This is a genomic window from Streptomyces sp. NPDC006551, from assembly GCF_040611675.1.
Taxonomy (GTDB): Bacteria; Actinomycetota; Actinomycetes; order Streptomycetales; family Streptomycetaceae; genus Streptomyces.
This window is the reverse complement of record NZ_JBEXOT010000029.1, coordinates 1-84708: the sequence shown is the minus strand read 5'-3', so window position 1 is coordinate 84708 and position 84708 is coordinate 1. Positions and strand designations below refer to the sequence as shown.

The window sequence follows — 84708 nt, the reverse complement described above, 5'->3', positions numbered from 1 at the left end:
GGACGGTCCGGCCCTGACGGACCGGACGCGGCCGAGGCGGTGTGTCGCCGGTCCCGTCGACCTCGTCCGACCGGCGCTAGACCGCGTCCGCGACCGTGAACAGACCGCCGTCCGGGTCGCGCAGGATGACCTCGCGGCCGTTCCCCGCCGCCACCACGTCGGAGGCCGTCCCGCCGCCGAGTCGCAAGGCCGTCTCGACCGTCTTCTCGACGTTCTCGACCCGGAAGTGGACATGCCAGCGCGGCCGGATCTGCGGGTCCGGGGCGGCCTCCACCGCCCCGCCGGAGAGCCGGGCGACCGTGACACCGCCATGACTGAGCACGACATGGTCGTCCTCGTACGCGACCTGGCAGCAGTCCGGTGCCTCGCCCGCCCAGTCCAGCACCTCGGCGTAGAAGATCGCCGCGTCGAAGGCGTTCCTCGTCCGCAGCTCGAGCCAGGCGGGGGCGCCGCCCCGGCCCACGCTCCACCGGGGGATGACCTCGCCCTCCCAGATCCCGAAGACGGCGCCCTCGCGGTCGGAGGCCAGGGCCGCGCGGCCCGTTCCGAACCGAAGGGGACCGACGGCCACGGTGGCGCTGCGCTCCCGGATGCGGGAGGCCGTCAGATCGGCGTCGGCCACGGCGAAGTACGGAGTCCAGGCGACCGCCACCGCCAGACGCGGGGCCAGCGCACCGATCCCGGCGACCGGCGCCCCGTCGCGCAACGCGACCGAGAACTCCTCCCCCAGGCGCGTGGGCCGGAACTCCCAGCCGAACAGCGCACCGTAGAAAGTCTCCGCGGCCCGGAGATCACGGGTCATGAGACTGACCCAGCAGGGAGCGCCGGGCACGGCGTGGCTCGAGGTCGACACAGCCTTCATCCATCCGTCGTGGGCGCCTGACAGCACCTCATCCCATCCCACCCGCGGCAAGATCGCCATTCCGGCGCCGATCGGCCGGCGGTGGTCGAAGGCCGCCGCCGGCAGACCCTGTCAGTCCAGCGGCTCGAGCACGAAGACGGGAATCTCGCGCTCGGTCCTGTGCTGGTAGTCGGCGTAGTCCGGGTAGGCGGCGACCGCCCGCTCCCACCAGAGCCGCCGCTCCTCTCCGGTCACCAGCCGAGCCCGCATGTCCTGCGCCTTCGGCCCGTCCCGCAGTTCGACCAGCGGCGTGGCGACGAGATTGTGGTACCAGACCGGATGCTTCACCGCTCCGCCGTTCGAGGCCACCAGCGCGTACGCGCCCTCGTGCTCCACCCGCATGAGCGGCGTCTTGCGCAACTTCCCGCTCCGGGCGCCGACATTCGTCACCAGGACCACGGGCAGACCCCGGATCGTGGTGCCCTTCGTCCCCCCGGAGGACTCGTACAACTCCACCTGGTCCCGCACCCATTTCGTCGGGCTGGGCTCGTACTCTCCTTCGAGCGGCATGGCGTCGTCCCGTCCCCTTCGTCCTCGGTCGCCGGTCTGCGGCTTCGTCGTCCTGGCATCGCCGGCGTGGCCGGCGTGGTCCGCCGTCGCGACGCTATCCGACCCCGCGCCCCCGCGCACGCACGCACGCGTGCCCCGCACGGCGTGCGAAGCGGCCCCGGTTGCGAAAACCTGGGGGAGTCAGGAGACCGCAGCGCACACACGGAAGGACCGGGGAACCGACGTGGCGGAAGTCCGCACCGCGCTACGACAACCGATGGCCGGGCTGCTCGCACGACGCAAGGAGCCGGCCGTCGTCCAGACGCTCCGATCGACCGCGGCGGCGACCATCGCGTACGTCGTCGCCCTCCAGCTCAGCAGCGAACCCGCGCCCCTGACGGCACCGCTCACCGCGCTGCTCGTCGTGCAGGTCACCCTCTACTCCACGCTCACCACCGGCATCCGCAGGGTCAACTCGGTGGTCGTCGGCGTGCTCATCGCCATCGCCTTCAGCGTCCTGGTCGGGCTGACCTGGTGGAGCCTCGGGCTGGTCATCCTCGCGGCGCTGGTGGTCGGGAGATTCGTGCGCGTCGACGAGTTCGTGCCCGAGGTGGCCATCAGCGCGATGCTCGTCCTCGGCGTCACCCAGGTCGCCGACACCGCCTGGGACCGGGTCCTGGAGACGCTGATCGGCGCGGTGGTGGGCCTGTTGTTCAACGTGCTGCTCGTCCCCCCGGTGTGGGTGGAGACGGCGGGGGAGTCCATCGAGGACCTCGCCCGGCGCATGCGGCAGCTGCTGCTGGGCATCGGCGAGGAACTCACCTCCCCCATCCCCGTCGAACGGGCCGCCGCCCGCCTCCACGAGGCGCGCCGGCTCGACAACGACATCGCCGACGTCGACGCGGCCCTGCGCCAGGCGGAGGACAGCCTGCGCCTCAACCCGCGGGTCAAGGAAGGCCTTCTGCACCGCATCGTCCTGCGGACCGGCCTGGACACCCTGGAGATCTGCGCCGTCGTGCTGCGCGTCCTGGCGCGCACGCTGACCGACCTCGCCAAGGAACGCGAGGAGGAGGATCTCTTCCCGCAGGAGGTCGGGCCCGCCCTGGAGGAGCTGCTCGCGCATGTCGCCGACACGCTCGTCAGTTTCGGCGTCCTCGTCACCACCCGGGTCAGCGAGAGCGCGGACGCCGCCGAGGAGCGGCTCACCGGTGAACTCCTCGCGGCCCGTGCCGTCCGGGACAACGCGGCGGAGCTGCTGCTGCGGGTCGTACAGCGCGAGCCGCGGCAGTGGCAGCTCTACGGCGCGCTGCTCGCCGAGGTCGACCGGATCCTGGACGAACTGGATCTCGACCACCGGTCGCGCCGCCTGATGGAGGAGCTGGACCGCCACTCGCGCGAGCGCAGGGAGAAGCGGCCGCGGCTCTCGGCGTTCCGGGAACGGATGGGCGTCTGAGCCGGTCGGCCGGTCCGCAGGCCTGCCACCGGGGGTCGGCTGGGCGTACGAGCCGGTCGGGAGGTCCACGCCGGGGACGTTCGTGATCAGTTCCGGTCGTTCATCAGCTCCTGGAACGAGTGCATGCAGGACGCGCAGTGGCGGTCGGTCCGGTCGCGTTCTTCGGTGGGCACCCCGTCGAGGGACTGGCCGCACAGGGCGGTCGTGTTTCCCACGGGGGCGACGTGCCAGACGAAGACCCCGTCCGGGGTCGCGATGCCGACGTGCATTTCGTACATGGTCGTCTCCATGCTCGGTCGGGCGGCTTGTCCCTCCAGTGCACCGGAGACAGGGCCGGTTGCACGCCCCGAGCGCCGCTGTTCGGGTGACGGGCGTACGGCCGCACCGGCGGTGACCTGGGCGGATACGGGTCCGCATCCGACGGGCCGCCCACCGGCACGAGGGTGGCTACGCTGGATGCGGGGGCCGCTGAGGACGAGGCCCGGTGGGAGGCGACCCATGCGACGACGCCATCATTTCCACATCGACCACGCGGGGCACTCGATCAGCACGACCGTGCAGACGGGACACACCGCCGTGGTGGAGGTCCTCGTCGACGGCAAGGAGGTGGGGTACGCGAAGACGTCCGGCGACCGGCCGGTGCCGGTGACCGTCGAGCTCCCGACCGAACCGCCGACACTGGTCACGGTCCGCGCCACGCCGGGCCCCGGCATCCCGCGCTGCCTGCTCGAAGTGCCGGGGGCCGAGCCGCAGATGATGTCCCCGCGGCCCTACTGACCGTCCTTACCCGGTCCCGGGCCGGACCGGCTTCAGAGCGCTGAGACGGTCGTCGACGGCGTTCGTGAGACAGGACGCCCTGGGGCCCCGGCCCCGCACCGCTCTCACCTGGATTCCCCCGGCGGGCACGGCCCGCCGGGGGACGTTTTTGTGCGCGCCGTCCGAACGAGAGCATCCGGTCGAAGGACCGGACAGTCGCCCGCCGTCGCCACCGGCCCGCCGGGACGAAGTGGCGCAACCCGGTGGAAGACCACCCCGATCGCCGCGTCGCCAGGTCAACACTCTGTAACGCCAACGGGCTTGTCGGACAGAAGGCTTCCTTCCGCCCGCGTCGTCTGGGATCTTGCGTCCACCCCACACATCACACGGCCCGGCCGACGCCACCAGCGCCACCGGGCCATCGGAGGACGCATTGTTTTCCCACATATCCAGCCGGCTGAGACACTCCGCCATTGCGGCCGCCGCCCTCGGCGCGACCGTGGCCCTCGCGGCGCCCGCGGGACTCGCGTACGCGGCGCCGACCGCCGTCCCGGAGCCCACGTCCCCGTCGGCGCGCATGACGCCGCCGACCACCGCGACGACGGCGAAGACCTCCTCGGCCTGGGCGGCCGGCACCCGCGCCTATCTGGTGATCACCGCCCCCGGTGACACCTCGGCCGCGCGCACCGCCGTCGCGAACAACGGCGGTTCCGTCTTCGCGTCCTACGACGCGATCGGCGTGATCGTGGCGCACTCGACGTCGGCGTCCTTCGCCTCCACGATGCGCGCCGTGAGCGGCATCCAGCAGGTCGGCGCGACCCGGACGTCCGACGTCCCGGCCGACGCCTACAACCCGGCGCTCCCGGCCAACCCGTCGCAGTCCCCGACGACGCTGACGGAGACCAACCGCTGGGACATGACCCAGATCAAGGCCGACCAGGCCTGGGCGGTGACCACCGGCTCCGCGTCCGTCAAGGTCGGCATCCTCGACACCGGCGTGGACGACCAGCACCAGGACATCGCGCCCAACTTCAACGCCGCCGACTCGGTCTCCTGCGCCTACGGCAAGGCGGACACCCGCGCCGGCGCCTGGCGGGACATCGACACCCACGGCACGCACGTCGCCGGCACCGTCGCCGCCGCCAAGAACGGCAAGGGCGTCATCGGTGTCGCGCCGGGCGTGAAGATCTCCTCGGTCCGCATCGCCGAGAAGCCGAGCGGCCTGTTCTTCGCGGAGAACACCATCTGCGGGTTCATGTGGTCCGGTGACCACGGCTTCAAGGTCACCAACAACAGCTACTACACCGACCCGTGGCAGTTCAACTGCCCGGACGACGTCGACCAGGCCGCCATCATCGAGGGTGTGCGCAGGGCGCAGGCGTACGCGGAGAGCAAGGGCTCCCTGCAGATCGCCGCCGCCGGCAACTCCAACTACGACCTGGCCAACAAGACGACCGACAGCGAGAGCCCCAACGACTCCACGCCGGTCACCCGCACCATCACCAACGCCTGCGTCGACATCCCGACCGAGCTGCCCGGTGTCGTGACGGTCGCCGCCATGGGCAACGGCAACGTCAAGGCGTCGTACTCCAACTTCGGCAACGGAGTCATCGACATCGCGGCCCCCGGCGGCGACGGCGCCTCCGGTGTCTACTCCACCCTCCCGGGCGGCAAGTACGGCAACAAGAACGGCACCTCGATGGCCTCCCCGCACGTGGCGGGCGTCGCCGCGCTCATGGCGAGCGTCAACCCGGCCCTCACCCCGGCGGAGCTCCGCGACCGGCTGTCCGCGCAGGCGGGCGACATCGCCTGCCCGTCCGACAGCCGCTGCACGGGCACGACGACCAAGAACGGCTTCTTCGGCGAGGGTCAGGTCGACGCGCTCAAGGCCGTCGGCGGCGTCACCCCGCCGCCCGGGAAGTACTTCGAGAACCTCACCGACGTCGCGATCGGCGACAACACCACCGTCGAGAGCCCCCTCACGGTCAGCGGGGTGAGCGGCAACGCGCCGGCCACTCTCAAGGTGGGAGTCGACATCAAGCACACCTACATCGGTGACCTCAAGGTGGACCTGGTGGCCCCGGACGGCACCGTCTACACCGTCCACAACCGGTCCGGCGGCGGCACGGACAACATCGTCCAGACCTTCACCGTCAACGCCTCCTCGGAGGTGGCCAACGGTGTCTGGAAACTGCGTGTGTACGACAACGCCAACCAGGACACCGGCCGGATCGACGCCTGGAACCTGACCTTCTAGCACCCACCGTGAACACGGCGCCCGCCCCGGCCCGCCAGGCCGGGGCGGGCGTGTGTCAGGCGTCCTCGCGCAGCAGGTCCGCGCACTTCTCGCCGATCATCATCGTCGTGATGCACGGATTGACGGTGACGAGATCCGGCATGACCGACCCGTCCGCCACCCGCAGGCCCTCGACTCCCTTCACCCGCAGGCGGGCGTCGAGGGGAGCCGTCGGATCGTCGTCCGCGCCCATCTTCACCGTGCACGCCGGGTGGTAGACGGTGTTGTGCGTCTTGTGGATGTAGTCGAGCAGCTCGTCGTCCGTGTGGACGGACGGACCCGGGGCGAGTTCGGCGCCCGCCCACCCGGAGAGCGCGGGCTGTCCGGCGATACGACGGGCGAGCCTGAGGCCGTACGTCATCACTCGCACGTCGTGCTCGTGCGTGAAGTACCGGGGGTCCACCTTCGGCTTGTCGCGGTAGTCACGGGTCCGCAGCCGCACCGTTCCGCGCGACTTGGCGCGCGTGACGTTGGGCGTCAGACAGAAGGCGTTCTCGGACGTCGGGTAGCCGTGCCGCGCGGTGTTCATGTCGAACGGCACCGATCCGTAGTGGAACATCAGGTCCGGGCGGTCCAGGCCCGGCTCGGTGTCGTAGAAGATGCCCGCCTCCCACCACTGGCTCGACACCGTGGGCATCGGCTGCTTCGCCTCCCACATGATGACGCCCTCGGGGTGGTCCTGGAGGTTCTCGCCGACCCCGGCGGAGTCCACCACCACGTCCACGCCCACCTCCCGCAGATGCGCCGCGGGGCCGATGCCGGACAGCATCAGCAGCTTCGGGGTGTCGATGGAACCGCAGGAGACGACGACCTCACGGCGGGCCCGGACCGTACGGGTGTGGATCAGGTCCGGATCCAGGTACTCGGCGCCCACGCACCGGCGCCCCTCCAGGACCAGCTTCTTCGCCCGTACGCCGGTCCGTATCTCCAGGTTGGGGCGCTTGCCCATCACCGGATGCAGATACGCCACCGACGAGGACTGCCGGATGTTGTTCTCGTCGGAGTTGATCTGGAACCAGTTCGCGCCGCGCACCACCGTCGTACCGGTGTTGAAGGCGGTCGTCGGGATGCCGGCCTGGTCGCACGCCTTCAGCAGCGCCTCGCCGCACGGGTCCCCGCCCTTGAGCGTGCGGAGTTTGACGGGCCCGCTCCGGCCGTGGTGGTCACCCGGCGCGTCGTTGTTCTCCAGACGGCGGTACAGCGGGAACAGGTCCGCCGCGCTCCACCCCGTACAGCCGGCCGCCGCCCAGTCGTCCAGGTCCTCCGCCGGCGCCCAGAAGGCGATGCAGGAGTTGTGCGAGGAACAGCCGCCGAGCACCTTGGCGCGGGCGTGCCGCATGAAGCTGTTGCCGCTCGCCTGCGGCTCGACCGGGTAGTCCCAGTCGTAGCCGGAGTCCAGCAGTCCCATCCAGCGATCCAGCTTCAGGACGTTGTCGTCCCCGACGTCGCTGGGCCCCGCCTCGAGGACGCACACCGTCACGGAGGGGTCCTCGCTGAGCCGCGCCGCGACGACGTTGCCCGCGGTACCGCCGCCGACCACGACGTAGTCGAAGACATCATCGAATTCTTCGGTCATGAGGGGGTGACCTCCTTCAGTGCGACAGGCTCAGGGGGCGCCACAGCGGCGTGTTCGGCGAGAACGCCCGTACGGTGCCGCTGGACGAACCAGTAGTAGGTGAAGCCGCCCAGCGCGATCGCGCCGACGAACAGGACCGCGCCCCAGCGCAGATACCAGTGGAACGGGGCGGCGGCGTTGTACACGGCCGCGCGCGGCCAGATGAGGTTGAGCGTCATGGCGCCGCCCCACAGCACGGCGAGGATGTTGACGGGAAGGCCCCAGCGGCCGAGCGAGAACCTGCCCTCGACGGGCTTCCACCGGCCGCGCAGCCGCGCGACCAGCATCGGTCCGGTGACGAGCAGATAGGCGACGTAGATCATCACGATGCCGATGCTGGTGACCACGGTGAAGATCTGCGGCTGGCGGATGTTGACCAGCAGGATCGCCAGCGCGAGGACCCCGATGATCACGGTCGGCAGGATGGGGGTGCCGAACCGCGGGCTGACCTTCGCGAGCCGCGACGACGCCGGCAGGTTGTTGTCCCTCGCCATCGCGAAGGCGAGCCGGACCGCCGCCGTGTGCACCGCGAGCGCGCAGACGGTGACCGCGATCAGCACGCACCACAGCATCGCCTTGCCGGCCGTCGGGCCGAGGACGTCGAGGACGACGTACTGCAATCCGTCGGAGGACAGTTTCTCGCCCCGCAGATTGGACACGCTCATCAGGGCGAGGATCAGGATGAGGCCGCCGAGGACGAACGAGGCGACGATCGCCCGGATGATGGCGCGCGGCGCGTTGCGCGAGGGATCGAGCGACTCCTCACCGAGGGAGGCCGCGGTGTCGAAGCCGTACATCACATAGGCCGAGGCGAGGGAGGCGATCAGGAACGCCCCGAGGTAGCCGAAGGACTGGCCCGAGCCGGTGCCGGCCGTGTCGGTGACGACCTGCGGGCCCCGGACGACGTTCACCGCGAGGAGCACGATCAGGACGACCGTGGCGATGAGTTCGAGGAAGACACCGGCCGTGTTGATCCGTGCCATCAGCTTCACGCCGAAGGCGTTGACGACCGTCGTGAAGAGGATCAGACCGGCGGCCAGGACCACCGCGTTGGTCGCCACGTCGTACGTCCCCGTCCCGTCCCCCACGAACTGGAAGACCGAGGATATCTGAGGCAGCGTCAGCTGATAGGCGAGGGCGACCGCGGCGATCGAGACGACCGAGGCGATGAGCATCATCCAGCCGGCCAGCCAGCCGACGTGCCCGTTCCCCACCTTCTTCGCCCAGTTGTAGATGGAGCCCGCCACGGGATAGCGGGCGGCCAGCTCGGCGAAGCAGAGCGCGACCATGAACTGACCGGCGAAGACCATCGGCCACGACCACCAGTAGGCCGGGCCGCCAGTGGCGAAGCCGAAGTAGAAGAGCTGGAAGGTGCCGGTGAGGATCGAGATGTACGAGATGCCGGCCGCGAACGTGTGGAAGTTGCCGAGCGTCCGCTTGAGTTCGGGGCGATAGCCGAACTCGGTGAGCTCCGCGTCATCGCCCGGCGGGGAGAGTGGTTCAGTTGCCATTCGTCGACTCCTGGACAGTAGAGAGGGTTTCAGGCGAACCAGCCCTGCGGCTCCGGCGCGGTGTTGCGCCAGATGTGCTTCGTCTCGCGGTACTCCGCGAGACCGGCCGGTCCGAGCTCACGCCCCGTGCCGGACTGCTTGAACCCTCCCCACTCGGCCTGCGGCAGATACGGGTGGTAGTCGTTGATCCACACAGTGCCCAGGCGCAGCCGGCCCGCCATGCGCCGCGCCTTGCCCTCGTCGCTCGTCCAGACCGCGCCCGCGAGGCCGTAGATCGTGTCGTTCGCGAGCCGCACGGCCTCGTCCTCGTCGCGGAACCGCTCCACCGTCAGGACCGGTCCGAACGACTCCTCCCGCACCACCGACATCCGCGCGTCGCACTCGTCGAGCACGGTCGGCAGGTAGTAGAACCCGCCGTCGTACGCGGGCCCTTCGGGCCGGGCGCCGCCGCAGCGCAGCACCGCGCCCTCGGCGAGGCCACGCTCCACGTACGCCTCGACCTTCTCGCGATGGGCGGCCGAGATCAGCGGCCCGGTCTGCGCCTGCTCGTCGAACGGCCCGCCCAGCCGGATCTCCCCGGCCCGGCGCACGACCTCGTCCACGAACCGGTCGTGCAGCGAGTCCTCCACGAGGAGCCGCGCCCCGGCCGAGCAGACCTGCCCCGAGTGCAGGAACACCGCCGTCAGCGCCATGTCGACGGCCGTCTCGAAGTCGGCGTCCGCGAAGACGATGTTGGGGTTCTTGCCGCCCAGTTCGAGCGCGACCTTCTTCACGGTCCCCGCGGCCGCCGCCATCAGCCGGCGCCCGGTCTGCAGACCACCGGTGAAGGAGAGCAGATCGACATCGGGATGGTCGGCGAGCGGCGCGCCCGCCTCGGGCCCGGCGCCGAGCACGAGGTTGGCGACACCGTCCGGCAGCCCCGCCTCGGCCAGCAGCCGCATCAGGTGGATCGCGGTGTGCGGGGTGAGCTCGCTCGGCTTGAGGACGAAGGTGTTGCCCGCGGCGAGCGCCGGCGCCACCTTCCACGCCGTCTGGAGCAGGGGGTAGTTCCACGGCGTGATCAGCCCGCACACCCCCACCGGCTCGTACACGACCTGGCTGTCGGCCGTCGCCGTGCCGGTCTCGATCACCCGTCCCGTCTCGGCGGCGGCGAGGCGCCCGAAGTAGCGGAAGCAGTTCACGATGTCGTCGATGTCGTACGCGCTCTCCACCAGGCGCTTGCCGGTGTCGAGGGACTCGGCGCGCGCCAGCGCGTCCTTGTCGCGTACGAGAAGCTCCGCCACCCGCAGCAGCAGGTCGCCGCGGGCCGCGGCCGGGGTCGTGGGCCACGGGCCCTCGTCGAAGGCCCGGCGCGCGGCCGCGATCGCCTCGACCGTGTCCTTGCCGCCGGCCTCGTCCACGACCGCGATCAGGTTCCCGTCGGCGGGGCACCTGATCTCCCGGGTCCGCTCGTCGAGCGCGGATCGCCAGGCTCCGCCGATGAAGAGTTCGGGCATGTTCTCGTTCCTCCTGGTCAGCGCCTTCTCGGGGCGCCCTTGAGCCTGGGTGCCTATCCGGACGACGGCGTTCTAATCCGAATGTGACGGCTGACACGCCTGGTCGGAGGGCTGACCCCACAGCGTTCCTCGCAGCCACTCGTGGAAGAGCCCGATGTGGTGCTCGGTCGGGACCAGCACCCCGCCCGTCCGGTAGGCGCGGGAGGCCATCGCGGGCTGGGTGCGCTCGCACGCCTCGAAGTCCTGGACGTTGACCCGGTGGAACAGCTCCACCGACTTCGACACGTCCGCGCCGGACTCCACCACCTCCGGCGCGTACAGCCAGTCGCACTCCACGACCGTGCGGTCCTCGGCGAGCGGGAACATCCGGTGCAGGATCACGTGGTCCGGCACGAGGTTGACGAAGACCGTCGGCTTGATGGTGATCGCGTAGTAGCGACGGTCCTGCTCCTCGGCGACCTCGGGCAGCTTCGCGAAGCCCTCGCTGCCGTCCACGGTGAAACCCTTCACCTCGTCGCCGAACTCGGCACCGTGTCCCACGTAGTACTGCGCGGCGTAGCCGTCCGCGAACTCCGGCAGCACGTCGGTGAGTTCGGGGTGGATCGTGGCGCAGTGGTAGCACTCCATGAAGTTCTCGACGATCAGCTTCCAGTTCGCCTTCACGTCGTAGGTGATCCGCCGGCCGAGCGCGAGCCGCTCCGTGCCGTACCGCTCGATGGACGCGGTGTCGCCGAGCCGCTCCACGGCGGCGCCGATCACGGTCTCCTCGAAGGACGGCGGCTCGTCCGCCAGACACACCCAGGCGTAACCCAGCCACTCGCGCAGCGCGACCGTCACCAGGCCGTAGGCGGCGCGGTCGACGTCGGGCATCTTCACCAGGTTGGGGGCGGCGATCAGCTTGCCGTCGAGGTCGTACGTCCAGGCGTGGTACGGGCACTGCAGGGAGCGCCGGACCTCGCCGGACTCCTCGGTGCACAGCCGGGCGCCGCGGTGGCGGCAGATGTTGAGGAAGGCGCGCAGTTCACCGGCGCGGTTACGGCTGACGATGACGCTCTCCCGGCCGACCTGGACGGTACGGAACGCGCCGGGCTTGTCGAGGTCGGCGCTGCGCACGGCGCAGAACCACATCGATTCGAAGAGCCGCTCCTGCTCCTGCCGGAAGATCTCCGGGTCGGTGTAGAAGTGGCCGGGGAGCGTGGCGATCAGGCTCGGGGACAGGGAGGTGGTCGGTGTGGTCGTCATGGCGGACTCCTCCAGGCGGGCGCGGCGGTCGGCCGGCGAGGGTCGAAGAGAGGGAGGGGGTGCGCACGGGCACCGTGTACAGCGGATCGGCCCGGGAGATCAGCGGCGGAGACGGCTCATGCCGGGGTCGAACAGCGGCTCGTCGGCGACGGTCGCCGGCACCTTCTCGCCGAAGTACTCGATGTGCACCGCCGTGCCGGAGGCCAGCGGCGGCAGCCAGGCGTACGCGACGCAGCGGCCGAGCGTGTAGCCGTAGGACGCGCTGGTGACGTACCCGGCAGGCCGGCCGTCGACGTGCACGGGCTCCTTGCCGAGGACGACGGACGCGGGGTCGTCGAGGAGCAGCGCGGTCAGCCGGCGCCGCGGCTCCCCCGCCTTCTCGAGAGCGGCCCTTCCCACGAAGTCGCCCTTGTCCATCCGTACGGCGAAACCGACGCCGGCCTCGTACGGGGTGTCCTCGGCGGTCATGTCGTGCCCCCAGGAGCGGTAGCCCTTCTCCAGGCGCAGGCTGTTGAAGGCGGAGCGCCCGGCGGCGATCACCCCGTGCTCGCGGCCCGCCTCCCAGAGGGTGTCCCAGAGCCGCAGCCCCAGGTCGGCGCTGGTGTACAGCTCCCAGCCGAGCTCACCGACGTAACTCAGCCGCATCGCCGTCACCGGCACATGGCCGAGGTAGGTCTCCTTCGCCCGGAAGTAGCCGAAGCCCTGGTGGGAGAAGTCGTCCCGGGTGAGCGGCTGCACCAGAGCGCGGGCGAGCGGGCCCCACACGCCGATGCAACAGGTGCCGGCGGTGATGTCGCGGATGTGTACGTCGTCGGGCGCGTGCCGCAGCAGCCAGTCCTCGTCGGCGGGACTGTTGGCCCCGATCTGGAACCGGTCGGGCGCGAGGCGCGCCACGGTCAGGTCCGAGCGGATCCCGCCGGTCTCGTCGAGGAGCAGGGTGTACGTCACCGCCCCGGGCTTCTTGGCGAGGTTGTTGCTGGTCATGCGCTGGAGGAAGGCCAGGGCGCCGGGCCCGGTGACCTCCAGCCTGCGCAGCGGTGTCATGTCGTACAGCGCGACCCTCTCGCGGGTCGCGCGCGCCTCGGCGGCGGCGATCGGCGACCAGTAGCGGGCCGACCAGGCATCCCGCCCGGGTGACGCCACCCCCTCGGCGAGCGGGGCGTTCGCCTCGTACCAGTGCGGACGCTCCCAGCCGCCGCCCTCCAGGAAGAACGCGCCGAGCTGCTGCTGCCTGGCGTGGAAGGGGCTCACCCGCAAGGGGCGCGGCCGTTCCATGGGCTGCGCGGGATGGAGGATGTCGTACACCTCGACGAACTGCTGGGCGCCGCGCTCGTGGACGTACGCGGGGGAGCGCTGGACGTCCTCGAAGCGGGTCAGATCGCACTCGTGGACGTCGATCGAGGGACGCCCGTCGACCATCCACTCGGCGACGGCCCTGGCGACACCCGCCGAGTGCGTCACCCAGACCGCTTCGGCGAGCCAGAAGCCGCGCAGGGAGCGGGTCTCGCCCAGCAGGGGCATGCCGTCGGGGGTGAAGGAGAAGACGCCGTTGAAGCCCTCGTCGATCTCCGTGCCGGCGAGCGCGGGCAGCAGGGCCTGGCAGTCCTCCCAGCTGGGCGCGAAGTCCTCGGGGGTGAAGGGATACGCCGAGGGCATGCGCGTGGGCGTCACCGGCGCGTCGTCGTAGGCGGGGACGCCGAACGGGTCGACGGGCAGCGGCCGGTGGGCGTAACTGCCGATGCCGATGCGGTCGGTGTGCTCGCGGAAGTACAGATCGCGGTCCTGGAACCGCAGGATGGGGCGGGACGCCTCCGTACGGGGATCGTTGACGCCCGCGAGCTCCGGCACGGGCCGGGTCTTCGCGTACTGGTGGGCGAGCGGCAGCAGCGGAACGTCCACCCCCGCCATCCTGCCGACGACAGGACCCCAGAAGCCGGCGGCCGACACCACGTGGTCGGCGGGGAAGTTCCCCCGGTCGGTGACGACACCCGTCACCCGGCCGTCCTTCCGTTCGATGCCGGTGACGGTGTGCCGCTCCAGGAAGCGGGCGCCACGGCGCTCGGCGCGCTCCCGCTGCGCCCGGCAGGCGAGGACGGCCCGGGCGAGCCCGTCGCCGGGGGTGTGGAAGCCGCCGAGGACCTTGCTCGCGTCGAGCAGCGGCCACAGCTCCTTGCAGCGCTCGGCGGAGACGAGCTCGCCCTGGATGCCCCAGGAGGCGGCGTGACCGGCCCTGCGGTGAAGATCGGCCCAGCGCTCCTCGGTGGTCGCGAGCTCCAGGCCGCCCACCGGGTTGAAGCAGGGGAGACCGTCGACCGCCAGGGCGCTGAACTTCTCGACGGTGTACATGGCGAACGTGCTGAGCGTCCTGGACGGACTGGTGCGGAAGACGAGGCCGGGGGCGTGGGAGGTGGAGCCACCGGGTGCGGGCAGGGGGCCCTGTTCGAGGACCGTGACATCGGTCCAGCCGCGGGCGGTCAGTTCGTCCGCGAGCGAGCAGCCGACGATGCCGGCGCCGATGATCACGACACGGGGACTGGGTGCGGGCGCGTGGGACATGCCCCTCCTTGAGTCGGGGGGATGAGTGGCTTCTACCGGGCGACGGCCGACAGCGCCGACCGCTCGGCGGCGATCGTCGTGTCCTGGCCGTGCCCGGTGTGGACGACAGTGGCGCCGGGCAGGGTGAGCAGCCGCTGCCGGACGGACGACAGGATCGTCGGACGGTCGGAGTACGAGCGGCCGGTCGCGCCGGGGCCGCCGTGGAAGAGGGTGTCGCCGGTGAACACGGCGTCCAGGAAGGGCGCGTGGAGGCTGCAGCTCCCCCAGGTGTGACCGGGGGTGTGCAGGACGCGCAGCTCGGTGCCGGCCACCTGGAGCCGCTGCCCGTCGGCGAGTCCGCCGTCCGGCGCGCGCCCCGGGTGGACGTGGTCCCACAGCTCGCGGTCGGCCGGGTGGAGCAGTACGGGCGCGTCGGTGGCCTCGGCCAGCGCGGCGGCCGCGCCGATGTGGTCGTCGTGTCCGTGGGTGCCGACGACGGCGGTGACCCGGCGCCCGGCGACGGCGGCGAGGATCGCGGGGGCGTCGTGGGCGGCGTCGACGATCAGGACCTCCTCGTCGTCACCGACGAGCCATACGTTGTTGTCGACGTCGAAGGTCTCGTCGTCGAGGGTGAACGTGCCGATGGTGACGACGCGTTCGGCGCGGACCCCGCTTCCCGTCACAGGACCACGACCGAGCGCAGGACCTCGCCCCGGTGCATCTTGGCGAAGGCCGCCTCGACCTCGTCCAGGGAGATCGTCTCGGAGACGAAGGCGGTCAGGTCGAGGAGGCCGTAGAGGTACTGGTCGATGAGGACCGGGAAGTCGCGGCTCGGCAGGCAGTCGCCGTACCAGGAGGACTTCAGCGCGCCGCCGCGCGAGAACAGGTCGATCAGCGGAAGGTCGATCTTCATCTCCGGGTCGGGGACACCGACTTGGACGAGCACGCCGGCGTGGTCACGCATGTAGAACGCCTGCCGGTACGTCTCCGGCCGGCCGACCGCGTCGATGGCGATGTCCACCCCGAATCCGTCGGTGAGCGCGCGCACGGCCTCGACGGGGTCGGTGCCACGGGAGTTGACCGTGTGCGTGGCCCCGAACTTCTCGGCCTGGTTCAGTTTCCGGTCGTCGATGTCGACGGCGATGACCTTGCGGGCGCCGTTCAGACAGGCTCCGGCGATCGCGGCGTTCCCGACGCCGCCGCAGCCGATGACGGCGACGGTGTCGCCGCGGCCGACGCCCCCGGTGTTCACCGCCGCGCCGTAACCGGCCATCACTCCGCAGCCGATGAGGCCGGCGGCCTCGGGTCGGGCGGCCGGGTCGACCTTCACGGCCTGGCCTGCCGCGACCAGCGTCTTCTCGGCGAAGGCGCCGATGCCGAGCGCGGGGGAGAGGGGCGTGCCGTCGAGCAGGGTCATCGGCTGGGTGGCGTTGCGGGAGTCGAAGCAGTACCAGGGGCGGCCACGGCGACAGGAACGGCAGCTGCCGCACGGGGCGCGCCAGGCGAGGACGACGTAGTCGCCGGGCGTCAGGTCGGTCACGCCCTCGCCGACCGACTCGACGGTGCCCGCCGCCTCGTGGCCGAGCAGGAACGGGAAGTCGTCGTTGATGGCGCCCTCCCGGTAGTGCAGATCCGTGTGGCAGACGCCGCAGGCCTGCACGCGGACGAGTACCTCACCGGGGCCGGGATCGGGCACGACGATCGTCCGCACCTCGACGGGCGCGCCCTTCTTGACGGCAACGACGGCGCGGATCTCATGGGGCACGAGGGACTCCTCTGCTGTTGCGCATTGCACGATCGGTTGCGCGATGGGGAACATAGTGGGAACGCCGACAACGGCCCGTCAAGAGCCCGGGGTTAACGACTCGCAAAACCCGGCCACGGCGTGGACACGCCCCGGACACACGACGACGCGGGGCCGGGTTTCCCTGGCCCCGCGTCGGACGGAGGACGCCGCTCGTCGGCGGCCGGCGGTGGTCGGGTCAGAAACCGTGACCCATGCGCCGGGACAACTCGTCGGCCGCCACGACGGTCCGCGCGGCGAGTTCGGGGAGCCGGTCCCGCTCCAGCCGGTAGGCGGGCCCGGACACGCTGAGCGCGCCGATGACCTTGCCGTCGTGCGCCCGCACCGGCGCGGCGACCGCGTTGAGGCCCAGTTCCAGCTCCTCGGCGGCGATGGCGAACCCCTGCGCGTACGTCGAGTCAAGCTCGGCCCGCAGGATGCCCGCGCTGGTCACCGTGTGCTCGGTGAAGCGCGGCAGCGCCCGCGCGAGCAGCCCCTCCCGCAGGGTGACCGGCAGGTGGGCCAGGAGCACCTTGCCGCTCGACGTGGCGTGCAGCGGAGTGCGCCTGCCGAGCCAGTTCTGCGCGGTGACCGAGGCCGGGCCGCGGGCCTGCATGATGTTGACCGCGGCGTCGTCGTCGAGGACCGCGATGTTGACGGTCTCGCCCAGCTCGTCGGCGAGTTCCCGGCACACCGGGGCGCCCTCCTGCGAGATGTCCAGGCGCACGGCCGCCGCTCCCGCCAGGCGCAGGATGCCCGCTCCCAGGAAGTACTTGCCCCGGTCCTGCGCCTGCGCCACCAGGCCACGGGCCTCCAGGGCGCCCAGCAGACGGAACGCGGTGGACTTGTGCACCTCCAGCTCGTCGGCGATGTCGGTGACGCCGGCCTCTCCGTGTCTCGCCAGGATCTCCAGCACGCTCACCGCGCGGTCCACGGACTGGATGGCTCCCGCTCCTCCCCGGGGCGCGCGCTCCGCCGTCTCGTCGGTCTGATCAGCCACTGTGTGCTCGCGGGTCATAGCTCAGCTCTCACCATCGTGCGGTCGTCGGGCGCGCATCTTCGGGAAGCCCTTGACGCGGTGGGCACCCCGACCGGATTCTGTTGCGCATAGCGCTCCCTCATGCGCCATACGCAACGCCATGTTACCGAAGAGTCCTGGATCGAGGGGGGCCCCGTGATTCCCGTCTGCCGCCTTGAAGACCTCCCCGCGGGCGAATCCGTCCGTATCGACACCACACCGCCGATCGCGGTGTTCCACACCGAGGGCGAGCTGTACGCCATCGACGACACGTGCAGCCACCAGGACGCCTCCCTCTCCGAGGGCTGGCTCGAAGGCTGCCTGGTCGAGTGCCCGCTGCACGCCGCTTCATTCGATCTCCGCACCGGGCAGCCCACCTGCCTGCCCGCTCGTCGTCCCGTACGCACCCACCAGGTCGTCGTCGTCGACGGCTTCATCCACGTCCGGCCGGCCGCGCAGGAGGACTCCGCAGCATGAGAACAGTGACCGTCGTCGGCGCCTCGCTCGCGGGTCTGTACGCCGCCCGCGAGCTGCGCGCCCAGGGCTTCGACGGGCGGCTGGTGATCGTGGGAGAGGAACGCCACCGCCCCTACGACCGTCCGCCGCTCTCCAAGGACTTCCTCGCCGGACGTACGGACGAGGGCCGGCTCGCCCTCTGCGACGCCGAGGAGGAGACCGGACTCGCCGCGGAGTGGCTGCTCGGCACGCGCGCCCGCGGGCTCGACGCGCGTGGCCGCAGCCTACTCCTGGAGAACGGGCGGACCGTCGTCACCGACGGGGTCGTCATCGCCACCGGCGCCCGCGCCCGCAGGCTGCCGGGCGCCTCCGGACTCGCCGGGGTCCACACCCTCCGTACGCTCGACGACGCCCGCGCCCTGCGCGACGCGCTGAGCGGCGGCGGCCGGCGGGTCGTCGTGATCGGCGGCGGTTTCATCGGCGCCGAGACCGCGTCCACCTGTGCCGGGCTCGGGCATCATGTCACCGTGGTGGAGGCCGCCCCCCTCCCGCTCGTCCCCCAGCTGGGGCCCGAGATGGCGGCCGTCTGCGCCGCTCTGCACCTGCGCGGCGGGACGGAGCTCATCACCGGTGCGGGAGTCGCCCGGCTGCACGGGCGCGGCGGAGACGGGCAGGGCGGTGCCTCCGCGGTCACCGGGGTGGAACTGACCGACGGCCGGGTGCTCCCCGCCGATGTGGTCGTCGTCGGTATCGGAGCCGTACCCAACACGGACTGGCTCGCGGGCTCCACTCTCCTGGTGGACGACGGCGTCCTCTGCGACGACGGCTGCGCCACCGCGCTGCCGCAGGTCGTGGCGGTGGGAGACGTGGCTCGGGCCGGGGGGCGGCGCACCGAGCACTGGACCAGCGCGACCGAACAGCCCGCCGTCGCGGTACGCAATCTGCTGGCCGGACGCACCGTCGACGGCGCTCGCCCGCTGCCCTACTTCTGGTCGGACCAGTACGGCGCCCGCATCCAGTTCGCGGGGCGGCGGTGGGAGGGGGACACCGTCCGGGTCGTCGAGGGTTCGACGGACGAGGGGAGCTTCCTCTGCCTGTACGAGCGCGACGGCCGTACGACGGCTGTCCTCGCCGTCGACCGGCCCCGGCCCTTCCTGCGCGTACGCCGCGAGCTCGCCCGCGAGGCCCGGGCCGGGTCCACCCAGCACGCGCAAGCCGTCTGACCCACTCCGACGGCGACCGCCTCACGCACCTCTAGGCCGGCGGCCGGGACGCGGTCAGTACGCCGATCTTGTCGATGCGGTGCTCGGGGTTGTTGTTCTCGTCGCGCCAGTAGTTCCCGGCCGCGTTGTCCTCCGGCGTGGCGCAGGTGGAGATCGTGATCATGGCCTTGGTCGGCTTCTCGCCCGGCGCGCCCGGTACCGCGGCGCGTTGCTCGGCGAGGGAGCGCTCGGACCGGAAGGAGGTCTGGCGCGTCTGGACGATCTCGTACTCGTGAACCGTGCCGTCCGCCGCCCTGACGAAGACGGAGTCGCCGATCTCGACGTCCGGCAGATCACGCAGCGGTCCTCCGGCGGAGAGCCGGTGAGCCGTCACCAGGAAGTTGCCGACCTCGCCGGGACCGACACCGCCCCGGTCACCCTGGGGGCTCGCCGCGACACCCCGGTCCTGGATCCGGGTGCCCGGCGTGTCGTCGGTCGTCCCCTCGTACGGGACGACACGCAGGTCCTTCACGCCGATGGACGGTATGGAGAGCCGGGAGGGCTGATCCTTCTTGTCCGGCTCCGGCGTCGGCGCGACCGCGACGGGGGCGGCGGCGGTGGACGGTGGCGTACTCGGACCGGGGCTCGGAACGAGGCTCGTCGCGACGGAGGCGACGGGGGAGGCGGACGTGCCCTCAGGTCCGGGGGAGGAGGCTGTCCGGTGATCAGCGAGCGAGGAACAGCCGACGAGCGCGGCGAGAGCCGCGGCGGCAAGGGCGGGGAGGACGGTTCTGGGTCGGATCATGGCGCTTCCCGATGGGTGGCCGGGGATCTGGGGCCACCCGGCGACGGCGGTGGCCACTCAGCCGCATAACGACCGGAATCGATCCCGTATTCCTGCGCCCGTATTCCTGCGAAAGGGCCCTGGTCGAGACCGACCAGGGCCCGAAGATTCCGCCCGGGGCGTCGAGGGCCCCTGTGGGCAGTGACGTTCCCGGCCCCGCACGCGCTGAAGGAAGCATGAGCGAGATCGAATCGATGAGCGGGACGGGCGTACGGCGGAGCGGATCCGTGCGGGTGTGTGGCTGAATGTTCCGTCTGTCGCCGCGCTCCTGGCTGATTCTGGCCGCGTCCGCCGCCACGCTCCTCGTGCTGATGGGGCTGCTGTCGTTCCCTTCCCTGACTTCCGCCCTGACCTCCGCGTGGCCCGCCACCGCCGGTCGCCCGGCTCTCCCGGCCCCGCCCCTGCCGGATGTCCCGCTTCCCGGGGGCGGCACGGCCCGGCTCTCGCAGTGCGGGGTGGACGACGGGCCCCGGCCGCCGGCGCGGGGGGAGGGGGAGCGGGGGAGCGATCCGCAGCTGATCGACGGCGGCTGGGAGGCGGTCGGTGCGGGCCCGAAGACGCCGGGCCGGAACCGCTTCACCGTCCACCTCGCGGTCCGGACCGTCGACCGTCCCCTCCTTCTCGACGCGCCCCTCTCCGGCGGACGCGTCGAGCTCGACATCTACGGTCCGCACGGCCAAGGCCGCCGGGCCTCGGCCCGGGGCCTGACGGCGACCGTCGTGGACGACGGGCCTGGACGCAAGCCGCTGCAGCCCCCGGCGTCCGGAAAGTTCAGGGTCGACCCCGGTGAGTCGCTGCTGGTCGACGTGGAACTGCCGGCCGCCGCCGTGTGCCCCGGCCATACCCTGCGCGATGTCGGCAGTTGCTCCCCCGAGCTCACCAACGACGCGGCGGACTGCCCGGTACTGGTGGTCACCCTCTCGGACCCCGCCATCCGCGCCCACCGCGCGGCCGTGACGGGGCAGAGTCCGGAGCGGCTCAGCGAACGACTGGTCATGGTGTCGCTCGAGCCGGAGATGTCGGAGACCTGAACGGTCGGATGTGAACCGAGCGGGCCTGCGCGAGCGGGCCCGCACGCGCCGGCTGGGCGAGCGGGGCGCGTGAGCGTCCGAATCGGGCGGGACGCACCGGTACGCATCACCGCAAGCCGCGCACCCGCCGGTCGCCGCCCGCTCTCATGCGGCACCCCCTGAATGATCAGAAGAGGGGCGGGTTAGCATATGAGCGCCGCCTAGCTCGAAAGATAAACCTGTGACTGTCAATGACGACTCGTTCACCAATTGGAAGAACCGCGAGGAGATCGCGGAGTCGATGATCCCGATCATCGGGAAGCTGCACCGGGAGCGGGACGTCACCGTCCTTCTGCACAGCCGCTCCTTGGTGAACAAGTCGGTGGTCAGCATTCTCAAGACCCACCGATTCGCCCGGCAGATCGCTGGTGAGGAGCTCTCGGTCACCGAGACGCTGCCGTTCCTCCAGGCCCTCACCACGCTCGATCTCGGCCCTTCCCAGATCGACATCGGCATGCTCGCCGCGACGTACAAGAGCGACGACCGCGACCTGTCCGTGGAGGAGTTCACGGCCGAGGCCGTGGCCGGTGCCACGGGCGCCGACAAGATCGAGCGCCGTGAGGCCCGCGACGTCGTCCTCTACGGCTTCGGCCGCATCGGCCGCCTCGTCGCCCGCCTGCTCATCGAGAAGGCCGGCTCCGGCAACGGCCTGCGTCTGCGCGCGATCGTCGTCCGCCGCGGCGGCGAGCAGGACATCGTCAAGCGCGCCTCGCTGCTGCGCCGTGACTCCATCCACGGTCAGTTCCAGGGCACGATCACCGTCGACGAGGCCAACAGCACGATCGTGGCCAACGGCAACGAGATCAAGGTGATCTACGCCGGCGACCCGTCCGAGGTCGACTACACGGCGTACGGCATCAAGAACGCCATCCTCATCGACAACACCGGCAAGTGGCGTGACCGCGAGGGTCTGTCGAAGCACTTGCGCCCCGGCATCGACAAGGTCGTCCTGACGGCCCCGGGCAAGGGCGACGTTCCCAACATCGTCCACGGCGTCAACCACGACACGATCAAGCCGGACGAGCAGATCCTGTCCTGCGCGTCCTGCACCACCAACGCGATCGTCCCGCCGCTGAAGGCGATGGCGGACGAGTACGGCGTGCTCCGCGGCCACGTGGAGACCGTCCACTCGTTCACCAACGACCAGAACCTGCTGGACAATTACCACAAGGCCGACCGTCGCGGCCGTTCGGCGCCGCTCAACATGGTCATCACCGAGACCGGTGCCGCCTCCGCCGTCGCCAAGGCGCTGCCCGACCTCAAGGCGCCGATCACCGGCAGCTCGATCCGCGTTCCGGTCCCGGACGTCTCGATCGCGATCCTCAGCCTGCGCCTGGGCCGAGAGACCACACGCGAAGAGGTCCTGGACTACCTCCGCAACGTGTCGCTGACCTCGCCGCTCAAGCGCCAGATCGACTTCACCACGGCCCCCGACGCGGTCTCCAACGACTTCATCGGCTCGCGCCACGCCTCGATCGTCGACGCCGGCGCCACGAAGGTCGACGGCGACAACGCGATCCTGTACCTCTGGTACGACAACGAGTTCGGCTACTCCTGCCAGGTCATCCGCGTCGTCCAGCACGTCTCGGGCGTCGAGTACCCGACGTACCCGGCTCCGGCGGTCTGACTTCGCCGCACTGCCTGATCCGCCGCCCTGTCCGACAGGGTGGCGTGGGGGCGGTCGGATCCTCTTGGGGATCCGGCCGCCCCCTTCTGTCGTCCGGGATTCCGCCCCGGGCGTTCGATCCAGCCCGGCGCTCCCCGCTCCTGTACCGGTCGCCCGGCATCCGCTGATCCCCAGAGCCCCGCCATCCGCTGATCCCGTGAGCCCCGGCGGCCCCGCCAGGCACCCTTGACGCCCAAGATGTTACCGGTAACATTTCGCCTCGTCGCAGCGCTGCCGGCGCCCGCCGGCCCGGTCGTTCCCCTGTCGTCCTACCGGTCCCGCGCTCCGAGAACCGCGTACCACCCGTCCCATCTCCCTCCGTGTTCCATACGCGAAAGGTGTGCTGTGCCACGGGAAATACGTTCTTTCGACACCAGGCGACCGGTGCTCAGCGTCGTCGTCCCCTGCTACAACGAGGTGGAGGTCCTCGCCCACACCCACGCCCGGCTGTCACAGGTCCTCGCCGCGCTCGCCGGTTTCGAGTGCGAGCAGATCTATGTCGACGACGGCAGTTCCGACGGCACCTGGGAAGCCGTCAACGCCCTTGCCCGGACGAGCGGTTCGGTGCGGGCCGTGCGGCTGAGCCGCAACTTCGGCCATCAGGCCGCCTGCCTGGCCGGGCTGCGCGAGTCCGCCGGCGACGCGGTCGTCGTCATCGACGCGGACCTTCAGGACCCCCCGGAGCTGATCCCCGACATGGCGGCCCTGTGGCGCGAGGGCTGGTCCGTCGTGTCCGCGCGGCGCCGCGCCCGCGACGGCGAGACATGGTTCAAGAAGGCCAGCGCCTATGCCTTCTACCGCTTACTCAACACACTCTCCGACCACGCCCTCGCCCTCGACACCGGCGACTTCCGGCTGCTGGACCGGGAGTTGGTGGACCTCCTCGCCTCCACGCCGGACAAGAACCTCTATCTGCGCGGCGCGGTCAGCTGGTTCGGCCTCCCCGAGACCAGCGTGACGTACGACAGGGACCCACGCCACGCCGGCGAGTCCAAGTACACCCTGCGCAAGATGCTCGCCCTCTCCCGGCGCGGTCTGCTGGCCGGTTCGGTGGCACCGCTGCGGCTGTCCACCTACCTCGGAACGGCCGTCCTCGCCGGCGGACTCGCCGCCGCCACCGTCCGGCGCGACCCGCGACTGCTCGCCCGGCCCGGCGCCTTCGGGGCCCACGCCCTCGCCCTCGGGATCGTCGGCGAGTACCTCCACGCCGTCTTCCGTCAGGTGCAGGGCCGCCCCGACTACGTCATCGCCGACCGCGTCGGCGCCCCGGGCGCCCTCGCCCCCGCACCCCACCCCCTCGCCGAGAAGGAGCGTGTCGCCCTGTGAGTACGGAAGTCACCCCCGCGACCGGCCGTGCCGCCGCGCCCGTGGACGTCGTCATCGTCGGCGCGGGATTCACCGGCCTCGCCGCGGCGCTCGAACTGGCCTCACAGGGCCGCGGTGTGCGGATCGTCGAGCGCGAGGAGCAGATCGGCGGGCTGGCCGCGAGCTTCGACATCGGCAACGGCAAACGCCTCGAACGCTTCTATCACCACTGGTTCTCCTCCGACGAGGAGATGATCCGGCTCTGCGAGAGCCTGGGCATCTCCCATCTCCTCGAAGCGCACGAGACCCGCACCGGTGTCTACTACGCCAACTCGGTCTACCGCCTGTCCGCACCCCTGGACGTGCTGCGCTTCGCGCCGCTCCCGCTGCGCGACCGCATCCGACTGGGACTGCTCGCCCTGCGCGCCCGACGGGTCAAGCACTGGCGGGAACTGGAGTCGCGGACGGCGCGCGAATGGCTGGTCGCCCTCGGCGGACGGCGCGTGTACGACGTGGTCTGGCGGCCGCTCCTCGAGGGCAAGTTCGGCGCGTACGCGGACCAGGTGGGCGCCACCTGGATGTGGACCAAGCTGCATCTGCGGGGCGGCAGCCGCACCCGTTCCGGCAAGGAGACGCTGTACTACATCAAGGGCGGCTGCGAGGCGCTGCTGGCCGCGCTGCGGAAGCGCCTGGAGTCGCTCGGCGTCGACATCCGCACCGGCGTGCCCGTCGAGGCGGTGCACACCGACGACGCCGGGGTGAGCGGTGTGACGGCGGGCGGCGTGTTCCACCCGGCCCGCCAGGTGCTGATCACCGCCGCGCCGCGACTGGCCGCCCGACTCCTCGACCACGACGGGGCGGGACACCCGGCCGTGCCGGAGCTGCGGCGCCGCTGGTCGGCCGTCGACTACCTGGGCAACGTCTGCCTGGTCCTGGAGAACAACCGCCGGCTCTCCGACACGTACTGGCTCAACGTCAACGACCCGGACTTCCCCTACGTCGGCGTCATCGAGCACACCAACCTCGACCGGCCCGAGCGGTACGACGGCACCCATGTCGTCTATCTCTCGAAGTACCTGCCGACGGACGCGGACCTCTACCGGATGTCCGACGAGGAGGTCTTCGAGTACAGCCTGCCGCACATCCGGCGCATGTTCCCCGGCTTCGACCGCGACTGGGTGGAGCGCTACCACGTCTGGCGCGCCGCGCACGCGCAGCCCGTGATCACCCCGCACTACACCCGTGTGATGCCGTCGGTGGAGTCCCGCGTGAGGGGTCTGTATCTCGCGGGCATGGCGCAGGTCTTCCCCGAGGACCGGGGCACCAACTACGCCGTACGGGACGGCCGCAGGGCCGGACGTCTCATCGCCGACCGCCTCACCGAGGACGGCACGGCCACGGACGGTACGGCCAAGGACCGCCCCGCCGACGACCGTCCCACCGACGACCGCCTGACCGCATCCGCCACCGGGAGCCACGATGCCTGAGCTCATCACCCTGGACCAGGCCGAGGCGATGACCACCGAGCAGGTCCACGACCTGTACCGGCGGTTCGTCAGCCGCAGCCAGGTCTCCCTCATCGGCTCGTTCGGCTTCGGACGCGACCTGGTCGACCACGCCGAGGGAGCGTGGATCCACCTCCGCGACGGCCGCCGCGTCCTCGACTTCACCGGAGGCGTCGGTGTCCTCAGCCACGGGCACAACCACCCCCGCATCCTCGCCGCGCGGCGCCGCTTCCAGGAGTCGCGCCGCATGGAGGTGCACAAGAACTACTTCTCGCCCTACGTGGCGGCGCTCAGCCACAACCTCGCGGCCCTGCTGCCCGGCGACCTGAACATCAGCTACTTCCCCAACTCGGGGGCGGAAGCCGTCGAAGGAGCGGTGAAGCTCGCCTACAAGTACCACCGGGGCCGCCGCGGCACGGTCCTGCACACGGACATCGCCTTCCACGGCAAGCTCCTCGGCGCCGGAAGCCTCACCGCCTCGCCCGAGATCCACTTCCCCTACCCCCAGATCCCCGGCACCGACACCTTCGCCTACGACGACCTGGACTCCTTCCTCCTCGCCCTGGACCGGCACACCTGGTCGTCCGGCGAGAGCGACGTGTACGCCGTCGTCGTCGAGCCCTTCAGCGCCTCCAGCCTGCGCGCCTGCTCGGCCGAGTTCCTGCGGGCGCTCCGCCGGATCTGCACCGAACGCGACATCGTGCTGATCTTCGACGAGGTGTACACCGGCTGGGGCAAGACGGGAGCGCTCTTCCACTTCATGCACCACCCGGGGCTCGTGCCCGACATCGTGACGACCTCCAAGTCCTTCGGCGGCGGCAAGGCGTCGATCTCCGGCTACATCACCCGGGAGCCGATCTTCCGCGCCGCTTACGACAACCTGTCCGACGCGACCCTGCACAGCACGACGTACTACGGCTTCGGCGAGGAGACCGCGACCGCCCTCGAAGCGGTGGCGATCGCCGTCGACGAGGACTTCCCCGGCCGCGCCCGCGAGCTGGGCGAGCGCCTGCGCACGGGGCTGTCGGAGATCGCCGACCACCACCCCCGTCTGGTCAGGCGGGTGGAGGGGAAGGGCGCCCTGCACGGCGTGTTCCTCACCCCGGGCCCCCACATCCCCGCCAAGCTGCGCGAGATGCTGCCCACCTCGGTCGCCAAGGACCCGCAGGCCGTCTCGAAGCTGCTGACGGGCGCCGTGGTCGCCGCTCTCTACCGTGACCACGGGATCCTCACCTTCTTCGGCTCCAACCGCGCCATCGCCCTCATCGTCTCCCCGCCGCTGGTGGCCCGGGCCGACGAGGTGGACCTGTTCGTGAAGGCGCTGGACGAGGTGCTCGACCAGGGGGCCGCCCGGCTGCTGGCCGGCCTGGTACGGGAGAAGGTGACCGGGTGAGGGCGCGCCGTACGGTCAGCGCCCGGATCACCGACCGCGACCTGTACGACTCGGGGCTGCCGCACTGCTGGGCCGGTGCCTACGCGGCGCTGAGCCCGGCACCGGCCCTGGGCCGGGCGGTCCACCACACCGCCGAGAGCCTGAACCGGATGCCCGCCGCGTACCGGTGGGGGACCGCCGCGGCTCTGCGTCTCTTCCCGGTCGCCTTCCGCGCCGTCACGCGCCGGCACCCGGCCGTCGCCACTCCCGAGGAGATCCACCGCGGTCTGGCCCGGCTGCGCGCGCTGCCCGGCTTCGCCGAACTGCTCCGCCTCACCACGGCTCTGGCTCTGTACGGCGCGCTCGACGGCACCGCCGTCCGGCCGCCGAACCGGCGGAAGGAGGCCCTGCGATGAGGCGGGCAGGCGGGACGGCCCGCCCTACGGAGATCACGTGCGACGCCCTGGTCGTCGGCTCCGGCGCGGGCGGCAGCGTGGCCGCGCTCGAACTGGCCCGCGCCGGACGTTCGGTGACCGTTCTGGAGGAAGGCCCCCGCGTCACCACCGAGGACCTGGCCACCACCGACCCGGCGGAGTCGATGCGGCGCCTCTACCGCAACGCCGGCGCGACCGCCGTCCTCGGCACCCCCACCATCGCCTACGGGGAGGCTCACGCCGTCGGAGGCACCACCGTCGTCAACGGCGGCCTGCTGTGGGAGCCCTCACCGGCGGTCCTCGATCGCTGGGCCCTCTGGTCCGGGTACGGGAGCTACCGCTCCCCGGTCGTCGCCCCCCGCTTCGCCGAGGTCCAGCGGCGCCTCGGCATGATCACGCAGGAGCACGGCGACGGCAACGAGGACTCCCGGCTGCTGGCGCGCGCGGCCGAGTCCCTGGGCTGGCGCTGGCAGCACCCGCAGCGCGTGGTGCGGGACTGCCGACACCTCAACCGCTGCGCCACCGGCTGCCCGAGCGGTGCCAAGCAGAGCATGGCCGTCACCTATCTGCCGCAGGCCGAGGCGCTCGGCGCGCGCATCCGGGACGGCGTGCGCGTGGAGCGGATCACCCACCGGCAGGGCGTGGTGCGCGGCGTGGAGGCGACCGACTCCGCCGGCCGCCCGCTGCGCTACCGCCCGCGTACCCTCTTCGTCGCCGCCGGGCCCGTCGGCACGCCCGTACTGCTGCGCCGCAGCGGCATCCACCGGCGCACGGCCGGGCGCCGGCTCGCGCTCCACCTCAACCTGAGGACGGTGGCCCGTTTCCCCCGGATCGTCGACGCCGTACGCGGCACCATGTTCACCGCCCAGGTCCAGGAGCACTCGGCCCTCGGCATGCTCGTCATGCCGTCCAATCTGACGCCCGGCGGTCTCGGTGCCGCGCTCGCCGGGCGCGACCCGAGACAGGTCGACGAACTCCTGGCCTCGCTGCCGCATCTGGGCATGTTCACCACCCAGGTGCGCATGCAGGGAACGGCGGGAATCGCGGGGACCCTGGGCGGCGCACCGGTGCTGCGGCACGGCATGACCAGAGCCGATCACCACGTTCTGACGCTGGCGTTCCGCAGAACCGCACGGCTGCTGTTCGCCGCCGGCGCGGTGGAGCTGGTGCCCCCGACGTCCGCCGCCGGCCCGCTGCGCACCGAAGCGGACGTGGAGGAGTACTGCGCCCGCGTCCGGCCCGCCGACTGGGAGCTGGTGTCGGTGCACGCCATGGCCAGTTGCCCCATGGCGCTGCCGGAGCGGGGCGGGGTCTGCGACGAACTCGGCAGGCCGCACGGCTTCACCAACCTGCATCTGTGCGACGCCGCCGTGCTGCCCGGAGCTCCCGGGATCAGCCCGCAGGGAACGATCATGTCCTTCGCCCACGAGATCGTGGGCCGCCATCTGGAGACCGTGTGAGCGAGCGAACGACCGACCGATCGACCGACCGATCGAGCGGGCAACGCCCGAAGGAGGCCCAAGCAGCCGCGAGTGCCCCGTTGTTCAGCCCCGCCGCCGTGGTCGCGTCCTGTGTGGGCTTCGTCCTCATCGGGGCGCTCCAGGCGCTGTACGGTCCCGCGATCCCGGCCCTCCGCGAGGAGTTCGGGCTCTCCCCGTCGGCCGCCGGCCTCGGCCTGAGCGCCCACTTCGTCGGCGGAGTCGCCGGAGTGCTGCTCTTCGACCGGCTCTTCGGGCGCCTCGGCAACCGGCAGATCCTGGCGAGCTCGTACGTACTGATGGCCGTCGGCGCCGCGGGCTTCGCGCTGGCGCCCAACTGGCCCGTGGCCCTGGCCATGGCCCTCCTGGCGGGACTCGGCTTCGGCGGCATCGACTACGGCCTCAACCAGCTGTTCGCGATCGGCTTCGGCCACCGCTCGACGGCGATGCTGAACATCCTCAACGCGCACTTCGGCGTGGGAGCGATCCTCGGCCCGGCACTGATCGGCGCGGTCGGCTCCGCGCACTATCCCGCGATCTTCATCGGCTTCGCGCTCGCCAACCTGCCGCTGCTGCTGTGCCTGAAGGGGGTACGCGACAAGGCACCCGACCCCGCCGGCGCGCCGGCCGGAGAGACCGGCGGCGGCCAGGTGCTCGGCCGAAGCCTGGGCTCCGTGCTCGCGGTCTTCGTCACCCTGTACGTGCTGCACGTGGGCATCGAGGCGGGAGTCGGCGGCTGGGAGCCCACCCATCTGGAGACGGTCGGGTACAGCGCGGGAATCGCCGCCACCGCCACCTCCGTCTACTGGCTGATGATGACGGTCGGACGGTTCCTCGTGGCGCCGATCGCGCTGCGCTTCTCGGCCCAGGCCATCATCACGGTCTCGTGCGCGGGCATGACGGTCTGTCTGCTGCTCGCCGCCGTGCCGGGGCTGGCACCGTACGCGTACGCCGGTGTCGGTCTCTTCATCGCGCCGATCTTCCCGACCGGCCTGCCCTGGCTCCACCGGGCCGCCCCGCGGGCGCGCAGGGCCGGAGCGGTGGTGATCGCCGCGTCCATGATCGGCGGTGTGGCGGCGGGGCCGGTGCTGGGCAAGGCCATCGAGTGGTCCGGTGTCCGCGCGGTGCCGCTCCTGCTGTGCGGCGTCTCGGCTCTCTGCCTGGCCGCCACACTCTGGCTGATCCGCGCCACCCGAAGCGGCACCGGGACCTGAGCCTTCCGGCCCCGGTCCGGCCACCCGAAGCGGCACCGGGACCTGAGCCTCCCGGCCCCGGTCCGCCCCCACTGATCCCCCCCCACACCGATATCCCCCGACCTGAGCCCGCGACCCGATCCCGGCAGTCCCCGCCCTCCCCGCCCTCCCCGCCGAAGGGAAGCCTCCCCGTGCCCGCTCTGACGACGACGTCCGACGGATTCCTGCTCCATGACGAGCCGTTCCGCATCATCTCCGGTGCCATGCACTACTTCCGCGTCCATCCCGGGCAGTGGGCCGACCGGCTCCGCAAGGCCCGCCTCATGGGCCTCAACACTGTCGAGACGTACGTCCCCTGGAACCTGCACCAGCCCGAACCCGACGGCGAACTCGTCCTCGACGGGCTCCTCGATCTGCCGCGCTACCTGGAACTCGCCCATGCCGAAGGGCTCCGGGTCCTGCTGCGCCCCGGCCCGTACATCTGCGCCGAGTGGGACGGCGGCGGCCTGCCCACCTGGCTCACCGCCGACCCGGACGTGCGGCTGCGCAGCACCGACCCGAAGTTCACCGGGGCCGTCGACCGCTATCTCGACCGGCTGCTGCCGCCCCTGCTGCCCTACATGGCCGCCTTCGGCGGACCCGTGATCGCCGTCCAGGTGGAGAACGAGTACGGCGCCTACGGCGACGACACCGCCTACCTCGACCACCTCGCCCGGTCCCTGCGAGCACGCGGCGTCGAGGAACTGCTCTTCACCTGCGACCAGGCCGACCCCGAGCACCTGAAGCGCGGCAGCCTGCCCGGCGTCCTCGCGACCGGCACCTTCGGCAGCAAGATCACCGACCAACTGGCGCGGCTCCGCGAGCACCGCGGCGAAGGCCCGCTGATGTGTACGGAGTTCTGGATCGGCTGGTTCGACCACTGGGGCGAACCGCACCACGTACGGGACGCGGCCGACGCCGCCGCCGACCTCGACCGGCTCCTCTCGGCCGGCGCCTCCGTCAACATCTACATGTTCCACGGCGGCACCAACTTCGGCTTCACCAACGGGGCCAACCACGATCACGCGTACGCTCCGACGGTCACCTCGTACGACTACGACGCCCCGCTCACCGAAGGAGGCGATCCCGGACCCAAGTACCACGCGTTCCGGGAGGTGATCGCCCGCCACGCGCCCGTCCCCGACGAGGCGGTCCCCGCGCCGTCCGCCAAGCTTCCGCCCCTCACCGTCAGCCTGGACCGCCGGGCTCCGCTGCTCTCCCGGGCGGGCGCCCTGGCCGAGCCCGTCCGCACCGACGACCCGGTCACCATGGAGGAACTGGGGCAGCGGAACGGATACGTCCTCTACCGCACCACCCTCTCCGTCGCGGGCGACGGACTGCTGCGCTTCCCGGACGGGGTCGGCGACCGCGCCCAGGTCTTCGTGGCCGGCGTCCCCGTCGGCGTACTCGAACGCGAACGGCACGACGAGGCCCTGCCCGTGCGCGTCCCGTACCCCGGAGCCGGCCTGGACGTTCTCGTGGAGAACATGGGCGGCGTCAACTACGGTCCGCGCATCGGCACGCCCAAGGGCCTGTTCGGGCCGGTCACCTTCGACGGCACGCCCCTGCGGGGCTGGGACTGCCACCCGCTGCCCCTGGACGGCCCCGGTGTCCTCGACCGGCTGCCCTTCGCACCGGCCGGCGCCGCCGCGGAGCTCGGCCCCGTCTTCCACCGCGGGACCTTCGAGGTGCGCACCCCGGCCGACACCTTCCTGGAGCTGCCCGGCTGGACCAAGGGCCAGGCATGGATCAACGGCTTCCACCTCGGCCGCTACTGGAACCGCGGCCCGCAACGCACGCTGTACGTCCCCGCGCCCGTCCTGCGCCCCGGCGTCAACGACCTCGTCCTGCTGGAACTCCACGCCACCACCCGCACCCTCGCCCAGCTCACCGACACACCCGACCTCGGACCGGAGAAGCCCTGATGACGCACCACCGGCTGCACGTCCCCGCGCCCGCCGCGGCCCCGCTGACCGGCCACCTCCCCTTCACCGACGCCCCCTCGGCCGCCGATCCGATCGCGGTGACCAGCCGCTGTCTCACCCGCGGCGGCCGGCCCTGGTTCCCGGTCTCCGGCGAGTTCCACTACACCCGCTACCCCGCCCGGCACTGGGAGGAAGAACTCCTGAAGATGAAGGCCGGCGGCGTCACGGCCGTCGCCAGTTACGTCATCTGGATCCACCACGAGGAGATCGAGGGCCGCGTCCGCTTCGACGGCGACCGCGACCTGCGGCGCTTCGCCGAGCTCTGCGCCCGTCACGGTCTCGACTTCATCCCTCGCATCGGCCCCTGGTCCCACGCCGAGGTACGCAACGGCGGTCTGCCCGACTGGCTCCTCGCCCGCGACTGCGCACCCCGCACCGACGACCCCGCCTACCTCGACGCCGTACGCCCATGGTTCGCGGCCATCGCCGAACAGCTGCGCGGCCTCGACCGCGCGCACCACGGCCCGATCGTCGCCATCCAGATCGAGAACGAGCTGTACGACCAGCCCGGCCACCTCCGCACGCTCAAGACGATGGCCCAGGAGGCCGGTCTCGACGCACCGCTGTGGACCTCGACGGCCTGGGGAGGGGTGCGGCTTCCGCCCGACGAGCTGCTGCCGCTCTACGGCGGCTACCCGGAGACGTTCTGGACCGAATGGGACGGCGGCTGGCCCGACACCTGTCGCAAGCACTTCTTCTTCACGCACCAGCGCGACGACGAGGGCATCGGCGCCGACCTGCGCCCGACGACCGTGGGGGGAGGCGACCCCGTCCCCTCCGACCGGTTCCCCTGGGCCACCTGTGAACTCGGCGGCGGCATGGCGGCGGCGTACCACCGGCGGCCGCGGGTGGACCCCGAGGACGTCGGCGCGCTCGGCCTCACCAAGATCGGCTGCGGCTCGGTGTGGCAGGGCTACTACATGTTCCACGGCGGTACGAATCCCACCGGCGAGCTGACCACCCTCCAGGAGTCGCACGCCACCCACTACCCCAACGACCTCCCCGTCCTCACCTACGACTTCCAGGCGCCGCTCGGCGAGTACGGCCAGTACCGGCCCTCGTACCACGAACTCCGGCTCCAGCACCTCATGCTGGCCGACCTCGGCCACCTGATCGCGCCCATGGAGTCCGTGCTGCCCGAGCGGCAGCCGACCGGGCAGCACGACCGGGACACCCTCCGCTGGGCCGTCCGCGGCGACGGCACCTCCGGCTTCCTCTTCGTCAACAACCACCAGCCCCACGAGCCGCTGCCGAGCCATCCGGACACGACCTTCACGGTCGACTTCGCCGACGGGCCCGCCCTGTCGCTGCCCAGCACGCCCGTGACCGTCCCCTCCGGCGCGTACTTCTGCTGGCCGCTGCGTCTGGACGTCGCCGGGCTCCGTCTCGACTGGGCCACCGCCCAGCCGGTGTGCCGGGTCGACGATCGCGGGCGCACCGTCCTGGTGCTCGCCGCCACCGACGGCATCACCCCCGAACTCGCCCTCGACTCGAGCACCGTTCAGTCCGTCACCACACCCACCGGATCCGTGACACGCGCCGACGGCCGCATCCTGATCACCGGACTGCGGCCCGGCACGGACGCCCTCGTGGAGGTGAACACGGCGGACGGCGGACGGGTCGGCCTGCTGGTTCTCGACGCGGCGACGGCGCGCACCGTCTACCGGGGCTCCGCGTGGGGAGCCGAGCGGATCGTCCTGTCCCGCGACGGCGTCGTCTTCGACGGCGACGAGGTCCGCCTGCACGGCACCGGCACCTCGTCGTCCTTCGCGGTCCTGCCCGTCCCCGAGCGGCCACCGGTGGCGGCCGGGGCGAGCGTGTACGCAGAGGCGGACGGGGTCCTCACCCGCTACACCCTGCGGCCGGACGGCCGGACCGGCGTCGGGGTCCCGGACCTGCCGGACGACCTGCCCGGTGGCCGGGGCCATGGCCTGCCCGACGACCGCGCCCACCGCCTGCCCGAGGGCCGCCTGCCCGACGAGCTGCCCGAGGGTCAGGGCACCGCTCTGCCCTTCACCTTGCTCCGGCCCGCCGGCACGGCCCCCGAGACCGTGACCGGCACACTGGGCCGGGCGAGCGCCCCCGCCGACAAGCACTTCGACACCACCGCGGCCGAGTACCGCGTCGACGTACCCGGCCACCTCCTGGACGACGCGGCGACCACGCTCCTGCGGGTCCGCTGGACCGGCGACGTGGGGCGCGCGTACGTCGGTGAGACCCTCGTCGCCGACCAGTTCCACGCGGGCGGTGTCTGGGAGATCGGCCTGGACCGGCTGCCCGCCGATCTCCTGCTCACGGAGGGACTGCGCCTGAAGCTGCTGCCGCTGCCCCCCGGCGCCCCCGTCCACCTGCCCGCCCAGGTGGGTGAGGCGGGGCAGGAAGCCGCGGTACGGCACGTCGAATGGGCCACCGTCCGTACCTGGACGACGCGGGCCGGCTGAGCCGCCCGACGGACACGGGCCGCCCTTCGCCCCCGGCACCTGCCCGGTAGGGAGGGCGGCCCCGGTACGGTTCGTCCCGCTCCGCCTATCCTGTGGGCCCGACACGCGGGACAGACCGCCGAGACGACGCCGAAGGACACACCCGTCATGCCTCCTCACGCCACGGACGGCCCGGCTCCCAAGGGGCGCAGCCGCCGCAACTTCGCCGGAACGCGCCCGGTGATGGAGGATGTGGCGCGGCTCGCCGGTGTCTCCAAGCAGACCGTCTCCCGCGTACTCAACGACAACCCGGCCGTCCGCCCCGAAACCCGTACGGCCGTCGAGGACGCCATGTCCGCACTCGGCTACCGCCCCAGCCGCAGCGCCCGCTCCCTGGCCAGCGGCAGGACCCGCATGCTCGGCGTCATCTCGTTCGACGCGGCGCGCTACGGCCCGGCCTCGATCCTGACCGCGATCAACAAGGCGGCGCAGGATCGTGGTTACCTCGTGAGCGCCATCGCCATCGACACCGCCGACCCCGCCACGGTGGTGCGGGCCGTGGACCGGCTGTCGGCGGAGGGCGCGGACGGCGTGATCGCCATCGCCCCGCAGGACTGGGTGCGCCAAGCCCTGGTGGAGGCCCGCATCGACACCCCCCTCGTCGTCCTCGAGAACGACCTCGGCGACGGTACCCCCCTGATCACCGCCGACTCCCGTGCCGGAGCGCGCGCGGCCACCGAACACCTTCTCCATCTCGGCCACGCCACCGTCTGGCACATCGCGGGCCCTCTTGGCTGGACCTCCGCCGACCGGCGCGCGGCGAGCTGGCGCACCACCCTGGAGGCGGCGGGCGCGAACGTCCCCGAACTCCACGTCGGCGACTGGAGCGCCGACTCGGGTTACGACCTCGGCCGCGGACTGGCGGAACGCCCGGACGTCACCGCGGTCTTCGCCTCCAACGACCAGATGGCCCTCGGCGCCCTGCGCGCCTTCCACGAGGCCGGCCGCCGCGTTCCCGACGACGTCAGCGTCGTCGGCTACGACGACATCCCCGAGGCCGCCCATCTGCTCCCGCCGCTCACGACCGTACGCACGAACTTCACCGAGATCGGCACCCGTTCCCTGCGCCTGCTCCTGGCGCACATCGACGGCCTGACCGAACCGCGTGTGGAACCGGTCGTTCCCGTCGAACTGATCGTCCGCCGCAGCACCGGCCCGGCCCCTCGACGCTGACGATCGCCACGTTCAGGTCGCCGACACACCCGGATGCACGACCAGTTGATCCGAGGGGAGCGTCCTGAGGGTCGCTCGCCCTGTGGGGACGCGCTGTCAGCACGCGGATCGTGGCGGAGCGAAGGTGCGCCGCCGCCTCGGCCACGGGCATGCGGCCGGCTCCTACGCCCCCCGAACGGGCGCCGCGTTCTCAACCCTGCGCCGGCACCGCACGATGTCGGCGAGGCCGGGACAGTAGGACGAGTCGGCGCGGCGCTTGACCTCAACCATGGTTGAGGAAACATGGTGGAGCAATGACCACTCAAGACAACGCAGTTCTCCTCTTCCGTAACACGATGCGCATCACGGACGGCCACCTGGAGAGCTTCCGCGGCGCCATCGCCCGGGCCGTGGCGTTCGCGGAGCGGCACGGCCCGCAGCTGATGGTGCAGACGTTCGTGGACGAGGAGCGGATGCTCGCGCACAGCTTTCAGCTCTATCGGGACTCCGACGCGGTTCGCACGCACTGGAAGCTGGCGGACCCGTACATCCGGGAGGTGATGGAGCACTGCCGGGTGGAGCGTTTCGAGGTGTTCGGCGAGCCGGACGCCGACGTGGCCGACGGCGTGCGCTCGGCGCTCGGCGAACAGGGTGCGCTCACGTTCTCCCCGCGCATCGCCGGCTTCGTCCGCTTCGCCACGGCCCCCCGGGCATCGGGCCTGTCCGGCGGATCGGGGCCGGACACTCCCTAGGCGAAGGCAACCATCGCCAGGGCGCCGCAGACGTCGACGACGCAGCACCACTCCGACCACGCCCGGGGGACTACCTGCCCCGTCCGGTGGTGCACGAAGTCCCAGACACCGTGCGCCAGCCATCCGGCGGCCAGGAAGAAGAGGCCGAGGGTCTCGTCGACGGCCGACGCGGCCGACGCCACGGCCGCGAAGCCGAGGAGACCGGCGAGCTGGACGATCAGGACGCCGGGGCGGCCGAGTTCGCCGCGCAGCGCTCCGAAGAGGAGGTAGCACAGCGGCATGGCGACGAGGAGCCCGGCCAGGAAGGCGGGGGCCGGGAGGCCGTCGACGAAGGTGGTGACCGCCAGGGCCAGCGCCAGCAGGGTGGGCCAACGGTGCCCGAGCGCCCGCAGGATGCCGGCCGCTCCGGACGGCGAGGTCCGCCGGCCCCCGTGAGCCGGCGTCGCGTCCGCGGCTTGTCGTGCCGGGTCCGCCGCCGCGGGGTGCGCCGCACCGCTCGCGTGCGCCGCACGTGTCGGGTCGTTCCGGCCGTCCTGCGGGGAGTCGGTCGTCATGGAGTCTCCGGAAGGTGTCGAAGGATCGAGTCGCGGGAGAGGCCGGGGTGTTCGCGTCGTCACTCTCCCGCCGGGGCGGCGCGCTCCGCACGCGGCGGCCGGATCCATGTCCGTGGCCTTGGGGTACCGGTCCTTCCGGCATAGGGTCGCCGCATGGGGGAGCGGCTCATGGTGGTGGTCGGCTACGAATCGGCCGAGTTGTTGGACATCGCGTGTGTGACCACCAGCCTTGCCATGGCCAACGGGATCGGTGACCCGGCGGTGCCGTACCGGGTGAGCGTCGTCGGGCCGGGCGGGGGCCCGATCGTCTGCGGCTCCGGCCTGTCCCTGCAGAGTCAGCAGTCCCTCGAACGGCTCGTCGGGCCACTCGACACGCTGATCGTGTCGGGCGGCGCCGGCTTCGAGCGGGCGGCCGACGACCTCCGGCTCGTCGGGCACGTCCGGCGGCTGGCCGGGGAGAGCCGGCGGGTGGCCTCGGTGTGCACGGGCGCGGGCGTGCTGGCCGCCGCCGGTCTCCTCGACGGCCGCCGCGCCACCACGCACTGGCGGTTCGCGGATCGGCTCGCCGCCCGGTACCCGGACGTCAGGGTCGACCCGGCCCCCATCTACATCCGTGACGGGAACGTCTACACGGCGGCGGGCGTCACCAGCGCGCTGGACCTCACCCTCGCCTTCATCGAGGAGGATCACGGCCCCGAACTGGCCCGCCAGGTCGCCCGCGACCTGGTCACCTATCTGCAACGGCCGGGCACGCAGGCGCAGATGAGCCTGTTCACGGCGGCGCCGCCGCCCCGCAACGCCCTGGTCCGCGAACTCGTCGACCACATCGCCGCCCATCCGGACCACGACCTGAGTACGGCGGCCCTGGCCGACCGAGCCGGAGTGACCCCGCGCCATCTCACCCGGCTGTTCACGGAGCACCTCGGGCAACCACCGGGCCGATTCGTCCGGCAGGCCCGTACCGAAGCGGCCGCGCACCTCCTCGAGTCGACCACGCTGCCCATGACGAGCGTGGCGGCCCGCAGCGGATTCGGCACGGCCGAGTCGCTGCGGCAGGCCTTCACCGGTCGGTACGGGACCTCGCCCGCCCGCTATCGGGAGACGCGGCGGCGGCAGCCGCCTCGCTGACGCGCGCACGAGGGCCTCGCCGGGCCGCGAGCCGGTGCGTCGGCCGGCGGGGCGGCCGCAGCGAGGCTCGCCTCGCGGGGTGTCCGGTCAGGTGGCCGTGTCCGGGCTCTGGCGGCTGTTGTTCCGGCGCAGACGGTCGGTGTGCCGGGTGATGGTGTCCACCCGGGCGGCGAGATCGGGATGATCGGCCTCGAGGTGCTGATGGGTGTCGATGAGGGGGCGCACGAGGGCGGCGGCGTCGTCGTCACCGAGGGCCTCGGTGAGCCGCGCGACGGGTGCGTGCGACGCGGCGGGAAGGTTCCCGAGGGTGGTGATCTGCCCGGCGAGCTGGCGCAGGTCCGCCGCGTTGCCGCGGGCCCAGGCGGTGACCGAGCGATCGGCGGCGCGGCGGTCGCGGGTGGCCTGCACGCGCTGCTCGCCGGTGGTGCCCTCGGCGCCCGGGCGTACCCGCAGATAGCGGCGCTCGGCCGCCTGGCGGCTGGCCACGCCGAGAGGATGGGCGAGCTCGGCCCAGCTGGCGCCCGCCTCGCGGGCCGCCTCGATCAGCGCCGGTTCCCATCCGGCGAGCTGTTCCCGAAGCTCCCGCAGCAGCAGGAGCGCGGCCAGTGCCTGCTCGGAGCTGACCGGGCGGGCTTCCGGATCTTCCTCGGTCCGAGGGGCCTGGGCCGTGCGGACCGCCTGGTCGATCGCGGACAGTGCCGCCGAGGCGGCGAGGAAGGACGAGGCGGCGGGGCCGGCCCGTCGGGGCTGGTCGGCTGCGGTCATGGGCTCCGGCTCCCCTTTCGTCAGTCGGTGTCACCCTTAAGACGACATCGTAGTTGTCATCGTTCGGGTGACATGTTACAACGGTGCCAGGTGAAGCGCATTGGCAGTTCTTGCCCGAACCGACTGGAGGTGTTTCGCGATGTTGATGCGCACCGACCCGTTCCGCGAACTCGACCGGCTCACCCAGCAGCTCCTGGGCACCACCGGCACCTGGTCCAAGCCGTCCCCCATGCCGATGGACGCGTACCGCGAGGGCGACGAGTACGTGATCGCCTTCGACCTGCCGGGAGTGACGAGCGACGCGATCGACATCGACGTCGAACGGAACATGCTGACCGTCAAGGCCGAACGCAGGCCGGTCACGAAGGCCGGCGACGTGCAGATGGAGCTCTCCGAACGGCCCCTGGGCGTCTTCTCACGCCAGCTGATGCTGGCCGACACCCTGGACACGGAGCACATCACGGCCGACTACGAATCGGGTGTGCTGACCCTGCGGATCCCGATCGCCGAGCGCGCCAAGACGCGCAAGATCACGATCGGCGGCGGATCCGGCCGCAAGGAGATCAGCGGCTGAACCGGCACGCCCGCCGGCGCCGCGCGGAGGACGGGATGCCTCTTCCTCCTCTCCTCCCGTCCTCCGCCCGCCGGGCCGCGTACCCAAACCGACACCACCACCAGAAAGGCAGTCCTCCTCCATGCCCGCCCTGTCGGAACAGGCCCTGGCCACGCCTGCCATGACGTTCGACCAGATGCTGGAACGAGTCCGCTACGAAGGCGCCTACCCCACCCGCGAACGAGCCGAGGACACGGTGCGCGCGGTGCTGGCCGCCCTCGGCCGCCAGATCACCGGCGACGAACGCGTCGACCTCGCCGCCCGCCTTCCGCTCGAGGCCGCCCGCGCGTTCACCTGCCAGATCCCCGCGACCGAGCAGCTCACCGGCTGGGGCTTCGTCAAGGATCTCGCCGGCCGCGTCGGCGGCACTCCCGCCACCGCCCGCTGGGACACGGGAGCCGTTCTCAACGTTGTCGCCCAGCTCGCCGGTCCCGACCTCCTCGACCGCGTGCTCGCGCAGCTTCCGCCCGGCTACAGCCTGCTCTTCGGCCGCGCTGAACTCGCCCAGGCCGCCTGACCGAGCGCCATGTGACGCCGACAGGACCGGGCCCCGGGCAGGCGGTGGCGGGGACGCCGCCTGCCCGGGTCACCCGTGAGGGCCACACGTTCGGCCCAGTGAAGCCGCCCTCCGCGTCCGCGGCGGCCACGACCGGAGAAGAATCGCGGTAGTGCCCCGCACGACGCACGGGCGACATCCGTCGCGGCCGTGCCCCCACGGCCGAACGGAGCCCCATGGCGACGCACCCCCAGCCCGGGGACGCGCACTCCAAGACCCGGCACCCCCGGCCCGGGGCCGACCCCCTGCGCTGCCTGGTCACCGGAGCCGGCGGCTACATCGGCGGCCGGCTCGTCCCCGAACTGCTCGACGCCGGACACCGCGTCCGCTGCCTCGCCCGTACACCCGCGAACCTCCGCGACCACCCCTGGGCCGACCGGGCCGAGGTGGTCCGCGGTGACGTCACCGACGCCGAGAGCCTGCGCCCCGCCCTGCGCGACATCGACGTGGCCTACTACCTCGTGCACTCCATGGGCGCGGGGCGTGACTTCGAGGAGACCGACCGCCGCGCGGCGCACACCTTCGCCGAGGCGGCCCGCGCCGCCGGCGTGCGCCGCATCGTCTACCTCGGTGGCCTCACCCCGCGGGACATCCCCGGCGAACGGCTCTCCCCCCATCTGCGTTCGCGGGCCGAAGTCGGCCGGATCCTCCTCGACTCCGGCGTTCCCACCACCGTGCTCCGCGCCGCCGTCGTCATCGGTTCCGGCTCGGCCTCCTTCGAGATGCTCCGCTACCTCACCGAGCGGCTTCCCGTCATGGTGACCCCGAGCTGGGTCGCCACCCGCGTCCAGCCCATCGCCGTACGGGACGTGCTGCGCTACCTCGTGGGCAGTGCCCGGATGCCCGACCACGTCAACCGCGCCTTCGACATCGGCGGCCCGGACATCCTCACGTACCGCGACATGATGGTCCGTTACGCGGCCGTCGCCGGGCTGCCCCGGCGGCTCATCCTCCCCGTCCCGATGCTCACCCCACGTCTGTCGAGCCAGTGGATCGGGCTCGTCACGCCCGTGCCGGCCTCCCTCGCCCGCCCGCTCGCCGAGTCGCTCCGCCATGAGGTCGTCTGCGCCGAACACGACATCGCCACCCATGTGCCGGACCCGCCCGGGACGCCGGTGCCCTTCGACCGTGCCCTCTCCCTCGCCCTCCAGCGCGTCCGGGACGCCGAGGTCACCACCCGGTGGTCCTCCGCTTCCCTCCCCGGCGCCCCGAGCGACCCGCTCCCCACCGACCCCGACTGGGCGGGCGGCAGCCTGTACACCGACGAGCGCGAGCGGACCGTCGCCGCGAGCCCCCGGGCGCTCTGGCGGGTCATCGAGGGCATCGGCGGCGAGAACGGCTGGTACTCCTTTCCCCTCGCCTGGGCCCTGCGCGGCTGGTTCGACCGGCTCCTCGGCGGAGTGGGCCTCCGCCGGGGCCGGCGTGACGCCGAGCGGCTCAGAGTCGGCGACGCGCTGGACTTCTGGCGGGTCGAGGAGATCGAACGGGGGAGACTGCTCCGGTTGCGCGCGGAGATGCGGCTCCCCGGACTCGCCTGGCTGGAGATGTACGCCGAGACGGACGACGCGGGGCGCACGCGCTACCGGCAGCGTGCCCTCTTCCACCCCCGTGGCCTGGCCGGACAGCTGTACTGGTGGAGCGTGGCGCCGTTCCACGCCGTCGTGTTCGGCGGCATGGCGCGCACCATCGCGCGCACGGCCGAGAGGACCGCCGAGACCGATGCCACGGCGGGCCCCACCGCCGACGCGATCCCCAGGAATGGTGCATGAACGTCTCCGTCGTCCTGTTCACCTCCGATCTCCGCCTCCACGACCACCCGCCCCTGCGGGCCGCGGTGGAGTCGGCGTCCGAGGTCGTTCCGCTGTTCGTCAGGGATCCCGCCGTGGACCGCGCCGGGTTCGCCGCCCCCAACCGGCTCGCCTTCCTCGCGGACTGCCTGACCGACCTCGACGCCGGGCTGCGGGACCGGGGCGGCCGGCTCGTCGTGCGGGGCGGCGACACCGTGGCCGAGGTCCTGGCCGTGGCACGGCAGGCCGGCGCGGACGAGGTGCACATGGCGGCGGGGTGCAGCGCCTTCGCCCGCGACCGCGAGGACCGGCTGCGGCACGCCCTGGAGTCCGACGGGCGTCGCCTCCGCGTCCACGACGGGGTGGCCACCGCCCTGCCGGCCGGTGCCGTGACCCCGCACGGCTCGGACCACTTCGCCGTCTTCACCCCGTACTTCAGGCGTTGGCAGGCGGAGCGGCTCCGCGCTCCGCTCGCGCCACCCCGTACGGTCCGCGTGCCGCCCGCCGTACGGTCCGAGGGTGTGCCCGCGCGCCCCTCGGCCGCGTCCGTGTCCGCGGGCCTGGCCACCGGCGGCGAGCGGGAGGGCCGCAGGAGGCTCACGGCATGGCTGTCCCGGCACGCCGACGCGTACGAGGCACGGCACGACGACCTGGCCGGCGATGCCACCTCGCGCCTCTCCCCGTACCTGCACTTCGGCGCGGTGTCGGCCGCCGAGGCGGTGCACCGCGCCCGGATCAGGGGCGGCGCGGGCGCCGAGGCGTTCGTACGGCAACTGTGCTGGCGCGACTTCCACCATCAGGTGCTGGCCGCGCGGCCTGAGGCGGCCACGGAGGACTACCGGACCCGGCACGACCGCTGGCGTCGGGGTGAGGACGCCGAGGCGGACCTGCGGGCCTGGCGGGAGGGACGCACCGGTTACCCCGTCGTGGACGCCGCCATGCGCCAACTCGCCCATGAGGGCTGGATGCACAACAGGGGCCGACTGCTCGCCGCCTCCTTCTTGACCAAGACGCTCTACATCGACTGGCGGGCGGGCGCGCGGCACTTCCTCGACCTCCTCGTCGACGGCGATGTCGCCGACAACCAGCTCAACTGGCAGTGGGTCGCGGGCACCGGCACGGACACCCGGCCCAACCGGGTCCTCAACCCCGTACTGCAGGGCAAGAGGTACGACCCCGAGGGCGCCTACGTGCGCCGCTGGGTTCCCGAGCTCGCCGACGTGCCGGCCCGGTCGATCCACGAGCCGTGGAAGCTCACCGGCCTGGGGCGGGCGGCCCGCGACTACCCCGAGCCGCTCGTGACGCTCGCCGACGGACTCGCCCGTTTCCGGCACGCTCGCGGCCTGGACTGAACACGCGGTGGCCGTTCACGCGGGAGAAGGTGTGCCTCGCGCGGAGCGCCGCCCCTGTCGGTGCCGGCGGAGGCGCCGGGGTCAGCCGAGCGCGTAGTCGGCGAGTGCCGGCTCGACGAGGTCGAAGGCGTGAGTGGTCTCCTCCGCGAGGATCGCGGCGATCTCGGGGTTCTCGCGTCCCGCGAGGGTGAGTTCCTGGATGCGCGTGAACAGAACGCGGTGCACTCCGCCGAGCAGGGCGGCGGCCGTTCGCGGCGCGATGGCGCCCGCGTCGGCGCCGGTGGCCTCCGCGAGGGCGCCGGCCAGCGCCTCCTCGCGCCGGTCGTGCAGGCCGCGCAGGCAGGCCGAGAGGGTGGGGCTCTCGGCGACCATGCGGGAGAACTCCGGACCGGCGAAACCGGCGACGGGATCCTGCGCCGCGACGGAGGCCTGGAACGCGCGGCGGAGGGCCGCGAGCGCGGACTCACCGGTCTTCCGGGCGGCGACGGTGTGCGCCAGGCTCGCGACGAACTCCTCCTGGTGGTCCAGCGCCATGTCCTCCTTGCGCGGGAAGTAGTTCGTCACCGTCTTCTTGGCCACGCGGGCGGCGGCGGCGATCTCCGCGATCGTCGTCCGCTCGAAGCCCCGCTCGACGAAGAGCCTGGTGGCGTGGTCGGAGATCAGCTGTCGGGTCTCGCGCTTCTTGGACTCCCGCAGTCCCCCTGCTTCGGCACCCGGCGCGGGGCTCGTTGCGGGGCGTACGTCGGTCCTCGTCTCGGCGGGCATGAGCAAATCTTACTCTCGTAGTAAAAATATCTTGACGATAGATCAGAGATCGGCATAACTTTACGTCGGTAGCAAGTTTACGACGAGCCCATGCACCGCGTACGGCAAGGAGCCCCATGCAGATCTCCACCACGACCGTCTCCCTCACCGTCGACGACGTCGCCGCGTCGCAGGCGTTCTTCACCACGCACCTCGGCTACACGGAGGCCGCGGCCGCCGACGGCTTCGCCTCCCTCACCCGCGAGGACGCCGCGGCCGACATCGTCCTGCTGCGCCGCGGTACGGACGTGCTGCCGGCCGACCAGCGCGACCAGCGTGCTTCCGGGCTGATCCTCGCCTTCACCGTCACGGGACTGGAGGGCGAGGAGAAGCGGCTCCGGGCCGAGGGCGTCGAGATCACGATGCCGCTGCGCGAAGAGCCGTGGGGTGAGCGCCTCTTCCAGGTCACCGACCCCAATGGCGTCATCGTCCAGTTCGTCGAATGGGCGGCCCCGGCCGACGCCTGAGCCCGGCCGGCGCCCGCCCCTGCGTGACGCGACCCCTGACCGGCGCCCGCTCCTGCGCGGCGCCTGATCCCTGCCCAGTGCCCGCTCCCGCGATGCCGCCCGGTGCCTACATCGCCCCGGGCCGCGGAGGTCCGCCCGCTCGGCACCGGTCTCCGATCCGTCGTAGCGCGAGCAGCCCGCCGACTCCCGGGACGGCGGCACGCCACCGGGTGCCCGGCGGGGCGGCCGGGATCATCGCGGCGGCCGCGATGACGGCGAGGTAGGCCGTGCCGTGCAGCGGTCCGATCAGCGCCGAGACGGCCTGTGTGTGCGTGGTGAGGAGATTGCCCAACAGGACGGCGAGGGAGGCGGCTTCGGCGCCGGCGGCGATCCGCAGCGTACGCACGGGGGTCACGCTCCCGTCGTCGAGCCGGGGCGGACGATCATCAGGATGACGACGATCGCCCAGAGCACGTTGAAGACGCCGGTGAGCATGGTCAGCCGGGCCGCCGCGCGACGCGGTCCGTCCTGCGTCGCCGAGCCCGGCTCCGCTGCCAGCAGGCTCCGCTGACCGGGCAGGATGGCGGCGGCGAGGAGAGCCGCGGCGATCAGGGTCAGCACGAGCGAGACGATCAGCCAGGCGTCGGTGAGGACGCCGAGGGAGGCGCCGGTGGCGATCCCGAAGACCGGCACGGCGAGACCCGCGACCGCGTAACCGCGGCAGATCCGGTGCAGCAGGGCGGCGACCCCGGCGGCCCTGCCGTCGGCGTCCTCGCCCCCGGACGCCTGGAGCGCGTAGCGCGGGAACATCGAGGCCGCCACGGTGATCGACCCGACCGCCAGGATCGCCACGAGCACATGGACGGACAACAGCACCTTGGTCACGAGGGCCTCCGAGTCGGAGATGAATACGTTGGCTGCCAATACATACACTGCCTACGGTGGCTTTGTGTAGGCTGCCTACTCATGAGGGCAGACGCGGTGCGAGGGCACCTGGACGGACTGCTGCTGGCCGTGCTCGAGCCCGGCCCGCTGCACGGGTACGCGATCATCGCCGCGGTCCAGCAGCGCAGCGGCGGCGCGCTGGAGCTGCGTACGGGGACGATCTACCCGGCGCTGAACCGGCTGGAGCGGCTCGGGCTGCTCAGCAGCAGTTGGGAATCCGTCGGCGAGCGGCGACGGCGATGCTACGAACTCACCGACGCCGGGCGGCACACCCTGGCCGGCGAGCGCACGGCCTGGAGCGAGTTCACCGCGGCGATCGGCTCGGTCCTGAACCCCGCCACGCCGCCCGGACTCGCCACATGAACGCCACCGGCCGGCGAGCCGGCCCCGTCGAGGAGTACGTGGCGGTCCTGACGGCCGCCCTGCACGGACCGGCCCGTGCCAAGTCCCGGATGATCCAGGAGATTCGCGACGGCCTCGAGGACACGGTGGCGGCGTACACCGACGAGGGGACAACCGCACATGAGGCGGCCCGCCGAGCCGTACGCGAGTTCGGGGCCGCCGAGGAGCTCGTCCCCAGCTGCCAAAGGGAACTGACGGTCGCTCAGGCCCGGCACACCGCCCGGGCCGTCGTCCTGACCGCCCCCTTCCTGATCGCCTGCTGGTACCTGGCCGCGGTCGCCGGTCACGAGCAGAGCCGACAGGCGTCGCAGGCCTGGCAACTGCCCGGCATGGCGCAACTGCTGGCCGCCCATCTGGCCGGAGTGGCCACGCTCGCCGCCCTGCTCGCCGCGGTGACGCTGGCCGCCACGGGCGCGCTCGCCCGTCGACTGCCCACGCCGCACCGGCTGCCCCTGGCGGTCGCATGGGCCGGTACCACCGCCAGCGTGGCGATGGCGGTAGCCGTCCTCGCGCTCCTCACGGCCGCGCTCCTGGCCACGAACTGGCCCCTGCTCGCGTTCGCCGGTGTGCTCGCCGCCGCGTCACACGCCTCCGTGGCGGCCTCCGCCCGTGCCTGTCGCCGCTGCGCGCGACTACCGGCGGCGGACCCCACTGTCCGCGGGGCGCCCGCCTGACGCGCCTTCCGGTACGCCCGGCGGGGGAGACGGTTCATGCCGTGCGTCCGAGGCGCGGCCCGGATGGCCGGCCCGTCACGGAGCGGACGGCAAGGCTGGCGGGTCCGAGCCGGTCCACGTCACAATCCCCACCGTGAAGATCACCGCCCGCGAACTCAACCGGGCCACCCTCAGTCGCCAACTGCTGCTGGATCGCGAGCCGTTGAGCGTCCTCGACGCGACTCGTCGCGTGGTAGCGCTGCAGGCACAGCACGCTCCCTCGCCCTACGTCGCGTTGTGGAACCGGATCGCCGGCTTCGATCCGGCCGACCTGGACGCCGCCTTCACCCGCGGGGCGGTGGTCAAGGCGACGCTGATGCGCATCACCCTGCACGCCGTCCACACCGAGGACTACCAGGCGTTCCGTGAGGCGATGCAGCCGACCCTGTACGCCTCGCGCCTCGGCGCCCGCTTCACCGCCTCCGGGCTCACTCCGGCGGACGGCGACGAACTCGTACTGGAACTGCTGTCGTTCGCCGAGCGGCCGCGGACGGGCGCCGAGATGGAGGCGAGGCTCGAACAGCGGCTCGGCGCGGAGAAGAAGGCCGGGGCGTGGTGGGGGCTACGCGCCTACGCCCCTCTGCACCACGCCCCGACGGGCGGGCCGTGGTCATTCGGCCTCCGGCCGTCCTACGTCGCCGCGCCCACCGGCTTCATACCCACCCCGGGACGGGCCTCGGCGCCGGGGGCGCTGCGGACCCTCGTCCTGCGCTACCTGGAAGGGTTCGGGCCCGCGTCGGTCGCGGACGTGGCCCAGTTCGCCATGGTGCGAAGAGCGCCTGTCCGGGAGGCGCTCCGTGCGCTCGACGGTGCCGTCGAGCGCCTCGAAGGGCCCGACGGCACCGCGCTGTTCGACGTCCCCGGCGCCTCGCGCCCGCCCGCGGACGCCCCGGCCCCGCCCCGCCTCATGGCGATGTGGGACAGCACCCTGCTCGCGTACGCGGACCGCGGCCGGATGATCCCCCCGGCCTATCGCCGTCTGGTGATCCGCAGCAACGGAGACGTCCTTCCCACCCTGCTGGTCGACGGCCATGTCGCCGGCGTATGGCGCCCGGTCGAGGGCGGGATCGAGGCGACGGCGTTCCACGACCTCCCACCCCACACGTGGGACGGACTGGCCGCCGAGGCGCGTTCCCTGTCCACGCTCCTGGCCGACCGGGACCCCCGTGTCTACAGCCGCTACGGCCACTGGTGGGCCAAGCTCCCCGACGCCCAGGTGCGCGTCCTTCCCTAGGGTGTCCCGCCGGTGGGGTGCTCGCCGATCCCGCCGGGGGACGCGCCGGCGCGAGATCGGCGAGACACCACCGGGTCTCCGCCCGCGGTCAGCTCACCGGCTTCCCCCGAAGGTCACGGCGAGGCGGCCGTCCGAGGCGAAGGACCAGCCCAGGGCGCCCGCGTACGAGGAGCAGCGGGAACCGTTCGATCCCAGCCAGAACTGGTTGGAGCCGTCGACGTCGCCCACGGTCCTGTCGTTCGTGCCGCTGCCCGCGCGGCAGGAGACGTTGTCGCGGAACACCGAAGTCCCGGCATCGAACGAGAAGTTGCGCTGGGCGTTGTCGATGCTGATGTTGTTCGACACCGACATCCTGCCCGGGTTGCTGTTGTAGGTGAACCCGTGCTTGCCGTTGCGGTAGGCGATGCTGCGCCGAATGACGTGGTCGACCCCGATGTCCTCGCCGCCGAGCTTGTAGCCGTTGCGGTCGCCGTTGGCGTTCACGGTGCCGTCGGAGAGGGTGCCGTTGCCGTAGGCGAGGGAGTCCTCGATGGTCACCGTGCCGATGGGACCGGTGTCGGTCTTGGTGTAGAGGTCCCAGCCGTCGTCGATGTTGTTGTGGGCCACGGCGTAGCGAAAGACGTTCCCGGGGCCGACGGTGAGCTTCGCCGCGAAGCCGTCGGCGTCCTCGCCGTCCGAGTCGGCGTTGTCGTGCGACTCCGCGCTCAGGACGAGGTTGTGGGACGGCCACTGGTCGCGCGGGGTGGTGGAGGCCATCCGCGAGAGCTGGAGCCCCGAATCACGGTTGAAGCGCGTCACCGTACGCTCGAAGACGTTGTGGCTTCCGCCGACGAAGATCCCGTTGTCACCGGCACGTTCGACGACGATGCCCTTGACGTGCCAGTACGAGCCGTTGACCGCGAGCCCACGGTTGGCGGGGTCCTCGGTCATGGCCGAGAAGTTGAGCACCGGAGTCTCGCCGGGGTAGGCGGACAACATGGTGCGGGCGCTCGACGTGCCGTTCTTGCCCGCCGGGACGGTGACCGTCTGGGAGTAGCGGTAGGTCCCGCCGCGCAGATAGATCGTTCCGCCCGGAGTGACGCGGCTGATGGCCGAGGTGAGTGTCGTCGGGGCCGATTCCGTACCGGCCGCGCCGTCGCTGCCGTTCGGCGCCACGTACAGGGCGGTGCCCGACGGCGGGGTGGTGCCCCCGCTCACCTCGATGTCGAGGGCGTCGACATTGGGCAGGCCGCCCGCCGCGGTGGGGCTGAGCCGGATCGTGTTGCTGCCCGACCTCACCGGCACCGTCAGCGTCTGCGACGCCCACGTTCCCCAGGCGCCGGTGCTCGCGAACGACGTGGACGTGGCCGCCGAGCCGTTCACCGTGACGTTCGCCGGCCGTACGGTGGTGGTCCCGTTGGCGAAACGGACCTTCAGCGTCGCCGTGCCGGCCTGTGACGCGTCGACGGTGAACTGGACCGCCGCGCCCACGGCGTTCCTTCCGTTGCAGAATCCGCTGCCGGAATAGCCGGTCCAGTCGGAGTCGATGGTGCCGTCGCAGGTGGCGGGTGCCCGCTCGGCCTCGTAGCGGACCGGCGCGGCCATCGCCGTGGCGCTGGGCAGCGCCACGAACGTGCCGACCGCCAAGGCGGAGCATGCCAGTAAGGAGAGCGGTGATCTCGGATTCATGGGGCCTCGTCCTTCTCCGTGTGGTCGCCTGCGAAGCAGGCAGGGGTGCGGCTCTCGACACGAGAGATAGAAAGCGCTTTCCTAGAAAGCGCTTGCCACGTTAAGAGTTCGCCATGGACGCGTCAATAGGCCGGGCGCGCCGGCGCGCCCGGAGCCAACCCGGCCCCGAGGAGAAGGAAGTCACCTGGTTCCGCGACTGTTTTGAACCAGGTCCCGCGACCGTTCGAACCCCGCGTGCGGGGCGCTGTCCGGAAGGGCCCGCGGCTGGGGGCGAGTCGTCGACGACCGGGAGGCGCCGGGCCGGCCGGTCACCACCCCTCCGGTCCGGAGGGGGCGAGTCGCCGCGCCGACCGGATGTCCTTTTCGCTCCGTCGGCCCAGCGGGGCCGTCCTCGGATGGCACAGTGCGGCGAAGTGCGCAGTAGTTGTCATCAAGTGTGCGCTTCTCTGGCGTATCACGAGACAGCCACGGTGGACGCCTACCGGATGTTCCACGAACGGAGCCCGCGATGACCCCCGACCCCTTCCACACCCATCCGGCGGAAGACGACGCAGATCGGACCGCCGGGCCCGCCACCACGCCGGATCCCGGGTTCGCCGTCCCCCCGCACCCGGCTCCCAAGACCCCGTACGTCCCCGCCCCGCCGAGCACGCCTCCCGCCATACCTCCTGCCATGCCTCCGGCTCCCCCCACTGTCCCGGTCGTGGCGGCGGCACCGTTGGGCCCGAAGCACCCCGAGGAGGCCGGGGGATGGACGGCGACGGCAACACCGGCCCGCCTGGAGTCCGCCCCCGAGGCCCCACGGGTGGTGCCGGAGTGGACGGCGACGGCCGCACCGGCCCGCCTGGAGTCCGCCCCCGAGGCCCCACGGTGGTGCCGGAGTGGACGGCGTTGGGCGCACCGCCCCGCCCGGAGTCCGCCCCCGAGGCCCCACGGGTGGTGCCGGAGCGGACGGCGACGGCCGCAGCGCCCTGCCCGGAGTCCGCCCCCGAGGCCCCACCGGTGGTGCCGGAGTGGACGGCGTCGGCCGCAGCGCCCTGCCCGGAGTCCGCCCCCGAAGCCCCACGGGTGGCGCCGGAGAGATACGAGCCGCCGGTGGAACCGATCACCGCCGCGCAGGCGCCCGCCGAGCCCCCGGTCGAAACCCAGGCCGAGACACGATCGCAGGCCGCGTTCGAGCCTCAGGCCGAACCCCGGACTCAGTTCGTGGCCGAACTTCAGGCCGAGACCCGGTCGCACACTGTGGCCGAGCCTCAGGCGGAGCCCAGGACTCAGTTCGTGGCCGAACTTCAGGCCGAGACACGGTCGCAGGCCGCGTCCGAGCCTCAGGCCGAGCCCCGGACTCAGTTCGTGGCCGAGCCTCAGAGCGAGACTCTGACTCAGGCCGTATCCGAGCCCCAGGCCGAGCCCCGGACTCAGGCCGTATCCGAGCCCCAGGCCGAGCCCCGGACTCAGACGCAGACCGCGCCCGAGCCCCAGAGCGAGACTCAGACGCAGACCGCGCCCGAGCCCCAGAGCGAGACTCAGACGGAGACCGTGGCCGAGTCCCAGACCGTCGCCGGGGCAGAGGGCGAGTCCGAGGCCGAGACCGGTGACGAAGCGATACACACCCTCCTGCGGACGGCGGCGACCGAGCGCCCGGTGGAGGAAGTCGCCTCGCTGGTCGCGCGGCTCAAGCAGACCGGCGCCCTGTCCAGCCCCGCCGACGTGGCGCTCCGCGCGGCCGCCGTCTCCCGCCCCCTGGACGAGGTGCGGCAGCTGCTCGCGCTGCTCAACGCGTCGGGGTACGACCTTCATCAGGCCGGAACCACGCTCCGCGCCGCGGCCGTGGGCCGACCGATCGACGATGTCGTGCAGCTCGTGAGCATCCTCGGCACCGACAGCAGCGACTGGCGCTCCCTCGGCGGCGGGGATGCCGAGGAGCGGAAGGCCGGGGCCGGTCAGGACGACGGTGTGCAGGCCGGCAAGGAAGCCGTCCCCGTCATCGGCGCCGCCGCCAAGCCGCGGCGAGGGTCCGCGAAGTGGTCGGCCACCCTGGACGGCGCGCTGGCGTCCGGTCCGGGGAGCCACGCCCCCTCTCCGGCGGTGCGGTCGGCGCTCCGCTGGCCGGCGGCCATCGCAATGTTCGCCTGCGGCCTCATCCATCTGCCCACGGACCTCGCGGGTATGGGGACGGGTGGGCAGGCGGAGACGCTGACCCTGGTCGTCACGATCCTCTGCCTCCTGTGCGGCATCTGGCTCGCGGTACGGGACACCCTGATGGTCTGGGCCGCCGCCGCGGGGCTCGCCGTCGGCATCATCGCGCTCCACGTCCTCGCCAGTGCCCGCACCGTCGACCTGCTGAACAGCAGTCTCGGTGCAACGTTCGCGTGGGCGAAGGCCACAGCGGTGCTGAGTGCCGCGGCCGTCATCGCCCTGGCGGGCTCGGCCCTGTTGCGCCATACCAGGACGACCAGCGCGCCGGACAGCGTCTGACGTCGCCGACCGGAACCCGGCCTGACGGCCGTCTCCGCCCGGGCAGCCCCGTGCTGCCCGGGCGGACGTGTGTCGTCCACACCGTCACCGTGCGGGACGACGGGAAGCGAAGCGGGCCGGTCGACCGTCGGACCCAGCCTCCTCGGCCCCGCCCGGGTCGGCGAAGATGGTGGCGTCACCTGTTCCGAGGCATGAGGAGCGACGGCAGATGCCCACTACCGGGTCCGGGTCGAGACCACCGACGATCGCCGACGTCGCCAGTGCGGCCGGGGTGTCGCGCACGACGGTCTCCCACGCCCTCAACGGGCTCGGAAAGGTCGACCCCCGGACCCGAGAGCGCGTCAAGCGGGTCGCCGCCGAGCTGGGTTACCGCCCCAACCTGCGGGCTCAGCGGCTGCGGCGGGGCCAGGCCAAGGCCATCGCGCTCGCCTCGTCCATGCCCTTCGCGGTGGCCGCGGGGCCTTCCCGGCTCGGCTTCTACATGGAGATCGCCGCCGCTGCCGCCGAGAGCGCGCTGCTGCACGGCTACGCGCTGGTGCTCGTACCGCCCGTGGAGTCCGGTTCGGGTCTCCACTCCGTCGACATCGACGGGGCCATCGTCGTCGAGCCGGATGTGAACGACGCCGCGGCGGCCCATCTGAAGGAGCGCGGGCTTCCCTACGTGGCGCTGGGCAGGCCCGTGTCGCCGGACGAGGCGGCGCCTTACGTCGATCTGCGCGGAGAATTCGTCACCGAACTGCTCCTCACCCATCTGCGGGAACAGGGCGCGCGGCGGCCGGCGCTGGTCATCGGGGCGGGACGACGCCATTCGTCGGTCGACGCGCGCGCCGCGTACGAGCGCGTCGCCGCGGAGTACGGCTGGACGCCGATCGTGGCGACCGCCCCCGAGGCCGGTGGCGAAGAGGCAGGCTACGAGCGCTGCGCGGAGCTGCTCGCCCAGCATCCCGGGATCGACGCCGTCTGCGCGCTGGTGGACGCCTTCGCCGTCGGCGCGGTCCGGGCGATCCGGGACAGCGGGCGCGCCGTACCGGACGACGTCATGGTCGTCACCCGGTACGACGGGCTGCGGGCCCGTACCTGCGAGCCGCCCCTCACGGCCGTCGATCTCCATCTGGACCGGGCGGCGTCCGACGCGGTGGAGCTGCTCCTCGGTCGGCTGCGCGGCGCGGGGACGGCCGCCGCGGCGACCGTCCCCGCGCCCGCGCCCCGGGTGATCGCGCGTGCCTCTTCGCTGAGGGTCACAGACCCACGATGAGCACGAGCCCGGAGACCAGCGCGAACCCGAGCACGAACAGTCGCATTCTGCGGGCGTCCATACGGTGGTGCACCAGGCGGCTCAGCCACGCGCCGGCGGCGATGGCCGGCAGCAGTGCCACCGCCAGGCCCAGGTCCTCCGGCTGCCCCTTCCCGGCGGCGAACAGCAGGACGAGCGAGGCCACTTCGCCGACGAGGAAGCAGGCGGCGACGGTGGAGCGCAGTTCGGCCGGTGGCCGGTGCTGGTACACCAGGGCCAGTGGCGGGCCGCCGACGCCGGTGGCGGTCTCCGTCAGCCCGGTCACCGCGCCCGCGCCGACGTAGGCGGCCCGGCCGGGCGTGAACGCGGGAGCGGCGAGGCTGACCACCGCGGCCAGGACGGTGGCGATGCCCACGAACAGGCCGAGGCTGCGGTCCGGGATCAGCCAGAGCAGCGCCAGTCCGCCGGGTGTCGCGGCCAGCCGCGCGGCGGTGATCCAGCCCGCCCCGCGCAGATCGAGCGAGGCGCGCTCGCGCCAGGCGACGTACACGTTGAGCGGGATCATCGACGCCAGGACGAACACGGGCAGCAGGCCGGGATCCAGGATCCCGGCCACGGGTGCGACGATCAGCGCGAAGCCGAGCCCGCTGCTGCCCTGCACGAACGCGGCGACGGCCACGGTGACGGCGAGGACGGCCAGTGTCTCGGTGCTCACGGGGCGGTGCTCCGCGCCCGTGCCGCCGTGGAGGTGGGGTGCACGCGGGTGATGGGCGCGCGTTCCACGGCTTCGTGGGCCAGCTCGACCGCGCGTCGGACGAGCGCGGGGCCGTCCCAGGTGGTGGGCAGGCCGCGCCACAACCGCATCCGGCCCGCGACGAACACGGCGGTGATCTGGTCGCGGTTGCCGCGCCGTACGAGCTCCCACGGCACGTCCCAGGAGAGCGCGAGTTCGGGGTTCGTCACGTCGACGACGAGGAAGTCGGCGGCGAGGCCCTCGGCGATGGCGCCGGTACGGGCTCGGAGGCCGACGGCGTCGGCGCCGCCGCGCGTGGCGGCCTCCAGCCAGGTCCAGCCCGCGCCGCACGACGAGTCGCCGGTGGCGAGGCCGTACGTGATCCGCTGGGCGAACTCGGCCGCCTCGGCCAGACGGAATCCGTCGCCGCGGGTTCCGTCGGTGCCGAGGCCGAAACGGATGCCGCGCTCGGCCATGGTCACGGCCGGTGCGACGGCGTTGCCCTTCCAGGCGCTCGCGACCGGGTTGTAGCTGACGGCGGTTCCGGTGTCGGCGAGCAGGCTCAGTTCGCGGGGCGTGAGCAGGGTGGCGTGCGCGGCGAGCAGTTGGGAGCCGAGCGCGCCGATGTGGTGCAGGTATTCGAGCGGGCGCAGGCCGTGCCGGAGCAGGGAGCGTTCGACGGCGGCCAAGTGCTCGTTGACATGGATCTGTACGGTCGCTCCGGCTTCCGCGGCGAGGCGGGCGACGCGCCGCAGGGTCGCGGAGGTCGCCGCCTCGGGGATGGAGACGGCGAGGGAGGAGTGGACGAGCGGGTCGCCGTCGTACCGGGCGAGGTGCTCCTCCGCTTCGGCGAGCACGGCCGAGCCGCGGTCCTCGGCGTCGGTTGTGGAGGCGTCGGTCACGGAGGCGTCGTCGCAGACGAGTCCGAGAACACACCGGATTCCGGCGTCGCGGGCGGCGGCGGCGACGACATCGACGTCCACGGCGGCGCGGGTGCCCGCGTCGGCGACCGTGGTGAATCCGCCGCGCAGAGCCTCCAGTGCCGCCAACTTGGCTGCGTTGTAGGCGGATTCCTCGTCCAGCGCGCCCTCCAGCGGCACCCACACCCGCCGGAAGATCTCCGACGGCTCACCGAAGGCCAGCGCGGAGCCGAAGCTCTGCGTGAGGTGATGGTGGGCGTCGACGAAGCCGGGCATCAGCAACTGGCCGGACAGCCGTACGCCGTCGAGGTGCGGGTGCGTGCGCCGGAGCTCCTCCACGGGGCCCACGGCCTGGAACGAGCCGTCGGCGACGACGACCGCGAAGCCTTCGGCCGGCCCTTCGGGCAACAGCACGGCGTCCGGTACGAGGAGGAGCGGGCCGGGCCCGTCGAGGAGCTCGCGGGTGAGCTGGTTCATCGGTCACTTTCCGTACGGCTGGTGGCCAGGCGGGCGGCGATGCCCGGCCTGACGTGGTGGAAGAGGATGTTGAGGACGGCGGCGACGCACGCGCCGACGGCGACACCGCTTTCGAGGAGGATCCGGAGGTTCGGCGAGAAGCCCGCGTACACCCCAGGGATGAGGATGGGCAGCAGGCCGAGTGCGAGGGCGACGGCGCAGATGAAGGTGTTGGTGTGCTGGTCGAGGTCGGAACGGCCGAGCATCTGCACCCCGAGCACGGTGATGACCGCGAAGACGACCATGGCCGTGCCGCCGATGACCGCCGCCGGTATGACGCTGATCGCGCGGGTGACGGGGGCGAGGAAACCGATGGCGATGAGGATCAGGCCGGCCGCGGCGGTGACGTAGCGGCTGCGTACCCCGGTGACGCGGACGATCCCGATGTTCTCGCCGCTCGTCACCATCAGCGGCAGCCCGAAGAAGCCGCCGAAGAGGGAGGTCAGCGCGTCGCCGCGGATGGTCTTGGGGACGGCGGTGCGCCGGTCGATCTTCTTGCCGACGGCCTCGGCGTTGATGACGGTCTGGCCGGTGGCCTCCGCCATGGAGGCGAGGCTGTAGAGCATCAGGGGCAGCGCGGCGAGGAGGTTGAACTGCGGGGAGCCGAACGGCATCAGCTGCGGCAGGCTGAACAGGCCGCCTTCGGCGGCGCGGCCGGCGTCGATGTGGCCGAGGACCCCCGCCAGCGCGGTCCCGGCGAGAAGCCCGAGCATGACGGCGAGTTGGCGCAGGATGCCGGTGAACAGCAGGTAGAAGACGACGGTGAATCCGATCGTCGCCATGCCGAGCATGAGGTTGGTGGTGTCGGCGAAACCCGGCTCGCCGGGGCGGCCGGTGACCAGGACGGCGCCGACCTTCACCAGGTTGACGCCGACGATCACGATCATCGTGCCGATGACGAGCGCCGGGAAGAAGGCGAGCAGCCGAGAGAAGACGGGCAGCACGACGAAGTAGAAGAGGGCGGTCAGGATGACCGCGCCGCAGGCCGTGGGCAGACCGTGCTGCTCGGCGATGGCGAGGAAGAGGATGAGCGGCGCGCCGCCCGGCAGCATCACGAACGGCAGCCGGGGACCGAACTTCCACGGCCCCAGCGACTGCACCAGGGAGCCGACGCCGGAGAGCACGAAGGCCGCGGAGAGCAGGTCGACGGTCAGACCGGCGTCGAGGCGGAGGGTGGCGCTCATCAGGAAGATCGCCGAGATCGGCGTGGCCGCCATGACGAGGACGTGCTGGATCCCGAAGAGGAGGATCCGGCCCAAGGGGCGGGACTCGTCGACGGGATGGACGGCTGTGGGGTCGGCGGGGTCAGCGGGCTCGCCGGGGGCCGTGGGGTCGGTGGGGTCAGTGAGTTGACCGGGCTCGCCGGGGGCTGTGGGGTCGGTGGACTCCGGCGCCGGTGGCTGTTGCGTACCGGAAAGGGTCTGGCGGGGACGGGACACGTTCGAGCTCCGATCGGCGTTCGACACGTCGGGTTCAGCCGCGATCCGGCCCTGGACGGGGAGCCAAATCGATTTGGCCATCGATTCGGCCGCAAGTATGTGAGGGTGCGCGGCGGTCGTCAAGAGTCGGTGGCGTTCTCGTGGTAACTGCCGTGAGCAACGAAATCCGTATCCCATGTCACCTGCGGCCATGGATTCGTAAGTTACCGAAGGGTTTTCCTTCAGAAACATGGTCCATGGTCTTGCGTGGGGGTGTGCCCGTCCGCGAGGATCTGACTCCGGCCCGGGCCCCTTTCGCCCCGTGGCCCCCTCACGCCTCCACGTCTGGACGCCTGGCCGCGCACCGGTAACCCCGTGCCGGCCAGCCGGTGAACCGCCTGATCCGCGCGGCCGCCCGGATGCCCCCTTTCGAGGCTCTCCCCGCGACCCGGCGTCGCACTCCCTCTCGTTCACCTACCTCAAGGCAAGGCAGAGATGGCACCACTGGCCTCGCGCCGACGACCCGTCACCACCCCGCATCCGGTGGACGAGGTCCTTCCGCTCCCCACGCTCGCTCTCTACGGGTTCCAGCACGTCCTGGCGTTCTACGCCGGCGCGGTGCTGGTGCCGGTGATCCTGGGCAACAGCCTCGGACTCTCGCGGCAGGAGCTGGTCTATCTCATCAACGCCGACCTGGTCACCGCCGGCATCGCCACCATCATTCAGGCGTGGGGGTTCTGGCGCATCGGAGCCAGGCTGCCACTGGTCCAGGGCGCGACCTTCACGGCCGTCTCTCCCATGATCGCCATCGGCCAGGGAGCGGGCGGCGGCACCGCCGGACTGCTGGTGGTGTACGGCGCCGTGATCACCGGCGGTGTCGCGGCCTTCCTCTTCGCCCCGTTCGCCGGGCGGCTCGCCGCGTACTTCCCCCCGATCGTCACGGGCACCCTCCTCACCGTCATCGGCATCGTCCTCATCCCGGTGGCGCTCCAGGACGTCGGCGGTGGCGCGGCGCTGATGGGCGGCCCGCGCTACGGAGACCCCGCCCACCTCGCGTACGCGGGCGGGACGCTCCTGTTCATCCTGCTGGTGGTGCGGTTCGGCGGTCCGTTCCTGCGCAGCGTCGCGGTCCTGCTCGGACTGGTCGGCGGGACCGCCGTCGCCTGGCTGCTCGGCGACGCCGACCTCGGGGCGGTCGACCAGGCCGACTGGCTCGGCGTCAGCACGCCTTTCCATTACGGCCTTCCGCACTTCTCCGTCTTCCCCATGCTCGCGATGGTCGTCGTCATGCTCATCACCATGGTGGAGACCACCGGAGACGTGTACGCCATGGGCGAGATCACCGGCCGGAAGGTCGACGGTGACACGGTCAGCCGTGCGCTGCGCGCCGACGGCGTGGCCACCGTGCTCGGCGGAGTCTTCAACTCCTTCCCGTACGTGGCCTTCGCGGAGAACATCGGTCTGGTGCGGATCTCCCGCGTCACCAGCAGGTTCGTCGTGGTCGCGGCCGGAGTCTTCATGATCCTCCTCGGCCTGGTGCCGAAGGCCGGCGCCGTGGTCGCCTCCGTCCCGCATCCCGTGCTCGGCGCCGCCGCCGTCGCGATGTTCGGCATGGTCGCCACGGTCGGCATCCAGATCCTCGCCAAGGTCGACCTGCGGGAGGAACGCAACGCCCTCGTCCTGGCCGTCAGTCTCGGCGCCGCGATGCTGCCGACCGCCGTCGCGCCCTTCTTCGAGCGCATGCCCACCGAGGTGCGGGCCGTCCTGGGCAGCGGCATCACCCTCGGCACGCTGACGGCGGTCCTGCTGAACCTGTTCTTCCACGTTTTCGAGAGCCGTCGCAAACGGGAGGACATCGACTGGGACGGGCTCGCCTCGTACGACGACGGGACGGGTCCGCAGACCGCCACGGCCCGCTGACCCCGTTCCCGCTCCGCGGAGCCGCTGCCCCGCGGAGCCGCCCACCGAGGTGATCCGTACGTGTCCCACCCTCCGTTCTCTCCCATCCAGGCCCGGGCCGCCCGCCTCCGCATCGGCCTGACCCCGGAACAGGTCGTCACCGCCATGGCGCAGTTGGGCGTGCGCCGTCCGGTGGAGGCCGTCATGGCCTGGGAGTCGGGGGCGGTGGCGCCCTCGGAGACGGAACTGTTCGCCCTGGCCGACGCGCTGTGGTGCCCCGTACCGGAGCTCATGGCCCTGCGGCCGAGATCTCTGCGCGAGCATCGCCTGGCCAGGCAGTTCACCGCCGAGCGGCTGGCCCAGCGCATCGGCATGGACGCGCGGGACTACGCCCGCGCCGAGGAGGACCACCACTGGCGCGGCACCGACCGGCAGACCCTGCTGCTCGCGGACGCCCTGGGCCTCGAGCCGGAGGAACTGCTGCGGGTCATCGTCCGGGCCGGCGAACTCGACCGCCTCCTCCGCCAGGCCGTCGAAGGCCGGTGGAAGCAGCACACCGCCGCTCTCGGGCGGCTCGTCGGCGCACCCGAGCGCAGGGTGGCACAGGCGCTGCGCACCCTGCACCAGGAGTACGCCCACTTCAACGAGCGCTACATGGGCCATCTCGTCGCCCGCAGCGACCACGCACGGCTGAGGGAGATCGCCACGGAACGCGCAGGGTGGCTGCACGCGCTGCCCGACCGTTTCCTCCACCTCGTCGGCCACGACACCCGGCCGTCGCCTTGAGAATCCCGCACCCGCCCACCGGATCGATCCCGCACCCGCCCACCGGATCGATCCCGCACCCGCCCACCGGATCGATCCCGCACCCGCCCACCGGATGGATCCCCACGGCGCGGGGGCGCCGCTCCACGTGCGGAGGGCCGGCGGTCCCTGAGGGACCGCCGGCCCGTGTGCCCGCGAGGTGCTGTGCGCCGGATGGAGAGCTCTGCCGATCCTGCGGTGACGCCGGGACTAGAAGACGCTCACGCCGTACGCGCTGAGGGCCTCGGTCACCGGCTGGAAGAACGTGGTCCCGCCGCTGGAGCAGTTGCCGCTGCCGCCGGAGGTGAGGCCGAGCGCGGTGCTGCCGGAGAACAGGGCGCCGCCGCTGTCACCCGGCTCGGCGCAGACGTTGGTCTGGATCATGCCGTAGACGACGTCACCGTTGCCGTAGTTGACGGTCGCGTTGAGACCGGTGACCGTACCGCCGCGCAGGCCGGTGGTGCTTCCGCTGCGCTGGACCGACTGGCCCACGTAGGCGTTTCCGGCGCCGGTGATGTCGCGGTAGCTGCCGTTGTAGAGGTACACACGGCCGTCCGCCGCCGACGCGTTGGAGTGGCGGATGATTCCGTAGTCGTTGTTCGGGAAGCTGGAGCCCGTCCGGGTGCCGAGCACCGTGGTGTTGGCCGAGTTGGTGTACCAGGTGCTGCCGATGTTGGTGCAGTGACCGGCCGTCAGGGCGTAGTAGGTCGAGCCGCTGCGGACGTTGAAGCCGAGCGAGCAGCGCCCGCCGCCGGCGTAGATCGCCTGGCCGCCGGCGATGAGCTTGTTGAACGTGCCGGGGGTCCGCTTGATCTCCAGGGAGGTGGCGCCGTCGCCCGCCGCCTTTCGGATCTTGGCTATCTCGGCGGCGGAGACGGTGGAGTCGGCGGTCACGACGATCTTCCCGGTCGCCTGGTCGGTGTACCACGCGGTGCCGGCCACGTCGGCCACGCGCACGGCGTCGCTGGTCGCGGCGAGTTGGCTGCTGGTGGCCCGGGCGGTCTCACCCGTCGCCGCGGACGAGGTGGGTGCGGCAAGCGCTGAGGCGGCCAGGAGCGCGGAGGCCACGGCGATCAGCCGGGCCCCCTTCGCGACGCCGCCGAGGGGGGACAGACGCTTGAGGTTCACTGCTTCCTCCGGTGGGGGAGTGGGGACCCGCTGGGTGGGCGGGCCTTTGAGGCGCGGCCGACAGGCCCGGAACGGAGGGTGCTCCGGCATGGACCTGTCAATCTCGACGAGGGGAATCCTCTGATCCGGATGGCCCTCGCGGCAAGAACGCCTTTCGGTCGTTCTACGCGCGTTCATGCGGTCCCCTCGCCGGGCGGGTCGGGTGACGAACCCGCGGGGTGCCCGCGCGGACCGGCGCGGGAAGGGAGTGCAAACGCTTACTAGAGTTTGCTGACACTCTTTCAGGAGCGTGTGGACCCTGAGTCGGAAGGTGGCTGAGGGTCTGCCGAGGAAGCGGAGGGGGCCGTGCCGTCTCTCCAGATCAGCGTCGCGGTGCCCTCGCGCCGCGCTCGGTGCCCGCCGGTTCCGCGCCCCTCGCCCCCCGACCGCCTTCGCGCCCTCCTCGAAGGGGTAGCGGTCGCACAGGCGGGTCGCCGACCGGGCGGCGCCGCGATGAAGCGGAAGCCGACGCCGGCGGTGTGGCGTGGGCACGCCTCGGTGCGGTGGTACAGCCGTGAGGGGCGCCTCAATGCCTCGATCTTTCCCCTTCGCCCGGCCCGCCGGGTGTCCGGTTCCCGTCATCGCCTGCGCGTCGGAGACCGGAAGGTGTGGCTGGTCCTCAAGCGCCCTTTTCCTCAAGGGGCTTGCGGACCGCGTGGGCGCGTCCTTAGGCTCCCGCAATGGTTAGGAAGTTTTCCTAACCATTGGGCGCGTCTGCCTCACGCTCATCCGCGATCACGAGGACCGGCATGTCATGCCCCTGGAGAATACGCCGCCACGAGAACCGTCCGCCTGCCGCCCCAGGCGCGCGTGATCTCCCCGACCGTCCCCTCCGTCCCCATGCACAGGAAGAAACAGAGGAGTTGACATGCGACGAAGAAGTATCGGCCTGCTCGTCGCGGCCGGCCTGTTGTCCGCGCCCCTGACGGTGCCTCAGACGGCTGTGGCCGCCGACACGCTCGTCTCGGCCGCCAAGCCGACGACGGCGTCGTCCATCGAGGCGACCGGCTTCGAACCCCGCCTGGCCGTCGACGCGAACACCGGCACCCGCTGGGCGAGCGCCGAAGGCGTCGATCCGCAGTGGATGCGCATCGACCTCGGCTCCAGTCACCGCATCTCCCGGGTCAAGCTCAACTGGGAGGTCGCGTACGGCAAGACGTACAGGATCCAGACCTCGGCGGACGGCTCGACCTGGACGGACGTCTACAGCACGACCGCGGGAGACGGCGCGACCGACGATCTGTCGGTGACGGGCACCGGGCGGTACGTCCGTATGTACGGCACGCAGCGCGGCACCCCCTACGGCTACTCCCTCTGGGAGTTCGAGGTCTACGGCTCCCCGGTCTCCGCCGGGACCGGCCCGGCGGTCCCGTTCGGCAGCCATCTCAAGCCGTACGCGGCGGGAACGCTCAAGCCGTCGGGCACCCAGGCCGCGCTCGACCAGAAGGTCGTCGACTACTACAACAGCTGGAAGTCCGCCTTCGTCCGGCAGAACTGTGGCAACGGCTGGTACCAGGTCATCTCCCCGGACGCCGATCACCCGTACGTCGCCGAGGCCCAGGGCTACGGCATGGTGATAGCCGCCACCATGGCCGGCGCCGACCCCGACGCGAAGAAGATCTTCGACGGTCTCGTCAAGTGGAAGATCGACCACCCCTCCGCCATCAACCCGAACCTGCTCGCGGCCGAGCAGGACGTGAACTGCAAGAGCGTCAACGGCGGGGACGGCGCGACGGACGGCGACATGGACGTGGCCTACGGGCTGCTGCTCGCCGACAAGCAGTGGGGCAGCTCGGGTACGTACAACTACAAAGACCTCGCGATCAAGCACATCAACGCGATCAAGAAGGACGAGCTCAACCCGACCACCAACCTGCTGAAGCTGGGCGACTGGAGCAGCTCCGGTGATCAGTACTACTACATCACCCGCACCTCCGACTGGATGATCGACCACTTCCGCGCCTTCCGCACCGCGACCGGCGACGCGACCTGGGACACGGTCCGTACCGCCCATCAGAACCAGATCGCGAATCTCCAGTCGACGTACGCGCCGAACACCGGCCTGCTGCCCGACTTCGTCGTCAACACCAACACCACGCCCAAGCCCGCCCCGGGCCAGGTCCTCGAGGACCCGAACGACGGCACGTACTGGTGGAACGCCTGCCGCACCCCGTGGCGCATCGCCGACGACGCGGTGACCAGCGGAGACACCAAGTCCCTCGCCGCCGCGCGCAAGCTCAACACCTGGATCAAGACCAAGACCGGCGGAGACCCGAACAAGATCGTCGTCGGCTACGGGCTGGACGGCACGCAGATCCAGACGTACAGCAGCCCGGCGTTCTTCGCCCCCTTCACCCTCGCGGCGATGACCGACCCGGCGAGCCAGGCGTGGCTCGACGCCCTCTGGAACAAGATGCTCGCCACGCCGATCCAGACCGGCAGCTACTTCGCGGCGAGCATCCAGCTGCAGGTCATGATCACGGCATCCGGCAACCACTGGGTTCCGTAGGTCCTGTCCGTCGAATCTCGGCCGGGGCCGCGATCCGTCACCTGGTGCGCGGTTCGGTTTCTCCGAGCCGCGTGACGGGGGCGGCCCCGTACCGTTCCTGAGACCCGTTGCTCCGCCGCTGTGACGACGGGCCCTCCCGGATCGCCGTGGGGGAGAGGTAGGCCCGGTAGCCGGTCCGGGCGCGAAGCTCCGGCAGACGGAGTACGCGCCAGTGTCGGGCGTACGACGGTGGTCGCCGATCGCCCGAGAGCAGGACGACGACCGGCCGGCGGAGGGCGGTGGAGGCGAGGGCGCCGGGCGTGATGCTGGCGTCGTGGCCGGAGGGCTGGCGGGAGGCGCAGCCCGTGCGGAAAGCCACACGGATGGCCTCTTCACCGGTGACCACGCAGGGCGGCCGCACTCCCTCGACGCGCAGCTCCCTCGCGACGTCGGCGAAGGCGATCGTGTCGAGCCGCACCCGGTTGACGACTCCGTCGAGCAGGCGGTACTGGACGGCGAGGTGGGCGGTGACGGCCACCGCGACGAGGACGACGACGGACGGGCGCCACCGGGTCCCGGAGCGGCAGGCGCGGACAATGGCCAGCGCCACGGGCAGGACCAGGAGGGCGTACGCCGGCAGAAGGAAGCGCGGAGCGGCGTAGTCGACGGTGAACAGATAGGGCACCGCCAGGGACGAGCCCACCGCTGTGGCCACGACGATCTCCCTGCGATGCCGTGTACGCCAGGCGGCCAGGACGCCGGCCGCGACGAGCAGCGGCAGCGCCAGCAACCAGACGGAGGCGACCGGGTACGCCCACGGAACGTCGCAGGGCCGGCAGAGCGTACGGCCCCCCAGGGCGCGCAGGTGGTCGTCGACGGCCACATGCCAGCCCAGATGGCCCTGGATCTCACTCGCGCGCCGCAGCCTCGCCCCCAGACCTCCGTACCGCGTGTACGCCTCGACGACCCACACGGCGCAGCCGAGCGCCGCGCCGGCGGCCGGTACGGCCCACAGCGGCCAGGCGCGCCGACCGGCGCGCCGCTGTCGCCGCACCATGAGCAGGGCCGCCCCGGTGAGCGGCAGGACCAGCCACACCGCGTCGGTCGGGCGCATGAGCGCGGCGAACGCCACTCCGGCCCCCAGCCCCGGCAGTGCCCATCTGTCGCCCGGAAACCGCAGGGCGCGCAGGAAGCAGCCGACGGCGGCGAGCGCCGCCAGGGCCACCCACAGGTTCGGCATCACCTGCGGCCCGTAGAACACCGTGATCCACAGGCTGCAGAACAACGCCCCGGCGACCGCGAGCACGGCGGGGGGCAGCAGCCGTCGCCATGCCCACAGCGCCACGAACAGGCCGCCACCGGAGAGAAGAGCAAGGTAGACGCGGAGCGCCACCGTGGAGGCGGTCACCGCCGTGACGGGCGCGACGAGGAAGGTGATGCCCCGGGCGCGGGGAGCGCTGAAGAACGCGGCGGGCGCCTGGTCGCTGACCTGGCTGACGTACACCGTCTCGTCCCACCCCAGCCCCACGCCGGGCACCGCGAGAACCAGCTGAGCCACGGTGAAGGCCGCGGCGACCGCGGCCGGCCCCGCCATCCGGTGGGCACGTGCCCGGGCGCCCTGGGCACCGCGGCGCGTCCCGCCGTCTCCCGCCTCGTTCCTCTTCCCGGACGGCAAGCCGCCCGGGGAGCCGGACATCAACCCGGAATCTCGCATGCCTGGCCTCGCTCAACAGTGCCCGTGTGACGTCACGTCACGGCCCCCGGCCCGTTTCCCCATGCTGCGGCCGGCCGGACGGCGCCACCACACGACGAGGCAGTCGGCCCAACGGACCGGACGGGACGAGCGGCGGAGGGAGGTTCGAAGCGCCGTGCGGCGGCCCGCGGGCTACCATCCGCGACAGGGGGCCGTCGGATCATGGAGACCGTCATGAGCAACCCACACGCCTCACGCCTGGCCACGAACCGCTCCCGACTGGGGCACAAAGTGCGCTACGCGCTGCGGCATCCCCGGCGTGTCGTCCCCTACCTGCGCCGGGCGAGCCGAGACACCTGGCTGCGCCTGCGCCACCGGGGGAGCCATGTGGCGTACTACCGGGCGGTGATGGCGTCCGACACCGCGAGAAGCCCCGAAGCGGCCGTCGGCGGCGTGCCGTCGCGCGAGCGCTGGCTGGCCATCGGACAGATGCAGTACGACTATCTCGTCGGGCACGGCCTGAAGCCGCAGGACCGGATGCTGGAGATCGGCTGCGGCAATCTGCGCGCGGGATGGCGGTTCATCGAACACCTCGAACCGGGCCACTACTACGGCATCGACATCTCGCCCGACATCCTCATCGAGGCCAAGAAGACCGTCGTCCGTTACGGGCTCCAGGAGAAGCTGCCGCACCTGACCCCCGTCGACGACCTGACGCTGGACTTCCTGCCCGACTCCTGGTTCACGGTGATCCACGCGCACAGCGTCTTCTCCCACTCGCCGCTGGAGGTCATCGACGAATGCCTGGCGCACGTGGGGCGGGTGCTCGCTCCCGGCGGCTTCTTCGACTTCACGTACGACCGCACCGAGACGAACGAACACCAGGTGCTCGGCGAGGACTTCTACTACCGCACGCAGACGCTGGTGGCGCTCGCGGAGAAGCACGGGCTCGTCGCCCACGTCATGGACGACTGGGAACGGCTGCCGCACGGCCAGTCGAAGCTGCGGGTCGCCCACACCCGGCTGAACGCGCTTGACTGACGCGACCGACCGACCCTCACGACGCATGGGCGCGACCGGACGACGCCCTTGACCGGCCCGACCGGCGGGCGTCGGCGACGCCTCCCCACGCGCCCGCCCCGGATGCCGCTCCGGGCCCTCCCGTAGACTGGCCCCGGGCCGTGACTGGCGCTTGAGGTGGATCACCACCGGGGAGCGGTCCCGTGGGCACCGCGCATCCCGCGCGGCTCCGACGCTGCCGTGCGCCTGGGCGATCACCTGTCATCGACGACGCCCAGGAGCGGCCCATGTCCGTCAGCGCCCCCACCAGCCTCGCCTCCCGCGGCCCCGCCACCCTCATGGACGGCACCGCGCTCGCCCGCCGCACGGTCGAGGAGACCGCCGCCCGCGCCGCCGAGATCACCCGCCGCACCGGGGTCACGCCCTGTCTCGCCACCGTGCTCGTCGGCGCGGACCCGGCCTCCGTCACGTACGTGAAGATGAAGCGGAACCGCTGTGCGAAGGCCGGAATCCGCTCCCGCCACGTCGAGTTGCCGGCCTCCACCACGACCGCCGAGCTCGTCGCCGCGATCACCGCGCTCTCCGAGGACCCCGACGTCCACGGCATCCTGCTCCAGCACCCCGTCGGCCCGCACATCGACGAGCGCGCCGCCTTCGAGGCGATCACCCCCGAGAAGGACGTCGACGGCGTCACCATGGCCTCGTTCGCCGCGATGGGCTTCGGACTGCCCGGTTTCGTCTCGTGCACCCCCGGCGGAATCATGCGCCTGCTCGACGCCTACGAGGTCGGACTCAGCGGCAGGCGGGCCGTGGTCGTCGGCCGCTCCGCGATCCTCGGCAAGCCCGCCGGCCTGCTGCTGCTCGGCCGCGACGCCACCGTCACGTACTGCCACTCGCGGACGACCGAGCTGTCCTCCGTCATCCGCGAGGCGGACATCCTGGTCGCGGCGGTCGGCAAGCCGAACTTCATCAAGGGCGAGGACATCAAGCCCGGCGCCGTCGTCATCGACGCCGGCTACAACCCGGGCAACGTCGGCGACGTCGACTTCGCCTCGGCGGCGGAGCGGGCCTCGCTCATCACACCGGTCCCGGGCGGCGTCGGGCCGATGACGATCGCCGTGCTCCTCGCTCAGACGGTCGAGGCGGCCGAGCGCCGGCTGGGTCTCTGACCCACGCCGGGTCCCCAACGGCCCGTCCGCGGAAAGCGATTGTCACGGTTCTGTACGAGACAAGCCGCAAGTCGCCCGCGAGGTGGCCGGACCGGCCGTTCAGAGGTGACCCTGGTCACCATGGCCCCGCTCTCCGGCGACCCCTCGTCGCTCCCGCGGCACCTCCTCGTGCCGGTCCTGCTCCTCCTCGCGGCCGCCCTCGTGGCGGCCGCGCTGGCCGGGAGCGGTGACGAGGGCGGGGAGGCGCCGCCGCTCGAAGCCGGGCCGGCGTCCGGCCGGACCGGCTCCGGCACCTGGACCACGCGGGCGGCCGGCCAACACCCCGCGCCCCAGGGCGGGATAGCGACCCGTCGGCCCTCGCCGACTCCCACCTCGTCGCGGTCCGCGCGAGACCCGCGCCGCCCGGCACCGCTGCCCTCCGCCCTTCCCTACCACCGGCTCCGGGCGGGGGAGTGCTTCGACATCGACCGGTCCGCGCCCGGCACGGTCGTCCGGCGCGCCTGCGACCGGCCCCACGACGCCCAGCTCGTCACCGTGCTGCGGCTGACCGGCGACCACCTCACCGACCAGGACGTCCGGGACGCGGCCGCGCGCCTGTGCCGGGGGCCGCTGCGCCGCAAGGCGGCGGAACAGCCGCGCGGCACCCGCTGGACCACCTTCGTCCAGTACCCGTACCGCACCAGCTACCTCCTCGGCTCCGACACGGTGGCCTGCAGTCTCGCCACGGCCACCGGTCGCGGTACGGAGGCGGGGCGCAAGCTCACCGCCCCGCTCCTCTGACCCGCTGCCCCGACCCGCCGCCCGTCCCTCGTCCCGCCCCGTTCGGACCGCCCTGCGCGGGCGGCGCTCAGTCCTCGCCCGCCGACAGGGCCGCGAGCGCCGCCGCCGGGTCCTGGTCCGCCGGGCCCGCGGGCGCCCACTGGCCGCGCTCCTTGCGATAGGGCCACCAGCGACCGTCCTCGCCGAGCCGCAACTGCGCCTCCGCGCCGACCACCGTCCAGCGCCCCGCACCCGCCGCGCGCAGCACGGGCCGCTCACCGTCCTCCCAGGCCTCCGCGAGCCGTGCCGTGGCCCGTGCCAGGAGCTCGGGCCGCGGCGTCGACTCCTCCTCCAGTACGGACAGGGCGGCCGCGCCCCCGAACCGCCACGCGCGCGTGGCCAGGTCCAGCTCCGCGCGCCGGCGCCCCGATCCGGAAGCGAGCCGTTCCACGATCCGCGCCGCCGGGGACCCGGCGGCCAGCCGAACCGCGTCTTGACTCTCCGTCAGGTCGTGCTCGCGTGCGGCTCGTTCCGTGCCGGATCCGGGGCCGTGCGCGAGAGCCTCCGCCAGCATCCGGTGCGCCCGGTCGGCCGTGTCCGCAGCCAGGAACTCCAGCGCCGCCGGGTCGAGGCCCGGCTCCGGGGCCGTCTCCGTGTCCAGGGACGGCGGCTCGCCCGGCGCCGTGGGAAGCGCGGGCGGAGCGGGCAGCGGCGGCAGGATGTCCCGCGCCGCGAACGCCTCCCGCGCCGGCACTCCTTCGACCGCGGCCTCCCGCGGCGCCGAGTCGGGAGGCGCGGCCCGGGACGCGCTCCGCTCCTGAAGCTCCCCGAGGACCGCCCGTTCCCCACGGCCCCGCATCAACAGCAGGACGAACGGATCCTCGTCGAGCAGCCGCGCCACCTGGTAGCAGAGTGCCGCCGTGTGCGGGCAGTGGTCCCACGCCTCGCAGCTGCACTCGGGATCGAGATCGCCGATGCCCGGCAGCAGTTCGAGCCCCGCGGCCGCCGCGTCCTCCACCAGGTGCGGCGGCATCTCGCGGTCGAGCAGCGCCGCGATATGGCCGGCGCTGTCCACCGCCAGGTCCAGCAGCTGGTCCCACTCGTCCTCCGACAGCTCCTGCAGGAGCACGTCGCTGCGGTACGAGGTGCCGTCACGGTCCTTGACGACGGCCGTGATCCGGCCGGGCCGCACCGACACCGCGCCCACCGCGCCCTGGCGCGCGTGCCGCCGCCCCCGCTTCAGCTGCTCGTTGTCGAGAGCCGTGTCCTCCAGGGCCTTCAGCCACGCCCGGCCCCACCAGGTCCGGGCGAAGGCACCGCCGCCCGGAGCGGGCGGCAGCGCCGTGAACGTCCGCTCCTCGCCGCCGGTCTCGTATCCGCTCATCGTCCGTCTCCTCGCAGCTCGACCAGGTTCGCCAGCTCGGCATCCGTCAGTTCGGTCAGCGCCGCCTCTCCCGAGCCGAGCACGGCGTCGGCCAGCGCCCGCTTGCGCACGAGCATGTCGGCGATGCGGTCCTCCACCGTGCCCTCGGCGATGAGCCGGTGGACCTGCACCGGCTGGGTCTGCCCGATGCGGTACGCGCGGTCGGTGGCCTGTGCCTCCACGGCCGGGTTCCACCAGCGGTCGTAGTGCACGACATGACCGGCCCGGGTCAGATTCAGCCCGGTGCCCGCCGCCTTCAGCGAGAGGAGGAAGACCGGCACCTCACCGGCCTGGAAGCGGGCGACCATCGCCTCGCGCTCGGCGACCGGTGTGCCACCGTGCAGGAACTGTGTCCGCACGCCCCGAGCCGCGAGATGCTGTTCGAGCAACCGCGCCATCTGTACGTACTGCGTGAAGACCAGCACGCTCGCGTCCTCGGCGAGGATCGTGTCGAGCAGCTCGTCCAGGAGCTCCAGCTTCCCCGAACGGCCGTCGATCCGGGGACGCTCCTCCTTCAGATACTGGGCGGGATGGTTGCAGATCTGTTTGAGCCCGGTCAGCAGCTTCACCACGAGGCCGCGGCGCTCCATGCCGTCCGCCTCGGCGATCGCCGCGAGGGTTTCTCGCACCACCGCCTCGTAGAGGCCCGCCTGTTCCGTCGTCAGGGAGACGGCACGGTCGGTCTCCGTCTTCGGCGGCAGCTCGGGCGCGATGCCCGGGTCCGACTTGCGGCGCCGCAGCAGGAACGGGCGGACCAGGGCGGCGAGCCGTTCGGCCGCGGCCGGGTCCTCGCCGCCCTCGACAGCCGAGGCGTACCGGGAGCGGAAGGTGCCGAGCCGGCCGAGGAGGCCGGGCGTCGTCCAGTCGAGGATGGCCCACAGCTCGGAGAGGTTGTTCTCGACCGGGGTGCCGGACAGCGCCACGCGCGCCTTCGCCCCGATGGTGCGCAGCTGCCGCGCCGTGGCCGAGTACGGGTTCTTGACGTGCTGTGCCTCGTCCGCGACGACCATGCCCCAGGAGCGGCCGGCGAGCTTCTCGGTGTCGAGCCGCATGGTGCCGTACGTGGTGAGGACGAACGCGTTCTCGGCCAGGTCCTCCAGGCTGCGCGTGGAGCCGTGGAAGCGGCGCACGGGCGTGCCCGGCGCGAACTTCTCGATCTCGCGCTGCCAGTTGCCCATCAGGGACGTCGGGCAGACGACGAGCGTCGGGCCGGCGGCCGACGGCTCGGTCTGCCGGTGCAGATGGAGTGCGATGAGGGTGATGGTCTTGCCCAGGCCCATGTCGTCGGCGAGGCAGCCGCCGAGCCCCAGCGAGGTCATGCGGTGCAGCCAGTTGAGGCCGCGCAGCTGGTAGTCGCGGAGCGTCGCGGCGAGTGCGGCGGGCTGGGCGACCTCCTGCGGGCCGCCCTCGGGGTCGGCGAGGCGGGCGCGCAGCTGTTCCAGCCATCCGGTCGCCTGGACCTCGACGTGGCGGCCGTCGACCTCGGTGGTGCCGGTGAGTACGGCGCCGAGCGCGTCGACCGGGGTGAGCTTGCGGTCCGCGGAGGCTCGGGCGCGGCGCACCTCGGCCGGGTCGATCAGCACCCACTGGTCCCGCAGCCGGACCACGGGGCGGCCCGCCTCGGCCAGTCGGTCCAGTTCGGCGCGGGTGAGTTCCTGGTCGCCCACGGCGAAACGCCAGTTGAAGGCGAGCAGGGCGTCGGCGGAGAGGAAGGAGGGCGGTGCGGAGGAGCGGGAGGGGCCGGTTCCGTCGTCGTCGGGGTTCCCGTCCGTGGCGAGACCGGTGAGGCGGGGCGGAGCGCCGTCCGCCCCCGGCGGCCCGTCCTGCGGGCCGATCACCGCCTGCGCCGTGAGGCGCTGTGCCAGTTCGCGTGGCCAATGAACCTGGACGCCCGTCGCCTGGAGCGCCTTCGCCGCCGGACCGAGAAGCTCGGTGATCTCCTCGTCGGCCAGCTCCACCGCGTCCGGGACGGCCGCCGAGAGCAGCGGGGTCAGCGGCGCCCACGCCCGGGCGGCACGGCGCAACGCGAGCAGGGCGTCCATCCGTGCCCGGGGCCCGAACGCCGCTCCGGTCGGCCCCGATCCCGCCCAGACGTCGGCCGCGTCCGCGACCAGCGTCGGGTCGGCGGCGCTGTGGATCTGCAGGACCCCACGGAAGGCGGGAGCCTCCAGCTCGGTGAGCCCGGGCAGTTCGACGCGCAGCGAGAGGCGTACGCCGGCGTCGTGACCGGCCGCCACGTCCGCCGCCCACGCCCGGAGGCCAGGCAGCTCCCGCTCCTCCTCGGCGGCGAAGGCGGGCCCGCCCGCAGCGATCGGTGCGGCCGGGGTGCGCGGCAGCCCGTCCGCCACCGCGTCGAGGAACGCCCGCAGCAGGCCCTCCGGTTCGGGAAGGAGGGGCTCGCCGTCGGCCGCCGGTCCCGGCAGCGGTACGGCATGGGCGGCCGGTGGCATGGAGGCGGCGAGGGTCCGCAGCGCGGTCAGTTCCTCCGGGCCGAGCGGGCCCACCCGCCATGCGTCCCGGTCGGTCCCGGTGAGGCCCGGCAGCAGCAGCCCCCGGGCCACGAGCTGCAGGGCGAAGAGGGCGGCGGCGCCCCAGAACGCCGTCGCGGCCGGGGCCTCGTCGGCGAACCGGGCACGAGCGAGGATCGGCAGGGCGTCCCGTACGGGCAGGAACAACGCGGGCACGGTGTGCGGACGGAGGTCGTCCGCCACCATCGTCAGCTCGCCGGCCACGGCCGTCCCCTCGACGACCACCGCCGACGGACCGCCGTCCGCACCGGGCGTGGTCGCGGCGCCGTCCACCGGCGTCCGCCGGTCGGTCGCGGGTGCCGCCGCGTCCGGTTGCCAGAAGGCGATTCGGCCGTAGCGAGGAGGGTCGGAGGGCAGGAAGAGGGCGGAGCGGCGGGCGAGTTCATCTGGGCTCTGCGGCAGCGACAACGCATTCCTCAAATTTGACTAGCGGGGGGCGAGCGGCCGAGGGTACCCGAACAGGCGGCCCCGCCGTGCGGAGAACCTCCGTGACCTGTCTCACCCTTGGGCCGTCCTCGGCGCGGGCGGCCACCGGGAGGGTGGAGGCAGCCCCACCCCCGCCCCCGGGTCAGCCCCCCGGGATTCCGGGGGGTGACGCCATGGCTGGGGACGATCACCGTTCCGTACGTTCGAGGGAGCCGGCGCGGCAGGCGCCGAACCCCGCCCACGGACACCGGAGACCGCCATGCCCCAGGCCACCGCCACGCTCGCGGCGCCCGATCGGAGCACCACCACCGGACGAGGAGGAGGCGGCAGCGAGTTCACACCGCTGCTGCGCACCGTCAAGGAACAAGGGCTGCTCGAGCGCCGGGCAGGCTGGTACGCGCGCGGCATCGCCGTCAACCTCCTCGGGCTCACCGCCGTCGTCGCGGGCCTGGTCCTGCTCGGCCCCTCCTGGTGGGCGCTGCTCCTCGCGGTCCCGCTCGCCCTGCTCTCCGCCCGGATCGCCTTCGTCGGACACGACGCGGGCCACGCGCAGATCACCGGCGACCGCCGTCTCGGCCGGATCATCCAGCTCGTCCACGCCAACCTCCTGCTCGGTATGAGCCAGGAATGGTGGAACGACAAGCACAACCGTCACCACGCCAACCCCAACCACCTCGACAAGGACCCGGACGTCGCCGCCGACATCCTCGTCTTCGCCCGGCATCAGGCCGAGGGCCGCAGCGGACTGCGCGGCTGGCTCACCCGCCACCAGGCCTGGCTGTTCTTCCCGCTGACGACCCTGGAGGGCATCGCCCTCAAGGTGTACGGATTCCAGAGCCTCCTCTCCAAGGAAGGTCCGTTCCGGAGCCGGCGGGAGCGGCTCGTCGAGGGGGCCCTGCTCGTCGCCCATGTCGCCGGCTACACGGCGCTCCTGCTCTCCACCCTCACCCTCGGACAGGCGCTGCTCTTCGCCTTGATCCACCAGATGCTCCTCGGGCTCCACCTGGGCATGGCCTTCGCCCCCAACCACAAGGGCATGGAGATGCCCGACGCCCACCCGGACGGCGCCGGCTGGGGCCACCTGCGCCGCCAGGTGCTCACCTCTCGCAACATCCGGGGAGGAGCCCTGACCGACTGGTTCCTCGGCGGACTCAACTACCAGATCGAACACCACCTCTTTCCCAGCATGCCGAGGCCGCATCTGCGGCTCGCCCAGCCCGCCGTGCGTGCGCACTGCCGCACACTGGGTATTCCCTACACGGAGACGGGATTCGTCGAGTCCTACCGGCAGGCGCTCGGCCATCTGCACGAGGTCGGCGAGCCGCTCCGTACGGCGGCCTGATCGCTCCGCGCGGCGGGCCCGAGAAGGAGGCGTCGGACCATGACGACACGGACCAAGGCAGTGCTCGGGGGAGTGGCCGTCGGCCTCCTCCTGATGCCCCTCATCGGGTTCTGGATGTCGCTCCTCGTGATCCTCGGCGTGCCCGCCGTGGCCTACCTGGCGCTCGACCCGAGCCAGCGGCGCCGGCTGCGGCGGATCTCCCGCAAGGAACTCCGCCGCTGAGCGCCCTCGGGCCCTGAGCGGGGTGACATAGGGTCGAGGTGATCATCAGTCGGGAGAGGGGAACTCCACACCATGAGCGGGACAGTCACGACGGTCAGCAGCAACGGCGTGTACGCGTTCACCAAGCCGAACCGCGAGAGCATCACCCTGCTCGCCGGACTCGGCGTGGAGGGCGACGTCCACGCCGGCGTGACGGTCAAGCACCGCTCCCGGATGGCCAAGGACCCGACCGTGCCGAACCTCCGTCAGGTCCACCTGATCCACGCCGAGCTCTTCGACGAGGTCGCGGGCTCCGGATTCGACGTTCCCCCGGGCGCCCTCGGCGAGAACATCACGACCCGGGGGATCGACCTCCTCGGCCTGCCGACCGGGACCCGTCTGCACCTCGGCCCGGAGGCCGTCGTGGAGGTCACGGGCCTGCGCAACCCGTGCGCGCAGATCGACCACTACCGGCACGGGCTGCTGAAGCAGGTGCTCGGCCGCGACGAGAACGGACAGCTCGTCCGCAAGGCGGGGATCATGAGCATCGTCCTGACCGGTGGGGTGGTGCGGCCCGGCGACACGATCGGCGTCGAGCTGCCGGCCGAGCCCCACCGCCCCCTGGAGCAGGTCTGAGACTCAGCGCGGCCGGCCGCTCTCCGTCAGCGCGCAGGAGTTGACCACGTCACCGCTCGCGGGCCGGGCGATCGTCCGGTCCGAGGGCGGTGCCGCGCCCTCCTCCACCCACCGTGTCAGCGCCGCGAACGCCGAGCGGTAGCAGGGCAGCAGGGGCCGCAGCCGGTCCGGATAGGTGTCGTACAGACCGTCGGTGTGAGTGCCGTCCTGGACCGTGTAGTACCGGTGCAGCCCGCCCCGGCCCCGGCCGTTGATCATCCGGGCGTAGACGTCCGAGTCGGTCGCGATCGGCAGCAGCGTGTCGAGATCGCCGTGCAGGGTGATCAGCGGCTTGCCGATCCGGCCCGTCAGCGCGACCTTCGCGACGGCCCGGTGGACCGATCCGGGACGTGAGGCGTAGTCGTACGAGGCGTCGGACGCGCACGGCGCGAGGATCCGCTCGACCGTCGTCCCGGCGGTGGCACCCGGGCAGCGAGGGTCGTACGAAGGGTCGAACTCGGCCCGGAAGATCTTCTGGGTGAGCCCCCAGTACGCCTTCTCGTGGTACGGCCACAGGAACCGCGAGCCGGGCGCGAAGCCGGCGTCGATCAGATCGTCGTCCGACGCCCGGCCCAGGGACCGGGCCACGGTCACCGGCAGGCTGGTGAGGAGATGGGGCCCCCGGGTGGTCCAGAGCACCCCCTCCCAGTCGACCCCTCCGTCGTACAGCTCCGGCCGGTTCTCCAACTGCCAGCGGGTCAGATAGCCGGCGTTGGAGATGCCCGTCATGTACGTGCGGTGGGGCGCCCGGCCGTACCGCTGCCGTACGGCCTGCTTGGCCGCCCTCGTCAGCTCGGTCACCCGCCGGTTCCACTCCGCGACCGCCTCACCCGGCTCCCGCCCGTCGGTGAAGAAGTCCGGCCCGGTGTTGCCCTTGTCGGTGGCGGCGTAGGCGAAGCCCTGAGCCAGGACGTGATCCGAGATGAGCGCGTCGGTGGAGTACTGGCGGCGGGTTCCGGGGGCACCGGTCACCACCAGGCCGCCGTTCCAGTGCGCCGGCAGCCGGATGACGAACTGGGCGTCGTGGGACCAGCCATGGGTGGCGTTGAGACGGGAGTCGTCGGGGAAGTAGCCGTCGATCTGGATTCCGGGAACGCCGGAGGGGTTACGGGTGCCCTTCGCCGAGAGACCGGCCTGGTCGGCCATGTCGGTGTACCGCGTGCCCGCCAGGCCCGCCGTCGTGAGATCGGGCAGGCAGGCGGTCTCCTGGTGGGCCGCGCCGGGCACGCGGAGCCGGTCCTGGCGCGCGCAGGGAGCCGGCGAGCCGGTGTCGGCCCCGGCGGGCGCGGCGGGGCCGACGACGGTCAGCCCCGCCAGGAGCGCGGCGAGCAGCGGGACGCCTCGGATAAGGCGCATGGACGGCCTCCGGTGGACGACGGGAACGGGGTGCGCCGCCACATCGTGCTGCGGGCCGGTGGGCCGGGCCATGGTTGCCGGCCACACCTCGGGCCGGAGACCCATGTGGTTTCCCCGCCCGGGCGTCAGGAGGGGCGCACCGCCATCGCGTCCAGCGCCTCCAGGAGCGCCGGCAGCCGGGGGCCACGGGTGACGGGCAGGACCTCGGCGGGCTCGTCGTCGAGCAGCACGAAGGCCATGTCGTCGGTCCGGGCCACCAGCGACCAGCCGGGTCCGTCGGCGCGGAGCATCCGCGCGCCGCCGGGGGCGAAGCTCGACCGTACCCGGCCCACCGGCGGGGCCTCCTCCAGATAGCCGCGCAGCTCGGCGAGCGCCCGCCGGACACCGTCGTAGGGGTCGGGCGCGGAGCCGTCGCGGGCGACTCCGGATGCTTCGCCGCGGGGCGCGTCACCGGCCGCGTCCATGTCCGCGTCCGTGCCCGCGTCGGCATGCGTGGACTCGTCCTCGTCCTGGTCCAGCTGGGCCCGCCAGGCCGCCCACTGCAGCGCCACCTCGTCCGCGCCGAGCCGGCGTTGGGCCGGGCCCCAGACATCGGCGGACGGCGGTGTCAGGGGGGTGGGGTCGCCCTCCTCGGGCTCGGGATCGTGCGGGTCCGGGAGGCCGGGGGCCGCGGTGGCCACGGCCAGCGGCCAGCCCGGCAGCGCGGCCACGACCGAGCGCTCGCCGGGGGAGAGGTCGTACTCCATCCCGCAGTCCCAGGAGGCGATCGCGACGGCGACGAGCGACACGTCGTCGACCACCACGGTCCACCGGGCGCCCGTGCCGTCCTGCCCGAGCACGAGCCCGTACCCCTCGGCGTACGGCTCCAGTCCCAGCGCCGCGCACGCCGCCGGGTAGTCGTCGCCGAGCACGCTCGGGAAGCGCGCGGGCGTGAGCAGCACCGCCGTCAGTACGTACAGCGCGTCGTCGTCGATGCCGTCGACGGTGTTGTCGGCGGCAGGGTCCGTTCCGCCCACGGCAGCCTCCCCATCTGGTCGTCGGCGCACCTTAACCAGTGGGTAACCCGCGCGTCGAGAGTCTCCGGCCGGGAGAGTGGTGCGATGGCTCGCGTACGGCTCATGCCTCCGGCAGCCCGAGCAGCGACCGGGCCACGGTCCGCGGCGACTCGTCGCGCTCGCGGGCGAGCGCGATCACGGCGCGGCAGGCGAGTTCGTTGAGACCGAACATGAGCGCCTCCGGCGCGACCGAGGAGACGGCCTCGTCGACCTGTTCCGGGTCGTCCTCGATGGAGCCGACCACGTAGACCGCCGCCGCCTCGAAGAGGTTGCGCTCACGCCGCATATGGCGTGGCTCGGGCGGTTTCTCCGCTGCCCGCCGAGCGGTCGGGAGGAGTCTGCGCGCCATCGCCTGTATCCGGGACACCGTGTGCCACCTTTCCCGGACAGGGGCTGCCCGGTGCATCCACCGTAGTCACGGACGCGCCGGGACAGAAGGGCGCGTGGTCGGCTCGGCGGCGGCCGCCGAGCCGACCACGTGGGAGCGAAGGCCGGCGCCGTCGCCCCGAGCACCGCGCCGCCCGCCCGTGGTCGGCCGCTCAGTCCGCTCGAACGGCGAGCGCCAGATAGCGGTCGTCCCTGTCCACGTAGTCGGTCAGCCGCCAGCCGGAGCGGGCGAGAAGCGGACGGAGGTTGGGCTCGGCGCGCAGATCCTGCTCGGTGACCCGCCGTCCGTGGCGGGCGGCGAGAGCGGCGCGGCCGATGGGGTGGAAAAGGGCGAGTCGGCCGCCGGGGCGGACGACGCGGGCCAGCTCCCGCAGGTTCTCCGCCGGGTCCGGCAGATGGGAGATGAGCCCGGCCCCGAAGACCGCGTCGAGGGCGCCGTCGCGCAGTGGGAGCCGGGCGACGTCCGTGAGCAGCAGCGCCGCGACGGCGTCGCGCCCGGCCCGTACCGCCTCGGCGAGCATCTCGGGGGTCAGATCCGCCCCGAGGACCGTGCCCGCGGGGCCGACCGCCGCGCGCAGCGGAGGCAGCGCCCGACCGGTGCCGCAGCCCGCGTCGAGCACGGTGTCACCGGGGCGCAGGCCGAGATCGGCGACGGCGGCTGCATAGGCGGGACCGTCATCGGGGAAGCGCGCGTCCCAGTCGGCGGCGCGGGTGCCGAAGAACTCCTGGACGCGGGTGGGGTCGTCGCTCATGAGTCCATGATTCCCCATGCGCGGTCCCTCTCAGGGGTGAACGCACTGTGCACACGTTCGAGCGCGGCACGATCGTTCCGGAACATCTCTGCGTCATATTCCATCGGGTTTCGAAATGCGCCCCCGGTGCGCCCCCTTGTGCGGACTAGCGTCCCCCAGCCATGGGACACCTGGACCACGCCACCTTCGGCTGGCTGACCCCCGTGCTGTCGTACGCGATGGCCTGCATCGGCGCCGCCCTCGGCCTGCGCTGCACCGTACGGGCGCTCGACGCCACCGGCCGGTCGCGACGCAACTGGCTGCTCACCGCCGCGTCCGCGATCGGCACCGGAATCTGGACGATGCACTTCGTCGCGATGCTCGGCTTCGGCGTGACCGGGACCGACATCCGCTACGACGTGCCGCTGACCGTTCTCAGCCTGCTGATCGCCATGGCCGTCGTCGGCGTCGGTGTCTTCGCCGTCGGCCACGGCCGCGACCGGATCCGCTCGCTGCTCATCGGCGGGCTCACCACCGGAGTCGGCGTCGCGAGCATGCACTACATGGGCATGGCCGCCCTCCGGCTGCACGGGCAGGTGCGGTACGACCCCCTGCTCGTCGCGCTCTCCGTCGCCATCGCCGTCGTCGCGGCGACGGCCGCGCTGTGGGCCGCGCTCCACATCCACGCGCCGGCCGCGGTCGCGGTCGCCTCCCTCGTCATGGGCGCGGCGGTCAGCAGCATGCACTACACCGGGATGTTCGCCGTCGAGGTCGACGTCGCCCCCTCGGAGGAGGCTCTTCCCGGAGCCTCGGCCATGCAGTTCATCTTCCCCCTCGCGGTGGGCCTCGGCTCCTACCTCTTCCTCACCTCGGCCTTCGTGGCCCTCTCCCCGACGGCCGGGGAGCGCGCCGCTTACGCCTCGGCCGAACGCCTCACCGAACCGGACGAGCACACCGTGGACGTGCCGCACCCGGGCTCCCCCCACGAACGCCCGACCCCGGACAGCGCGCCGCCCCCACCCTCGTACGCCCGGCGGGTGGGCCGCCCCCTGGACATCCCCTAGAGGCTTCCCGGGAAGCGCGCTCAGTCACCGCACACCGCACCAGGAAGACGCAGCCGGAACGAGGAGGCCATGCGAACTCCCCGCAGGACCCAGGGCATCGACGCGACGGCCAGGCCGCGCCCGGCGGGGGCGCGCGGGCGGCGCGCGCATGCCGGGCCACCCGCCGAAGAGCCGCCGGAGCGCGCCCCTCGCGCCCGGACCGGACCGTCCGGGCCGCCCGTGTCACCGGCGCCGTCCGTGCGTCCCGCACCGCCCGGGCGCCGGGCCCTGCGCCCCCGCACCGTGCGCGCGAAGATCGTCTCGCTCCTGATGCTGCCCGTCGTGTCGCTGCTGGGCCTGTGGGGATTCGCCACCGTGACCACCGCCCAGGACATCGCCCGGCTGCGCCAGCTCCAAAGGGTCGACACCGAGATCCGTGTACCCGTCGCCGCCGCGGTCACCGCGCTCCAGGCCGAACGCCGCGCGGCCGTCCGCCAGATCGCCTCGCCCGGCACCGGACGCGCCACCGAACTGCGACAGCAGGGGCGGCGCACCGACGCCGCCGTCTCCCGGCTCCGCCTCGACCGCCGGCACACCGTCGGCGACACCGGCGACCTTCCCCGCGAAGTCGCCGACCGGGTCGGGCAGTTCGTCACCAAGGCCGAGAGCCTCGGCCCCCTGCGCACCGCCGCGGCCGCAGGTCGCGCCGACGCGGAAAAGGTGTACGAGCAGTACACCGCGGCCATCTCCGCCGCCTTCGCCGTCGGCGGCGCCCTGAGCGGCATCCAGGACGCCCGCGCCGGATCCGACGCGCGCGTGCTCCTGGAACTCGGCCTCGCGGGCGAGATGCTCGCCCGCGAGGACGCCCTGCTCAGCTCCGCACACCTCGGCGGACAGCTCAGCGCGGAAGGGCTGCGGCGGTTCACCGGCGCCGTCGACACCCGCCGCACCCTCATCGAGTCCGCCACCGGCGACCTGCGCGGTCCCGAGCGAGCGGCCTGGCAGCGCCTCGCCGCCGAGCGAGGCCACCAGCAACTCATCGCGGCCGAGGACCGGGTCCGCGCCGCCGACCCCGGACGCAAGGCCGCCCAGGCCGCCCCCGCCGCGACCTGGGACGACGCCGTGGCCGTCGTCCGCCGTGGGCTCGCCGCCATCGACACCGACGCCCGGCGCGCCGCCGCCCACCGCGCCGACCCGTTCGACGGCGGCGTGCTGACGGCGGGCGGCGCCGCCGTCCTGTTCGGCCTCGGCGCCGTCGCCGCCTCCCTCGTCATCTCCGTACGCATCGGACGCGCCCTGGTCATCGAACTGATCAGCCTGCGCAACACGGCTCTCGAGATCGCCCGGCGTCGACTCCCCGCCGCAATGCGCCGACTACGCGCCGGGGAGGAGATGGACGTCCAGGCCGAGGCCCCGCCCGGCCCGGCCCCCCAGGACGAGATCGGCCAGGTCGGCGAGGCCCTCACCACCGTTCACCGCGCCGCACTCTCCGCCGCCGTCGAACGCGCCGAACTCGCCGACGGCATCTCCGGCGTCTTCGTCAACCTCGCCCGCCGCAGCCAGATCCTGGTCCACCGTCAGCTCAACCTGCTCGACAGCATGGAGCGCCGGGTCGACGACCCGAACGAACTCGGCGACCTCTTCCGGCTCGACCACCTCACCACTCGGATGCGACGCCACGCCGAGAGCCTGATCATCCTCTCCGGCGCCGCCCCCGGCCGCGCCTGGCGGATGCCGGTACCGCTGACCGACGTCGTCCGGGCCGCCGTCTCGGAGATCGAGGACTACGCGCGCGTGGAGGTGCGCCGGTTCCCCGAGACGGCCGTCGTCGGCGGTGCCGTGGCCGACCTCACCCACCTCCTCGCCGAACTCATCGAGAACGCCGCCCAGTTCTCCCCGCCCCACACCAAGGTGCGGATCAGCGGCGAACCGGTCGGCAACGGCTACGCCCTGGAGATCGAGGACCGGGGCCTCGGCATGGGCAAGGAGTCCCTCGCCGAGGCCAACAGCCGGATCGAGCGGTCCGAGGACCTGGACCTCTTCGACAGCGACCGGCTCGGCCTGTTCGTGGTCAGCCGGCTCTCCGCCCGGCACGACATCAAGGTGCGCCTGCGGACCTCGCCGTACGGCGGAACGACGGCGGTCGTCCTGCTGCCGACCGACCTCCTGCAGAGGGCCCTCCCGGCGGGCCACGAGCAGCACACGGCAGCCCGCGGCCCGAACGCGAAGGCGCCGGCCCCGAGGCCGCCCGCCGCCGTCACCCCCGTACCGTCCGCACCGCTGCCCGGACCGCCGCGCCCGCCCGCCTTCGCCGAGCGGACGGAGTCACGGGAAACCGGCCCCCCGCGTACGCGGTCTGCGGGCGCCACGCAGCTGAACACGCCCCCGGCGGGCGCCACGCAGCTGAACACGCCCCCGGCGGGCGTCACGCCGCTGGACACGCCCCCGGCGGGCGTCACGCCTCTGAGGCGGCTCGGCGGTCCTTCCACACCGCCCGCACCCACCTCCCCGTCCGTGGCCGCGCAGGCGTCCCCTCAGGCCCCTCCTCCGCCCCAGGCCGGTCCGGCGGACGACTCCGGCGATCTGCCCCGCAGGGTGCGCCAGGCCAGCCTCGTACCGCAACTGCGCGAGGCGCCTCCCGCCGAACCGACGCCCGCCCCGGCCGTCCAGGGCGCACAGGAACGCACCCCCGAACAGGTCAGGGACCGTATGACCGCCTACCGCGACGGCTGGACGCGGGGCGGCGGCCCGGCCCCGGGCACCAGACGCCCACTCGGAACCGGCTTCGGCAGTGAAGGAGACCAGCAATGATCGACCACGAGAGGATTTCCCACCACCGGTCCGGCGAACTCGACTGGCTCCTCGACGACCTCGTCGTCCGGGTCCGCGACGTGCGGCACGCGGTCGTGCTCTCCAACGACGGGCTCGCCGTGGGCTCCTCCAGCGGCCTCAGCCGCGAGGACGCGGAGCACCTCGCGGCCATCGCCTCCGGGTTCCACAGCCTCGCGAAGGGCGCGGGCCGGCAGTTCCACACTGGCGGCGTGCGCCAGACGATGGTGGAGATGGACGACGGCTTCCTGTTCGTCGCCGCCGCCGGAGACGGTTCGTGCCTCGCCGTCCTCAGCTCGGTGAGCGCCGACATCGGCCTCATCGCGTACGAGATGGCCCGCCTGGTGAAACGGGTCGGTGAGCATCTGCGCACACCGCCGCGGCTCACCGCGACACCGCCGGCCGCAGGCTGACCGGAGACACGGATGAACGAGGACAGCACCGGCACCGGTCTCGGCACCGGTCTCGGCATCGGTGGCGGCGGCGGTTTCGACAACGGTGCGGTCGTGCCGGGCGGTCAGTGGTACGACGCCGACGCCGGGCCGCTCGTCCGGCCGTACGCGATGACGGGCGGCCGGACCAAACCCGGCCCCGGCAACGTCCGGTTCGACCTCATCGCCCTCGTCGTCGTCGACGACGATCCGCCCGACCGGTCCGAGGAGTCGCTCCTCGGACCCGAACACCGGGCCCTGCTCTCCCTGTGCCGGGCCGAGACCCAGTCGGTGGCGGAACTCGCCGCCGACGCCGACCTGCCCGTCGGAGTGGTCCGAGTCCTCCTCGGCGACCTCCTCGAAGCGGGCTTCGTCAAGGTCAGCAGGCCCGTACCGCCCGCACAGCTCCCCGACGAACGGATCCTGAGGGAAGTCATCGATGGCCTACGAGCGCTCTGAGAGCACCGGTGGGGACGGCGGCGTCGACACCACGGCGCTCGCGTTGAAGATCCTGGTCGCCGGCGGATTCGGGGTCGGCAAGACCACGCTGGTGGGGGCGGTCAGCGAGATCCGCCCGCTGCGTACGGAGGAACGGCTCAGCCGCGCCGGGGAGTCGGTGGACGACACGGACGGCGTCGACCAGAAGACCACCACGACCGTGGCCATGGACTTCGGCCGCATCACGATCCACGCCGGGCTGTCCCTGTACCTCTTCGGAACACCGGGGCAGGACCGGTTCTGGTTCCTCTGGGACGAACTGTCCCAGGGCGCCCTCGGGGCCGTCGTACTCGCCGACACGCGACGCCTGGAGGACTGTTTCCCCGCCGTGGACTACTTCGAGCACCGCAAGATCCCCTTCGTCGTCGCGGTCAACTGCTTCGCGGGCGCCCGGAACCACGGAGCCCACGAGGTCTCGCGGGCGCTGGACCTGGACCGCGGCACGCCGGTGGTGCTGTGCGACGCGCGGGACCGCGACTCCGGGAAGGAGGTGCTGATCCGGCTGGTGGAGTACGCGGGAAGGATGCACACCGCCCGCCTCCTGGACTCGGTCGGGTGAGCCCGACGGTCCCGGAAGCGGGCCGGGCTCCGGTCCCGGCCGCCCGTCCGGCACGAACCGGATCGGCACCACGCACGGCCTCCCGGGGTGCTTGCTCTGTCCACGACAGTGCGTAAGGCTTGCACGCGACACGCGGACCACGGGGACTACGGGTCGACGGGGACGCGACACACAGGGGGAGGACCGAAGATGGCGCTGGACAAGGGACTGGACTGGCTCCTGGACGACTTGACCAAGCGGGTCGGGTACATACGGCACGCGCTGGTCCTGTCGAACGACGGGCTGGTGACGGGAGCGAGCAGCGGCCTGAAGCGGGAGGACGCGGAGCACCTGGCCGCGGTCTCCTCCGGCCTGCACAGCCTGGCCAGGGGCTCGGGCCGTCATTTCAAGGCCGGCAGGGCGCGGCAGACGATGGTGGAGTTCGACGACGCACTGCTCTTCGTGACGGCGGCGGGGGAAGGCAGCTGCCTGTGCGTGCTGAGCGCCGCCGAGGCCGATGTCGGCCTGGTCGCCTACGAGATGACGCTGCTGGTGAACCGGGTCGGCGAGCACCTCGGTGTGGCGGCGCGGCAACCGGGCAGGGCGGGCCTCGCCGAACTCTGACGCGGCCACCGCGGGCGCCGGACCGCTGAAGGCGTGGCTTGGGACCGAGTTATCCACAGGCCGCGGCGGGCAGGCTCTCCGCGGGCTACGGTCGTCACCGAGAGTATTCGTCACTCACGGGGGAGATCGTCATGACGACGGAAGAAGGCGCCCGCACGCTGGCGCTGGGGCGGGCCGCACAGGAACTGGAACTGAGGCGCGAGGAGTTCCGGCTCGCCGTGCAGATGGGGCTGGTCCGCACGGTGCCGGGCTCCTCGCCCGGCGTGCCGGGCGGAGCCGGCGGATCCGGGACACGGGGCGCCACCGGCACACCAGGAGGACGGCTCCGAGTGGACCGGAGGGAGATCGACCGGCTGCGCGCCGCGCCGGACTTTCCGGGCGGCCTGCGCGAGCGGGTGCGCGCGGTCGGCACCACAGAGGCCGCCGAGCTGCTGTCGGTGACGCCGGACCGCTTCACCAAGCTGGCCAGGACAGGGCACTTCAGCCCCGTGAGGTTCTATCTGAACCGCTACCGGGCGGTGGTGTGGCTCTACCTCGCCGGAGAGCTATGCGAGTTCGCCCTGGCGCACCCGTCACTGCTGACGGGCAGACTGCCGCAGAACGTCCGGGACCTGATCGAGGCGGGGGAGGACTGCCGGCCCCGCAACTGGCGTGCCAGGCGGCTGGGCCTGCTGCTGAGGGCGACCGAGGACCCGTGGGTGCGGGCGGCGGCGATCGCCTCGCTCCTCGACCCGGTCCAGCTGGCCGAGGTCGTCGACGACCCGTACGAGCGCGCGTATCTGGACCGGCTGCGTCCGGAGCCGCCGTCCGGGCGCACGGAGTCCGCGGCCGCCCTCGAGATCATGGACCGGATGCTCCTGGCGGACGACCCGGACGAGATCCTCTGGCACCGGATGAGCCTGTCCCTGGCGCTCGACGAGGCCCGCGAGGATCGTCCCGCCCCACGGCCCGACCGGGCGACGGGACTCGCCTCGACGTTCGCGGCCACCGACCGGCCACCGGGTCCGGCGGCGCTGACCCGAGCGCCGGGCCGCCGGACCGGGCGGGGACTCCTGGACCGCCTGCGCCGTCGCTAGGCGGCCCGCCTGAGCGGACCCCCCACCGCACCGCCGCACCGGCTCGGCGAAGGGTTCGCCCGGCCTGCTCTCGACGGGACGGCCCGCGGTTGAGCCGGAGCGCGGGTGGGGCCGAGGGGTGCCTACTACGGTGCGTGAGGGGCGGGCTGGGGGTGCCTGGCTAGGTCCTGTCTGATAATTGATCTTGTGGTGGGTCGTGGTGAGCTGACGGATGCGGCGTGGGGTCGGATAGCGCCGTTGTTGCCTGGTGTTGAC

At 72.4% G+C, this 84708-nt stretch carries 73 protein-coding genes; 44 read left to right on the top strand and 29 right to left on the bottom strand.

The genetic code is table 11. The features are described 5' to 3' along the window. Positions 1 to 76 precede the first annotated feature (76 nt). Both ABZY12_RS23885 and ABZY12_RS23880 read right to left on the bottom strand, forming a co-directional pair. Positions 77 to 802 (bottom strand): VOC family protein, encoded by a 726-nt coding sequence (locus ABZY12_RS23885; RefSeq protein ID WP_356893537.1) that lies wholly within the window; start codon positions 800 to 802, stop codon positions 77 to 79. Positions 803 to 973: 171 nt separating this feature from the next. Next, entirely contained in the window at positions 974 to 1411 is a 438-nt protein-coding gene (locus tag ABZY12_RS23880; RefSeq protein WP_356893535.1) for a nitroreductase family deazaflavin-dependent oxidoreductase, read from the bottom strand. Between the two features lie 256 nt (positions 1412 to 1667). Here ABZY12_RS23880 and ABZY12_RS23875 point away from each other — a divergent pair, with 256 nt between their 5' ends. Next, positions 1668 to 2843 carry an aromatic acid exporter family protein gene (locus tag ABZY12_RS23875; RefSeq protein ID WP_356893547.1) on the top strand — a complete coding sequence of 392 codons (1176 nt, stop codon included), beginning with the start codon at positions 1668 to 1670 and terminating at the stop codon, positions 2841 to 2843. A gap of 86 nt (positions 2844 to 2929) precedes the next feature. On the opposite strand, the gene ABZY12_RS23870 is transcribed toward ABZY12_RS23875, so the two are convergent. Further along, positions 2930 to 3121, bottom strand: a complete 192-nt coding sequence (locus ABZY12_RS23870) for a hypothetical protein (RefSeq protein ID WP_356893533.1) — start codon at positions 3119 to 3121, stop codon at positions 2930 to 2932. A 220-nt stretch (positions 3122 to 3341) separates the two neighbouring features. On the opposite strand from ABZY12_RS23870, the gene ABZY12_RS23865 reads away from it, so the two are divergent. Both ABZY12_RS23865 and ABZY12_RS23860 read left to right on the top strand, forming a co-directional pair. After that, the gene (locus tag ABZY12_RS23865) at positions 3342 to 3620 is read left to right on the top strand and encodes a hypothetical protein (RefSeq protein ID WP_356893531.1); all 279 of its coding nucleotides are present in this window, start codon (positions 3342 to 3344) and stop codon (positions 3618 to 3620) included. Between the two features lie 412 nt (positions 3621 to 4032). Then, positions 4033 to 5856: a S8 family serine peptidase gene (locus ABZY12_RS23860; protein WP_356893529.1), complete on the top strand. Its 1824-nt coding sequence runs from the start codon at positions 4033 to 4035 to the stop codon at positions 5854 to 5856. 55 nt (positions 5857 to 5911) lie between these two features. Here the strand turns inward: ABZY12_RS23860 and ABZY12_RS23855 are convergent, their stop codons facing one another. The 8 genes from ABZY12_RS23855 to ABZY12_RS23820 form a co-directional block, all read right to left on the bottom strand. Next, positions 5912 to 7471: a GMC family oxidoreductase N-terminal domain-containing protein gene (locus ABZY12_RS23855; protein WP_356893527.1), complete on the bottom strand. Its 1560-nt coding sequence runs from the start codon at positions 7469 to 7471 to the stop codon at positions 5912 to 5914. Further along, positions 7468 to 9021: an amino acid permease gene (locus ABZY12_RS23850; protein ID WP_356893525.1), complete on the bottom strand. Its 1554-nt coding sequence runs from the start codon at positions 9019 to 9021 to the stop codon at positions 7468 to 7470. The genes ABZY12_RS23855 and ABZY12_RS23850 overlap by 4 nt, the downstream gene beginning before the upstream one ends. A gap of 29 nt (positions 9022 to 9050) precedes the next feature. Beyond that, the gene (locus tag ABZY12_RS23845; RefSeq protein ID WP_356893523.1) at positions 9051 to 10517 is read right to left on the bottom strand and encodes an aldehyde dehydrogenase family protein; all 1467 of its coding nucleotides are present in this window, start codon (positions 10515 to 10517) and stop codon (positions 9051 to 9053) included. Positions 10518 to 10589: 72 nt separating this feature from the next. Next, entirely contained in the window at positions 10590 to 11759 is a 1170-nt protein-coding gene (locus ABZY12_RS23840) for an aromatic ring-hydroxylating dioxygenase subunit alpha (protein WP_356893521.1), read from the bottom strand. Between the two features lie 99 nt (positions 11760 to 11858). Further along, the gene (locus ABZY12_RS23835) at positions 11859 to 14315 is read right to left on the bottom strand and encodes an FAD-dependent oxidoreductase (protein ID WP_356893519.1); all 2457 of its coding nucleotides are present in this window, start codon (positions 14313 to 14315) and stop codon (positions 11859 to 11861) included. Between the two features lie 32 nt (positions 14316 to 14347). After that, complete coding sequence (locus tag ABZY12_RS23830; RefSeq protein ID WP_356893517.1) at positions 14348 to 14977, bottom strand: MBL fold metallo-hydrolase; 630 nt, start codon at positions 14975 to 14977, stop codon at positions 14348 to 14350. Beyond that, a complete protein-coding gene (locus ABZY12_RS23825) occupies positions 14974 to 16059 on the bottom strand; it encodes an S-(hydroxymethyl)mycothiol dehydrogenase (protein WP_356893515.1) in 1086 nt (361 codons plus the stop codon). The genes ABZY12_RS23830 and ABZY12_RS23825 overlap by 4 nt, the downstream gene beginning before the upstream one ends. 217 nt (positions 16060 to 16276) lie before the next feature. Further along, positions 16277 to 17095, bottom strand: coding sequence for an IclR family transcriptional regulator (locus ABZY12_RS23820; RefSeq protein ID WP_356893513.1), 819 nt, complete (start codon positions 17093 to 17095; stop codon positions 16277 to 16279). Positions 17096 to 17251: 156 nt separating this feature from the next. Between ABZY12_RS23820 and ABZY12_RS23815 the strand changes: the two genes are divergently transcribed. Both ABZY12_RS23815 and ABZY12_RS23810 read left to right on the top strand, forming a co-directional pair. Then, a complete protein-coding gene (locus ABZY12_RS23815) occupies positions 17252 to 17572 on the top strand; it encodes a bifunctional 3-phenylpropionate/cinnamic acid dioxygenase ferredoxin subunit (RefSeq protein WP_356893511.1) in 321 nt (106 codons plus the stop codon). Continuing rightward, a complete protein-coding gene (locus tag ABZY12_RS23810; RefSeq protein WP_356893509.1) occupies positions 17569 to 18774 on the top strand; it encodes an FAD-dependent oxidoreductase in 1206 nt (401 codons plus the stop codon). The genes ABZY12_RS23815 and ABZY12_RS23810 overlap by 4 nt, the downstream gene beginning before the upstream one ends. 31 nt (positions 18775 to 18805) lie before the next feature. Here ABZY12_RS23810 and ABZY12_RS23805 read toward each other — a convergent pair whose 3' ends face one another. Continuing rightward, complete coding sequence (locus tag ABZY12_RS23805) at positions 18806 to 19558, bottom strand: class E sortase (RefSeq protein ID WP_356893507.1); 753 nt, start codon at positions 19556 to 19558, stop codon at positions 18806 to 18808. Positions 19559 to 19842: 284 nt separating this feature from the next. On the opposite strand from ABZY12_RS23805, the gene ABZY12_RS23800 reads away from it, so the two are divergent. The 12 genes from ABZY12_RS23800 to ABZY12_RS23745 all read left to right on the top strand — a co-directional run bounded on the left by ABZY12_RS23800 (position 19843) and on the right by ABZY12_RS23745 (position 36028). Next, a complete protein-coding gene (locus ABZY12_RS23800; RefSeq protein WP_356893505.1) occupies positions 19843 to 20628 on the top strand; it encodes a hypothetical protein in 786 nt (261 codons plus the stop codon). 220 nt (positions 20629 to 20848) lie between these two features. Then, complete coding sequence (locus tag ABZY12_RS23795) at positions 20849 to 22294, top strand: glyceraldehyde-3-phosphate dehydrogenase (protein ID WP_356893503.1); 1446 nt, start codon at positions 20849 to 20851, stop codon at positions 22292 to 22294. Positions 22295 to 22717: 423 nt separating this feature from the next. Beyond that, positions 22718 to 23659 (top strand): glycosyltransferase family 2 protein, encoded by a 942-nt coding sequence (locus ABZY12_RS23790; RefSeq protein WP_356893501.1) that lies wholly within the window; start codon positions 22718 to 22720, stop codon positions 23657 to 23659. Then, the gene (locus ABZY12_RS23785) at positions 23656 to 25125 is read left to right on the top strand and encodes an NAD(P)/FAD-dependent oxidoreductase (RefSeq protein ID WP_356893499.1); all 1470 of its coding nucleotides are present in this window, start codon (positions 23656 to 23658) and stop codon (positions 25123 to 25125) included. The genes ABZY12_RS23790 and ABZY12_RS23785 overlap by 4 nt, the downstream gene beginning before the upstream one ends. Continuing rightward, on the top strand, positions 25118 to 26536 hold the full coding sequence (locus ABZY12_RS23780; protein WP_356893497.1) for an aspartate aminotransferase family protein: 1419 nt from the start codon (positions 25118 to 25120) through the stop codon (positions 26534 to 26536). The genes ABZY12_RS23785 and ABZY12_RS23780 overlap by 8 nt, the downstream gene beginning before the upstream one ends. Next, positions 26533 to 26931 carry a hypothetical protein gene (locus ABZY12_RS23775; RefSeq protein ID WP_356893495.1) on the top strand — a complete coding sequence of 133 codons (399 nt, stop codon included), beginning with the start codon at positions 26533 to 26535 and terminating at the stop codon, positions 26929 to 26931. Before ABZY12_RS23780 ends, ABZY12_RS23775 begins: the two co-directional genes overlap by 4 nt. Then, complete coding sequence (locus tag ABZY12_RS23770; RefSeq protein ID WP_356893493.1) at positions 26928 to 28409, top strand: GMC family oxidoreductase; 1482 nt, start codon at positions 26928 to 26930, stop codon at positions 28407 to 28409. The genes ABZY12_RS23775 and ABZY12_RS23770 overlap by 4 nt, the downstream gene beginning before the upstream one ends. Positions 28410 to 28489: 80 nt before the next feature. Further along, entirely contained in the window at positions 28490 to 29641 is a 1152-nt protein-coding gene (locus ABZY12_RS23765; RefSeq protein WP_356893545.1) for an MFS transporter, read from the top strand. 170 nt (positions 29642 to 29811) lie between these two features. Continuing rightward, positions 29812 to 31584 (top strand): beta-galactosidase family protein, encoded by a 1773-nt coding sequence (locus tag ABZY12_RS23760; protein WP_356893491.1) that lies wholly within the window; start codon positions 29812 to 29814, stop codon positions 31582 to 31584. Then, complete coding sequence (locus ABZY12_RS23755; RefSeq protein ID WP_356893489.1) at positions 31584 to 34085, top strand: beta-galactosidase; 2502 nt, start codon at positions 31584 to 31586, stop codon at positions 34083 to 34085. The genes ABZY12_RS23760 and ABZY12_RS23755 overlap by 1 nt, the downstream gene beginning before the upstream one ends. A gap of 147 nt (positions 34086 to 34232) precedes the next feature. Then, positions 34233 to 35297 carry a LacI family DNA-binding transcriptional regulator gene (locus ABZY12_RS23750; protein WP_356893487.1) on the top strand — a complete coding sequence of 355 codons (1065 nt, stop codon included), beginning with the start codon at positions 34233 to 34235 and terminating at the stop codon, positions 35295 to 35297. A 293-nt stretch (positions 35298 to 35590) separates the two neighbouring features. Further along, complete coding sequence (locus ABZY12_RS23745; protein WP_356893485.1) at positions 35591 to 36028, top strand: hypothetical protein; 438 nt, start codon at positions 35591 to 35593, stop codon at positions 36026 to 36028. Here ABZY12_RS23745 and ABZY12_RS23740 read toward each other — a convergent pair. Beyond that, positions 36025 to 36582 carry a hypothetical protein gene (locus ABZY12_RS23740; RefSeq protein ID WP_356893483.1) on the bottom strand — a complete coding sequence of 186 codons (558 nt, stop codon included), beginning with the start codon at positions 36580 to 36582 and terminating at the stop codon, positions 36025 to 36027. The two genes, ABZY12_RS23745 and ABZY12_RS23740, sit on opposite strands and share 4 nt — an antisense overlap. Before the next feature lie 153 nt (positions 36583 to 36735). Between ABZY12_RS23740 and ABZY12_RS23735 the strand changes: the two genes are divergently transcribed. Further along, a complete protein-coding gene (locus tag ABZY12_RS23735; RefSeq protein ID WP_356893481.1) occupies positions 36736 to 37710 on the top strand; it encodes a DJ-1/PfpI family protein in 975 nt (324 codons plus the stop codon). Positions 37711 to 37797: 87 nt separating this feature from the next. Here the strand turns inward: ABZY12_RS23735 and ABZY12_RS23730 are convergent, their stop codons facing one another. After that, a complete protein-coding gene (locus ABZY12_RS23730) occupies positions 37798 to 38475 on the bottom strand; it encodes a type III effector protein (RefSeq protein ID WP_356893479.1) in 678 nt (225 codons plus the stop codon). 139 nt (positions 38476 to 38614) lie between these two features. Here ABZY12_RS23730 and ABZY12_RS23725 point away from each other — a divergent pair, with 139 nt between their 5' ends. From ABZY12_RS23725 to ABZY12_RS23710, 4 genes are all read left to right on the top strand, one after another. Further along, a complete protein-coding gene (locus tag ABZY12_RS23725; protein ID WP_356893477.1) occupies positions 38615 to 39049 on the top strand; it encodes an Hsp20/alpha crystallin family protein in 435 nt (144 codons plus the stop codon). Positions 39050 to 39170: 121 nt separating this feature from the next. After that, the gene (locus ABZY12_RS23720; protein ID WP_356893475.1) at positions 39171 to 39605 is read left to right on the top strand and encodes a DUF2267 domain-containing protein; all 435 of its coding nucleotides are present in this window, start codon (positions 39171 to 39173) and stop codon (positions 39603 to 39605) included. A gap of 215 nt (positions 39606 to 39820) precedes the next feature. Beyond that, positions 39821 to 41413 carry an SDR family oxidoreductase gene (locus ABZY12_RS23715; protein WP_356893473.1) on the top strand — a complete coding sequence of 531 codons (1593 nt, stop codon included), beginning with the start codon at positions 39821 to 39823 and terminating at the stop codon, positions 41411 to 41413. Further along, positions 41410 to 42783 carry a deoxyribodipyrimidine photo-lyase gene (locus tag ABZY12_RS23710; protein ID WP_356893471.1) on the top strand — a complete coding sequence of 458 codons (1374 nt, stop codon included), beginning with the start codon at positions 41410 to 41412 and terminating at the stop codon, positions 42781 to 42783. Before ABZY12_RS23715 ends, ABZY12_RS23710 begins: the two co-directional genes overlap by 4 nt. Before the next feature lie 81 nt (positions 42784 to 42864). Here the strand turns inward: ABZY12_RS23710 and ABZY12_RS23705 are convergent, their stop codons facing one another. Further along, positions 42865 to 43548 (bottom strand): TetR family transcriptional regulator, encoded by a 684-nt coding sequence (locus tag ABZY12_RS23705; protein WP_356893469.1) that lies wholly within the window; start codon positions 43546 to 43548, stop codon positions 42865 to 42867. Positions 43549 to 43664: 116 nt separating this feature from the next. Here ABZY12_RS23705 and ABZY12_RS23700 point away from each other — a divergent pair, with 116 nt between their 5' ends. Beyond that, on the top strand, positions 43665 to 44054 hold the full coding sequence (locus tag ABZY12_RS23700) for a VOC family protein (RefSeq protein WP_356893467.1): 390 nt from the start codon (positions 43665 to 43667) through the stop codon (positions 44052 to 44054). A 106-nt stretch (positions 44055 to 44160) separates the two neighbouring features. Here the strand turns inward: ABZY12_RS23700 and ABZY12_RS23695 are convergent, their stop codons facing one another. Together ABZY12_RS23695 and ABZY12_RS23690 are read right to left on the bottom strand one after the other, a co-directional pair. Further along, the gene (locus tag ABZY12_RS23695) at positions 44161 to 44439 is read right to left on the bottom strand and encodes a hypothetical protein (protein ID WP_356893543.1); all 279 of its coding nucleotides are present in this window, start codon (positions 44437 to 44439) and stop codon (positions 44161 to 44163) included. Positions 44440 to 44444: 5 nt separating this feature from the next. Further along, positions 44445 to 44918 carry a hypothetical protein gene (locus ABZY12_RS23690; RefSeq protein ID WP_356893541.1) on the bottom strand — a complete coding sequence of 158 codons (474 nt, stop codon included), beginning with the start codon at positions 44916 to 44918 and terminating at the stop codon, positions 44445 to 44447. Between the two features lie 81 nt (positions 44919 to 44999). Between ABZY12_RS23690 and ABZY12_RS23685 the strand changes: the two genes are divergently transcribed. From ABZY12_RS23685 to ABZY12_RS23675, 3 genes are all read left to right on the top strand, one after another. Continuing rightward, the gene (locus ABZY12_RS23685; RefSeq protein WP_356893465.1) at positions 45000 to 45341 is read left to right on the top strand and encodes a helix-turn-helix transcriptional regulator; all 342 of its coding nucleotides are present in this window, start codon (positions 45000 to 45002) and stop codon (positions 45339 to 45341) included. Beyond that, the gene (locus tag ABZY12_RS23680) at positions 45338 to 46054 is read left to right on the top strand and encodes a permease prefix domain 1-containing protein (protein ID WP_356893463.1); all 717 of its coding nucleotides are present in this window, start codon (positions 45338 to 45340) and stop codon (positions 46052 to 46054) included. The genes ABZY12_RS23685 and ABZY12_RS23680 overlap by 4 nt, the downstream gene beginning before the upstream one ends. A gap of 133 nt (positions 46055 to 46187) precedes the next feature. Further along, entirely contained in the window at positions 46188 to 47327 is a 1140-nt protein-coding gene (locus ABZY12_RS23675; protein ID WP_356893461.1) for a winged helix DNA-binding domain-containing protein, read from the top strand. 93 nt (positions 47328 to 47420) lie between these two features. Here ABZY12_RS23675 and ABZY12_RS23670 read toward each other — a convergent pair whose 3' ends face one another. Then, entirely contained in the window at positions 47421 to 48995 is a 1575-nt protein-coding gene (locus tag ABZY12_RS23670; RefSeq protein ID WP_356893459.1) for a CBM35 domain-containing protein, read from the bottom strand. A gap of 1536 nt (positions 48996 to 50531) precedes the next feature. Between ABZY12_RS23670 and ABZY12_RS23665 the strand changes: the two genes are divergently transcribed. Next, the gene (locus tag ABZY12_RS23665) at positions 50532 to 51470 is read left to right on the top strand and encodes a hypothetical protein (protein ID WP_356893457.1); all 939 of its coding nucleotides are present in this window, start codon (positions 50532 to 50534) and stop codon (positions 51468 to 51470) included. Between the two features lie 208 nt (positions 51471 to 51678). Further along, positions 51679 to 52725: a LacI family DNA-binding transcriptional regulator gene (locus tag ABZY12_RS23660; protein WP_356893455.1), complete on the top strand. Its 1047-nt coding sequence runs from the start codon at positions 51679 to 51681 to the stop codon at positions 52723 to 52725. Here the strand turns inward: ABZY12_RS23660 and ABZY12_RS23655 are convergent. Genes ABZY12_RS23655 through ABZY12_RS23645 form a run of 3 tightly spaced genes read right to left on the bottom strand, consistent with a single transcriptional unit; the run spans position 52709 to position 56312 of the window. Beyond that, positions 52709 to 53419, bottom strand: a complete 711-nt coding sequence (locus ABZY12_RS23655; protein ID WP_356893453.1) for a sulfite exporter TauE/SafE family protein — start codon at positions 53417 to 53419, stop codon at positions 52709 to 52711. The two genes, ABZY12_RS23660 and ABZY12_RS23655, sit on opposite strands and share 17 nt — an antisense overlap. After that, entirely contained in the window at positions 53416 to 54834 is a 1419-nt protein-coding gene (locus tag ABZY12_RS23650; RefSeq protein WP_356893451.1) for an amidohydrolase family protein, read from the bottom strand. The genes ABZY12_RS23655 and ABZY12_RS23650 overlap by 4 nt, the downstream gene beginning before the upstream one ends. Continuing rightward, the gene (locus tag ABZY12_RS23645) at positions 54831 to 56312 is read right to left on the bottom strand and encodes a uracil-xanthine permease family protein (protein ID WP_356893449.1); all 1482 of its coding nucleotides are present in this window, start codon (positions 56310 to 56312) and stop codon (positions 54831 to 54833) included. Before ABZY12_RS23645 ends, ABZY12_RS23650 begins: the two co-directional genes overlap by 4 nt. Positions 56313 to 56786: 474 nt before the next feature. On the opposite strand from ABZY12_RS23645, the gene ABZY12_RS23640 reads away from it, so the two are divergent. Together ABZY12_RS23640 and ABZY12_RS23635 are read left to right on the top strand one after the other, a co-directional pair. Beyond that, the gene (locus ABZY12_RS23640) at positions 56787 to 58211 is read left to right on the top strand and encodes a nucleobase:cation symporter-2 family protein (RefSeq protein WP_356893447.1); all 1425 of its coding nucleotides are present in this window, start codon (positions 56787 to 56789) and stop codon (positions 58209 to 58211) included. Between the two features lie 60 nt (positions 58212 to 58271). Further along, a complete protein-coding gene (locus tag ABZY12_RS23635; protein WP_356893445.1) occupies positions 58272 to 58976 on the top strand; it encodes a helix-turn-helix transcriptional regulator in 705 nt (234 codons plus the stop codon). Positions 58977 to 59204: 228 nt separating this feature from the next. On the opposite strand, the gene ABZY12_RS23630 is transcribed toward ABZY12_RS23635, so the two are convergent. Next, positions 59205 to 60122 (bottom strand): S1 family peptidase, encoded by a 918-nt coding sequence (locus tag ABZY12_RS23630; protein WP_356893443.1) that lies wholly within the window; start codon positions 60120 to 60122, stop codon positions 59205 to 59207. A gap of 907 nt (positions 60123 to 61029) precedes the next feature. Here ABZY12_RS23630 and ABZY12_RS23625 point away from each other — a divergent pair. Continuing rightward, on the top strand, positions 61030 to 62670 hold the full coding sequence (locus tag ABZY12_RS23625) for a glycosyl hydrolase family 8 (RefSeq protein WP_356893441.1): 1641 nt from the start codon (positions 61030 to 61032) through the stop codon (positions 62668 to 62670). Positions 62671 to 62707: 37 nt separating this feature from the next. On the opposite strand, the gene ABZY12_RS23620 is transcribed toward ABZY12_RS23625, so the two are convergent. Then, a complete protein-coding gene (locus tag ABZY12_RS23620) occupies positions 62708 to 64345 on the bottom strand; it encodes a hypothetical protein (RefSeq protein ID WP_356893439.1) in 1638 nt (545 codons plus the stop codon). Between the two features lie 231 nt (positions 64346 to 64576). Between ABZY12_RS23620 and ABZY12_RS23615 the strand changes: the two genes are divergently transcribed. The 3 genes from ABZY12_RS23615 to ABZY12_RS23605 all read left to right on the top strand — a co-directional run bounded on the left by ABZY12_RS23615 (position 64577) and on the right by ABZY12_RS23605 (position 67311). Then, entirely contained in the window at positions 64577 to 65383 is an 807-nt protein-coding gene (locus ABZY12_RS23615; protein WP_356893437.1) for a class I SAM-dependent methyltransferase, read from the top strand. Positions 65384 to 65649: 266 nt separating this feature from the next. After that, positions 65650 to 66531, top strand: coding sequence for a bifunctional 5,10-methylenetetrahydrofolate dehydrogenase/5,10-methenyltetrahydrofolate cyclohydrolase (locus ABZY12_RS23610; protein WP_356893435.1), 882 nt, complete (start codon positions 65650 to 65652; stop codon positions 66529 to 66531). Positions 66532 to 66651: 120 nt separating this feature from the next. Beyond that, a complete protein-coding gene (locus ABZY12_RS23605) occupies positions 66652 to 67311 on the top strand; it encodes a hypothetical protein (RefSeq protein ID WP_356893433.1) in 660 nt (219 codons plus the stop codon). Between the two features lie 67 nt (positions 67312 to 67378). Here ABZY12_RS23605 and ABZY12_RS23600 read toward each other — a convergent pair whose 3' ends face one another. After that, positions 67379 to 68674, bottom strand: coding sequence for an SWF or SNF family helicase (locus tag ABZY12_RS23600; RefSeq protein WP_356893431.1), 1296 nt, complete (start codon positions 68672 to 68674; stop codon positions 67379 to 67381). Next, positions 68671 to 71649 carry a DEAD/DEAH box helicase gene (locus ABZY12_RS23595; protein WP_356893429.1) on the bottom strand — a complete coding sequence of 993 codons (2979 nt, stop codon included), beginning with the start codon at positions 71647 to 71649 and terminating at the stop codon, positions 68671 to 68673. Before ABZY12_RS23595 ends, ABZY12_RS23600 begins: the two co-directional genes overlap by 4 nt. Before the next feature lie 277 nt (positions 71650 to 71926). On the opposite strand from ABZY12_RS23595, the gene ABZY12_RS23590 reads away from it, so the two are divergent. The 3 genes from ABZY12_RS23590 (at position 71927) to ABZY12_RS23580 (ending at position 73846) form a co-directional block, all read left to right on the top strand. Beyond that, positions 71927 to 73009, top strand: coding sequence for an acyl-CoA desaturase (locus tag ABZY12_RS23590; RefSeq protein WP_356893427.1), 1083 nt, complete (start codon positions 71927 to 71929; stop codon positions 73007 to 73009). A 39-nt stretch (positions 73010 to 73048) separates the two neighbouring features. Then, on the top strand, positions 73049 to 73231 hold the full coding sequence (locus ABZY12_RS23585; RefSeq protein WP_356893425.1) for a hypothetical protein: 183 nt from the start codon (positions 73049 to 73051) through the stop codon (positions 73229 to 73231). Between the two features lie 72 nt (positions 73232 to 73303). After that, positions 73304 to 73846 carry an MOSC domain-containing protein gene (locus tag ABZY12_RS23580; RefSeq protein WP_356893423.1) on the top strand — a complete coding sequence of 181 codons (543 nt, stop codon included), beginning with the start codon at positions 73304 to 73306 and terminating at the stop codon, positions 73844 to 73846. 3 nt (positions 73847 to 73849) lie between these two features. Here the strand turns inward: ABZY12_RS23580 and ABZY12_RS23575 are convergent, their stop codons facing one another. The 4 genes from ABZY12_RS23575 to ABZY12_RS23560 all read right to left on the bottom strand — a co-directional run bounded on the left by ABZY12_RS23575 (position 73850) and on the right by ABZY12_RS23560 (position 77435). Further along, complete coding sequence (locus ABZY12_RS23575) at positions 73850 to 75241, bottom strand: tannase/feruloyl esterase family alpha/beta hydrolase (protein ID WP_356893421.1); 1392 nt, start codon at positions 75239 to 75241, stop codon at positions 73850 to 73852. Positions 75242 to 75366: 125 nt separating this feature from the next. After that, positions 75367 to 76257, bottom strand: coding sequence for a hypothetical protein (locus ABZY12_RS23570; RefSeq protein WP_356893419.1), 891 nt, complete (start codon positions 76255 to 76257; stop codon positions 75367 to 75369). 100 nt (positions 76258 to 76357) lie between these two features. After that, the gene (locus ABZY12_RS23565; protein WP_356893417.1) at positions 76358 to 76663 is read right to left on the bottom strand and encodes a hypothetical protein; all 306 of its coding nucleotides are present in this window, start codon (positions 76661 to 76663) and stop codon (positions 76358 to 76360) included. 172 nt (positions 76664 to 76835) lie between these two features. Next, positions 76836 to 77435 (bottom strand): methyltransferase domain-containing protein, encoded by a 600-nt coding sequence (locus ABZY12_RS23560; protein ID WP_356893415.1) that lies wholly within the window; start codon positions 77433 to 77435, stop codon positions 76836 to 76838. Between the two features lie 161 nt (positions 77436 to 77596). Between ABZY12_RS23560 and ABZY12_RS23555 the strand changes: the two genes are divergently transcribed. The 7 genes from ABZY12_RS23555 (at position 77597) to ABZY12_RS23525 (ending at position 84453) form a co-directional block, all read left to right on the top strand. Beyond that, the gene (locus ABZY12_RS23555) at positions 77597 to 78478 is read left to right on the top strand and encodes an MHYT domain-containing protein (RefSeq protein ID WP_356893413.1); all 882 of its coding nucleotides are present in this window, start codon (positions 77597 to 77599) and stop codon (positions 78476 to 78478) included. 69 nt (positions 78479 to 78547) lie between these two features. Then, positions 78548 to 81268 (top strand): nitrate- and nitrite sensing domain-containing protein, encoded by a 2721-nt coding sequence (locus ABZY12_RS23550; protein WP_356893411.1) that lies wholly within the window; start codon positions 78548 to 78550, stop codon positions 81266 to 81268. After that, positions 81265 to 81699, top strand: a complete 435-nt coding sequence (locus ABZY12_RS23545) for a roadblock/LC7 domain-containing protein (protein ID WP_356893409.1) — start codon at positions 81265 to 81267, stop codon at positions 81697 to 81699. Before ABZY12_RS23550 ends, ABZY12_RS23545 begins: the two co-directional genes overlap by 4 nt. Positions 81700 to 81849: 150 nt before the next feature. Next, complete coding sequence (locus ABZY12_RS23540) at positions 81850 to 82176, top strand: DUF742 domain-containing protein (RefSeq protein WP_356893539.1); 327 nt, start codon at positions 81850 to 81852, stop codon at positions 82174 to 82176. Next, on the top strand, positions 82157 to 82774 hold the full coding sequence (locus ABZY12_RS23535; RefSeq protein WP_356893407.1) for an ATP/GTP-binding protein: 618 nt from the start codon (positions 82157 to 82159) through the stop codon (positions 82772 to 82774). Before ABZY12_RS23540 ends, ABZY12_RS23535 begins: the two co-directional genes overlap by 20 nt. 189 nt (positions 82775 to 82963) lie before the next feature. Next, positions 82964 to 83377 (top strand): roadblock/LC7 domain-containing protein, encoded by a 414-nt coding sequence (locus ABZY12_RS23530; protein ID WP_356893405.1) that lies wholly within the window; start codon positions 82964 to 82966, stop codon positions 83375 to 83377. Between the two features lie 131 nt (positions 83378 to 83508). Continuing rightward, entirely contained in the window at positions 83509 to 84453 is a 945-nt protein-coding gene (locus tag ABZY12_RS23525; protein WP_356893403.1) for a DUF6397 family protein, read from the top strand. Positions 84454 to 84708: the final 255 nt, after the last annotated feature.

What these genes read in the sequence shown, in the direction of transcription:
- ABZY12_RS23605 (WP_356893433.1), top strand. Translation starts at nt 66,652, where the DNA reads ATGGCCCCGCTCTCCGGCGACCCCTCGTCGCTCCCGCGGCACCTCCTC.
- ABZY12_RS23680 (WP_356893463.1), top strand. Translation starts at nt 45,338, where the DNA reads ATGAACGCCACCGGCCGGCGAGCCGGCCCCGTCGAGGAGTACGTGGCG.
- ABZY12_RS23730 (WP_356893479.1), bottom strand. Translation starts at nt 38,475, where the DNA reads ATGACCGCAGCCGACCAGCCCCGACGGGCCGGCCCCGCCGCCTCGTCC.
- ABZY12_RS23585 (WP_356893425.1), top strand. Translation starts at nt 73,049, where the DNA reads ATGACGACACGGACCAAGGCAGTGCTCGGGGGAGTGGCCGTCGGCCTC.
- ABZY12_RS23840 (WP_356893521.1), bottom strand. Translation starts at nt 11,759, where the DNA reads ATGACGACCACACCGACCACCTCCCTGTCCCCGAGCCTGATCGCCACG.
- ABZY12_RS23660 (WP_356893455.1), top strand. Translation starts at nt 51,679, where the DNA reads ATGCCCACTACCGGGTCCGGGTCGAGACCACCGACGATCGCCGACGTC.
- ABZY12_RS23770 (WP_356893493.1), top strand. Translation starts at nt 26,928, where the DNA reads ATGAGGCGGGCAGGCGGGACGGCCCGCCCTACGGAGATCACGTGCGAC.
- ABZY12_RS23575 (WP_356893421.1), bottom strand. Translation starts at nt 75,241, where the DNA reads ATGCGCCTTATCCGAGGCGTCCCGCTGCTCGCCGCGCTCCTGGCGGGG.
- ABZY12_RS23780 (WP_356893497.1), top strand. Translation starts at nt 25,118, where the DNA reads ATGCCTGAGCTCATCACCCTGGACCAGGCCGAGGCGATGACCACCGAG.
- ABZY12_RS23625 (WP_356893441.1), top strand. Translation starts at nt 61,030, where the DNA reads ATGCGACGAAGAAGTATCGGCCTGCTCGTCGCGGCCGGCCTGTTGTCC.
- ABZY12_RS23845 (WP_356893523.1), bottom strand. Translation starts at nt 10,517, where the DNA reads ATGCCCGAACTCTTCATCGGCGGAGCCTGGCGATCCGCGCTCGACGAG.
- ABZY12_RS23670 (WP_356893459.1), bottom strand. Translation starts at nt 48,995, where the DNA reads ATGAATCCGAGATCACCGCTCTCCTTACTGGCATGCTCCGCCTTGGCG.
- ABZY12_RS23555 (WP_356893413.1), top strand. Translation starts at nt 77,597, where the DNA reads ATGGGACACCTGGACCACGCCACCTTCGGCTGGCTGACCCCCGTGCTG.
- ABZY12_RS23800 (WP_356893505.1), top strand. Translation starts at nt 19,843, where the DNA reads ATGTTCCGTCTGTCGCCGCGCTCCTGGCTGATTCTGGCCGCGTCCGCC.
- ABZY12_RS23745 (WP_356893485.1), top strand. Translation starts at nt 35,591, where the DNA reads ATGACCACTCAAGACAACGCAGTTCTCCTCTTCCGTAACACGATGCGC.
- ABZY12_RS23590 (WP_356893427.1), top strand. Translation starts at nt 71,927, where the DNA reads ATGCCCCAGGCCACCGCCACGCTCGCGGCGCCCGATCGGAGCACCACC.
- ABZY12_RS23870 (WP_356893533.1), bottom strand. Translation starts at nt 3,121, where the DNA reads ATGTACGAAATGCACGTCGGCATCGCGACCCCGGACGGGGTCTTCGTC.
- ABZY12_RS23855 (WP_356893527.1), bottom strand. Translation starts at nt 7,471, where the DNA reads ATGACCGAAGAATTCGATGATGTCTTCGACTACGTCGTGGTCGGCGGC.
- ABZY12_RS23545 (WP_356893409.1), top strand. Translation starts at nt 81,265, where the DNA reads ATGATCGACCACGAGAGGATTTCCCACCACCGGTCCGGCGAACTCGAC.
- ABZY12_RS23525 (WP_356893403.1), top strand. Translation starts at nt 83,509, where the DNA reads ATGACGACGGAAGAAGGCGCCCGCACGCTGGCGCTGGGGCGGGCCGCA.
- ABZY12_RS23810 (WP_356893509.1), top strand. Translation starts at nt 17,569, where the DNA reads ATGAGAACAGTGACCGTCGTCGGCGCCTCGCTCGCGGGTCTGTACGCC.
- ABZY12_RS23880 (WP_356893535.1), bottom strand. Translation starts at nt 1,411, where the DNA reads ATGCCGCTCGAAGGAGAGTACGAGCCCAGCCCGACGAAATGGGTGCGG.
- ABZY12_RS23620 (WP_356893439.1), bottom strand. Translation starts at nt 64,345, where the DNA reads ATGTCCGGCTCCCCGGGCGGCTTGCCGTCCGGGAAGAGGAACGAGGCG.
- ABZY12_RS23725 (WP_356893477.1), top strand. Translation starts at nt 38,615, where the DNA reads ATGTTGATGCGCACCGACCCGTTCCGCGAACTCGACCGGCTCACCCAG.
- ABZY12_RS23875 (WP_356893547.1), top strand. Translation starts at nt 1,668, where the DNA reads ATGGCCGGGCTGCTCGCACGACGCAAGGAGCCGGCCGTCGTCCAGACG.
- ABZY12_RS23560 (WP_356893415.1), bottom strand. Translation starts at nt 77,435, where the DNA reads ATGAGCGACGACCCCACCCGCGTCCAGGAGTTCTTCGGCACCCGCGCC.
- ABZY12_RS23850 (WP_356893525.1), bottom strand. Translation starts at nt 9,021, where the DNA reads ATGGCAACTGAACCACTCTCCCCGCCGGGCGATGACGCGGAGCTCACC.
- ABZY12_RS23700 (WP_356893467.1), top strand. Translation starts at nt 43,665, where the DNA reads ATGCAGATCTCCACCACGACCGTCTCCCTCACCGTCGACGACGTCGCC.
- ABZY12_RS23550 (WP_356893411.1), top strand. Translation starts at nt 78,548, where the DNA reads ATGCGAACTCCCCGCAGGACCCAGGGCATCGACGCGACGGCCAGGCCG.
- ABZY12_RS23750 (WP_356893487.1), top strand. Translation starts at nt 34,233, where the DNA reads ATGCCTCCTCACGCCACGGACGGCCCGGCTCCCAAGGGGCGCAGCCGC.
- ABZY12_RS23530 (WP_356893405.1), top strand. Translation starts at nt 82,964, where the DNA reads ATGGCGCTGGACAAGGGACTGGACTGGCTCCTGGACGACTTGACCAAG.
- ABZY12_RS23640 (WP_356893447.1), top strand. Translation starts at nt 56,787, where the DNA reads ATGGCACCACTGGCCTCGCGCCGACGACCCGTCACCACCCCGCATCCG.
- ABZY12_RS23885 (WP_356893537.1), bottom strand. Translation starts at nt 802, where the DNA reads ATGACCCGTGATCTCCGGGCCGCGGAGACTTTCTACGGTGCGCTGTTC.
- ABZY12_RS23715 (WP_356893473.1), top strand. Translation starts at nt 39,821, where the DNA reads ATGGCGACGCACCCCCAGCCCGGGGACGCGCACTCCAAGACCCGGCAC.
- ABZY12_RS23735 (WP_356893481.1), top strand. Translation starts at nt 36,736, where the DNA reads ATGGGGGAGCGGCTCATGGTGGTGGTCGGCTACGAATCGGCCGAGTTG.
- ABZY12_RS23540 (WP_356893539.1), top strand. Translation starts at nt 81,850, where the DNA reads ATGACGGGCGGCCGGACCAAACCCGGCCCCGGCAACGTCCGGTTCGAC.
- ABZY12_RS23755 (WP_356893489.1), top strand. Translation starts at nt 31,584, where the DNA reads ATGACGCACCACCGGCTGCACGTCCCCGCGCCCGCCGCGGCCCCGCTG.
- ABZY12_RS23865 (WP_356893531.1), top strand. Translation starts at nt 3,342, where the DNA reads ATGCGACGACGCCATCATTTCCACATCGACCACGCGGGGCACTCGATC.
- ABZY12_RS23650 (WP_356893451.1), bottom strand. Translation starts at nt 54,834, where the DNA reads ATGAACCAGCTCACCCGCGAGCTCCTCGACGGGCCCGGCCCGCTCCTC.
- ABZY12_RS23720 (WP_356893475.1), top strand. Translation starts at nt 39,171, where the DNA reads ATGCCCGCCCTGTCGGAACAGGCCCTGGCCACGCCTGCCATGACGTTC.
- ABZY12_RS23805 (WP_356893507.1), bottom strand. Translation starts at nt 19,558, where the DNA reads ATGATCCGACCCAGAACCGTCCTCCCCGCCCTTGCCGCCGCGGCTCTC.
- ABZY12_RS23710 (WP_356893471.1), top strand. Translation starts at nt 41,410, where the DNA reads ATGAACGTCTCCGTCGTCCTGTTCACCTCCGATCTCCGCCTCCACGAC.
- ABZY12_RS23685 (WP_356893465.1), top strand. Translation starts at nt 45,000, where the DNA reads ATGAGGGCAGACGCGGTGCGAGGGCACCTGGACGGACTGCTGCTGGCC.
- ABZY12_RS23740 (WP_356893483.1), bottom strand. Translation starts at nt 36,582, where the DNA reads ATGACGACCGACTCCCCGCAGGACGGCCGGAACGACCCGACACGTGCG.
- ABZY12_RS23580 (WP_356893423.1), top strand. Translation starts at nt 73,304, where the DNA reads ATGAGCGGGACAGTCACGACGGTCAGCAGCAACGGCGTGTACGCGTTC.
- ABZY12_RS23835 (WP_356893519.1), bottom strand. Translation starts at nt 14,315, where the DNA reads ATGTCCCACGCGCCCGCACCCAGTCCCCGTGTCGTGATCATCGGCGCC.
- ABZY12_RS23615 (WP_356893437.1), top strand. Translation starts at nt 64,577, where the DNA reads ATGAGCAACCCACACGCCTCACGCCTGGCCACGAACCGCTCCCGACTG.
- ABZY12_RS23610 (WP_356893435.1), top strand. Translation starts at nt 65,650, where the DNA reads ATGTCCGTCAGCGCCCCCACCAGCCTCGCCTCCCGCGGCCCCGCCACC.
- ABZY12_RS23705 (WP_356893469.1), bottom strand. Translation starts at nt 43,548, where the DNA reads ATGCCCGCCGAGACGAGGACCGACGTACGCCCCGCAACGAGCCCCGCG.
- ABZY12_RS23820 (WP_356893513.1), bottom strand. Translation starts at nt 17,095, where the DNA reads ATGACCCGCGAGCACACAGTGGCTGATCAGACCGACGAGACGGCGGAG.
- ABZY12_RS23600 (WP_356893431.1), bottom strand. Translation starts at nt 68,674, where the DNA reads ATGAGCGGATACGAGACCGGCGGCGAGGAGCGGACGTTCACGGCGCTG.
- ABZY12_RS23535 (WP_356893407.1), top strand. Translation starts at nt 82,157, where the DNA reads ATGGCCTACGAGCGCTCTGAGAGCACCGGTGGGGACGGCGGCGTCGAC.